95 protein-coding genes, 5 tRNA genes and 1 rRNA gene are annotated in these 87548 nt (G+C 56.6%); 46 read left to right on the top strand and 55 right to left on the bottom strand.

Annotation, left to right across the window (positions count from 1 at the left end; genetic code table 11):
• Positions 1-93: 93 nt before the first annotated feature.
• The 3 genes from rrf (at position 94) to DC3_RS22380 (ending at position 846) form a co-directional block, all read left to right on the top strand.
• Positions 94-210: ribosomal RNA gene (rrf, locus tag DC3_RS22390) — 5S ribosomal RNA — on the top strand.
• A gap of 80 nt (positions 211-290) precedes the next feature.
• Positions 291-366: transfer RNA gene (locus tag DC3_RS22385), tRNA-Gly, on the top strand.
• A 72-nt stretch (positions 367-438) separates the two neighbouring features.
• Entirely contained in the window at positions 439-846 is a 408-nt protein-coding gene (locus DC3_RS22380; protein ID WP_146888497.1) for a hypothetical protein, read from the top strand.
• Between the two features lie 74 nt (positions 847-920).
• Here the strand turns inward: DC3_RS22380 and fmt are convergent, their stop codons facing one another.
• Genes fmt through cdaA form a run of 4 tightly spaced genes read right to left on the bottom strand, consistent with a single transcriptional unit; the run spans position 921 to position 4151 of the window.
• The gene (fmt, locus tag DC3_RS22375; RefSeq protein WP_146888494.1) at positions 921-1856 is read right to left on the bottom strand and encodes a methionyl-tRNA formyltransferase; all 936 of its coding nucleotides are present in this window, start codon (positions 1854-1856) and stop codon (positions 921-923) included.
• A 3-nt stretch (positions 1857-1859) separates the two neighbouring features.
• Positions 1860-2486 carry a peptide deformylase gene (gene def, locus DC3_RS22370; RefSeq protein ID WP_146888491.1) on the bottom strand — a complete coding sequence of 209 codons (627 nt, stop codon included), beginning with the start codon at positions 2484-2486 and terminating at the stop codon, positions 1860-1862.
• A gap of 25 nt (positions 2487-2511) precedes the next feature.
• Positions 2512-3405 (bottom strand): CdaR family protein, encoded by an 894-nt coding sequence (locus tag DC3_RS22365; protein WP_146888488.1) that lies wholly within the window; start codon positions 3403-3405, stop codon positions 2512-2514.
• Entirely contained in the window at positions 3402-4151 is a 750-nt protein-coding gene (gene cdaA / locus DC3_RS22360; RefSeq protein WP_146888485.1) for a diadenylate cyclase CdaA, read from the bottom strand. The genes DC3_RS22365 and cdaA overlap by 4 nt, the downstream gene beginning before the upstream one ends.
• A gap of 315 nt (positions 4152-4466) precedes the next feature.
• Here cdaA and DC3_RS22355 point away from each other — a divergent pair, with 315 nt between their 5' ends.
• From DC3_RS22355 to DC3_RS22340, 4 genes are all read left to right on the top strand, one after another.
• Positions 4467-5816, top strand: coding sequence for a hypothetical protein (locus DC3_RS22355; RefSeq protein ID WP_146888483.1), 1350 nt, complete (start codon positions 4467-4469; stop codon positions 5814-5816).
• Positions 5817-5906: 90 nt separating this feature from the next.
• Positions 5907-6833, top strand: coding sequence for a nucleoside hydrolase (locus DC3_RS22350; protein ID WP_146888480.1), 927 nt, complete (start codon positions 5907-5909; stop codon positions 6831-6833).
• Positions 6834-6892: 59 nt separating this feature from the next.
• The gene (locus DC3_RS22345; protein WP_146888477.1) at positions 6893-7699 is read left to right on the top strand and encodes a cyclase family protein; all 807 of its coding nucleotides are present in this window, start codon (positions 6893-6895) and stop codon (positions 7697-7699) included.
• Between the two features lie 33 nt (positions 7700-7732).
• Positions 7733-7933: a hypothetical protein gene (locus DC3_RS22340; protein WP_146888474.1), complete on the top strand. Its 201-nt coding sequence runs from the start codon at positions 7733-7735 to the stop codon at positions 7931-7933.
• On the opposite strand, the gene DC3_RS22335 is transcribed toward DC3_RS22340, so the two are convergent.
• The 5 genes from DC3_RS22335 to dnaX form a co-directional block, all read right to left on the bottom strand.
• The gene (locus DC3_RS22335) at positions 7912-8478 is read right to left on the bottom strand and encodes a hypothetical protein (protein WP_146888471.1); all 567 of its coding nucleotides are present in this window, start codon (positions 8476-8478) and stop codon (positions 7912-7914) included. The two genes, DC3_RS22340 and DC3_RS22335, sit on opposite strands and share 22 nt — an antisense overlap.
• Positions 8479-8532: 54 nt before the next feature.
• Complete coding sequence (locus DC3_RS22330) at positions 8533-9771, bottom strand: PEGA domain-containing protein (protein ID WP_146888468.1); 1239 nt, start codon at positions 9769-9771, stop codon at positions 8533-8535.
• A gap of 167 nt (positions 9772-9938) precedes the next feature.
• A complete protein-coding gene (locus DC3_RS22325) occupies positions 9939-10367 on the bottom strand; it encodes a CoA-binding protein (RefSeq protein WP_146888465.1) in 429 nt (142 codons plus the stop codon).
• Positions 10368-10410: 43 nt separating this feature from the next.
• Positions 10411-11727, bottom strand: coding sequence for a glutamate-1-semialdehyde 2,1-aminomutase (gene hemL, locus DC3_RS22320; protein WP_146888463.1), 1317 nt, complete (start codon positions 11725-11727; stop codon positions 10411-10413).
• Positions 11728-11807: 80 nt separating this feature from the next.
• The gene (gene dnaX / locus DC3_RS22315) at positions 11808-13850 is read right to left on the bottom strand and encodes a DNA polymerase III subunit gamma/tau (RefSeq protein ID WP_146888460.1); all 2043 of its coding nucleotides are present in this window, start codon (positions 13848-13850) and stop codon (positions 11808-11810) included.
• A 322-nt stretch (positions 13851-14172) separates the two neighbouring features.
• Between dnaX and DC3_RS22310 the strand changes: the two genes are divergently transcribed.
• Entirely contained in the window at positions 14173-14556 is a 384-nt protein-coding gene (locus DC3_RS22310) for a methylglyoxal synthase (protein WP_146888457.1), read from the top strand.
• Between the two features lie 503 nt (positions 14557-15059).
• The gene (locus DC3_RS22305; RefSeq protein ID WP_146888455.1) at positions 15060-15452 is read left to right on the top strand and encodes a hypothetical protein; all 393 of its coding nucleotides are present in this window, start codon (positions 15060-15062) and stop codon (positions 15450-15452) included.
• A 136-nt stretch (positions 15453-15588) separates the two neighbouring features.
• Here the strand turns inward: DC3_RS22305 and DC3_RS22300 are convergent, their stop codons facing one another.
• Positions 15589-16197, bottom strand: a complete 609-nt coding sequence (locus tag DC3_RS22300; protein ID WP_146888452.1) for a DsbA family oxidoreductase — start codon at positions 16195-16197, stop codon at positions 15589-15591.
• Between the two features lie 108 nt (positions 16198-16305).
• Between DC3_RS22300 and DC3_RS22295 the strand changes: the two genes are divergently transcribed.
• Positions 16306-16920 carry a trimeric intracellular cation channel family protein gene (locus tag DC3_RS22295; RefSeq protein WP_146888449.1) on the top strand — a complete coding sequence of 205 codons (615 nt, stop codon included), beginning with the start codon at positions 16306-16308 and terminating at the stop codon, positions 16918-16920.
• Positions 16921-16955: 35 nt separating this feature from the next.
• Positions 16956-17747 (top strand): MerR family transcriptional regulator, encoded by a 792-nt coding sequence (locus DC3_RS22290; protein ID WP_146888446.1) that lies wholly within the window; start codon positions 16956-16958, stop codon positions 17745-17747.
• Here DC3_RS22290 and DC3_RS22285 read toward each other — a convergent pair.
• Positions 17736-18389, bottom strand: a complete 654-nt coding sequence (locus DC3_RS22285) for an HAD family hydrolase (protein WP_146888443.1) — start codon at positions 18387-18389, stop codon at positions 17736-17738. The genes DC3_RS22290 and DC3_RS22285 overlap by 12 nt on opposite strands.
• Positions 18390-18600: 211 nt before the next feature.
• Between DC3_RS22285 and DC3_RS22280 the strand changes: the two genes are divergently transcribed.
• Entirely contained in the window at positions 18601-18939 is a 339-nt protein-coding gene (locus tag DC3_RS22280) for a hypothetical protein (RefSeq protein WP_146888440.1), read from the top strand.
• 42 nt (positions 18940-18981) lie between these two features.
• On the opposite strand, the gene DC3_RS22275 is transcribed toward DC3_RS22280, so the two are convergent.
• On the bottom strand, positions 18982-19212 hold the full coding sequence (locus DC3_RS22275; RefSeq protein ID WP_246130774.1) for a response regulator receiver protein: 231 nt from the start codon (positions 19210-19212) through the stop codon (positions 18982-18984).
• Between the two features lie 78 nt (positions 19213-19290).
• Between DC3_RS22275 and DC3_RS22270 the strand changes: the two genes are divergently transcribed.
• Positions 19291-19764, top strand: coding sequence for a redoxin domain-containing protein (locus DC3_RS22270; protein ID WP_146888434.1), 474 nt, complete (start codon positions 19291-19293; stop codon positions 19762-19764).
• A gap of 152 nt (positions 19765-19916) precedes the next feature.
• Here the strand turns inward: DC3_RS22270 and DC3_RS22265 are convergent, their stop codons facing one another.
• Complete coding sequence (locus tag DC3_RS22265; protein ID WP_186816191.1) at positions 19917-20576, bottom strand: response regulator transcription factor; 660 nt, start codon at positions 20574-20576, stop codon at positions 19917-19919.
• Between the two features lie 323 nt (positions 20577-20899).
• The gene (gene murJ, locus DC3_RS22260; protein ID WP_146888428.1) at positions 20900-22444 is read right to left on the bottom strand and encodes a murein biosynthesis integral membrane protein MurJ; all 1545 of its coding nucleotides are present in this window, start codon (positions 22442-22444) and stop codon (positions 20900-20902) included.
• Between the two features lie 77 nt (positions 22445-22521).
• Here murJ and DC3_RS22255 point away from each other — a divergent pair.
• From DC3_RS22255 to DC3_RS29335, 3 genes are all read left to right on the top strand, one after another.
• A tRNA-Ser gene (locus DC3_RS22255) sits at positions 22522-22611 on the top strand.
• Between the two features lie 197 nt (positions 22612-22808).
• Positions 22809-23393, top strand: coding sequence for a C39 family peptidase (locus DC3_RS22250; protein WP_146888425.1), 585 nt, complete (start codon positions 22809-22811; stop codon positions 23391-23393).
• Positions 23394-23537: 144 nt separating this feature from the next.
• Entirely contained in the window at positions 23538-23675 is a 138-nt protein-coding gene (locus tag DC3_RS29335) for a hypothetical protein (protein ID WP_186816190.1), read from the top strand.
• A gap of 42 nt (positions 23676-23717) precedes the next feature.
• On the opposite strand, the gene DC3_RS22245 is transcribed toward DC3_RS29335, so the two are convergent.
• Positions 23718-24644 carry a hypothetical protein gene (locus DC3_RS22245; RefSeq protein ID WP_146888422.1) on the bottom strand — a complete coding sequence of 309 codons (927 nt, stop codon included), beginning with the start codon at positions 24642-24644 and terminating at the stop codon, positions 23718-23720.
• 154 nt (positions 24645-24798) lie between these two features.
• Complete coding sequence (locus DC3_RS22240; RefSeq protein ID WP_146888419.1) at positions 24799-25731, bottom strand: LysR family transcriptional regulator; 933 nt, start codon at positions 25729-25731, stop codon at positions 24799-24801.
• 133 nt (positions 25732-25864) lie between these two features.
• Between DC3_RS22240 and DC3_RS22235 the strand changes: the two genes are divergently transcribed.
• The gene (locus tag DC3_RS22235) at positions 25865-26788 is read left to right on the top strand and encodes a threonine/serine dehydratase family protein (protein WP_246130772.1); all 924 of its coding nucleotides are present in this window, start codon (positions 25865-25867) and stop codon (positions 26786-26788) included.
• 51 nt (positions 26789-26839) lie between these two features.
• On the opposite strand, the gene DC3_RS22230 is transcribed toward DC3_RS22235, so the two are convergent.
• Both DC3_RS22230 and DC3_RS22225 read right to left on the bottom strand, forming a co-directional pair.
• Positions 26840-28123, bottom strand: coding sequence for a GH39 family glycosyl hydrolase (locus DC3_RS22230; protein WP_146888416.1), 1284 nt, complete (start codon positions 28121-28123; stop codon positions 26840-26842).
• Positions 28124-28294: 171 nt separating this feature from the next.
• A complete protein-coding gene (locus DC3_RS22225; protein ID WP_186816189.1) occupies positions 28295-29122 on the bottom strand; it encodes an RIO1 family regulatory kinase/ATPase domain-containing protein in 828 nt (275 codons plus the stop codon).
• Positions 29123-29797: 675 nt separating this feature from the next.
• On the opposite strand from DC3_RS22225, the gene hflX reads away from it, so the two are divergent.
• The 5 genes from hflX to DC3_RS22200 all read left to right on the top strand — a co-directional run bounded on the left by hflX (position 29798) and on the right by DC3_RS22200 (position 34969).
• Positions 29798-31414, top strand: coding sequence for a GTPase HflX (gene hflX / locus DC3_RS22220; RefSeq protein ID WP_146888410.1), 1617 nt, complete (start codon positions 29798-29800; stop codon positions 31412-31414).
• 26 nt (positions 31415-31440) lie between these two features.
• On the top strand, positions 31441-31866 hold the full coding sequence (locus DC3_RS22215; protein ID WP_146888407.1) for a hypothetical protein: 426 nt from the start codon (positions 31441-31443) through the stop codon (positions 31864-31866).
• Positions 31867-32029: 163 nt separating this feature from the next.
• Positions 32030-32932 carry an AEC family transporter gene (locus DC3_RS22210; RefSeq protein ID WP_146888404.1) on the top strand — a complete coding sequence of 301 codons (903 nt, stop codon included), beginning with the start codon at positions 32030-32032 and terminating at the stop codon, positions 32930-32932.
• 97 nt (positions 32933-33029) lie between these two features.
• Positions 33030-33644 (top strand): TRAP transporter small permease subunit, encoded by a 615-nt coding sequence (locus tag DC3_RS22205; RefSeq protein ID WP_146888401.1) that lies wholly within the window; start codon positions 33030-33032, stop codon positions 33642-33644.
• Positions 33644-34969 carry a TRAP transporter large permease gene (locus DC3_RS22200; RefSeq protein ID WP_146888398.1) on the top strand — a complete coding sequence of 442 codons (1326 nt, stop codon included), beginning with the start codon at positions 33644-33646 and terminating at the stop codon, positions 34967-34969. Before DC3_RS22205 ends, DC3_RS22200 begins: the two co-directional genes overlap by 1 nt.
• A 57-nt stretch (positions 34970-35026) precedes the next feature.
• On the opposite strand, the gene DC3_RS22195 is transcribed toward DC3_RS22200, so the two are convergent.
• The 9 genes from DC3_RS22195 to DC3_RS22155 all read right to left on the bottom strand — a co-directional run bounded on the left by DC3_RS22195 (position 35027) and on the right by DC3_RS22155 (position 43169).
• Positions 35027-36115, bottom strand: a complete 1089-nt coding sequence (locus DC3_RS22195; protein WP_146888395.1) for a TRAP transporter substrate-binding protein — start codon at positions 36113-36115, stop codon at positions 35027-35029.
• Between the two features lie 156 nt (positions 36116-36271).
• Entirely contained in the window at positions 36272-37351 is a 1080-nt protein-coding gene (locus tag DC3_RS22190; protein ID WP_146888392.1) for a bifunctional 3-deoxy-7-phosphoheptulonate synthase/chorismate mutase, read from the bottom strand.
• A 155-nt stretch (positions 37352-37506) separates the two neighbouring features.
• Positions 37507-38271: a twin-arginine translocase subunit TatC gene (gene tatC, locus DC3_RS22185; protein WP_146888389.1), complete on the bottom strand. Its 765-nt coding sequence runs from the start codon at positions 38269-38271 to the stop codon at positions 37507-37509.
• A 347-nt stretch (positions 38272-38618) separates the two neighbouring features.
• Entirely contained in the window at positions 38619-39749 is a 1131-nt protein-coding gene (locus DC3_RS22180) for a TIGR04053 family radical SAM/SPASM domain-containing protein (RefSeq protein WP_146888386.1), read from the bottom strand.
• 76 nt (positions 39750-39825) lie between these two features.
• The gene (locus DC3_RS22175) at positions 39826-40029 is read right to left on the bottom strand and encodes a Sec-independent protein translocase subunit TatA/TatB (RefSeq protein ID WP_146888383.1); all 204 of its coding nucleotides are present in this window, start codon (positions 40027-40029) and stop codon (positions 39826-39828) included.
• A gap of 129 nt (positions 40030-40158) precedes the next feature.
• On the bottom strand, positions 40159-41595 hold the full coding sequence (gene glmU / locus DC3_RS22170) for a bifunctional UDP-N-acetylglucosamine diphosphorylase/glucosamine-1-phosphate N-acetyltransferase GlmU (RefSeq protein ID WP_307724755.1): 1437 nt from the start codon (positions 41593-41595) through the stop codon (positions 40159-40161).
• Positions 41588-42484, bottom strand: coding sequence for a prolipoprotein diacylglyceryl transferase (locus DC3_RS22165; protein WP_146888380.1), 897 nt, complete (start codon positions 42482-42484; stop codon positions 41588-41590). Before DC3_RS22165 ends, glmU begins: the two co-directional genes overlap by 8 nt.
• A 2-nt stretch (positions 42485-42486) precedes the next feature.
• The gene (locus tag DC3_RS22160) at positions 42487-42702 is read right to left on the bottom strand and encodes a glutaredoxin family protein (RefSeq protein WP_146888377.1); all 216 of its coding nucleotides are present in this window, start codon (positions 42700-42702) and stop codon (positions 42487-42489) included.
• Positions 42699-43169, bottom strand: a complete 471-nt coding sequence (locus tag DC3_RS22155; RefSeq protein WP_146888374.1) for a DUF456 domain-containing protein — start codon at positions 43167-43169, stop codon at positions 42699-42701. Before DC3_RS22155 ends, DC3_RS22160 begins: the two co-directional genes overlap by 4 nt.
• A 319-nt stretch (positions 43170-43488) precedes the next feature.
• On the opposite strand from DC3_RS22155, the gene DC3_RS22150 reads away from it, so the two are divergent.
• From DC3_RS22150 to DC3_RS22115, 10 genes are all read left to right on the top strand, one after another.
• Entirely contained in the window at positions 43489-44667 is a 1179-nt protein-coding gene (locus DC3_RS22150) for a thiolase family protein (RefSeq protein ID WP_146888372.1), read from the top strand.
• Positions 44668-44711: 44 nt separating this feature from the next.
• On the top strand, positions 44712-45023 hold the full coding sequence (locus DC3_RS22145; protein WP_222594815.1) for a YciI family protein: 312 nt from the start codon (positions 44712-44714) through the stop codon (positions 45021-45023).
• Between the two features lie 9 nt (positions 45024-45032).
• Complete coding sequence (locus DC3_RS22140) at positions 45033-45869, top strand: 3-hydroxyacyl-CoA dehydrogenase family protein (protein ID WP_146888370.1); 837 nt, start codon at positions 45033-45035, stop codon at positions 45867-45869.
• Positions 45870-46116: 247 nt separating this feature from the next.
• Positions 46117-46677 (top strand): CAP domain-containing protein, encoded by a 561-nt coding sequence (locus DC3_RS22135; RefSeq protein WP_146888368.1) that lies wholly within the window; start codon positions 46117-46119, stop codon positions 46675-46677.
• 49 nt (positions 46678-46726) lie between these two features.
• On the top strand, positions 46727-47287 hold the full coding sequence (locus DC3_RS22130; protein ID WP_146888366.1) for a CAP domain-containing protein: 561 nt from the start codon (positions 46727-46729) through the stop codon (positions 47285-47287).
• Between the two features lie 374 nt (positions 47288-47661).
• Positions 47662-47799: transfer RNA gene (locus tag DC3_RS29330), tRNA-OTHER, on the top strand.
• Between the two features lie 32 nt (positions 47800-47831).
• Positions 47832-47979, top strand: a tRNA-Asn gene (locus DC3_RS29325).
• Positions 47980-48317: 338 nt separating this feature from the next.
• Positions 48318-48392: transfer RNA gene (locus tag DC3_RS22125), tRNA-Ala, on the top strand.
• Positions 48393-49000: 608 nt separating this feature from the next.
• Positions 49001-50623, top strand: a complete 1623-nt coding sequence (locus DC3_RS22120) for a TROVE domain-containing protein (protein WP_146888364.1) — start codon at positions 49001-49003, stop codon at positions 50621-50623.
• Positions 50624-50950: 327 nt separating this feature from the next.
• Entirely contained in the window at positions 50951-51445 is a 495-nt protein-coding gene (locus DC3_RS22115) for a hypothetical protein (RefSeq protein ID WP_146888362.1), read from the top strand.
• A 57-nt stretch (positions 51446-51502) separates the two neighbouring features.
• On the opposite strand, the gene pyrF is transcribed toward DC3_RS22115, so the two are convergent.
• Positions 51503-52321 (bottom strand): orotidine-5'-phosphate decarboxylase, encoded by an 819-nt coding sequence (gene pyrF, locus DC3_RS22110; protein WP_146888360.1) that lies wholly within the window; start codon positions 52319-52321, stop codon positions 51503-51505.
• A gap of 159 nt (positions 52322-52480) precedes the next feature.
• Here pyrF and DC3_RS22105 point away from each other — a divergent pair, with 159 nt between their 5' ends.
• Positions 52481-53533 carry an oxidoreductase gene (locus tag DC3_RS22105; RefSeq protein WP_146888358.1) on the top strand — a complete coding sequence of 351 codons (1053 nt, stop codon included), beginning with the start codon at positions 52481-52483 and terminating at the stop codon, positions 53531-53533.
• A complete protein-coding gene (locus DC3_RS22100; RefSeq protein ID WP_146888356.1) occupies positions 53534-54028 on the top strand; it encodes a heme-degrading domain-containing protein in 495 nt (164 codons plus the stop codon).
• Positions 54029-54078: 50 nt separating this feature from the next.
• Here the strand turns inward: DC3_RS22100 and rplT are convergent, their stop codons facing one another.
• On the bottom strand, positions 54079-54441 hold the full coding sequence (gene rplT, locus DC3_RS22095; protein ID WP_146888353.1) for a 50S ribosomal protein L20: 363 nt from the start codon (positions 54439-54441) through the stop codon (positions 54079-54081).
• Positions 54441-54644, bottom strand: coding sequence for a 50S ribosomal protein L35 (gene rpmI / locus DC3_RS22090; protein WP_146888349.1), 204 nt, complete (start codon positions 54642-54644; stop codon positions 54441-54443). The genes rplT and rpmI overlap by 1 nt, the downstream gene beginning before the upstream one ends.
• 255 nt (positions 54645-54899) lie before the next feature.
• Here rpmI and DC3_RS29320 point away from each other — a divergent pair, with 255 nt between their 5' ends.
• From DC3_RS29320 to DC3_RS22075, 3 genes are read left to right on the top strand one after another with little or no spacing between them, the layout of a single operon-like run.
• Entirely contained in the window at positions 54900-55085 is a 186-nt protein-coding gene (locus DC3_RS29320) for a hypothetical protein (RefSeq protein WP_186816188.1), read from the top strand.
• On the top strand, positions 55058-56158 hold the full coding sequence (locus DC3_RS22080) for a phosphotransferase family protein (RefSeq protein WP_186816187.1): 1101 nt from the start codon (positions 55058-55060) through the stop codon (positions 56156-56158). Before DC3_RS29320 ends, DC3_RS22080 begins: the two co-directional genes overlap by 28 nt.
• Positions 56159-56168: 10 nt before the next feature.
• Positions 56169-57167, top strand: a complete 999-nt coding sequence (locus DC3_RS22075) for a methyltransferase domain-containing protein (RefSeq protein ID WP_146888339.1) — start codon at positions 56169-56171, stop codon at positions 57165-57167.
• Positions 57168-57224: 57 nt separating this feature from the next.
• On the opposite strand, the gene DC3_RS22070 is transcribed toward DC3_RS22075, so the two are convergent.
• Positions 57225-57620: a hypothetical protein gene (locus DC3_RS22070; protein WP_146888336.1), complete on the bottom strand. Its 396-nt coding sequence runs from the start codon at positions 57618-57620 to the stop codon at positions 57225-57227.
• A 122-nt stretch (positions 57621-57742) separates the two neighbouring features.
• The gene (gene infC / locus DC3_RS22065; RefSeq protein ID WP_146888503.1) at positions 57743-58315 is read right to left on the bottom strand and encodes a translation initiation factor IF-3; all 573 of its coding nucleotides are present in this window, start codon (positions 58313-58315) and stop codon (positions 57743-57745) included.
• Positions 58316-58854: 539 nt separating this feature from the next.
• On the opposite strand from infC, the gene DC3_RS22060 reads away from it, so the two are divergent.
• From DC3_RS22060 to recR, 3 genes are all read left to right on the top strand, one after another.
• Positions 58855-59538, top strand: a complete 684-nt coding sequence (locus DC3_RS22060; protein WP_146888333.1) for an NUDIX hydrolase — start codon at positions 58855-58857, stop codon at positions 59536-59538.
• 137 nt (positions 59539-59675) lie between these two features.
• Entirely contained in the window at positions 59676-59975 is a 300-nt protein-coding gene (locus tag DC3_RS22055) for a YbaB/EbfC family nucleoid-associated protein (RefSeq protein ID WP_146888330.1), read from the top strand.
• Position 59976: 1 nt separating this feature from the next.
• Positions 59977-60570: a recombination mediator RecR gene (recR, locus tag DC3_RS22050; protein WP_146888327.1), complete on the top strand. Its 594-nt coding sequence runs from the start codon at positions 59977-59979 to the stop codon at positions 60568-60570.
• Positions 60571-60630: 60 nt separating this feature from the next.
• Here recR and DC3_RS22045 read toward each other — a convergent pair whose 3' ends face one another.
• Both DC3_RS22045 and DC3_RS22040 read right to left on the bottom strand, forming a co-directional pair.
• Positions 60631-61104 (bottom strand): NUDIX hydrolase, encoded by a 474-nt coding sequence (locus DC3_RS22045; protein ID WP_146888324.1) that lies wholly within the window; start codon positions 61102-61104, stop codon positions 60631-60633.
• Positions 61105-61357: 253 nt separating this feature from the next.
• Positions 61358-63793 (bottom strand): BamA/OMP85 family outer membrane protein, encoded by a 2436-nt coding sequence (locus DC3_RS22040; protein WP_186816186.1) that lies wholly within the window; start codon positions 63791-63793, stop codon positions 61358-61360.
• Positions 63794-64096: 303 nt separating this feature from the next.
• Here DC3_RS22040 and yedA point away from each other — a divergent pair, with 303 nt between their 5' ends.
• Positions 64097-64990, top strand: a complete 894-nt coding sequence (gene yedA / locus DC3_RS22035) for a drug/metabolite exporter YedA (protein ID WP_146888318.1) — start codon at positions 64097-64099, stop codon at positions 64988-64990.
• Here the strand turns inward: yedA and DC3_RS22030 are convergent.
• The 14 genes from DC3_RS22030 to DC3_RS21965 form a co-directional block, all read right to left on the bottom strand.
• A complete protein-coding gene (locus DC3_RS22030; RefSeq protein WP_146888315.1) occupies positions 64926-65486 on the bottom strand; it encodes a Rieske 2Fe-2S domain-containing protein in 561 nt (186 codons plus the stop codon). The two genes, yedA and DC3_RS22030, sit on opposite strands and share 65 nt — an antisense overlap.
• Complete coding sequence (locus tag DC3_RS22025; RefSeq protein WP_146888312.1) at positions 65483-66523, bottom strand: c-type cytochrome; 1041 nt, start codon at positions 66521-66523, stop codon at positions 65483-65485. The genes DC3_RS22030 and DC3_RS22025 overlap by 4 nt, the downstream gene beginning before the upstream one ends.
• Complete coding sequence (locus tag DC3_RS22020) at positions 66520-66996, bottom strand: cytochrome c-type biogenesis protein (RefSeq protein WP_146888309.1); 477 nt, start codon at positions 66994-66996, stop codon at positions 66520-66522. Before DC3_RS22020 ends, DC3_RS22025 begins: the two co-directional genes overlap by 4 nt.
• Positions 66993-67505: a TlpA family protein disulfide reductase gene (locus DC3_RS22015; protein WP_146888306.1), complete on the bottom strand. Its 513-nt coding sequence runs from the start codon at positions 67503-67505 to the stop codon at positions 66993-66995. Before DC3_RS22015 ends, DC3_RS22020 begins: the two co-directional genes overlap by 4 nt.
• Positions 67502-69478: a heme lyase CcmF/NrfE family subunit gene (locus DC3_RS22010; protein WP_146888303.1), complete on the bottom strand. Its 1977-nt coding sequence runs from the start codon at positions 69476-69478 to the stop codon at positions 67502-67504. Before DC3_RS22010 ends, DC3_RS22015 begins: the two co-directional genes overlap by 4 nt.
• Positions 69475-69936 carry a cytochrome c maturation protein CcmE gene (ccmE, locus tag DC3_RS22005; RefSeq protein ID WP_146888300.1) on the bottom strand — a complete coding sequence of 154 codons (462 nt, stop codon included), beginning with the start codon at positions 69934-69936 and terminating at the stop codon, positions 69475-69477. Before ccmE ends, DC3_RS22010 begins: the two co-directional genes overlap by 4 nt.
• Before the next feature lie 103 nt (positions 69937-70039).
• Complete coding sequence (gene ccsA, locus DC3_RS22000) at positions 70040-70738, bottom strand: cytochrome c biogenesis protein CcsA (RefSeq protein WP_146888297.1); 699 nt, start codon at positions 70736-70738, stop codon at positions 70040-70042.
• A gap of 249 nt (positions 70739-70987) precedes the next feature.
• Entirely contained in the window at positions 70988-71653 is a 666-nt protein-coding gene (locus tag DC3_RS21995; RefSeq protein ID WP_146888294.1) for a heme exporter protein CcmB, read from the bottom strand.
• Positions 71650-72264, bottom strand: a complete 615-nt coding sequence (gene ccmA, locus DC3_RS21990; RefSeq protein WP_246130770.1) for a heme ABC exporter ATP-binding protein CcmA — start codon at positions 72262-72264, stop codon at positions 71650-71652. Before ccmA ends, DC3_RS21995 begins: the two co-directional genes overlap by 4 nt.
• 2 nt (positions 72265-72266) lie before the next feature.
• Positions 72267-72953 carry a cytochrome c biogenesis CcdA family protein gene (locus DC3_RS21985; protein ID WP_146888288.1) on the bottom strand — a complete coding sequence of 229 codons (687 nt, stop codon included), beginning with the start codon at positions 72951-72953 and terminating at the stop codon, positions 72267-72269.
• Positions 72954-72960: 7 nt separating this feature from the next.
• Positions 72961-73368, bottom strand: a complete 408-nt coding sequence (locus DC3_RS21980; RefSeq protein ID WP_146888285.1) for a penicillin-binding protein — start codon at positions 73366-73368, stop codon at positions 72961-72963.
• Positions 73365-75557: a transglycosylase domain-containing protein gene (locus tag DC3_RS21975; protein WP_146888282.1), complete on the bottom strand. Its 2193-nt coding sequence runs from the start codon at positions 75555-75557 to the stop codon at positions 73365-73367. The genes DC3_RS21980 and DC3_RS21975 overlap by 4 nt, the downstream gene beginning before the upstream one ends.
• 128 nt (positions 75558-75685) lie before the next feature.
• The gene (locus tag DC3_RS21970) at positions 75686-76084 is read right to left on the bottom strand and encodes a response regulator (RefSeq protein WP_146888279.1); all 399 of its coding nucleotides are present in this window, start codon (positions 76082-76084) and stop codon (positions 75686-75688) included.
• Between the two features lie 131 nt (positions 76085-76215).
• The gene (locus DC3_RS21965; protein ID WP_146888276.1) at positions 76216-77904 is read right to left on the bottom strand and encodes a long-chain-fatty-acid--CoA ligase; all 1689 of its coding nucleotides are present in this window, start codon (positions 77902-77904) and stop codon (positions 76216-76218) included.
• Positions 77905-78202: 298 nt separating this feature from the next.
• Between DC3_RS21965 and DC3_RS21960 the strand changes: the two genes are divergently transcribed.
• Entirely contained in the window at positions 78203-79243 is a 1041-nt protein-coding gene (locus DC3_RS21960) for a zinc-binding dehydrogenase (protein ID WP_222594814.1), read from the top strand.
• Between the two features lie 34 nt (positions 79244-79277).
• Here the strand turns inward: DC3_RS21960 and DC3_RS21955 are convergent, their stop codons facing one another.
• The 6 genes from DC3_RS21955 to DC3_RS21930 all read right to left on the bottom strand — a co-directional run bounded on the left by DC3_RS21955 (position 79278) and on the right by DC3_RS21930 (position 83523).
• On the bottom strand, positions 79278-80195 hold the full coding sequence (locus tag DC3_RS21955; protein ID WP_146888273.1) for a substrate-binding domain-containing protein: 918 nt from the start codon (positions 80193-80195) through the stop codon (positions 79278-79280).
• On the bottom strand, positions 80188-80844 hold the full coding sequence (phoU, locus tag DC3_RS21950) for a phosphate signaling complex protein PhoU (RefSeq protein WP_146888270.1): 657 nt from the start codon (positions 80842-80844) through the stop codon (positions 80188-80190). The genes DC3_RS21955 and phoU overlap by 8 nt, the downstream gene beginning before the upstream one ends.
• Before the next feature lie 52 nt (positions 80845-80896).
• On the bottom strand, positions 80897-81820 hold the full coding sequence (locus tag DC3_RS21945; RefSeq protein WP_246130768.1) for a sensor histidine kinase: 924 nt from the start codon (positions 81818-81820) through the stop codon (positions 80897-80899).
• Between the two features lie 28 nt (positions 81821-81848).
• Positions 81849-82538: a winged helix-turn-helix domain-containing protein gene (locus DC3_RS21940; RefSeq protein WP_146888264.1), complete on the bottom strand. Its 690-nt coding sequence runs from the start codon at positions 82536-82538 to the stop codon at positions 81849-81851.
• A gap of 88 nt (positions 82539-82626) precedes the next feature.
• Positions 82627-83274: an MBL fold metallo-hydrolase gene (locus DC3_RS21935; protein WP_146888261.1), complete on the bottom strand. Its 648-nt coding sequence runs from the start codon at positions 83272-83274 to the stop codon at positions 82627-82629.
• Between the two features lie 42 nt (positions 83275-83316).
• Positions 83317-83523, bottom strand: coding sequence for a hypothetical protein (locus tag DC3_RS21930; RefSeq protein WP_146888258.1), 207 nt, complete (start codon positions 83521-83523; stop codon positions 83317-83319).
• 58 nt (positions 83524-83581) lie between these two features.
• Between DC3_RS21930 and DC3_RS21925 the strand changes: the two genes are divergently transcribed.
• The 3 genes from DC3_RS21925 (at position 83582) to DC3_RS21915 (ending at position 85206) form a co-directional block, all read left to right on the top strand.
• A complete protein-coding gene (locus tag DC3_RS21925; RefSeq protein ID WP_146888254.1) occupies positions 83582-84334 on the top strand; it encodes a metallophosphoesterase family protein in 753 nt (250 codons plus the stop codon).
• A 43-nt stretch (positions 84335-84377) separates the two neighbouring features.
• A complete protein-coding gene (locus DC3_RS21920) occupies positions 84378-84560 on the top strand; it encodes a hypothetical protein (protein WP_146888251.1) in 183 nt (60 codons plus the stop codon).
• A gap of 124 nt (positions 84561-84684) precedes the next feature.
• Positions 84685-85206: a hypothetical protein gene (locus DC3_RS21915; RefSeq protein ID WP_146888248.1), complete on the top strand. Its 522-nt coding sequence runs from the start codon at positions 84685-84687 to the stop codon at positions 85204-85206.
• Between the two features lie 58 nt (positions 85207-85264).
• Here the strand turns inward: DC3_RS21915 and DC3_RS21910 are convergent, their stop codons facing one another.
• Entirely contained in the window at positions 85265-86632 is a 1368-nt protein-coding gene (locus tag DC3_RS21910; protein ID WP_146888245.1) for a cytochrome P450, read from the bottom strand.
• Positions 86633-86749: 117 nt separating this feature from the next.
• Between DC3_RS21910 and DC3_RS21905 the strand changes: the two genes are divergently transcribed.
• Positions 86750-87394, top strand: coding sequence for a TetR/AcrR family transcriptional regulator (locus DC3_RS21905; protein ID WP_146888242.1), 645 nt, complete (start codon positions 86750-86752; stop codon positions 87392-87394).
• Positions 87395-87548 lie beyond the last annotated feature (154 nt).

Here is an 87548-nt window from a genome sequence, read left to right as displayed (position 1 = left end):
TTTTTTTATTGTCTGCAAAAGCAGACTGGGAAGAGCAAGTTTTTGATCGAAACTCTGTGTTTGCAGAGCGGAGATCCTGACAACAGCAGATTCCCTCGTGCCCATAGCGCAATGGTCCCACTCCATCCCATTCCGAACTGGATCGTGAAACGTTGCAACGTCGATGGTACTTGGCGAGTGATCGTCCGGGAGAGTAGATAGGCGCGAGGGGTTTTTTATGTCTGGTGTTTTCGCAGCAGTGCTTGACGTGCAAAAATGGTTTTGCTAATATGTTTGGCGCTGCAACAGATGCGGGTGTAGCTCAGTTGGTAGAGCGCGACCTTGCCAAGGTTGAGGTCACGAGTTCGAGTCTCGTTACCCGCTCCAGAAAAGACAGGACCTGGTTCAAAGACCGGGTCCTTTTTTTATTGTTTTCAGGCTTTTCTTTATACTGGCAGCATGGGTTACAGCATCCAGCTGAGATCAGGACATCAGATCGAGCTTTCTTCATATCATCAGGATTTAACCGATCAGGAAAGGCTGGCAGGCTTGCTCACCCGTGAGGACAACCTGCAGACCTTGCAGATGCTGAGACAGGCCCAGGATGACCTGCCGGTGCTTTTGCTGGAACCCGAGCAGACCAGACTGGACACGGACTTCTCTGCTTCATTTGGTGAAGTCTCCAGCATGCCTCCTGTGCTGTGTGTTTCCACGTGGGTGGGAGAGGCGCATGCAGGCAGTGAAGCAGACTATTCTGCACTGAAAATCATCTGGTTTCAGGGTGCTTTTGGATTGCCTGATCCCCAGATTGCAGCGCAACTGGAAGAGCTGGACTGGGTGAAGCATTCAAAGTGTTTTGTCTGGTGATGGGACCTCTGCAGTTCCAGATGACGGATGCAAAAAGAGACAGACCCGGGTCTGTCTCTTGAAGTTCCGCAGCATCACTGTCCGAGCTTTTCACCCATTTTGATCTGGTGGTTTCTAAACCAGTCCGCTCCGCTTAAAGCAGCTTTGGATTCAGGCTGCACCTGCAGAAGCTCAATCACACCGTCACTGCAGGCGACCAGAACACCCCGTTCTGTGGTGCCCTGCACATGCCCGGGTTCAGTGGTTCTGGGAGCATCTGAAGCCCTGAGCTCCAGCACTTTCAGGCGTTTGCCTTTGTGATGGGTGTAGCTTCCAGGCCAGCCGTAGGTGCCCCTGTAGCGGTTCACGATGCTCTGAAGGGAATCCGTCCAGCGGATCTCGCCATCCTCTTTTTCGAGCATTCTGGCGTGTGTGGCGGCCTGATGGTCTTGTGGCGTGTGAACCAGGGTTTCCAGGTTGTTCAGGGCTTGCACAATGAGCCTGCTGGCCTGGGCGCTCAGGGCCTGTGCCAGGTCAGAGAGGGTCCATTCAGGCTGGATGGAGAGAGCTTCCTGAATCAGGATGTCTCCGGTGTCCATGCCTGCATCGGTCTGCATGATGGTGGTTCCGGTGACTTCCTCCCCATCGATCAGGGCCCACTGGATGGGGGCTGCTCCACGGTATTTGGGAAGGAGACTGGTGTGGGTGTTGATGAAACCGTATCTGGGAACGTCCAGCACGCTTTGTGGAAGGATCTTGCCGTAAGCACAGGTGACAGCGACCTCTGCTCCAGATTGTCTCAGGACCTCAATGAAGTCCTCATTTTTGCGGAGTTTGACAGGTTGACTGAGCGGCAAGCCCAGTTCTTTTGCTCTGGCCGCGACGGGAGGAGGGGTGATTTTGTTGCCTCTGCCCACAGGTTTGTCAGGCTGGGAGACCACCAGCACGATGTCATGGCTGGCGTGAATGGCTTCCATCACGGGCAGGGCGAAAGCAGGAGACCCAAAAAAGGCCACTTTTCTGCGGGTCATGGTTCACCAGCCTTTTTCTTTGAGTTCTTTCAGGAAAGCTTTGGCCTTGCGCTGCATGATGGCAAGCTCGGTGCGGTGCTCATCGGTGATGTGTTTGGGCAGGTGGTCCAGGAAGAACTTGCCGTTCAGGTGATCATTTTCATGCTGCCAGACGCGCGCAATGAAGTCCTCGTTCTCTTCGGTGTGGGTGTTGCCCTCGGCGTCCTGGTAGGTGAGGCGCATTTCGGAGAAGCGGGCAATGCCTTCCTCGTAGATGCCAGGAACCGATAGGCACCCTTCCTGAGAGTTCTTGTTTTTCTTCTTGTTGAGGGGTTCCAGAACGGGGTTGATGACCACCAGTTCACGCAGCACTCTGGACCGGGCACGGGGATCGGAGTCCTCTGCGGCTTCGCCTTCCTCTTCATCGTCGGCGTATTCTGCCATCACGAACATGCGCAGGCCAAGTCCGATCTGTGGGGCGGCAATGCCCACGCCGTGGGCGTTGTACATGGTGTCCAGCATGTTTTCGGCAAGCTGGATGAGGCTGACAGGCTCGAAGCCAGGGACCTGCACGGTCTGGGTGAAATCTGTGACGGCCCTGGCTTTCTGGCGCAGGACGGGGTCTCCGTAAAGTCGAATGGGATAGATCATGGGTGGTCCTTGGTGTTTTGTTGGATTATTTCGCTTTGACGCTGAGGGTGACGTTCACACGGTCGAGTGCAGTGTATCCGTCAGGCAGGGTCAGGCGGGCCGGGGTGACATAGGTGCCCTCTTTGAGGGTGACGGTGGCCTGCACAGAGTCTATTTTACTGAGATTCTCAGGCGTGCTGAGCACCCGGATGGTTTTGGGACTGAAACTGGCACTCAGGACCTGAAACCGGTCATTCACAGGTGCCAGTCTCACCGGGACTGTTTTCACGGGCAGGGTTCCCACATCCACCCGTGCCACCTGCACACTCCGGGGCGTGAGTTTCACATCCTGCACCTCGTGGCCCTGGGCATCCAATGCAACAACGGTGACCTGCCGGACGTTGTTCTCCTGATAGGCCACTGGCTGGGTGATGACATTGGCCACGCTTTCCACACGGTTCTGGGGGCCTGTCACCTGCACCCGGTCCGGGTTGGTGGTGAAGCGGAAGATCTCATCGTCCGAGACATTCAGGTGGGTGGTTTTGACCGGAAAGCGCACACTGATCACCCGGTCAATCAGGCCCGAGATCACCTGGGGGGTGTAACTGACCATGCGGGTTCCGGTGGGTTCAATCACTTCGAGGCGGCTCTGGAAACGGCCTGCGGGCAGGTTGCTGACGTCCAGATTGGCCTCAATGCGGTCTGCTTCCAGGGTTTCCAGTCGGTTGATGGGACCACTGAGGGTCACGCGGATGGTTTTGGGGATGTCTGACACGTCTCTCTGGGAAGCGTTTGGAGAGGCGTCAATCACCTGCACGGGCACTTCAAAGCTGCGTTCACTGGTGGAACGCTGGTCTGCTGTGGCGATGAAGTAGATCACCACAGCAAGCACCAGAGAGATGATTTTCTGTGGGAGTTTGTGGGTGATGAGGCGCATCACGATTTGACCTCATAGAGCAGGGCGCGGAGTTTGTCGCGCAGTTCGTTGGCGTTGAGATCCTGTGAAAGCCTTCCGCTCTGGGCAAGTCTGATGCTGCCCCGTTCCTCGGAGACCACGATCACCACGGCGTCTGTCCCTTCAGAGAGGCCGAGGGCACTGCGGTGACGGGTGCCGTACCTCTTGTAGACCCCATCCTGTTGGTTTTGCAGGGGGAACACGCATCCGGCAGCCACCACCCGGCCTTCTTTGATGATGACCCCTCCGTCGTGCAGGGGGGCATTGCGGGCGAAGATGGCTTCCAGGAAGGGGGCACTGATCATCGCGTCCAGTTTGACACCGGAGGCGGCGTATTCACCAAGGGGGGTCCGGCGCTCCAGGGCAATCAGGGCACCGATGCTTCGTTCTGCCATGTGTTCCACTGCGCGGGCAATTTCATTGACCACGGCTCCGGCCTGCTGGTCTTCCCGGCCTCTGGGACGGCCCAGACGCTCAAAGAGTTGTCTCAGTTCGGGCTGGAACACCACCACCAGGGCAAAGAGACCCACGGTGGCTGCTTTGGAGAGCAGGTAATCCACACTGGCAAGCTTGAAATAGCTGGCAAGCAGCCACACCACGACAAAAATCAGGATGCCCCGCAGCACGTTGAGTGCACGGGTGTTTTCCAGCAGCAGGTAGCCTTGATAAATCAGGGTGGCGACCAGCAAGATGTCGAGTAAGTCTTTCGCGCCTGTCAGCCAGCTGAACATTGTCCCCATCATTCTAACCAGAAGTGCTTGAGAACAATGCGACGGAATTCAGCTTGTGTTCAGCTGTTATGTTGTAATCATATCGAGAATTGGTTTTTTGTCTTTAACTTGAACAGCTTGACAACAAATGAGATGGATTATGTAAATATCAAAATGAGTCGGGTGTTTTGATCTCTTTCAGCTTTATTTCAGAAACCGGTCTTATGACTTGGAGATGAAATTGTGATAATTATGTTATTCTGAAAACAATTCAAACGTCTCCGCCGGAAACCTCGCTGTGATCGGGTTCCGCACCTTCTGGGAGGATCGTACAAAGTGAAAGGCCAGTACCGCTACATCCTGACCCGCCTCTGCCTGACCGAGGGCAGTCTCACCATCCAGAAATCTCTAGAACCACTGGTCGCCGAAGGCATCAGTGTGCTGAAAACAGAAAAAGGGGACGAATACGCCGTCACCCTCAATGCCAAACAACGCAGAATCCATGGCCTCAAGCCCTATTACGATGCCTACCAGTTGAATCCCAACGACGTGCTGCGCCTTGAGCATGCAGGCTCGGGCGTGGTGCAGGTCAGCGTGGAGGTCAAGGCCCAGAGCCGCCCTGCTGCCACCCAGGCCAACTACCAGAGCAACTACCCCCGTCCGGTGGTTCCCCCACCCCCCCAGCGTGTGGTGGTCGAAGAGAGCGCCTACCTGCGTGAAGTGCGCCTGGAGCGCAGGGCACCTGCTCCTGCTCTGGAGAAGCCTGCCCAGAAGGAACGCCAGGAACCTGCTGCAACCCAGCGCCCCCAGCGTGAAACTCCTGCTCAGCCTGAACGCCTGCTGGACCGCCATGAGCGCCAGGAAAGGCAGGAAAGGCAGGAAAGACCTGCTGTGGAAGCAAAAAATCCTGCGCCCCGTCAGAGCCAGCAGCCTGTACAGAACTCTGCTGCCTATGGCCGTGAACCCCAGCAACCCGGTCAGCCTGCCTATCAGGCCCCAACCCTTGATCCGCTGGTGGAACGCTTTGCCAGAGAGATGGGGTACCATCTGCGTCCCATCAATGCCTCCTCGGTGGTGCTGGAAGCCCAGCTTGGCGTGCATGCCTACTCTGTGCTGCTGAGCACCCGTGCAGACTGGGACCTCTTCCGCCAGAGCACCTCCACCTACCGTGCCCTGCTGGTCAGCGAACTGGGCGAGGTGATGCCCCCCAGCGATGTGAAAGTCACCCAGGTGACCCGTGAAGCCATGGAAACCCTGCTCAGCAGCAACAGAATGGGCAGCGTCACCCCTGTGGAGCTCCGGGGGTACTGGAACACCGACACCCTCACTGCAGAAAGCGCACGCTCCATCAGTGAGATCACCAGCCGCCAGCTTGGTGAGCGCGGGGTGTTTTCTCAGGTGATGCTCTCCCTGTCCAATTATCCTGCCCACACCACCTTCAAGCTCGAAGACCTGATGCCCCAGCTCGAAGGGGTGGTGGACCACGATGAACTGCTCGAAATCCTGATGACCCTCACCCGTCAGCCTTTCCTGGCCCTCAATGCCCTGCCCAAACACGAATTCTATGTGCGCTACAACATGTCCGACCTGCTCGGGCAACTGTCGGAGTACGCGCGTGGCCTGCAGGTGCGCCTGAAAGTGACCGGTCCCAGAACACTGTACGGCAAAGAAGCTGTGCTCAGATAAGATTTTGTGTTCAGAGCCCTCCCCACGACGGGAGGGCTTTTTGTTGACTTTGCCCCACGGCCTGACGCCAGCAGTGTTATTCTGACCCCTATGAAACATCGCATCCTGCTTGATTGCGATCCCGGACATGACGATGCCATTGCCATCTTTCTGGCCCTCAGCAGCGCTGAAATTGAACTTCTGGGCATCACCGCCACGCACGGGAATGTGGGAATCGAACACACTGTCCGAAATGCCCTGTTGCTGACCCAGCTTGCAGAAACCCAGACCCCTGTTTATGCAGGTGCTGCCCTTCCGCTCATCCGGGAGCCCATTCAGGCCACACGGGTGCATGGGAAGACGGGGTTGCAGGCCACGGGCCTGCCGGATCTGACCCGTCAGCCAGAAACCCTCCATGCAGCCCAGGCCATTGTGAAAACCGTGCGGGAGAACCCCGGTGAGATCACGCTGGTGGCCACTGGCCCACTGACCAATGTGGCTCTGGCATTCAGGCTTGATCCAGAACTGCCCTCCTTGATCCGCAAACTGGTCTGGATGGGAGGAAGCACCACTTACGGCAATGTGACCCCCAGTGCGGAATTCAATGCCTTTGCGGACCCCCATGCCGCATACATCGTGTTCAACTCGGGAATCAAGGTGCACCAGTTTGGTCTGAACCTCACCTTGCAGGTGATGGTGAGAGAAGAACACATCCAGGTGCTGCAGGCCATGAACACCGAAGTGGGCCGCATCAGTGCAGAGCTGATGGGCCACTATGTGCAGTTCTACCGGGACCGGTATGGTCTGGATGGGGCAGCGTTGCATGATCCGTGCACCATTGCCTACCTGATTGATCCCACCCTGTTTTCCGGGCAGGATTACCATGTGCAGGTGGACATTCAGGAAGGCCCGAATTTTGGTCGGACCGTTTGCGATTACTGGGGTGGTCATGAAACCCCCAACACCTGGGTGGCGATGGAAGCCAACAGTGAAGAGGTGATGCGTCTGATTCTGGAACGTCTCGCCACGTTCAGGTGAGTTTTGAGCTGCGCGTCAGAGATTTGACCCTGTAAACTTTCCACCAGAGGTAGGAATTCATGGACACAGTACGCATTCTTGGCAGAACTGCACGCATCATTGACCTCAGCGACACCCTCAGCAACGACACCCAGGCTTTTGAGCCCAATCAGCATGACATCAAGTACATTGACCACGTGCTGGGATTGACCCTGGGCGCACAGGTGTTTGGCCTGACCCTCGAGCAGGTGAAAAAGGCTGTTCCCAGAGGGTATGCCTGGGCCGTGGAACAGGTGACCCTTTCCACCCACTCTGGAACCCATGTGGATGCCCCGTACCACTATGGTCCCCAGATGCAAGATGGCACCCCCACCCGGACCATTGATCAGGTTCCTCTGAGCTGGTGCATGGGGGATGGGGTCAAACTGGATTTCACCTTTAAAGCTGCAGGGGAGGGCATCACGGCGCAGGACATCGAGCAGGAGTTGCAGCGCATCGCTTACACCCTCAAAGCTGGAGACATCGTGCTGATCCACACGGGTGCCTCAAAGCATTTCAAAGAAAAAGGCTATGACCACAGGCATGCAGGCCTGACCCGTGAAGCGACAGCGCACCTGGTGGAACGTGGTGTGAAACTGATCGGCATTGATGCATGGGGTCTGGATCGCCCTTTCAGTGCCACCTTTCCAGAAGCCATGCAGGGAAAAACCGAATTCTGGGAGTCCCATTTTTATGGTCTGGAGCAGGAGTACTGCCAGATTGAAAAACTCACCAATCTGGAAAGCATCCCGATGGCCCATGGATTCACCGTGGTGGCCCTGCCTTACAAAATTCAGGGGGCAAGCAGCGGATGGACCCGCGCGGTGGCCCTGGTCCCTGAGCCTTGAAATGTGGATGTTTTCGCCGTAAGGTAATACGTCATGCTGCTTTCTCTGCTTTGTCCCACCTGCCATGCCCCCCTGCAACGTGAATTCGCCCGCTGTGGAGATCCGGTGCTGTGGTGCGAGGGGTGCAAAATGGGATGGCTGCCAGGAACCCGCAAATTCGATGCCCTGCTGGAAGCCCAGAGCCACAAAGCAGAACATCAGGTGTACCTGTTTCAGAGCTGGGATGTGTCCTGACGCAAAAATTCAAGAATGCGCTGGACAGACTGTTCAGGGGATTCTCCCTCTGTGTAAAGGACGAAATTGGACAATTCAACATTGAGCGTGCTGTCCAGCATCAGGTCATTCAGCCTGTAAATCTCTTCGGGGTGTTCCCCCTGGGCATGAATGCGTGACCTGAGGATTTTTCGGCTTTGTTCACGGTCCTTTGTCGGCAGCACCAGAATCACTGCGTGGGGCTCCAGCAGAGCCTTCAGGGCTGTGGCCTCCTCTCCCTCAAAAAAGAGGGTATGGCCCCCTCCAAAATCCAGCACGCCCTCTGGATTTGCTTCCAGGGTTCTGCGGATGTTGTGCAGGTCAAAGGTGTGCCAGTAATGGGCCAGACCCAGAAAATCCTGCTTTTCGATGAAAGCTCTGGCTTTTTCTGGCCTGTAACCCTGCTCAGGATAGTGAATCCAGCGGGTGTCGTCCAGCGAGACATGAGGTTTCCCTGTTGCGGCTGCAAGAAGTTTTGCCAGGGTGGTTTTGCCTGTGGCAACCGGACCGATCAGAACAAGGGCCATGACCCATCATAAAAAAAGAGGAGCCTCAGGAGGCTCCTCTTAAAAGTCCAGGGTTTACTGGATGCGGGTCAGATCGAAGTCGATGTTGCTGTTGGAACCGAGGTTCACACGGGCAGACTTCACGTAGTAACCGGGAGCGATCACCACGATCTCGTAGTTGTCAGGGGCCAGGTTGAAGGCAGCAGCCCCATTCTGGATGGTTCCGGCCTGTTTGCCGTTCACAAAGACCAGAGCGCCATTCACGTTGCTGGTGACACGCACGCTGTAACGCACGGCCTGCAGGGTCACATTCACGGGGGTGGTCTGACCGGCACGCACGGTCACGTTGCTGGTGTAGGTTTCGTAACCATTGGCCACCAGTTTCAGGGCGTAGGTGCCTTCGGGCAAGTCACGCAGGGTGACGTCGGAACGGCCATAGAGTTTGCCGTTCAGGTACACATCGGCAGCCACGTTGGTGTTCACAGCCAGGTTGCCGCTGCGGATTTCACGCTGCAGCGTGACGTTCAGGGCGGTGCGCTGGTTGGAACGGATGGTGACGGTGGTGCTGTAGTCCTCATAGCCATTGGCGGTCACACGCACAGTGTGGTTGCCAGGGGTGAGGTTGGCGATGGTGGCAGGGCTGTTCCCAACCTGACGGCCATCCACAAAGATGGTTGCTCCACCCACATTGGCAGAAACACTCAGGGAGCCTGTTTCAATCACAGGTGCAGGAGTGGTGCCAGGACGGGCCACGTTGTAGAACGCAGTGGAGGTGATCCAGGTGTCCTGAGGGATGGGCTTGACGATGATGGACAGCTTCTGGGCCAGCTGGTTCTGGTTGTTGGCGCTGACGGTGGCAAAGCCACTCTGCTGGCTTTCAAAGCGGGCCAGGGTGTTCAGGTCGAGCTGGGTTTTGCTGGCCAGGGCCAGAACCTTGTTCACACCGTAAGGTGCAGCAATTTCAAATTCGAAGCCATCGTTTTCACCAGGGAAGACCTTGGTGGTGTTGGCCTTCAGGAAGTTGCCGCCACTGGCGTAATTGTTGGGAAGGACCATGTCCACTCGGCCTTCGGGGTCCACGTTGAACAGGTACACATAAGCGTCCTGGTTCACACGGGTGTAGATTTTGATGTTTTCACCAGGGAAGTAGTCTGGAGTGGCGTTGGGATCATTGGGGGCTTTGTCCACCCACACATTGACTTTCAGGGCTGTTTCAACAGGATTGACAATGATGCGCTGGGGGCTGATCTGGGGAGCGGCGAGAGCCTGACTGACGATCAGTCCGCCTGCAATGGCTAAAAGAGCTCGTTTCATGTTGTACCTCCTGTCACCTAAGGTACCCTGCGAAGGTCATTTTGAGGATGAGGCTTCGCCAAGCAAACCTTAATTTTGGCAAATCACACAGTTCGGGCATTCTATCAAAAAAAGCCCATCTGGGACGCAGTCCAGATGGGAAGTAAGGGTTTTACCTTAAAGAAAGCCTAAAGGTATTGTCGGTGATCGGCCAGCATGCAGCGGTCCTGAATGACCTGAATTCCATGCTGGACAAGGGTTTGTGTGAATTCCTCGTTGCGAATCCCGAGCTGCAACCACACGGTTCTGGGCTTTGGATTCATGGCCAGAATGTCATCGAGGTGGTCCATCACCTTGTCGGACCTGCGGAACACCTCCACAACATCCACAGTTTCTGTGATTTCTGCCAGGGTGGGAATGGCTTTGTGCCCAAAAAAAGTCATGTGACGGCCCGCGAGTGTGGGATTGACCGGGATGATCTTGTATCCCCTGCGGTGCAGGTACTCGGGGACGTAATGGGCAGGCCGGGTGGTGTCTGGATGAAAACCCACCACTGCAACCACCTTGCTGGTCTGCAGCACGTTCACGATGTCCTTGATCTGGGTCAGTTCAGGCATAATCCACCTTATAAAGTTCCCCCACCCATCATGGTGGGAAAGTTTACCCTTGGCTCTGGGACTTGATGGTCAAAAAGGCACTTGCAGCGGCCTGCAAAGTGTGTTCGAGGGTGCGTTCATTGTGGGCGGCGCTCACGAAGATGCTCTCAAACTGGCTGGGGGCCCAGTACACGCCCCTGTTCAGCATTTCGTGGAACCACTGGGCAAAGAGTCTGGTGTCACTGCGTACGGCATCCTGATAGGTCTGCACCGGGCCTTCGGTGAAGAACATGGTCAGCATGCTGCCAATGCGGTTCACGCACACACTGATGCCTGCCTGGGCAGCAGCGAGCAGCAGGCCCTGTTCCAGACGCTCGGTGTAATCCTCGATCTTTTCGTAAATTTCTGGGTTGTCCCGGAGGGTCTGCAGGGTGCCAATTCCGGCAGCCATGGCCAGAGGATTCCCACTCAGGGTCCCTGCCTGGTACACCGGGCCCATCGGGCTCACGAAGTCCATGATTTCTGCACTGGCCCCGTAAGCACCCACAGGCAGACCTCCCCCGATGATCTTGCCCCAGGTGATGATGTCGGGCTTCAGGCCCAGACGCTCGGTGGCTCCGCCTGGAGAGAGGCGGAATCCGGTCATCACTTCATCGGCAATGAGCAAGATGCCCTGCTCTTTTGCGGAGTGCAGCACATCAATGAATTCAGCGGTGGGAATCAAAACCCCAGCATTGCCGACCACAGGCTCAAAAATGATTGCAGCAAGGGTGTTGCCCCGGTCCCTCAGAAGCTGAGCAAGGCCTTCCGGGTCGTTGTAATCGGCCACCAGGGTCAGGCCTGCATAGGCCTGAGGAACACCTGCTGAAGAGGGGGCACTTCTGGCCTGAAGTTTCTGCTCGTTGGTCATCAGGCCGCTTCCGGCCTCCACCAGCAGACCATCGGCATGGCCATGGTAGTTGCCCCGGAATTTCAGGATGTAATCCCTGCCGGTCACGGCCCGGGCCAGACGCAGGGCACTCATGGTGGCCTCGGTGCCACTGCTCACAAAGCGCACCTTCTCCATGCCGGTCAGTTTGGTGACCATCATGGCGAGTTCCACCTCACGGGCGTTGGGGGCACCAAAGCTCACGCCCTCGGTGAGGGCAGACTGGATGGAGGCCAGCACATGGGAGTGCTGGTGGCCCAGAATCATGGGGCCCCAGGACCCGATGTAATCGATCAGGCGGTTGCCGTCGGCATCAATCAGGTAGGCGCCAAAAGCGCTCTGAATGAATCGGGGACTGCCGCCCACCGATTTGAAGGCGCGAACAGGAGAGTTGACCCCTCCGGGAATGACCCTTTGGGCGGTTTCGTACAGCCAGCGTGACTTTTCGGTCATGTTCCTCTTACCTTACCCCAGAGGTGTGAAGCCCTCTTGAGGAGAATTGTGAATGCACAGACGTTTCAGAATGCACAGGTTTATTCTTCAGGGGGTTCAGCTTCAGACGCTTCACTGTCATCCTCAGCCACTTTGGTTTTCAGGACGCCCACTTCGCGAATGCGGTGGGGAAAGAGTTGTTGCAGGGTGTCATACAGCGGGTGCTGGAAGGCCCCTCCAGACTTCCTGGGTTTCTGTGGTGCAGGTTCCTGCGCCCCAAAGTCCTCGTCTGGAAAAGGCATGTCGTCAAACACCGGAGCCTGATCCAGCACCTCATGCTCACTGGGCACAGGAGCAGGGGGGGCTGCAGGTGGAGCAGAAACCACCTGTGGGGTCGGTTCAGGCTTTTTTGCGGGACCGTCCTCGAAAAAGCCTCTGGCCTTCTGGGTGGTCCTGCCCAGCGGTTCACTCCTGGCTGCAGGAGGAGCAGAAGTGGTCACTGGAGCCGCAGGAGCCTCCCAGGGGGCAGGTTCTGCAGGTTGCACTGGAGACTGGGGCCTGGGTTCTGGTGCCCGGGCTTCCACAACAGGCCTGGCCTCGGGAATGCTCTGCATCACCTGAGCGACAGGCTGGGGTTCTGATCGGCGCGGTGGGGGAGAGGTCATCCCTGCGGCAGAACTACCCGACTTTTTTTTACTGCTGTCGGGGGTCACCACCTCAAAAGGAATGTCTCCGAACACCTTTGAAACCAGTTCGCTGAGCTCATCGAACTTGCTGATCACCTGGGTGCCGTGAAATTTGGACGTGATGGTCACGATGAGCATGCCGTTCTCAAAACTCGCCTGGGCAGGTTTCAGGAATGCGCGCATCTTGATGTCAGCGAGGCGCAGCACATCATGCCAGGTGCCATTGGTGGGTGGAGGGGTGTGCTGTGCCTGAGGAGCACTGGCTGCACGTCCTTCCGTTGTGGGCTGTCCTGTTGCGGCCACAGGCTGTGCGGCAGGTTGCGCCACCGGTCTGCCCTGACGGAGTTGCTGCACAGCCTGCTCCAGACCCTGCAGACGGCGCATCAGGTCTGGTGGCACCTGGGCCGTGCCTCCACCAGCGTTGCTCTGGGCTTGCTCGGTGCTGAGCATGGCATGGGTGAGGGCCATCTCCAGGGCGAGCAAGTCTGCCTGCCTGGAGAAACGCTGGTCCTGCTCATCGAGGGCTGCAAGGAGTTTCAGGGCCTGACCCACATCCAGGGATTCACCACTGCCTCCAGAAAGACCAAGCTGGGCGTGCAGCAGGTTCCTGAGAGACACCTTGGTCTGCTCGACCACTGTTCGTGCAGCGAAACCTTCACGGTACAGTTCTCCAGCCAGACGCAGCACGGTTTCTGCATCTGCAAGCATCAGGGAACGGGCCAGACCCAGCATCCGTTCGCCCGGAGGCAGGCCCAGAGCCATTTCCACAGCCCGGAGCGTCACAGGTTCGCCACTGCTGAGCATGCGTTCCAGCAGGCTCTCACCATCACGCATGGCCCCATCTGCAAGGCGGCCAATCAGCATCAGGGCGTCCATTTCGTAGGACACGGTTTCCTGATCGCAGAGCCTCTGCAGCTTCCCGGCGATTTCCTGTTCACTGAGCCTGCGGAAACGGTAGTGCTGGCAGCGGGAAAGGATGGTGGGCAGGATTTTTTCCGGCTCGGTGGTGGCCAGAATGAAGATCACATGCTCCGGGGGCTCCTCCAGGGTCTTCAGGAGGGCATTGAAGGCCCCTCTGGACATCATGTGCGCCTCGTCCAGGATGTAGACTTTCTTGCCCCCACGCATGCTGGCGAGGCCCACTTTTTCACGCAGGTCCCGCACATCGTCCACGCTGTTGTTGCTGGCAGCGTCAATTTCAATCACGTCGGGGTGGGCACCGCTCTTGATCAGGCGGCAACTCTGGCACTCCCCGCAGGGTTTGAACTCCCTCTCGCAGTTCACGGTCATGGCAATCAGGCGGGCGGTGGTGGTCTTGCCGACGCCCCGAGGTCCGCTGAACAGGTAAGCATGCCCGATGCGGCCCTTCTCGAGGGCACTCATCAGCACGTCCCGGACGTGTTCCTGTCCGACCACCTCTGTCCAGGTGACGGGTCTCGCTTTCTGGTAAATCGCCATTGCGTCCCTATGATACCCCGTTCAGGATCGGTTGTGCAGGGGCGGTATACAGTGGGGGAAAATTTGTTGTGAACAGACTGGCAGAAGGCAGAAGGTCAAAGGCAGAAGGCGATCTGAGCAAGTGCTCTGGCATTTTTGCCTTCAGCTTTCTGCTTTCTTCTTGACCCTGTCTACGCGCTCTACAAAGCGGCCCGTTTCTTGACCCTACAGCGCCGATCAAAGCGGTTTGATCGGCTGGGTCGCTTCGCGTTGGGTCGCTGCCTTCTGCCTCGCTTCAAACAACTCGCCCTTGCCTCTCACACTTCCCCCTAGAATGGAAGACATGGAAACTGTTGCCCTGATTGCACACGACAAGAAGAAACTGGATCTGGCCTTGTTCGCATTGAGGCACAAGGAAGTGCTGATGCGTTACACCCTGGTGGCCACAGGAACCACCGGAAGCATTCTGGAAACCAAGGCAGGCCTGAGCGTGGAACGTCTGCTTTCCGGGCCACTCGGGGGGGACCAGCAGATTGGTGCCCGTCTGGCCACCGGTCAGGTGAAGGCTGTGATTTTCTTCCGTGATCCCCTGACGGCGCAGCCCCACGAACCAGATGTCTCTGCACTGCTGCGTCTGTGCGATGTTTATGACATTCCTCTGGCAACAAACCCTGCCACCGCAGATGCCCTGATGTTGTGGCTGGGTGAGCTTCCCAAACAGGACTGACTTCCATCGTTTTTGTGCTGGTTCTGAAACTCCCGATTTTTCGGGAGTTTGTGTTTTGTTTTACAAATGGTTTCTCTGTTTGGTAAGGATGTTTCTGACGCCCGGATCAATATCTTTCTGTGGACACGCTGAAATGCAACTGTCGTGAAATAAATTACTAAAGCATGGAACTGGTTCCATTTCCAGTCGTTTTGCCCAGAATTTCCATTTAAAATGCGCGATTAAGCGCTTTTCTGTGCAGAGTTCAGCTTTGATTCAGGAGAATGGGACAATTGGTTCTCATCTTTTCGGCATACTGAAGTCAGTCATCTCGAACAACCCACTAGCAGAAAGCTCCTGGTTTGACCTCAGGTAAATCACTGGTCCATTCCTGAACAAAATGTCATAGGATTGTAACGCACTTACAAGCCTCAATTGCATTCACCAGGAACTGGACGCCACTGGATGTCAGGTGTCCCGTGTCTAGCCCTTTCAGCCCCAAGCGGAGGAGGTTCACACGCCCCATGCAACACCTACAGGAAGTTTCCGACTTTAAATACAAATATTCCGACCACATCTATGGCTTCTGCGATTTCGAAGTGTACAGCACCCCCGATCGGGACCAGGTGGTCATCTACCTGCATGATCCCGAACCCCGTGCCCTCGGTGCCGCCCACCTGCAACCCCACAAGGTGGTGAATGCCTTCTACCGTGAAGTGCTCTTCAGGCACCTGACCCCTGCAAGCCGCCTGAGCTGGTACTACGTTGCCCAGCCTGAAGATTGCCTTCCCATCCACCTTGAAGGTCTGCCCGGTGGCTACACCGACGGCCATGTGGACCGGATGGATCAGGTCGAGTCTGACCTCGCCGTGCTGCTGAGCATCCCCGCCTCGGCCATCCCGGTGGCCCGCCGCTGAATCTGCCTTCCACGTTCTTCTAACCTCCGTTGTCCCCTCCTGAATTCTGGGAGGGGAAACGTTTTGAGGGAAGCAGAAAGCAGAAGGCAGAAAAGGCTTATGCTGTAGCCTGACTTCAGCCTTCTGCTTGCGACCCTCATCTGGGCTTTTTGACGGTCTCGATCCGTGCTTCACTGGCAAGCACCTGCGTGTACAGGTCCCAGAGGGCACGGGCCGTTTCAGGGGTCTCCGGGAGTTCCCTGAAACGGAAATAGGCAGCGTCTCCGCTTTCCAGAACGAAAGTCGGGGTGCCGAAAACCTTCAGGCGACAGGCATCTGAGAGGTCTTCTTTGAGTTCTTCACGCAGGGCGTCCCGGTTTTCATGGAGGTCGTACTCGAAACGGGGGAGGTCCAGGTTTGCCCGTTGTGCAGCGGTTTTGAGGGTTTCAGGATCACGCAGAGAGAGGCGGTCCTGGTGGTGTGCCCGGAAGAGCTCCAGCACAAACGCCCGATGGCATTCTGCGCCTTGCTGTTTGGCTGCGAGTGACCCGAGCAGTGAAAGCAGTGTTTTTGATTCTTCTGTGGGTTGCTGGTGGGCAAACCAGGTGGGTTCAAAACGGTTTGCTGCATTCTCGGGGTGGTTGTGCTGCTCCAGACTGAAATGCAGCAGTTCAAATTCGAAGCCCTCATGCTGACGCAAAACCTCGGCGAGCTCCAGGCCGCGCCACGCAAAGGGACAGGAAAAATCGAAGAAAACGGTGATCATGGCGTCACACTAACACGGGGCGTGGAGGTCCCTGTCAGGAGCAAAGCCACAATTGAGTTCTTTTGTCTCTTTTGTGAGAGGGGAGGCTTTCCCCTATGCTGAGAGGGTATGACGCTGGACCAGAGCCTTTATGTTCTCAATCTGCTTGGCATTTTTGTGTTCAGCCTGACCGGTGCTTTTATTGCCATCCGCCGAAAACTGGACCTTTACGGGGTGATTGTGCTGGGCTGTGTGACCGCAGTCGGAGGAGGAAGCATCAGGGACGCCCTGACTGGAACGGCCCCTCCCATCTACCTGAGGGATGAGACCTTTTTGTGGGTGGCCATTCTGGGCGCAATCATTGCTTTTGTGTTTCCGAGACTGGAAAGGTTTGAACGGACCCTGAGTGCCTTTGACACAGCAGGACTGGCCCTTTTTGCGGTCTCTGGTGCTCTTGGGGGCATCCAGATGGATTTTGGGGTGCTCGGGGTGATCTTTGTGGGAACCCTCTCCGGTGTGGGTGGGGGCATCATCCGGGATGTGCTGGTGGGCGCTGTGCCCAGTGTTCTTTACCGGAACAACGAGATTTATGCAACAGCTGCAGCTGCAGGTGCGCTTACGGTCTATCTGCTGCATGACCGGGTCGATGTGATCACCGGGCAACTGCTGGGGATTTTTGTGGTGGTGGCCCTGCGCTGGCTTTCCAGAAGGGGATTCCTGAAACTCCCGGTGCGGAACGCTTGACCTTCCAGCGGCTGGAACGCTTAGGGTGAAGAAGCATGCAAGACCAGTTGACCATTTCCAGATTCGCTTTTCTGACCGGACTGCCTCCCAAAACCCTCAGGTATTACGACGAGATTGGGCTCTTCAAGCCTGAGCGGGTGGATGACCTGAACGGATACCGTTACTACAGCGCTTCCCAGATTGGACCTGCGGGGCGCATCAGGATGTGGCGTGAAATTGGACTTCCACTGGAGGCCATCCGGGAGTTGCTGGTCCGTCCAGAAGGTGCCCAGGAAGTCCTCAGGCAGCACGAACATCGCCTGCGGGAGGAAATCGAGTCCAGAGAACGGTCCCTGCGCCGCTTGCAGCAGATCCTTGAGGAGGACACCATGCAGTACCGCATCGAACACCTGCCCACCCTGCAGACCCTGACCATCCGCACCCATTTGAAGGTGCCCGAGTTCGAGGTGATTCCTGAAGCCTTTCGGGAACTGGTGGCCTACACCGAACAGCAGGGATACCAGAGCGCCTACCCGAACTTCTTCGCCTGTTACAACGAGTGCGAAGAGGGCAAGAACCTGGTGGAGATGTCTGTTCCTCTGCAGGGAGAGGTTCAGGGTTCTGGACGCATGGAGGTGCGCACCTTTGAAGGCCGTCCTGCTTTTGTGGGGCGGTATGTGGGACCTTATGAAACCCTGGGAGAGGCTTACCCGAAGGTGGCTGCGGAGGCCACACGCAGAGGCCTGAAGCTCACCGGAAGCACCGCCGAGTTCTATGTCAAAAGTGTCCCGGACACCCCGAACCCTGCTGAATACGAAACAGACGTTGCTTTTTTCTTAGAGGATTAAAGGCAGCAGGCTTCGCAGGTCAGAGACCACATGGTTGGCAAAGGAGGTGTCCACCTCATCGCCATCGAGTTTCAGGATGGCTTTCATGCCCACCCCCTGGGCGGCACGCACGTCGTTCTCGGGGTGGTCTCCCACGAACACGGTTTCTGCAGCACTGTGCCCGATGCGCTTGAGGGCACGGTGGAAAATCTCAGGATTGGGCTTCTTGATGCCTTCTTCTTCGGACACCAGCACCGTATCTGCAAACGGACCAATTCCGGTCACGTCCAGTTTGGTTTTCTGGGTTTCAGTGACCCCGTTGGTCACAATGCCAATCTTCAGCCCTGCATCCCGAATGGCCTGCAAGACTTCATGGGTGTCAGGATAAGGCTGGGCACACAGGGCATAATTGCCTCTGAAATCCTGATACAGCATGTCGGTGAGGCCCGTGTCCAGACCGTACTTTTTCAGCATGGCGTGGTAGGCGCGGTCCTTGGCTCCATATCCATTGTCATCCAGAACGGTAAAATCTTTCACGAAGAGGTCGTAGGGAATCTGTTGCAGCACCGTCTGACGCTGGTACTGGTCCTCAATGAAATGCCGGAAGGTGCGTTTGCGGTCCAGCAGCGTCTGGTCGAGATCAAAAAGCACAGCCTTGAACATGCCTCTCAGGGTAACTGCTGTCTGCAGGCGTTCTGTGATGTGGTCTAGGAAGATCAGGACAGAGCAACAGCAAAACAGGTCCCAGAAGCAGAAAAGTTAAAAGCTGTTAACGTTTCAGCATAAGAGGGTCGAGATGCCTCTTTTTCTATGCTGTCTTTACACAGCAGCCACGTGCCAGAGCACACCGGAGGCTGGGCAGAAGGAGCCTCTGATGGTAAAAGCTTTGATTGCATGGGTGAAACACTACTTTGAACAGACGCGAATTCAGGCCCTGGAGATCCGTCCGGTGTGGGTGGAAAAAGGCGAAATCCGCGAGTGTGCTTACGGCTCCGAAAACGCTTATGGCCTTTACCAGAAAGACACAGGTGGTCTCTTCCTCAAAGAGCACCTGACCGACTACCACGCCACACGCAAACTGGCTTATGCAGAAGCAGAAAAGTATGGGGTGCAGGTCGTTGATCTGGTGGAAACCGCAGACCTGCAGCGGGTGAGAGACCGCTTCAAGATCGGAGAATCCAAAAGTGCGTCTTACCTCTCCGATGTCATCTAAAAAACACAAATGAAGCAGCCCCTGCCAGAGAGGGGCTGTTTTTCAGTTCTGGATGGAACTGGCTTTCAGTGCCTGCTCCAGTTCCTTCAGGGCGATCAGGTTGGCTTCCAGATGCTCAGCATTGCGGTTGCGGTAGGCGTTTCCGGCACTCTGCTCGAATTCCTCGGCCTGTTTGTACGCCGCCTCGTTGCCCACCAGACGGGCGAGTTTGCGGGTGCGACGGGTGGTTTCGATCACCTCGTTCATCAGGGTGTTGTAGTCGGTCTTGCTCACACCCCTCAGTATACGCATTGACAATTCAGGATTCTGGCCCATGCTACACTCTGACAGTACATCCTCAGGAGGACCAACATGGCTCACCCTTTGATCGGGCAACCCGCCCCGGATTTCACACTTAAAGCCTCCACCAGCGACATGATCACCCTTTCGAGTTTCAAAGGACAGAAAAATGTGGTGCTGGTGTTTTACCCTCTGGATTTCAGCCCGGTGTGCAGCATGCAGCTTCCTGAATACTCCGGTCGCCGGGACGATTTTGCTCAATTCGACACGGTGGTTTTTGGCATCAACCGGGACAGCGTGTACACCCACAAAGCCTGGGCCGCCGAGTTTGGCATCGAACTTCCCCTGCTCGCAGACATCAAATGCGATGTGGCAAAAGCTTATGGAGTCTACATCGAAGAAAAAGGGCATTCTGGTCGTGCTGTTTTCCTCATCGACAAAAAAGGCATTGTGCGAGACGCCCACATCGAGAATGCCACCAGTGAATTCACCCTTCACGCCGATGACCTCCTGAAGAAGATCGAACAGCTTGCTGCGATGGTTTAGACGTTCACAGTTCACAGTAGACAGTTCACAGATAAGAACTTTAGCCGTGCAGGTGCCATCGAATACGAAAGAAGCAGAGATTTGCTCTGCTTCTGTTTACATCCCAGATGGGAAATCTCGCTGTCTACTGTGAACTGTTTCCTATAAACTCCTCAGGACAGCGTTTTCTTCATGCGGTAACCGCTGCCCCACACGGTATCGATCACCGGGTAGGAGCGCAGTTTCTTGCGCAGGTCGGCAATGCGCACATCGACACTTCTGGAGGAGGGCTCCAGGTTCTTCTCCCACACGAGGTGCATCAGGGATTCACGGGTGAAGACCTTGCCGGGTTCACGGGCCAGGGTGACGAGCAGGTCAAACTCGGTTTTGGTGAGCTTGAGGGGTTTTTCTTCCAGCAGCACTTCGCGGGTGACCAGATTGATGCTGAGTTTCCCGTGTTGCAGGATTTCGCTCTTGCCTGCACGGCGCAGCAGGGACTTGACACGGGCCAGCAGTTCTTTCAGTTCGAAAGGTTTGGTGAGGAAGTCATCTGCCCCCACTTCAAAGCCTTCGAGGCGGGCGTCAAGGTTGGTGCGGGCACTGCACATCAGGATCGGGTGGTTGGGGTGGGTTCTGCGGACGGCTTCCACCACCTGATAGCCTTCCATGTCGGGCAGCATCAGGTCCAGAATGACCAGGTCGCTCTTGGCGTACTTCTCCAGGGCTTCATCTCCGCGACTGGCCGTGATGATCTGGTACCCCTGGCGTTCCAGGTAGGTCTTCAGGGTCTGTCTCAGCGATGCTTCATCTTCAACGATGAGGATTTTAATCATGTGCGTTTCTCCTCTGGTTCTCGGACACAATTCAATCCAGATGTCACATGAGCAGCCTGACTGAGGGGCCAAGCAGACCTGCGTTGTGCGCATCCAGGGGGTGGTGATGAACCATCTCCGGTGACCTTCCCGACCTTCATTCTGGCTTTAGCCAATTTACATAAATCTTACAACGGCCCTTGCCGCTTCAGACGTAAATTTGAGCATGATTGCAAGAATGGTGTAATGGACGTGTATTTTTTGTTTTACTGAACACTTAAGTAGGCCAATTGGCTTACTCTGCAGGTCATCATGAAAAGCTTCCGTTTCAACTGAAGTGGAGCTTAACGGCGAATGCGTTTCAGCAGAGAGGACAGTTCCCGAACCTTCAGCAGGAAAGTCAGGACCACATAGATCACCCCTCCGACACCCCCTGCGACCACCAGGCCAGCCAGACCCTGCAGAAGCCCACCCGAGTGCTCCAACCACTGGCCCATGCCTCGACCCACCAGCCATGCCGCAAGACCGGCCAGCACAGCAGCAGGGATCACACGCACCAGGAAAATCAGCAGTTCACGCATGGGAAAACCCAGCTGACGACGGTAAAGGAAAAGCTGCACCGACAGCACCAGCAGCCCTGAAATGAAACTGCTGATCCCAAAGCCCTGCAGCCCGAGTGCATCGGGTCTGGTCAGGACCGCATACAACCCCACCTCCAGAAAAGCCCCTCCAGAAGTGATCAGCAGGGAATCCAGGGTGCGCCCCCTCACAAAGAAGGTGCGGGCCATGAACTGGATCATCCCCCAGGGCACAATCGCAAGCGCCCAGGTCGCCAGAATCAGGCTTCCAGCCTGGTACTTCTGGATTTCAGCAGGGGTGTCCGGCAGACTGAGGTTGAAAATGCTCACCGCAAAAGGGGCAAGGGCCACCAGCAGGGCACTGACCGGAGCTGCAAAGAAAACCACTGCCCTCAGGCCCTGAATGGTCAGGGCTTTGAAGCCTTCACGGTCTGCATCATTCCAGTGCCGGGCCAGACGGGGATACAGCGCTGTCGCAGGCGAAACCGCAAACAGACCCAATGCCAGCTGAAAAATCACCTCGGCATTCTGGTACCCCGAAATGGTCCCCCCGGAAAACGCCGTGATGAAACGGGTGACAATGAAATTCAGAAACTGCCTTGCACTGGTGGAAATCAAAAAAGGGGCCATGCGAGACAGCACGGTTTTCAGGTTCGGGTCCCAGCCCAGTCTGGGCACAGGAAACAGCCCCATTCTGAAAAGGGGCCAGGATTGCACCAGAAACTGCACAAAGCCCCCCAGCGTCCAGCCCAGACCCAGCCAGAATGCCGTTCTGGGTGCAAGCAGCAGCACAATGATGGAGGCCACATTGAAAGCCACCTGCGCATAACTGTAAGCCTTGAAATTCTCTCTGGCGCTCAAAATTCCCATGCTGGCTGCCGAAAAAGACATCATCATCAGGAAGGGCATCACCAGCTGGGTGATCTGCACCGCCAGATCCACATCAATGTTCCTTGAGTCTGCCACCAGAAAATCCACAATTGGACGGGCAAACAGAATGCCCAGACCCACCAGCAGCATGTTGATCGCAATCAGAGCACCAAAAAAAGAATTCGCCAGTTTCTTCTGCTCAGGCTCCGCAAGCCCCTGGTACACCGGAATGAAAGAATTGACCAGTGCCCCCTCGGCCAGAAGTTCACGGAACAGGTTGGGCACCTTGGAGGCCACGTTGAATGCATCCTGAACATGCACAGGAAAAAGGTTGATCACCATCTGGCGGAACAGGCCCAGCACCCGGCTGAACAGGGTCCCCAGCATCAAAATCACGGTGTTCTTCATTGCAGAAGGCTTCACGGCAGTCACGCGGACCATCGTACCACCCGCACCCCACCACCGAATGAAAAACACTTGCCCCACGTCTAAAAAGGTGGTACATTCAATACCGCACTGGAGAGGTGCCAGAGCGGTTGATTGGGACAGTCTCGAAAACTGTTGTGTGGGTAACTGCACCGAGGGTTCGAATCCCTCCCTCTCCGCCAGAGATCAAGAGCGTCCTGCGGGACGTTCTTTTTTTGTCCCAAAAGGGGACAGTCTCGCCGTAAAATCCGGTGTTGTGTGGGTAACTGCACCGAGGGTTCGAATCCCTCCCTCTCCGCCTACCTGCATTTATACATGTGCCCCATTTCACGCAACAGGTGATTTTCTTGTGTGATATCTCACCCTATGATGGTGACAAATGCAACGGTTTCTTCTTCTCTTGCTGCTGTTTCTGTTGCCAGTTGCTTCAGCGAAAAGTGCAGCCACCCAGCCTTCCACCAAAGCGGTTCATCTCGCAAGAGGACTGACCTGGAGCAAACAGACCTACAACAATTGTGGCCCTCAGGCCCTGTCGTCGCTGCTGTCCTATTACGGGGTGTACATCAACCAGACGAAGATCTCCCAGACCCTCAAGGCCTGCCCCCGGTGTTACATGCGGGCCGATGTGATCGATCCCTATGTGAAACCTTTCGGTCTGCGGGCGCAACGTTTCCAGAATGGGGCTGCAGGGCACATCAAAGTGCTGGTCAAGGCTGGATATCCGGTTCTGGTCCTGCAGTACCTGAACAAACCCGGGGAGGTGCCTCACTTCAGGATTGTGACGGGATTTGATGATGGCCAGAAGGTCTTTTACATCAATGATCCGTACTATGCGCCCAATGCCACCATCAGCTACAAGACTTTTGAGACCCTGTGGGGAGACCTGTACTCACGCGAATTCATTGTGGTGTACCCGGAGCCGCACAGAAGCAAACTTGGCAAGTTGCTGGGTGTGAAGCTGTGATCTGCTGGGATCTAAAAGTGTATTGCACAGGTGTGCTCTTTTTGGCCCCAATGGCGCGTTGAGGCCCAGATTTCAGGCTTGATTCAGCGGCGCAGGCTGGTAAGATGGGTTAACCACACGAGTTCTTTCACCGGGAGGTGAGGTATGGTGACCCTGCTGCTTCTGCTGCTCTCTGCTCTTGCGATCTACGCATTTTACCTCGGGTTCAAAGCTCTGGACCAGAACAACTCCCGTCCGGCTCCGATGCGAGCCACTGTGCCCATCAAACGCAACAGACGTTAAACCCACCCACACTCAACCGCCCAGAACTCTGGGCGGTTTCTTTCATGCACGTTCCGCTTTGCGATAGGCCTGCAGGGTCCATCCCGGATGCAACCAGGATTTCAGAATGGAGTCCAGGGTCCGGACCTGTCTGGGGGTGAACCAGCCCTGGGCGTCTTTGTTCAGCACCAGACCTTCTGCAAGGTACAGGCAGGCATGCTGCAGGTTGCCTTTTGGGTCCAGAAAAACCAGAACACTGCAAGGATCAGGGAACTCTGGAGGTGTTTCTGTGGGATGAAAACCTGCAGCGTGGAGACCGGACAGGAAAGGCTCTGGATGCAGCCAGGTGTTTTGCACCTCTGAGACCTCAGCCTGCCCATGCAACAGGGGAGCCAGAGTGGTGGCCAGGCAGTTGGGGCCGCTCTCAGCACTGAAGGTACCTGCCAGGGCACGCACATGTGGTCCACAGTGGAGGGCAATCTTTTCCCAGAGGGCCTCTGGCAGGGTGGAGGAGAGGCAGCTTTCACGGTCTTGCTCGATGCAGGCGGACATCCAGATGTTTTGCTCTTCAGGGGTCAGGTTGTGCCATGCGTCGTGCCTCAGGGCCACATGCTTTCCCTGTGAGGTCTCAAAGACATCCTGTATTAGAGGTGCAGGAAGGCTTCCAAAAAGCTGCTCCACCCATGCCAGCGTGTAAATCTGGCCTCTGCCCAGTTCATGCTGAACCTGCATGATCTTGTTGTGGTGTGCATGGTGGCGTATGGCCTCAGGCAGACAGCAGGCCAGATGACTTGCGTGTGCTCCCACATGGTAGGTCTGGTAGGCATCCGCATAATTGAGGTCTCCCCGGCGGGTTCTGGGCTGGGGCTGAAGGTCCTTTCCCAGTTCCAGCGAAGTTTCAGTGAAGAAAACAGGTTCATCTGGAAAAACAAAAATGTTCCTCCAGCGGTTCAGGAGGTCAGGTGACACATCAATTCCCATAATGCGCATGCTCTGCATTGTAGGGCAGCCATCAGGGCGCAGTTTGCAGGGTACAGGTGTTGCCGATCCCCTGCTTCCATCTGAACACCACCCCCGATGGTTTCCAGGTCTGTTGCAGACTAGGCTGAAGTTCAGAAGCAGGAGGGGAAAGATGGCAGGGGTCTCAGGGTCTGAAGTGCATTTCCAGTGCAGCAGAGGACCGTTCCAGCACAGCAAAAGGAGCGTCGTTCAGGACGGTCTGGAAGACCTGCAGAAACTGCTGGATGATGGGAACATCCCGTCCCTCTGGACGCAGGACCAGACGGATGTTGCGGTGCAGCGCACAGGCCAGTGGCAGAACCCTGGTGTGTGCAGGCTGATAATCCAGGGCAAAGCGACCCGTGAGGCACGCTCCGATGCCCTCCCGGACCATGTTGTACATGGTGAGGTCCTCTTGCACACGGATGGTTTCAGCAGGCTTGATCTGGTGCTCAAGCAGGTACCTTTCGATGCGCAGGGTGCAGTCACAGTCTCTGGTGGTGATCAGCACCCTGCCTTGCAGATCTGCAGGATGCAGACGTTCTCGCAGGCTCCAGCTTTCAGGCACCAGGGCCACAAAGGGATCTTGCAGGATGGTCCAGGCATCCAGCCCTGCGGCTTCACCATTTGGGATGAAGGCCAGATCGGCTTTTCCTTCATGCAGAGGGGCAAGCAGGGTTTCTTCATAACAGATGGTGCACTCCATCAGGTCCAGCTGGATGCCAGAGTGCAGTTGTTTCAGCCGGGCCATCACTGCAGGCATGAGCTGACTGGTGATGCTGCGAAAGGTGGAAATGCGCAAGACCCCCTGCAACTGGCCGGAATGCAGGGCCACCTCCTGATCGATGCTGTCCAGGGCTTGCAAGGCCACACGGGCATGCTTCACCACCTGGGCTCCGAGTGGAGTCATGCGGGACCCCTGAGAACCACGGGCCACAAGCTGGTTCTGGTGGTGCCGCTCCAGGGCCTGAATGGCCTCACTGATCGAAGACTGGGAGACCTGCAACCGCTGTGCAGCTCTGGACAGGCTTCCGGTGTCTGCCACTGCAACAAGGGCCCGCAGCTGGTACAGTTTCATCTTTTCAGTTTAGGCCAGGACATCTGCAGCACTTCCTGGCCTGTGTTGACAGGCTTCTCACCTTTGATTTCAGCTGCAGTCTGATCTGGACATCCTGCAGAACCCACTTCTCTGTCTAAGAAAGAGGTCCACTTTGGAAACCATCCGCTTGCAAGACATCCAGGAAGCTGCTCTACGCCTGAAGCCCCATGTGCACCGCACACCTGTGCTGTCCTCTGAGACCCTCAACCTGCTGTGTGGCAGGAAGCTGTTCTTCAAAGCAGAGCACCTGCAGAAGACCGGGAGCTTCAAGGTCAGGGGAGCCATGAATGCCGCCCTGCAACTCCAGGCTCCCCGTGGCCTCTTGACCCGTTCCAGTGGCAACCATGCACAGGGGGTGGCTTTTGCTGCACGCACCCTGGGCCTTCCCTGCACGGTGGTGATGTATGAGGATGCCAGCGAGGTCAAAAAGCAGGCGGTGCGTTCATATGGGGCCACGGTGGTGGATGCAGGCGTGACCCACCTGAATGCCGATCAGAAGGTGCAGGAGCTCATGGACCAGACCGGGTTCACTTTCATCCATGCCTATGAAAACCTGCAGGTGATGGCCGGCCAGGGCACGCAGGCCCTGGAACTCATAGGCCAGATGGAGGCTCCAGATGCCGTTCTGGTGGCTGTGGGTGGAGGGGGCATGATCAGTGGCATCGCCACGGTCCTCAAGAGCCTGTGGCCTGACACCCAGGTGATTGGCGTCGAACCAGAGCTTGGCAATGACGCCCAGCAGAGCCTCCGTGCTGGAAGAAGGGTCTCGCTTGCTGCTCCACCAGAGACCCTGGCAGACGCAGTGCGCCCAATGTCTCCTGGTGTGTTGACTTTTCCGGTGATGCAGCGTCTGGTGGATGACATCCTGACCGTGCAGGAGGAAACCATCTTGCAGGCCCAGCACCTGATGATGCGACACCTGAAACAGGTGGTGGAGCCCACAGCAGCACTCCCACTGGCCGCTGTGCTGGAACATTTCCACCTGCCTGAACGTCTGGCGCTGTTTGTGTGTGGAGGCAACTGGCTTCCAGAATGAAGCCACACAGGATCTGCCCTTGAAAAGCAGGTCCTGTGTTTTCAAGGAAGGTCAGGGTTTCTGGTAGGTCAGTTTCACAAAAGACCTTGCAGGCAGATCCAGTGTGCTGTTCAGGGGGAACTGGACCAGGTCCTCTTCGTCTTTCACTGTTTTTTCGGTGAATCCCACAGCTTCAGACAGTTTCCAGCCTGCCAGATCGGTGCTGGCAGCAATCGGTGCAGTGCTGGTGTTCATGACCAGCAGTTGCAGTTTGCCGTCCCTTTCCACTGCATGGGGCCACAGGGCAGGGTTGCTGGTCGTCACTTTCAGGCTGTTGCCATAAAAGTCCTTGATCAGGTTGAAAGAATAGAAGGTGGGGCGGTAGGTGTAATCGTCCCCGATCAGACCGTGACCCTGGGTGCCCTGCAGGGAGAAGTAATTGATCAGGGTCATGCCTCCCTCGGCCAGGCGCAGGATGGTTTCGGTGGCCCACAGTGCAGCCACCTGATCGGCCAGGTGACGGTAGCTGGGAGAGCGCCAGCTGAGGCCCAGTTCGGTCATGCCCAGTTCGATCTTGCGCTGGTGTCCCAGAGGGTTGCGCACGGGGTCTTTCCAGAGGTTCTTGTAGAACTCCAGATCATCACTGACCCCCTGAACGCTGGCAAGAGCGGCTTCATCTGTGGCCGTGCCGTCGGTGGGGTACTGGTGCCAGCTCAGCACATCCACGATGTCCCCACATTTCTTCACAAAGCCTTCCACAAAGAAGCGGTTCCCTGCTCCGGAGATGCTGGGCCCCACGAACTTGATGGTGGGATCGACTTTCAGCATGGCTTCCCGCTGGGCACGGAAGGTGTCACAGTACTTTTCAGGGGTCCAGCTGGGGTCGCCCCGGTTCACAGAATACAGGTCAGGCTCGTTGCCGATTTCCCAGTACCACACAGGAATTTCTGCAGCCTGGAGTGCCCTGACCATGTTGGCGGCATCTTCTGGAGTGTTCAGGGCACCTTTTTCATCGGGCCTTGCAAAAACACGGGTCTGGATCACCACTTTGGGTTTCTGCAGCAGCAGCCAGTTGTTCTTCAGGCCCGCAAAATCTGCTTCCAGAAAATTGCGCTCATCCCCGATGTTTCCTGCGGGAAAGCGGATCACTGCAGGTTGCAGGTTCTGGAAGTCCTTGAGGAATTCCACCACATTCATGAAGTTGCCGAAGTTGTACCCCCGCACCTGATCGGGGTGAAGGGTCGTGCCAGCGTTTTCGAGCTGGAAGGTCACGGCCTGGGCCAAACTCATGCTGCTGAGCAGCAGGCCAAGAGAGACAGCAGCCGTCTTGATCGGATTCAGAGGTTTTCTGGGCATGGGTTTTCCTTTGAAACCCATTTTACATCACATGAAAGCGTTTTCGTGAAGAGAAAATGCTGAGGTGACAGGTGGTGTAGATGTTTGCCTGCAGCGGATTTCTTTCATGAGATTCCACCAAAGAACATGACCCCTCTCCATTGCAGCAGGAGAGGGATCATGGATCAGGCATTATCTGGGAACCTGACGCAGCACTTCGCGGTACAGGGCCTCTTCTTCGGCCACAATGCCCAGTTTGTGGAAGGTTTTCAAGAGCCCCCGGATGTCCCGTCTGAGCAGGATTTCAGCCTGCGGGTTCTCCCGGAAACGGATCATCTGGGGGAAGTCGATGGCGTACACTTTCCCTTCATGCCACAGCAGGTTGAAGGTGGAGAAGTCTCCATGCACCCGGCCCAGTTTTGCAAAGCCCATCAGGATGTGTTTTGCCTGTTCAAAGGCGCTCCTGGCGTCCTCTTTTGAGAGATGCAGGTCTGAAAGGCGAGGTGCGGCCCCATCTTCCGTCCCGATGAACTCCATGATGATCACGTTGGCGTTGCGGGCAATGGGCTTTGGCACAGCGATGCCATTGTGGTGCAGGGAATGCAGTTCCATGAATTCCTGCTCCACCCACAGCACCAGCTGGGCGTTGATGCCGGCGTTGGTGCGGTCCTGAATGGCCTTCTCGATGCGGGCATCTCCGATGTAACGCCCTTCACGGTACAGGCTGTCGTTTTTGAAGGAACGGGCACGGATGTCAGCATAGACCTTCACAGCCACCAGACCCTGCTCGGAGGTGGCGACATACACGGTGGCTTCCTTGCCCTGTTGAAGCTGCCAGATCACGTCCTGAATGAACCCGCGCTCGAAGAGCTCCTGCAAGGCAGGGTCTGCGAACTTGTCCAGAGAGGTGTTCTTCTCCTTGTGTTCGGTCAGGTCGGAAATGCGGCGTTTGCTGGAAATTTTGCGGACGTTGTTTTTTCTGAATTTTTCCCGGGTGTCGGGGTAATCGTCATAACGCAAGAGGAATGCTCCTTGGGTGCAGACCTCCACATCAACTTGATCCTGCTGTCTTCACAGTCAGGCGATTTTTACGCACTGGTGAATGAAAACAGGCTCAGGCGGAGGGCTGCAGGGGTGAAAAGGCTCCAAACAGTTGGCCGTTAACAGTGAAAACAGTCGTGTTGTAGATGCCCATTGCACCACCTCCTCTTGCAGGCCTGAGTGTCTCTCAGCTGCAATGCCAGACCTCTTGAAAAGGGAGGGGCCTGGCCTGTGATGACCACAGTGTAGAGGATCACATTGCATTTGTCTTAGGCAATAAAGCGGATGCCTGGAAATTTAAAGGGGTGCACCATGAAATCACCATGGACAACATTCGGATTTGAGATCACACCCCCTCCTTGCTGCCACACACGGCCTGTCTCGCTTCATAAGGCAGGTGAGAAGAGACCAAATCTGGCCTAAAGCAGGACTGGGACATACCTTCCGAAGTGCCTCCATCAGTGGTGTTAAAATATGATTTAAGCAATGCAGATCACGGCCATGAACCACCTCCCCTGAATCTCTCGGGAGGGAGACTGCTCGTTTCTGTCGGAGGATACGACCATAGAGAAAGTACACGGCAATCTACAGGGTCTGAAAACCAACCAGGTCAAGCTTCTTTCCAACCTTTACCGCCGCAAGGTGCCCCCCGGAATGGTGGTCACCCCCGAACTCGCCCGTGCCATGAGTGAACTCAGCACGGACATGCGGCGCGAAGTTGCAGTGGTCATCGACCGTCGCGGTCACGTCCTGACCGTCTCGGTGGGAGATGCGGCCAACACCGACCTGCCCCCTGTCAAGCACAGTGAAAACCGCCTTTCCGGTTTCCATCTGGTGCACACCCACCCCAGAGGTGGAGCCTTAAGCAAATCCGATCTGTCCACGCTGTTTTTAAACCGCCTGGATGCGATCTGTGCCATTGAAGTCAAAGACGGTTTGCCCGGTAAAGCCCATGTGGCCCACCTCACCCCACCCAACTCGGTGATGGAAGAGGAAGACTGGCGCATCCTGGCCCCCCAGACCGTCCATGAACTCGAAGACTGGGACCTGCAAGGTCAGGTTCGGGCTCTGGAAGAGGAGTTTGCCCGCTTCCGGGAACTCAAAACCCAGAAGAAAGACGCAGAGCGTGCTCTGCTGGTGCAGGTGGACTCTGGTGAATTCGACGCCGAGGACCGCCTTGCAGAGCTCAGTGAACTTGCCCGCACTGCGGGTGCTGTGGTGGTGCACAAGGAACTGGTGTTCCGCAAGCACCTCAACCCCTCAAGCGTGATCGGCAAAGGGAAGCTGGAGGAACTCACCTCCCGCGCCTACCACCTGGATGCGAGCATGATCATCTTTGGGCAGGAACTCTCTCCTGCACAGGCCAGAGAGATCGAGAACGTCACCAATCTGAAGATTCTGGACCGCACCCAGCTCATCCTGGACATCTTTGCCCTGCATGCCAGTGGTACAGAATCCAAGCTGCAGGTGGAACTGGCGCAACTGCGTTACATGAAGCCTCGCCTGCTTGGGAAAGGCACCCAGCTTTCCAGGATCGGGGGTTCAGGGGGCTCTGCAGGTGGAGCCATCGGGACACGTGGTCCGGGGGAAACCAAACTCGAGCTGGACCGCCGTTACATCAACGACCGGATTTCCGAACTCGACCACCAGATTGAAGAACTCTCCCGCAGGCGTGAAGAACGCCGCAAGGCCCGTGCCAGAAACCGCATTCCGGTGGTGGGCATTGTGGGATACACCAACGCTGGCAAGAGCACCCTCCTCAATGCTCTCCTCAACCAGAAGGAAGACAAGAAAGTGCTCGCCGAGAACAAGCTGTTCGCCACATTGCGACCCACAAGCCGTCAGGTGTTCCTGCAGAACTACGGTCAGGTGATTCTGACCGACACCGTGGGATTCATTCGCGACCTGCCAAAGGACCTGGCCCGTGCCTTCAAGGCCACGCTGGAAGAAATTGGCGATGCCAACCTGCTCATGCACGTGCTGGATGCCAGTGCCCCTGACTTTGAGATCAAGTTCCAGTCTGTGCAGAACATCCTGAAAGAGCTCGAACTTACAGACATTCCCGTGCTGGTGGTGCTCAATAAAGCAGATCAGGCCTCACAGGAACGGCTGGAGGATCTGAAACACCGTTACTCGGGTCTGGCGGTCTCTGCCCTGACTGGAGAGGGGATCACAGATCTGAAGCGAGAACTGATCGGTGTGCTCACCCGCCATGGCCTGGAGACCAGTCAACCGGAGTTTATGGGAACGCTGAACGCGTATCACTCGTAGTACTAGATTGAAACAGGAGGTAACACATGTCTTTTCTTGACAATCTCGCCAAAGGACTGAAAAACGCGCTGGACATTGCCAACACCAAAGGCAAGGAGGCTGCCCAGTACACCAAGCTTCGTTATGACATTTTCCAGCTGAACCGCGATCTGGAAGCCACTTACACCAAACTTGGCAAACAGGTGTTCAACTCCAACACCCTGGAAGGCACCGGTGAATTCTTCGCCGAAGTGCGCCGCATTGAAGCCGAAATCGCCCAGAAGGAAGAAGAACTGCGCGAAATTGGACAGACCAACCCCGAAGCTGCCCAGGAAGCCGAAGCCGCCATCCAGGCCGAAGCCGGAAGCACCGGAGCCACCTACACCCCCCAGAGCGCCGCAGATTCTGGCACCCAGAACCCTGGTGGCACTGTGGATGTCAGCAAGTCTGACGACAGCAACAAGCCCCAATAAGCCACAGGGCTGACACTTTGACACGAGATCCCTCACCTCCGGGTGGGGGATTTTTGATGGGTGGGGGAGTGGCTGTCTTTTGAGGGCGTAGCGTGCTACGCCCCTACATCTGCCTTCTGTCCTTGGCTGACCCCCGACCTCCATAAGGTATATTGAAAAAACTTTGGGTGCCTTCCTGACCGCCTTGAACGCTGTGCTTCCCGTTTTCATCCTGATTGGAATCGGGGCGCTTCTGGCACGGTGTTTTAAAGGGCTGGACATCTCCACCCTGGCCCGTGTGACCCTGTATGCCGGGATTCCAGCGGTGGTCTTCCAGTCCATCCGCAAGGCAGAGATTCCCCTGAACCTGACGGTGAGCCTGACCATTGGTTACCTGCTTTACCTGCTCGTTCTGGGTGGGGTAACCTACCTGTCCACCAGAGATCTCCCAAAAGTGCAATCCCGATCTGTGGTGGCTGCGGCCCTGTTCGGGAATTCGGGGAACATGGGGTTGCCCATTGCCCTTTTTGCTTACGGTCAGGCCGGTCTGGAGCGGGGGATGGTGCTTTTTGTGGTGTCCATCATCGTGATGTACATCGGGTCTCCGATGCTGCTTGCGGGGACCCGCAACGTCAAAGAGAACATCAAACGCACCCTGATGATGCCTCCCATTCCTGCTGCACTGCTGGGCATTCTGTTCAATGTTTTGAACTGGGATGTGCCTGTGTTCATGGACAGGGGAGTGCAGCTTCTGGCAGACACCGCGCTTCCCCTCATGCTGCTGACCCTGGGTATGCAGACTTACAGGTCCTGGATCTGGACCATCGACATGGTGGCCGTTCGCACCTCGATCCTGCGTTTTCTGGGGGGTGGGGTGATCACCTATCTGGTTTGCGTTTTGCTGGGGCTCAGGGGCCTGGATCTGGCCGTGATGATGCTCGGGGCCATGATGCCTGCCGCCGTGACCACCTTCGTGGTGGCCGTGGAAGTCGGCGGAGACGTCAATGTCATTGTGCGGACCGTGGTCCTCTCCACGGTGCTCTCTCTGGGCCTGATCACCCTGAGCGTGATGTTCTTTCCGGCCTGAGCGTTTTCATCCTCAAATTCAAAAACACTGTCATTGACGCCTTATCCGCATGTGCATAGAATGAGAAAACTTGCACAACTGAGGTAGAGGAGGGGGAATGGCAGTACTGTTGCGTATTTCCGTGGTGATCGACTTCATCAACGAATGGATGGGACGGATTTTCCTCTGGTTGATTTTGCTTGCTGTAATTGTGGGCGCAGGAAATGCAGTCATCAGAAAGATCATCTTCTTGATCCCTGCAGCCTGGGCTTCAGTAGAAGGCAGTTTCTTCTACTGGGTGCAGAAGTTCTATATTACGTACGCAAATCGTTGGCTGGAAGCCCAGAGCTACATGTTCTCCATCGTGTTTCTGCTGATGGGAGGTTACACCCTGCTTTACAACCGCCACGTGCGGGTGGACCTGCTTTATACAAGGTATTCTCCGCGCACCAAAGCGATTCTCAACCTGGTGGGAAGCCTGCTGTTTTTGCTTCCCACAGCGTTTTGCATCGTGTATTTCTCCTGGCCGCAACTCGTCGAGTCTTATCACATCCGTGAGATGTCTTCAGACGCCGGAGGTCTTCCCAGGTGGCCCATCAAATTGATGATTCCAGTGGGTTTTGCTCTGCTGGTGTTGCAGGCCCTTTCTGAAGCCATCAAGAATGCAGCTTTCCTGGCAGGCAAATACAAATTCAAAAACGACCATGAAGAAGCTGAAGGAGAGGTGGTCTGATGGACTGGGCAGCTTTGCTTCCTCCAGCGATGTTTGTCAGCCTGATTGTGTTTCTGCTGCTGGGTTACCCGGTGGCTTTCTCCATTGGTGCAGTGGGTCTGCTGTTCGGATTCATCGGTGTGGAGATGGGGGTCTTCAACTGGAATTTCTTGAGTGGTCTGCCCCTGCGCATCACCGGGACCATGTTCAACCAGACTTTGCTGGCGATTCCCTTTTTCACCTTCATGGGCCTGATTCTGGAGCGCTCTGGCATGGCCGAGGAGCTTCTGGACACCATGGGTCAGCTGTTTGGCAAGGCCCGTGGAGGGCTGGCATACGCTGTGATCTTTGTGGGTGCCCTGCTGGCTGCAACCACAGGGGTGGTGGCCGCTTCCGTGATTGCCATGGGTCTGATCTCTCTGCCGATCATGATGCGGTATGGTTACTCTCCAAGGCTGGCCACAGGGGTCATTGCAGCTTCAGGAACCCTGGCCCAGATCATCCCTCCGAGTCTGGTCCTGATTGTGATGGCCGACCAGCTCGGGGCCTCGGTAGGAGACATGTACCGTGGCGCTCTGGTCCCTGGTCTGATCCTCACCGGGATGTATGTGCTTTATGTGCTCATCATGACCATCGTGAATCCCAAAAGTGCTCCTGCCCTCCCTGAAGAGGCCCGGAAGGTGCGCGGCATGGCCCTGTTTCTGCAGGCCCTCAGGGTGATGGTGCCCCCTCTGGTTCTGATCTTTCTGGTGCTCGGCACCATCTTCTTCGGTCTGGCCACCCCCACCGAAGGGGGAGCCATGGGTGCAGTGGGAGCCATCATTCTTGCCATGGCCAACCGCAGATTGACCTACAAACTGCTCTGGCAGGCCATGCAGCAGACCGCCACCCTGACCACTTTTGTGGTGTTCATCCTGCTGGGATCTACAGTGTTCAGTCTGGTCTTCCAGGGCGTGTACGGCTCTGACTGGGTGGATTCCCTGATGACCAGCATTCCCGGAGGCCAGATCGGCTTCCTGATCTTCGTGAACATCTTTATTTTCCTGCTGGCCTTCTTCCTCGATTTCTTCGAAATTGCCTTCATCGTGATTCCGTTGCTCAAACCCGTCATGGAATCTCTGGGCATCAACCCCTACTACTTCGGGGTCCTGATCGGGGTGAACCTGCAGACCAGTTTCATGCACCCACCTTTTGGATTTGCCCTCTTTTACCTGCGCAGTGTGGCCCCCAAATCCATCAAGACCACAGACATCTACTGGGGCGCCCTGCCCTTTGTGATCATCCAGATCATCATGGTGGGCCTCCTGATTGCCTTCCCAGCGCTGGTGACCCGCTGGCTGCAGTAGATCAGTCACAGCAAAGAAAAGGGGCGCAGCACGCTGCGCCCCTACATTTGTCGTGTTCTACTTCTTCAGGAACGCATACTGCTCAAACCCGAGGTCCGTGGTGGCAGACCAGCGGTACGAGTCGGCGCGGAACTTCTTCCACTGGGTGTAGACCTTCTTGTACTTGGCGTCCTTGGCGGCCTCATCGTCGTACAGGTCGAGAGAGGCTTTCAGGGCGGCGTCCAGAATGGCGTTGGAGTATTTGCGCAGCTTCACGCCCTTCTGGGTCAGGCGTTGCAGGGCTGCGGGGTTCAGGGCGTCGTACTTGGCCAGCATGTGCACGTTGGCTTCTGCTGCTGCGACCTCAAAGGCAAGCTGGTAGGCTTTGGGCAACTTCTTCCATTCGTCGGTGTTGACAATGAAGGACAGTCCGGGGCCTGCCTCCCAGAAGCCGGGGTAGTAATAGTACTTGGCGATCTTGTAGAAGCCCAGTTTCTCGTCATCGTAGGGTCCGACCCATTCGGTGGCATCGATGGTTCCACGTTCCAGGGCAGGGTAGATGTCGCCTCCAGCAATGGTCTGGGGAACGGCACCCAGACGGGCCATCACCTGTCCACCCAGACCGGGAATTCGCATCTTCAGGCCTTTGAGGTCTGCCACGCCTTTGACTTCCTTCTTGAACCATCCCCCCATCTGGGCTCCGGTGTTTCCACCAGGGAAGTTGATGCACTTGAAGTCTGCATACACGTCGCGCATCAGTTCCAGACCGCCCCCGTGGTACAGCCAGGCGTTCTGCTGGCGTGCTGTCAGGCCGAAAGGAACCGCAGTGTCAAAGGCCAGGGTGGGGCTTTTCCCCACAAAGTAATACCCAGCGGTGTGCCCCACTTCTACAGTGCCTGCCTGCACGGCATCAAGCACCTGCAGTCCTGGAACCACTTCACCTGCGGCAAAGGTTTTGATCTGAAATTTGCCATCGGTGAGCTCTTTGACCCGATCCGCCAGCATGTCTGCAGCGCCGAAAATGGTGTCCAGGCTCTTGGGAAAACTGGAGACCAGACGCCAGCGAATGGTGGGGCTGGTCTGGGCATGGACCGTCCCAAAGGTAGAACTGGCCGCTGCCGCAGCACCTGCAATGCCTGCTTTTTTGAGGAAATCCCGACGTTTCATCTCTTCCCCCTCGTTTGAATTGTGCTTTGATGTACAAGTGCAATTATAACCAAATTCTCAGGAGAGACAAGAACCCGCAGCAGGTCAGAGGTCAGGGGTTTCATGCATTGAAAAATCCCCGGGTTTGAACCGGGGATCTGGTGTTCAGGCTGAATTTCAGACGTGGGCAGGCACTTTGAGCTGGGGCTCTAAAGCTTCATAGAATTTCTTGAAGGCAGCGAAGTCCAGTTGCTGTTCGTTGTCGCTCAGCGCTGTTGCGGGGCTGGGATGCACTTCCACATGGATGCCGTCTGCGCCGCAGGCAAGGGCTGCTTTGGCCAGAGGAATCAGGAGGTCACGGCGGCCTGCTGCGTGGGTCACATCCACCACCACAGGCAGGTGGGTTTCCTGCTTGGCAAGGGCCACAGCGCTGAGGTCCAGGGTGTTGCGGGTCCATTTTTCATAGGTGCGGATGCCGCGCTCACAGAGGATCACGTTGGGGTTCCCCTCGGAGAGGATGTACTCGGCGGCGTACAGCCATTCTTCCATGGTGGCGCTCAGGCCACGCTTGAGCAGCACGGGCTTTTTCGCCTTGCCGACTTCACGAAGCAGGGCGAAGTTGTGCATGTTGCGGGCACCGATCTGCAGGACGTCAGCGTACTCGGCAACGATCTCCACATCTCGGGTGTCCATCACTTCGGTGACGAAGTACTGGCCATTGGCGCGGGAAGCCCGGCTGCCCAGAATCAGGCCATCCACACCCATGCCCTGGAAGCCGTAAGGGCTGGTGCGGGGCTTGTAGGCACCGCCACGCAGGATTTTGATGCCGTATCCAGCGAGGTATTCTGCCGTGCTGTCCATCTGCTCTTCGGACTCGATGGAGCAGGGTCCAGCGATCAGGAAGGGGGCATTGCCACCGCCGACCTGCAGGTCGCCAATCTGGACGATGGTGTCGTCTTTCTTGGTCTTGCGGGACACCAAGAGCACCTTCTTGTCCTGCTGCTCTTCGAGGTCAAGGCTGGCCTTGAAGATCTCCTTGAAGAGTTTCTTGATGGTGGCTTCGGGGTAGGGGCCTTTGTTGGCTTTGCTGAGGTCTTTCAGCATCTGTTCTTCACGGGCCGGGTCGTAGTGCGACAGGCCCTGTTGGGATTGTGCTTCACCGATTTTGATCACGACTTCTGCACGTCTGGAGAGGAGGTCCAGAATCTGCAGATTGATTTCATCGATCTCTGCGCGTAGAGCTTTGATCTCGTCCATGCGGATCAGTCTATGTCTGTGGTTCATCACAAGGTAGCAAGTGCACTAAACAAGTTCTATACAAAGATGTCTAATTTTCCGCTCAGGAGCACGAAAAATTAGACGTACTGTGTACACAAACTTAATGTTTCTGTACGATCTTTAGAAATATAAAATTACTGTTCCAGTGCGTTCTCTTGGGTTTTGGGTGTCCCCATTCTAGCAAGCAGGATGCCGAGTTCATAGAGCACATACAGGGGTCCAGCCAGCATCATCATGTTCACGGGGTCAGGGGTTGGGGTGATGATGGCCGAAAGAATCATCAAAACCACCACCGCATACCTGCGCCAGCTTCCCAGAAGCTGGTGGGTCACAATTCCCAGTCGGGCCAGCACAAAAGCCAGAATCGGGAGTTCAAAGGCCAGACCGAAAGTCAGCAGGTAAGACAGCATCTGCCCGATGTACTGCCCCAGGTTCAGGTTCACCACAAAAGACACATCCAGCCCTGCACCCAGGAAGTCAATCATGAAAGGCAGCGCTTTGGGAAGGAACACAAAATAGCAGAAGGCTGTGCCAGACAGAAACGCCAGCAAGGCCCACAGGATCATGGGAATGGCCCACTTCCGCTCGTTGTCATACAGGCCCGGCGCCACAAACAGCCAGACCTGATGCAAAATGAACGGAAAGGACAGCACCAGACCGCCCCACATCGCAATCGAGAAACTCATGAACAGCTGATCGGTCACCTGCGTGACCATCAGGTTGCTGCTGGTTTTGGTGAACTCCAGGGGGTACTGCAGGAAGTCGATGATCTTCGCCCGGTAATTCCAGGCCACCCCCGAACCCACAATCCACAGCCCGAGCGCCCAGAAGATGCGAATGCGCAACTCTTCGAGGTGTTCAAGCAGGGGGGCTTCAGCGTTAGCGTTGGTCTTGGTCATGCTAGTAACAGTGTACCGGAGAAAGATAAGAGGAAGGTCTGCCTGAGGAACGAATTGCCGTGGGCGTTTGAGGTTGCTGGGGCCAGATCCCCCTGCCCTTCACAGGGCGAGGCACGCTGTCTTGTGCTAAACGAGAGACCGCATCCTGGTCTCTCAGCACGCCTCGCCCCTACAGGGCTGTCCCCCTTGTTAAGGGAGACTTGATGTGCGTCTGGCATAGCGTCCTTCTTGTTTTTCACCAACCCCTTACTCAAGGGGGGACCGCAGAGTAGCGATGCGCGGGGGGATCTAAACCCTCAGCAACCCCCTTGTGGATGCGCAGCATCCCACAAGGCAGTAGGGCTCTTTCAGCCCTCGACTCTCGGCCCCCGGGCCCCGGCCCTGTTCAGAAACGCAGGTGGCACATAACTGCACCGGGGCTCCGCCGCCATGTGGTCTCCAGTTTCCGCCCACGCCCTGGCCCTTGAGCCCCCACAGATCTGTTTGAACTCGCAGAAGCCGCATTTGCCTTTCAGGAGGTCCTTTTGCCGGAGTTCACGGAAGAGCAGGCTGTCCTGATAAATTTCCTTCAGGCTGGTCTGTTTGACGTTCCCGGCGGTCAGGGGCAGGAAACCGGAAGGGGAGACATTCCCCGTGCAACTGATGAACACAAAACCGTTCCCGTCACTGACACCGATGCGGGAGTGTTCCATGCCGTCTTTGAAGTAGCCCTGGTGCAGGCTTTCTCCTGCTGCAAGGGCATGGTCTTTCTGGGCCTGTTTTGCCCTTTCCTGCATCACCACCCGTCTGAAGTGGTGGGCCTCGGTGGTTTTCACATGGAAACTGGAGGTCAAAGACAGGTTGTAGAGCCAGTGCAGGTGGTCTTCAAATTGATGGGAGGTGAGTTGCTTGAGGATCTGGCCCCTGCCCACCGGGACCAGGTAGAACACACTCCACAACACCACGCCTTTTTCCTCCAGCAGGGCTGGAAGTTGCTTGATGTCCTCGCTGTTGTTGCGGGTGACGGTGGTGTTGATCTGGGTGGGAAGTCCAATTTCCCTGGCCCACTCCAGGGCCTGGATGGTGCGGTCAAATGTTCCAGGCTCTCCCCGGAAGGCATCGTGCAACTCTGCACTGGCGGCATCCAGAGACAGGGCCAGTCGGGTGACTCCTGCTTCTTTGAGTTTCACAATGGCGTCTCTGGTGAGGGCCACCGAGGCTGCAGGGGTGAAACCGATCTTGAGGTCCAGCGTTCTGGCGTGTTCCAGAAGTTCAAAAACATCTTCCCTTTGCAGGGGGTCCCCTCCGGTCATCAGGACCAGGGGTCTGGGGGTGTAGGTGGCAAGTTCGTCCAGAAGCTGTTTTCCCTGCTCGGTGCTGAGTTCTCCCAGCAGAGGATTTTTTTCTGCGGAGGCGCGGCAGTGCTTGCAGGCCATCAGGCAGGCGTGGGTCATCTCCCAGGCCACAAGGAAGGGGTACTGCGAAAAATCGGGTCTCATGTCTCACAGTACAGGCACAGAAACAGGTGGTTTGTCCCGAAAGGACAGACCACCTGAAAATGTGTGCTGAAGTTGTTTAAATGCTCTTGGGTGCTTCTTTGGGTGCTTCGGGCTCGTCTTTGAAGCTGGCTTCGAGATCGTCGCGCATCTCTTTGGTGCCTTTTTTGAACTCGCGGATGCCCTGTCCCAGACTCTTGCCCAGCTCAGGCAGTTTCTTGGGTCCGAAGATCAGCAGCACGGCGATCAGAATCAGAATGATTTCACCGGGGCCTAGGTTCATGTCAACCTCCTGTCCTTAGAATGCCTGCCTCGGGTGAAAGTTCCCTGAAAGCAGTGACCTCTCTCAGGCCATGCACCCTTCCATTGTGACCTCTTCAGTGTACCTTGCCAAGGTCAAATGCACGTTTGCTCACGAATTGCGGGCCTTCTGGTGCTGTAACCACGCGTGTAGCACCCTATGCTTCTGGCTGACTTTTTCGCTGTTCTGCTCCCAGAAGCGCCTTGCGTAATCGTCGATGTTGCGCTGTCTGCCCCGTGCCACACCCAGAGAACCCTCGGGGATGTCCTGGGTGACCACGCTTCCTGCGGCAACCATGGCTCCGGCCCCGACTTCCACAGGAGCCACCAGCACAGAGTTGCTGCCAATGAAGGCACCGTCCCCAATCACGGTTTTGAATTTGCCAATGCCGTTGTAGTTGGCGGTGATGGTTCCTGCCCCCACATTGACCTCGCGGCCCACGGTGGCATCGCCAAGGTAAGTCAGGTGTCCGGCCTTGGACCCTTCGAGCATGCGGGTGTTCTTGACTTCCACGAAGTTGCCCACGTGCACGTCTTTTTCCAGCACAGCACCGGGCCTCAGGCGGGCGAAGGGACCGGCATCTGCCCCGGAGTGCACTTCGGCACCTTCCAGCACAGTGTGGCTCTTGATGGTGACCCCATCGTGCACCAGGCTGTCCTCGATGACGCTGTAGGCTCCCACACGCACATCCTCACCCAGCACGGTGTTGCCTTTCAGCACGGCACCGGGTTCGATCAGACTGTCTCTGCCGATTTTCACGGTGTCCTCGATGTAGGTGCTGTCGGGATCAATCAGGGTCACGCCTGCCCGCATGTGCTGCGTGTTGATGCGCCTGCGCATGATCTGGTCGGCCTCGGCAAGCTGCACCCGGTCATTGGAACCGGAAAGTTCAGAAGCGTCCTGAATTTTGAACGCCTGAACTTTGGCCCCTTCCTGGCGGTACAGTTCCAGCACATCGGTCAGGTAGTACTCGTTGGCGGCATTGTTGTTGCCAATCTGGTTCACGAGTTCCAGGGCTCTGGGATTGAAAATGTACACACCGCTGTTGAATTCGCGGATTTTTTTCTCTTCAGGGTTTGCAGCCTTCTCCTCGACGATGCGCTCAACAGAGCCGTCCCCACCCCGCACAATGCGACCATAACCGGTGGCATCTGGCAGTTCGGCGGTCAGGACGGTCATGCCTGCTCCAGATTCCGCATGGGATTTCTGCATGTCCTGCAGGGTTTCCAGACGGATCAGGGGGGTGTCCCCGTAGAGCACCAGCACGTCACTGCTGCCAGAGAGGTGAGGCACAGCCACCTTGAAGGCGTGGGCGGTGCCGAGTTGCTGGTCCTGACGGGCAAACACAACCCCGGAATCAGCGAAAGCCTCTTCAACTTTGTCTGCACCGTGGCCGGTCACAACCACGATTTTTTGTGCCCCCATCTCCTGGGCACGCAGGACGCTGTAGCCCAGCATGCTGCGGCCACACACGGGATGGAGAACTTTGGGCAGTTTGGATTTCATGCGGGTGCCCTGCCCCGCCGCTAAAATGACAACTTCAAGCACGGACTTGCTCCTTCACAGTGGTGGGTGCCTTGGGTTCTCGGAAGAGCATCACAAGGCACCAGATGACCAGTACAATACTTGCCACCTGGGTGAGAGTGAAGAGCCCGATGCCTGCCTTGTCTGGACCTTCGGAGAGGTACACGTTGAAGGTGAGGGGGTTCAGACGGAAGGTTTCTTCCACCACAGAACGCAGAATGCTGTACCACATCACGGTGAGGTAGAACACCTGATAGGCGGTTTTTGTGCGAAGCCAGTAAAAAGCCAGCAGCACCAGCACCACCCCGATGATCACCCCGTAAAGCTGGGTGAAGTGCACGGGAACGGTCACCAGACCATTGGTGCAGTACTGCACCAGGTTCTCGGGGTTGTTGGCGTTGCACATCGCGGTGTGAAAGCCCTTGGCAGATTCAGGCCAGGTGAAACCGATGGGCCACCCGGTGGGACGACCCACGGTGTCCGAGCCGTTCATGATGTTGCCCAGACGCCCCCCAATGATGCCCAGACCGAGCCCTGGGGCCAGCAATGAGGCGTACTCATAGAAATTGATTTTGTATCGCCACTGGTAATACAGGAACACCGCAACGCCGAAGAGCAGGCCCCCGTGAATGCTCAGGCCTCCACTGCGGATGTTCACCCAGGCAATGAGTTTCTGCATCGGGTCGGTGATGCCTGTGAAGGCCTCAGGACTGGTCACCACGAACACCAGACGCGCCCCGATGACCCCCCAGATGACCGCCCAGAAGATGATGTCGCTGATCATGTTGCCATTGAGGCCCCGTTTGACTGCGAGACGCTGGGCGATGATTGCTCCGGCCATGATGCCTGCCATCATCAGCACGCCGTACCAGGCAATGGTGAAATTGCCGATCTGTAAAAAAATTGGGTCCATGTCTACTCCCTTAACTCCATCACGTCATCCAGCACAAAAATTCCTTTCAAGAGCACCCGATCTCCTTCCAGCAGAACGGGAATCTCCCAGCCAAAGGCGGCTTCCAGCTCGACATCATTGGATATGTCTTTCTTTTCGTATTGTATGCCAGCCTGCTGCAGCAGCACCTCGGCCTTGTCACACAGGCTGCACCCGGGACGGCTGTAGAAGACCTTCATGACAGGGCCCTCCAGAGCACCAGACCCCCCATCAGGAGGTGCATCATGAATTTGCCCAGAATGCCAGCAAGCAGACCCACCAGAGCGCCCCATGCACTTTTCAGAGCCGCCTGCGGTGGTTGCTTGCCGAGCAGTTCAAACCCAAAAGCACCCACAAAAGGCCCGATGAAAAGGCCCAGGGGTCCCAGGAAGATGCCCACAATGCCACCCACAATGGCCCCCAGCATGGCAAGGTTGCTGCCACCATACTTTCGGGTGCCCCAGGCACTCGCAAGGTTGTCAATGGTCATGGTCAGCAGGGCAAGCAGTGCCAGCCCGATCAGCCACCCCCAGGTCACCTCTGCAAAGCCAGTCATGTAAGCGTAAATGAGTGCACCGAGCCACACGACAAAAGTCGCCGGGACCACCGGAATGAAGGTGCCCACCAGTCCGATCAGCCACACAATGACGAAAATCGCAATTTCCATTGACTGACAGCGTACTACAATAGGGTGAAAAGTATGTGACGCACAGGCAGAGGGCGCAGTCATCAGCGTTCAGCCGTCAGCCATCAGCACTTGACTCAGAGCTTTTGCCAAAGCACCCTGGGCTCTCGGCTCTCGGCTCTCGGCTCTCGGCTCTCGGCAAAATGGTTTACCCTTCTTCTGTCTTTCAAAATCTCTCCCATTTTTCGCTGGTTTACTGAGATTCATTCTGTACACAGCTGTATAGGCAGCAGTATGTTAGGATCAACAGCAGTTCAATCCACATCCATCAGGGAGAGTCCCTGTCATCCACGGAGGAATCATGCAGCGAGCCGTGATCGTCAGTGCCAGCAGAACGCCCATCGGAAAATTTCTGGGCGGTTTAAGTTCCCTCAGTGCTCCAGAGCTTGGGAGCATCACCCTCAAAGAGACCCTCAGGCGGGCTGGAGTCGATGCCAGCCTGATTGAAGAGGTCATCCTGGGTCAGGTGATTCAGGCAGGAAGTGGCCAGAACCCTGCGCGTCAGGCCGCCCTCAAAGCAGGTCTGCCCAGCAGCGTCGGGGCACTCACCATCAACAAGGTGTGCGGAAGCGGCCTGAAAGCCGTGATGCTCGCAGCCCAGAGCATCCGTGCTGGAGATCAGCATGCGGTGCTTGCTGGAGGGCAGGAAAGCATGAGCAACGCCCCTCACCTCCTGATGGGTGCCCGTCAGGGGTACCGCCTCGGGCATGGGCAGGCCCTGGACGCCAACATTCAGGATGGCCTGTGGTGTGCGATGACCGACCAGCACATGGGCATGACGGCTGAACTCGTGTGCCAGAAGTACAGCCTGGATCGGGCCAGTCAGGACACCTACGCTTACGGCAGCCACCAGAAAGCCCTGGAGTCCATTGACGCAGGCCGCTTCAGAGATGAGATTGTGCCTGTCGAGATCGCTGGTCGCAAAGGCAGCACCATCATTGACACCGATGAGAGCCCCAGACGCGAAACCAGCATCGAGGCCCTTGGGAAGCTGAAACCTGCATTTACCAAAGAAGGCAGTGTGACTGCAGGGAACGCCCCTGGTCTGAACGACGCTGCAGCAAGCCTGCTGGTGGTCAGCGAGGAATTCGCCCAGACCCACGGTCTGAAACCCCTCGCAGAAATCGTGGGTTACGCCACGGGTGGCCTGGACCCTGAATGGGTGATGATGACCCCCGTCCCGGCCACCCGGAACCTGCTGAAAAAACTGAACCTCCAGGGCAGCGACATCGACCTCTGGGAAATCAATGAGGCTTTCAGCGTGCAGGCCCTCGCTGTGACCCAGGAACTTGGGATCGCCCCTGAACGCATCAATGTCAATGGTGGGGCAGTGGCTCTGGGACACCCCATTGGAGCCAGTGGTGCCCGCATTCTGGTGACCTTGCTCCATGCCCTGAAGCAACAGGACAAAGAGCTTGGTGTTGCCACGCTCTGCATGGGTGGAGGCAACGGACTGTCCCTGGCGGTCAAACGAATGTGACCTGAACCGGGAAGGGGCTTCCCGGTCCGGTGGTATAAGAAAGCATGTCTGAGAACCTGTTCGTTCTGATTGTGAAATACATTCGCCCCTCCGCAGAAGTGGAAGCCAGAAGAGTGGAACACCGGGAATGGCTCGACGTTTACTACCGTCAGGGCCGCTTTCTGGTGTCCGGTCCACAGGTGCCCAGAGATGGCGGCATCATCCTGGCCAAAGGGGGCACAAAGGCAGACTGGGAAAAGATTGCCCAGGAAGATCCTTTCGTGACCTCGGGTGTGGCGGTGTATGAAGTGATCGAATTTGAACCCGTCAAGCGGCACGGCAGCCTGAACCTGCCCGATGTGCCCGCCGTGCAGTAAGGGAGTGTCATGAAATTTGGTGTGATCGGTGCAGGTCAGATGGGAGGCGGCATTGCACAGGTGGCCGCCCAGAGCGGTTTCACCGTGCTGGTGCAGGACGTGCAGGAAGCTTCACTGGAACGTGGAAAATCCACCATCCAGAAATCCCTCGCAAAACTTCACGAAAAAGGCAAGATCAGCGAAAACCCGGAACACATCCTGGCCAGAATCCAGTTCACCACTGCACTGCAGGACTTCCAGGACTGTGATCTGGTGGTCGAGGCCATCATCGAAAATGAAAGCCTCAAGCTGGACCTTTTCAAACAACTCGGGCAGATTGTGAAGCCTGAAGGGGTGCTGGCCAGCAACACCAGCAGCATTCCCATCACCAGTCTTGCCACTGCATCAGGCCGCCCGGAGAAATTCATCGGGATGCACTTCATGAACCCCGTCCCCCTGATGGGCCTTGTCGAGGTGATCCGGGGATATTCCACCAGCGATGAAACCACAACCTTCGTGGTAGAGACCGCAAAACAGATGGGCAAAACCCCCATCGAATGCAACGACTTCCCTGGCTTTGTCTCCAACCGCATCCTGATGCCCATGATCAACGAGGCCATCCAGTGCGTCATGGAAGGCGTAGCCACCCCTGAAGCCATCGACGGCATCATGAAACTGGGCATGAACCACCCGATGGGACCCCTCACCCTGGCAGATTTTATTGGTCTGGACACCTGCCTGGCGATCATGGAAGTGCTGCACAAAGGCCTCGGAGACGACAAATACCGTCCAAGCCCACTGCTTCGCAAGATGGTCCAGGCAGGGCTTTATGGCCGCAAGAGTGGGAGAGGGTTTTACAGGTATTGAAGCCGAGAGCCGAGGGCCGAGGGCGCATCAAAAGGCAATTGTTTTTGCTCAAGCAATCGATCCTCAGAAGCTTGCTTCTGAGTCCCTTTCCTTTTTGTGCTCCCTGCATCTGGATGCCTTGACTGCTGATTTTTAAAGTTCTACCTTTCTCTCGGCTCTCGGCAATATGTGTGATTTTCCACCAAAGGTGAGGAGAGGTTAAACCTCGACTCACCCTATTTTCTGGGGCCTGAAGTAGTCTGGAACGGTGAAGTTCCGTGTTCTTCTGCTTCTGCTCACTTCAGTCCTGACCGGCTGCATCAATCGTCCAGCAACCCAGACCCCCACCGACAGTCAACCCCAGGTGACCCCCGTGCAGACGTACCGCACTCCCAGTGAAGACCTGCTGCAAAAACTCCTGAAGGCCACCAATGCTGCCCGTGCAGTTGCACGCAAGTGCGGCAATGATTTTCATCAGGCGGCACCTCCTGTGGTGCTGAACATTCGCCTGATTGCTGCCGCACAGGACCACGCCGAGGACATGGCGACCCATGATTTCTTTGATCACCACGGGTCTGACAGGTCCGATGTGGTTGTGCGTGCCCTGAGGTACAACTACAACTACCGCATGGTCGGTGAGAACATCGCTGCAGGGTATCCGGACGTGCAGGCGACCGTTGATGGCTGGCTCACGTCTCCTGGCCACTGCAGGAACCTGATGAACCCGGAATTCAGGGAAATCGGGTTTGGGTTCACCAGAAAGTCTGGAACCGAGTATGGATCGTACTGGGTGCAGGTGCTGGGCGTGCAGCGTTCACGGGTGCTCTGACCTGTGACCAGAGAGCTGAAGTCTGGCTGAAAAAGCAGTACCCTGAGGCATGAAAAAGCTTGCTCTCGGTGTGGTGGGTCTGCTGGTTTCCTGCGGATCGATGGGTGGAGTCAAAGTGGACCTCAGTGGCCTGCAGGTGCTCGATCTGTCCTCTCAGCAGGTCATGCTCAATGCTGTCAATGCTGCCAGGGCCACCCCCAGAAATTGCAAGAACCCTGGCGGGGGAACCACAGCCCTGCCTGCCGCTCCAGCAGTCCAGCTGAACAGCAAACTCACCCTGGCCGCCCAGTACCATGCCCAGGACATGGCCCGGAATCAATTTCTGGCCCACCAGGGTTCAAAGGGCGACCTGACGGCAGACCGCATCCGTGCATCAGGATATGGGTTTGCAGAGGCAGGAGAGAATCTGTCTGTGGTCAAGACCAGCACCAGTCTGACCCTGCAAAAAACCGTGGAAGCCTCCATTCAGGAATGGCTGAACAGCACCAATGGGCACTGCCAGACCCTGATGGATGCAGATTTCAGGGAACTCGGGGTGGGTTTTGCAGAAAATGCCAGCAGCACCGACCGGTATTACTGGGTGCAGGTTTTTGGCAAGCCTGCAAATTGAAGCTGGAAAAACTTTTTCAGTCTCAGACAACAAAACCTTGATGGGTTTTCCATCAGAGCGCAGCCAGGGTTACGCTTTTTTTACACAACAGTCCCCACTCCTGTAAGCATAAACACGCATCCTGAACAGGCGTTTTGGTCTGCTGTGGTCTTAAGCGTTTTGGTGAATGTGAAACGTGTTCCATTTGTCTACACTGAACACGTCTGAAGCGCACGTGGCGGAACTGGTAGACGCACAATGGCTGAGCAATCGGCCTTCCGTTCACCATCCCTTACCTGCATTCGCGGGTCGAAGGAGAATGGTTACCTTTAAGAGGTTGCGCTGAAAGGCGTGTGGGTTCAAATCCCACCGTGCGACCCACTTCAGACTGTATGGGAGGTGTAGCTCAGTGGCCAGAGCAGCTCAAACACCGTTCTCTGCCCTTTGCTTGCTTCTTCTGGAAGTTGAGCCGAAAGAGTGATGGTTCTCGCCTGATAAGCGGCAGGTCGCAGGTTCGACTCCTGTCATCTCCCTCAGTTTTTGTTTGCTGGTTTTTCGTTTTCGTGGGGGTGTAGCTCAGTGGTAGAGCAGCAACACCGTCCACCAGCCCTTGCTCGGAGTCAAGAACACACTCCTCTGGTCCCGAGCCGACGGTAGATGGTTACCGACTGTTAATCGGCTGGTCGCAGGTTCGATTCCTGTCACCTCCACCACACTTGTCTTCGTTTTTCGCTTGTGAAGCGTCGTCTAATGGCAGGACAACGCATGCGTCCCGTGCACATTCGCTCTTTGCAGAGCCGTTGCGGAATGCTGACCGTCAGTGTGGGTTCGAGTCCCACCCTTCACCTTCAGGACAGGATTGTAGCCCAGCCAGGGAGGGTGTTCAGAGCGGTTACCGTCCCTTGCCCAGAAATGGGCCGCAGGTATCCGGTGATCGAGAGGTCGTGGGTTCAAATCCCGCCTTTCCTGTCCGAACCCCCGGGCCAGCAGAGCCCCTCTCTGGCTGGTCTGGGATGAAAAAGAAAGGAGCATCAAAGAAAAAGACAGGTCTGGGATGGTAGCTCAATGGGAGAGCATTCGCCTTGCACGCGACAGGCTGTGGGTTCGAGTCCCACCCTTTCCACCAGAGGGAGATTTCCCTCATGTCAAACACTCCAGGTCGTGGACGGATGGGATACCTGAGCATCCACGACAAAAATAAACATCCTCCTTGCGGGTCGGAGTTCATGGGTTACCTCCAAAAAAACCCATGGGCAACACCTCACCCGCAAGCTCTCAAGTCTCTTCTGTGGGTCGAAGTGGGCAGGTTACCTTAACCTTTCAAGTTAAACCGTATTCCCCTGCTCGCATCCTTTATCCACAGGTTTGTTTTTCGGACCGATCTTCCAGGCTGTGCTAGTGGAAATCTGCGCTCCTCAAATCCATCTCCGTTTTTACCGGCATTGGGTCGCTGGAGATGGGTGACCTCAACTTCCTCCGAGGGGTTGATCCACCTGCAGGGCTGCAATGTTCACCCAGGGCAGCAAGCCGCAAAACCCTGGGTGCTGCAGTAAGTCCTGTCAGTGCCGCTGGAAGGTTTCTTGTCTCAGAGGGCCGGGTCGATGGTGTCAGGTTACCCATGGATTGGATACAGCCCTGATCCCGCCTGCTCATCCGGCCTTGATTTACACCGTTTAACTGCCTTTGCAAAGGCGGTTCGCCAATCGCCATTCCCTCACGAAAGAAGGTGAACACATGAAGTGGACGAAGCATTACCAGACCTCTCGCACGCCTCAGAACCAGCCCATCCCCGGAAGCAACCAGAAAGCCAACAACGCTGGCGGTTACGCCTGGGAAGTCAGTGACTGGACACAACTTGACCGTTTTCTGATCCTCGGGTCCGAGGGCGGAACCTTTTATGTCGGTGAGCAGAAACTGACCATCGACAACGCAGAGGCCGTGAAACGCTGCATCGAACTGGACGGCATCCGCACCGTGAACCGCATCGCTGAGATCAGCGAATCGGGACGTGCCCCCAAAAATGATCCTGCCCTGTTTGCGCTGGCGATGTGCGCGAGTTTTGGTAATGAGCAGACCCGAAAAGCGGCCCTGGAGGCCCTGCCTCGCGTGGCCCGCATCGGGACGCACCTGTTCCACTTCATGGATTTCGTGCAGGGTTTTCGTGGGTGGGGTCGCGGTCTGCGCCGCGCCATCGGGGACTGGTACAACCAGAAGGACGTGAAGGCCCTGGCCCTGCTGGCGGTGAAATACCGCCAGCGTGACGGCTGGACCCACCGGGACGCCCTGCGTCTGGCCCACCCGAAAGCGCAGTCGGACGCGCACCAGAAGCTATACCGCTGGATCACCCAGGATGAGTTTGCTCCTGCCCAGGGTCTGGAGATTGTGGACGCTTTCCGTCAGGCACAGACCGCCCCTTTGAAAGAAGTGGTCCATCTGATCGAGAAATACCGCCTGCCCCGCGAAGCCATCCCCACCGAATTCCTGACCCGCCCTGAAGTGTGGGAAGCCATGCTGCCCCACATGCCTCTGGAAGCGATGGTGCGCAACCTCGCCAACATGACCCGCATTGGACTCCTCACCCCCATGTCTGAATCCCAGCGTCTCGTGACCCAGAAACTGGGCAACAGCGAGGCCATCCTGAAGGCCCGCCTGCACCCCATCAAGGTGCTCGCAGCCCTGAAGACCTACGCTGCAGGACACGGCATGCGTGGTCAGGGGACCAGCTGGACGCCGGTTCAGCAGGTGGTGGATGCACTGGATGCTGCTTTCTACACGGCTTTCGGCAGTGTGACCCCTACAGGCAAGCGCATGATGCTTGCTCTGGATGTTTCGGGAAGCATGGAAGCGGGACAGATTGCAGGGGTGCCCGGCCTGACCCCCAGGGTGGCCAGTGCAGCAATGGCCCTGGTGACCGCTGCGGTGGAAGCCCAGCACATGATCACCGGATTCAGCGCTGCAGGTGGTGGGTACGGTGGACAGTGGGGTGGAGGAGACCCGGGCATGACCCCCATCAACATCTCTCCACGCCAGCGTCTGGACGATGTGGTGCGCACAGTGGCCCGCATCCCGATGGGTGGAACGGACTGCTCCCTCCCCATGCGGCATGCCCTCAAGGAAAAGATCGAAGTTGATGCTTTCGTGGTCTACACCGACAGCGAAACCTGGTACGGCAAGATCCACCCCGCCCAGGCCCTGCAGCAGTACCGCAGGGAAATGGGCATCCCTGCAAAACTGATTGTGGTGGGCATGGTGGCGAACCGTTTCAGCATTGCCGACCCGAAAGACGCTGGCATGCTGGATGTGGTGGGGTTTGATACTGCCACCCCCGAGGTGATGGGCGACTTCATCTTGCAGTAAACAGTTCACGGTTTTGAATGATTTTCAGTGCATGACAATAAATTTTCGTGCAGAAGAAGGGATGCCCCAGCATCCCTTCTTCTGCATCACAACAGCAGGAGCCCAGTGTTCTGCTGAAAGCAGTAATAAAGGTTTCTGCCCTGTGCTCACTCCTTCAGGACAGTGACGTGTTGTGTGAAATTTTGACTTCAAGCCTGTAACGCATGATCTGGCCGTTCCAATCCATCTGCAACGCCTGCCGCTGCATTGTCCTGACAGACCACTGGCTGTGAGATTTGTAGAATAACAGCCCCCTATACTGAAGGGGCACCACCCGGAGGAAAACCCATGAAAAAATCCGTTCTGATGCTGTCTGCAGCCTGTGTCCTCAGCCTTGGTTCTGCTTTCGCTGCACCTGAAGACAACCTTGCAGGAACTGAGCTCTGCATCGACAACAATTCTTTCACCGCTCAGGTGGGTGGTCTGGGAGCCACGTCCCAGAAGGTCGCACAGACCCTCTACGACTATTTTGTGGACACAGCCAAAGCCAACAAGATTCCCTTTAAAGAAATGGGAGACAAGGCTTGCACCAACTGGGCTGTTGATTTCAGCGTGCAGGCCACCAACGGCAACCCCAGAGCCTGGCTGACCACCATCACCGTCAGTGATGATGGCGCATTTGCCAGCCTGAACAAGGATGACCTGTACCCCTACCCTGTGGTGATCTGGTGGAACACCTACTTTGGTTACTCTGCCAGCAACGACGGGCTGGGACAGTACCTGATCGATGGTGGCGTGGAACTGATTGATTCTTTGCTGGAGTCTTACCTCAAAGTCAACTGAGTGATGCTTCAAAGCAAAAGGCACCCAGAAGAGGGTGCCTTTTGCTTTTCATGTGCTTCAGTGCTGCACAGCCTGATTCAGCTGGTCCCTGAAGCCAATGGCCGCCTGAACTGCGGCTTCCACATCCAGGTCTGCACTGGCGTACTGGATGCCTCTGGAGGCACTCACCACGGCCCCCACGCCTTCGGCATTGAAGGCATCTGCAAGGTCTTCAGCTCTTGCCCCCTGGGCCCCCAGACCGGGAAGAAGCAGGGTGGCCCTGGGCATCAGGTCACGGAACTTTTTCAGTTCTGCCGGGTGGGTGGCCCCGACCACGGCTCCCACACTGCTGATCCCATCTCCTTCTTCTGCTGCGATCTGGTCCAGGGCTTTTGCGACAACCTCGGCAAGCAGACCCTGGGGTGTTTGCAGGTCCTGCAGGTCTTTCGAGCCTGGATTGGAGGTTTTGACCAGCACAAAGACCCCACCTCCATTCTTGCGGCCTGCATCAATGAAAGGTCTGAGCGTTTCAAAGCCCAGGTAAGGGTTCACCGTCAGGGCGTTTCCTGCATGTTCTCCGGTCATCCAGGCCTGGGCGTAAGCTTCTGCCGTGCTCCCAATGTCGCCACGCTTGGCATCGAGCAGCACCGGAAGGCCCAGCGTGCGGGCCAGACGCATGAGTTCCACCATGAAAGCAATGCCCTCAAGGCCCATGGCTTCATAAAAAGCGGCCTGGGGTTTCACACAGGCCGCGTAGGGTGCCACGCCTTCAAGCACAGCCAGCGTCTGCTGTTTCATCTGTTCAAAACTGCCATGTGCATTCAGTCGGGGGTCCAGACCCAGACACAGGCGGGTGTTCAGCTTTTGGGTTCGTTCCAGGAGTCTCTGGTGAAACATTTTTCCTCCAAGCGGCTCTGAAAGGTCTGCCTTTCAGGAATCAACACAGGATAACCCCTCATGGCGTTCATGGAGCAGGACGTCTAAACCAGCAGGACGATCGTTCGATGGTCGCACAAACATGCACCGCAACCCCACCATCTGGGTTATAAAGAAAACATGACGGCCAGAACCCTGAATGTGGCCCTGCTTGGTTACGGCTTTGCAGGAAAAACCTTCCATGCCCCCCTGATTGCCAGCGTGCAGGACCTGAAGCTTCATGTGGTCTCCTCCAGTCAGCCTGAGAAAGTTCACGCCGATTTTCCGGACGCAGTGGTGGAACCAGATCCTCTGCAAGCCCTTTCCAGAGAAGATGTCGATCTGGTGGTGATCGCCACCCCCAACACCACCCATTTTGATCTGGCTAAAGCTGCACTCATGGCCGGAAAACATGTGGTGGTGGACAAACCCTTCACCCTGACGGCGGTGGAGGCACGTGAACTGGACACCCTGGCGGCCCGCTCCGAACTGCTGCTCTCGGTCTTCCACAACAGGCGCTGGGATGCGGATTTCCTGACCATCAAAAGGCTGATTGCAGAAGGACGTCTGGGCCGGGTGGTGCACTTTGAATCCCACTTCGACCGTTTTCGACCTGGTGTGGTGAACCGCTGGAGGGAACAGGACCTCCCAGGCAGTGGACTGTGGTACGACCTCGGACCCCATGTGCTGGACCAGGCCTTACAGCTTTTTGGGATGCCAGACACCCTGCAGGCTGATCTCTCTGTCCAGAGGGATGGAGGGCAGGCCACGGACTTCTTCCATGTGGTGCTCGGATATGGCCCTCTGCGGGTGATTTTGCATGGATCGATGCTGGTGGCTGCACCCAACCCCAGGTTCATTGTGCATGGCACAGAGGGAAGTTACATCAAATATGGGCTGGACCCCCAGGAAAGCGCTCTGAAAGCTGGAGGCCGTCCGGGGTCTGAAAACTGGGGCCATGATCCTGAAAAAGGCACCCTGTATACCCAGAGTGAAGGCCAGACAATCAAAACTGAGGTAGACAATCAGGTGGGCAGTTACCAGAGCTATTACACAGGGATTGCTGCTGCGCTGTTGAATGGGACCTCCAACCCTGTCACGGCTGAAGAAGCCACACTGGTGATGGAACTGCTGGAACTGGGCGAGAAATCCTCTGCCACAGGCCAGCGCCTGAGTGTTGAAAGGAAGGGCTGAATGAATTTCACCGAAGATCTTGCACGCCTGCAAAAGCAGGAGGAAGCCCTCAGGTTTGAGGTTTTTGATTTCGACACCGCATGGGAACTGGGCAACGCCATTCGCGACATTGCTGTTCAGGAAGAAAAAGGGGTGGTGATTGACATCCACCGTCTGGATGGGCTGCAGCTGTTCTTCACGGCACTTCCGGGCACCAACCCGGACAACCTGAACTGGGTGCGCAGAAAGGCCAATGTGGTCAAGCACTTCCAGAAAAGTTCCTACCAGATCGGGCAGGAGCTCAGGTCACAGGACACAGATGTCACCACTGCACACGGTCTGTCAGATGCAGATTACGCCACCCATGGCGGTGCATTCCCCATTGCCCTGAAGACAGGAGAACTGGTGGGGGTGGTGACCGTCTCTGGTGTGCCACAAAGAGAAGACCATGCCCTGGTGGTCAAAGGGCTCTGCAGGGTGCTCGGGCAGGACCATGAGGCCCTGAAACTCGATTGAGCCATGAAAAAACCACCCCTGATTTGTCAGGGGTGGTTCTGGTTCAAGCCTTAAGCGCTGGCGAGAGCGTTCTTGGCGGTGGTCACCAGGGTGGCGAACACCTGGGGCTCGCGGGCAGCGATGTCAGCGAGGACTTTGCGGTCCAGGGCCACGCCGGCTTTTTTCAGACCGAACATCAGGCTGGAGTAGCTGATGTCGTTCAGGCGGGCAGCGGCGTTGATGCGCTGAATCCACAGGCGACGGAAGTCGCGCTTCTTGTTGCGACGGTCGCGGTATTCGTAGGTGGCTGCGTTCAGCAGGGTCTGGAAGGCGTTTTTGTAGTTCTTGGAGCGTGAACCCCAGAAGCCCTTGGCGCGCTTCAGAACCTTCTTGTGACGACGACGGCGGATGATACCAGTCTTGGCGCGTGGCATTAGTTGCGACCTCCGGGGAACATGAGCTTCATGCGGGCCCACTCACTCTTGGCCAGCACGAATCCGGTGCCTTTGTTGGCAATTTCTTTGCCGGATTTGCCGGTGTTCTGGTGGCGCTTGCCACTCTTGAACGCCATCACTTTGCCGGTGGCGGTCACTTTGATGCGACGCACGGCAGCCTTTTTGGTTTTCTGCTTGGGCATTTTGATGTCCTCCTGAGGTTTTCCCCTTGGGGTAAACCCGGAAGCGCGGTCGCGACAGGCGCAGTTTTCCCGGCTTCACTTCAGCCTTATGAGTGTACAGGAAAAGGTCTGTTTTGTCAAAAAAGGCTGTGCAGAAAAGCAGTCAGCCGTCGGGCTTCAGCGGTCAGTTCTGGACTGCAGGGAACGGTCTGGCCTCCAAGACCGTAATTCTTCACAGAGACGGTGAAGATCAAACACCGTATAACAGGAGGCAGCATGAGCAGTTTCTCAGTGGGTTCATTTTCAATTGGTTCTTTCATCGGGTCGCATTCTCACCGCCGTCACCGCAGGCACCGTCGCCACCGCCGCAGAGGATGCCTGGGACTGGGCATTGGATGTGCAGTTTACGCAGGGATTTTCATGGTGGGGACCTCATGGGTCACCTGGCTGGTGATCACCTGAACACCGTTTCTGGCAGCCTCGGGGTGATGCTGTCTGCCGTGAAGAGCTGGGCAGGTCATCCCGAGCCTGTGGCGTATCCCCTCATGTTGAAAAGTGCCATGAAGGGTGCCTTTCCAGACCTGCAGCGCATGGAACTGCTGCGTCTGGGAGAAGGAGAACGGGCAGACTATGCCTTTTTGAGGCTGCAGGTTTCCGGGACTTCCCGCGAGGTCTTCGTGAAATACCGCCCAGCAGATGACTTCAGCGAGAAACACTTCAAAAGGTTCCTCAACGAAATCCAGTACTTGAGGGATTTTGCTCCACTGCTCAGCATTCCTCACGCGGCACTGCTGGGGTACCAGCAAAGTGAGGCCACCCTCAAGGCCCATCTGATTCTGGAAAGCCTGGAGGACCGCTGCATGCACTGGTCGGACCTTCCTGAGCCGGAGCGCTTCAACCGGGTGCATCAGGTGATGCGCCTGATGGGGGAGTTTCATGCCCAGTGGATGCTGCACCCCGCCCTGAAACAGCACCCGAGTGCCCCCTGGGGAGACCAGATCCACAGGCTCATTTTCAAACACCGTTCCTGCCTGCAGCAGGGCAGGGAAGACCTGAACCTCTCTCCAGAACTTCTGCGTGTGGCAGACCATTTGCTGAATCCAGGGGTGCTGGAAGGCCTTTTTGCAGAGGCCCGCAAAGTGACCCTGTGCCACGGAGATTTCCACTTTGGTCAGGTGATGGTGGACCGCCTGAACTGGGACCGCCTGTACCTGATCGACTATGAGCACTCCTGTGTGAGCCCTGTGGGGTTTGATCTCGCACATTTTCTGGTGATCCGTTTCAACTGGTTTGAGCGGACCCGTCTGGAGCATGAACTCCTTCAGCAGTACTTGCAGGTGCTGCACCAGCATGGCATTGCCCTGTCCCAGGAAGAGCTGTACCGGGAGTACCGGGTGGGCATCCTTCACAACTTCCTCTTGATGTGGGCCAGATACCAGCGTGAACCAGAACCGATGTTCCATGAGCTCTTGAACAGGCTTTTTGTGGCTTTGCAGGAGCATCAGGTTTTGCAGCCCGAGCCCTTCTTCGGGTAAGCTGCTAAAAATGCAGACGTACCAGTTGGACCTTCTCGAAGGCCTGAGTCCCTTCGTGCTGAATGAACTGAAACCCCTGAATGCCCGAATTCTGGGCAAGGGCAAGGATTTCTTGCGCATTGCTTTCCCTGGAAAACCCCTCCCACTGTTGCAGCTCAGAACGGTGGTGGCGGTGTCCAGAATCGAGCGTTTCGAGGTGCCCCGTCCCAAAGCCCTGCTGGGCCACCAGCACCTCACAAGGCTTCTCAGCATCGTTCAGGACACCCTGAAGCTGGGCACCTTTGCTTCTTTCCGTTTTGCTGCGGCAGGCAGTGATTCCAGCGTGTTCCAGCGTCTGGCAGAGGAGATCAGCAAGCAGAGCGGCCTCAGGCACGACCCTGAAGAGGGAGAACTGGTGTTGCGGGTCCTCAAAGCCGGGGAAGGCTGGGAGGTGCTGATTCGCCTGTCTCCTCGCCCCCTTTCTGCACGGCCCTGGCGTGTTGCCAACATGGAAGGGGGCCTCAATGCCACTGTGGCTGCAGCCATGCTGCAACTCGCCCACGTTGAGAAGCACGATGTGGTGTACAACCCCATGTGCGGCTCTGGCACCCTGATGATCGAGTGCGGCCAGATCTATGGTGCCCGCAAGGTCTCTGGCTGTGACCTGGATTTTGAGCATGTGGAGTTTGCCCGCAGCAACCTGCAAGCCGCAGGACTGCCCTTCGAGGTGGACATCGCCGATGCCACCCATCTGGATCTGCCGGACCAGAGTGTGGATGTGATCCTCTGCGACCTGCCCTGGGGAGACAACGTGGGAACCAACACCGGAAACCTGGTGCTGTACCCGGAATTCTTCAGGGAGATGACCCGCATTGCTTCTGCGGGTGCCCGCATGGTCCTGATTTCCCACGAGGTGAAACTGATGGACCGCCTGATCAAGGGGCAATCCGACTGGAAGCTTCTGAGGGAAGACCGGGTGTACCACGGGGGGCATTTCCCCAGGATCTACACCTTCAACAGAACAGTTTGATCTGTGGATCAAAAAAGCAGGGATCTTGTGTGATCCCTGCTTTCTGCTGGACTCTCCTCAATCTTCGAGTTCAACCTCGAATTTGCCGCTGTTGCCCTCGCGTTTGACGGTCAGGCGCACCAGATTGTTCTCAAACTTGTAGGTGGCTTCCACACGGTTGGGACGGTTTTCCACTCCAACCCGCAGCCAGCCTTTGCGCTTGAACTGGTTGTCGAAATGCTCGAAAACATCGCCCAGGTCTCGCTTGCCCAGGCTGAACTCCACCTTGTTGCTTTTGACCTTGATGTTGCTGGCCCCGTCGGGCAGAGCATAATCCCCAAGGTTCTTGCTGGGTGGGGTTTTGGGCTGGGCCACGACTGCAGCCTGAGGTTTGGGCTGAACAGAAGTCTGTGTGGTGACTGTGCATGCGGACATCAGGGCGGCAATCAAAAGAAAAACCACGGGCTGTTTCATATTCAAAATGGTAGCAGCGAAAGCAGAGCAGAACACCACCGGAGGATTGATGGATTTCTCACACTCTCGTCAGGTATGCAAAAAAATCCTCCCGGATGGGAGGATGGTGGGTTCGGGCAAACTCAGGCTTCTGAACCGATGGCTTCGGTGTCTTCGGCGTCTTTTTTCTTGATTTTGCCAGGAGCCGGAGCAACGATCATGTTCATGTCCATGCCTGCAATGGAAGGTGCACCTTCGGGTGAACCGATGTCCTTGATGGCATCGGCAACACGTTCCAGGATGCGCTCACCGAGTTCGGGGTGGGTGCGCTCGCGGCCACGGAACATGATGGTGACTTTGACTTTGTTGCCTTCTTCCAGGAAGCGACGAACATGGTTGGTCTTGGTGTTGAAGTCGTTTTCATCAATTTTAATGCGGAATTTGATGGACTTGACTTCCTGGGTGCGTGCACGACGGCGGTTTTCTTTTTCGTTCTGTTGTTGCTCGTAACGAAAACGCCCGTAATCCATGAGTTTACAGACCGGGGGAACAGCAGTAGCGCCAACCATCACCAGATCCAGGCCTTTTTCCTGGGCGACACGCAGGGCTTCCCTGGTATCGATGATGCCAACTTGGCCGCCCTCGTCATCAATCAAACGGACTTGCCGAACCCGGATCTGCTCATTGATCTTGTGCTCTTTAGAAATTACAACCACCTCCAGCACGCCCCGTTCTCGGGGATCGTGGACATTCTGGGTAGGAACATCAAATCTTATTTTACACCACTTGCCGGGGATTCGCCTACGCAATGCGGCTGAAGGGACGAAGACGTGCAGCAGAATCTGGGGTTTTTGCTGCATGTGCCTCCTGGTTTTGCCGTATGCTGATGCAGGTCACAAGGGTGTTCACATCATTGGATGCCCTCTGTCAATTCACATCTTAAAATACAGAACCTGAGCCTTGCTGTCAGAATTGCTTCAACTTCTTCTGGAGGGCTCAATCTTTTTGGACTGCTTCTGATGCTGTCTAGGTTTGAATTGGTGTTTCAAGATGGATGGACTCAAGGGTCAAAAGTCCCATCGATTCAACAGAATTCCCAGATATGCAGGCCATTACGAGCAAATACGGATGGCTGACTCTGATTTGCCTTTGCAAAGTGACTCTTTTGTGAAAAACTACACAAGCCAATTGGTGTAGATGACTGCTGCCAGAAATTCATTGACTTGCACGTTGAAAAGCAATATATTTAAGTGTGATGTATACACTAACACTGCCTCCTTTTGCTGCTCAAGTGGGTCTAGCAGTAGATGTGGTGGCCTTTGCCATGCACAAGGGCCAGCTGCACATCCTGCTGGTCCGCCGTGGTCTGGAACCCCACTCCCAATCCTGGGCACTCCCCGGAGGGTTTGTTCAGCATGAAGAAACCCTCGCTGCGGCTGCCCTGCGGGAACTCCGTGAAGAGACCAGCGTGGCACTCTCTCCCAACCATCTTGAACAACTTTATACTTTTGGCAATCCTGGACGCGATCCTCGCGGACGCATTGTCTCCGTTGCGCACATGGCGGTGCTGCCCCATGGCACCCCTGCCGTCCATGCAGGTGGAAGCACCGTGGGCGCTGCATGGTTCGTGGCCCACGATCCACCTCCACTGGCCTTCGACCACGCAGACATCCTGGCCCGCGCCATCCGCAGGCTGCAGACCCGTCTGGAATACGCCAACCTTGCTTTCGAGTTCCTGCCAGAGCACTTCACCCTTCCTGAACTTCAGGAAGTGTACGAGGCGATCCTCAACCAGAAGCTCGACAAGCGCAACTTCCGCAAACGCATCCTCTCCCAGGGCCTGCTGGAGCCTGCCGGAGAGCGCCGCAATGGTGTGGGCCGTCCTGCACAGGTGTACCGTCGCACCAAGCGGGTCAAGTACCCGGGTTCTGCCCTCTAACCTGTATTGCTGGACCTGGTACAACATCAGCTGAAAAATGCTGATGTTTTTTCTTTGTGGGACGCGGGTTTTTTGGTGTACAACAATGCCGTTCAACCCACCATTCCCACCCCCCAAAACGTTATAAAATACCCTTTATGGACATGAAGAAACTCATGAAGCAAATGCAGCAGGCCCAGGTCGCTGCACAGAAAATCCAGGATCAACTCGCCGGAATGACCGTCACCGGAACCGCCAGTGGCATGGTGGAAGTCACCCTGAACGGTCAGGGCAAACTTCAGGGCCTGAAGATCAACCCCCAGGCCGTTGACCCTGATGATGTGGAAACCCTCGAAGACCTGCTGGTGGTCGCCATCCGGGACGCCCAGGAGAAAGCCGATGCATTGCAGCAGCAGGAAACGCAGCGCAGCATGGGCTTCCTGGGCGGTTTGATGTGAAATGAAGTACCCGGCAAGCCTTCTTCAACTGATCCGCGAACTGTCCAGATGGCCGGGCATTGGTCCCAAAAGTGCCCAGAAGCTGGCCTTCTACCTCTTTGAGCAACCTCAGGAGGACATCGAGCGCATTGCGAAACTCCTCCTGAGCGCCAAGGAAGAACTGCACCTCTGCCCCGAGTGCTTCAACGTCACCGACAAGGAACTCTGCGAGGTGTGCAGCGACCAGACCCGCATGCGAAACCAGATCTGTGTTGTGGAGGATGCAGGAGACGTGCTGGCCATTGAACGCTCTGGTGAATACCGTGGCCTTTACCACGTGCTGCACGGAGCCATCAGTCCCATGCATGGGGTCGGTCCCGACAAGCTCTACATCAAGCAACTGATGGGACGGGTCCAGTCCGACATGGAGGTGATCCTCGCCACCAGCACCACCGTGGAAGGGGAAGCCACCAGCATGTACCTGCAGCGTCAACTCGCCAGCACTGGAGCCACGGTGAGTCGTATCGCTTATGGCCTCCCGGTGGGCGGTGCACTGGAATACGCCGACGAGGTGACCCTGGGACGGGCCATTTCAGGACGGCAGAAAATCAAATAAGTCCAGGCAGGATCAAAAATGGAGGGGCGGGCCGGTGGCTCGCCCCTTTTGGCAGCAAGGTCAAATCGGGTAATACGCCTTGGGATTCCCGGCCAGAAAGTCCTGGGTGGGCACCCAGATCAGGGGGTTGCGCTCCTCGAATTCCGGTGGGGGTCCAAAACGAACCAGTTGCATCACCTGATCGAACGGAATCCATTCTGCAGACAGCACTTCTGGATCATTGGGTTGCAATTCACCACGGAATTTTCCGGTGAAACGCGCAAAGTTGGCGTAATGGGCGTGTTTGGTCATGGAGAGCATCTCGCCTTCCAGAAGCGAAATGAACTCCAGGTCGAACATTTCCAGGCCGGTTTCTTCTTTGACCTGCCGCACGGCAGCATCGGCCAGGGATTCACCATCTCTGGCCTTTCCGCCGGGAAGCCCCCAGAAGATGGACCCATCGTCCATGCGTTCGGTGACCAGAAGCAGGTGTCCATCCTGCACCAGATAGACGTGTGCAGCGCGTTTGAGTGGGATGACCCGGGAAAGAGGCATGGCCTATTATACCGATTCCGCCTGTTCCCGGTTTGCCCCAATCTTCACAGAGGGGACTGGCGCATCCTGATGCCATGTCCTCAAGATGCAAGCTTTCCCGATTCAACGCCATCGAAGGCCGATGTGACGAAATCAGATTCCTGTGACAGAAAAACTGCTACAGTTGAACCGACCAATGGAGTGTGGCCCCCGATGCATCATCGGGGGCAAATTTTTGGTGGTCTGTCATGGGCTGCAGTTGAATTTGAAAAGATCAGAACAGGAAGCCCAGCTTGATGGAGAATTTCCCTCTTGGATACAGGTTTGAGAAAGCGTAATCCATGCGCACAGGGATCACAAAACTTTCCGGTCCCAGGTTGGCCTGAATTCCCAGACCGTAGCCCACATTCATGTTGAAATCATTCTGGGTCCAGGCATCTCCAGCATCCACAAAGCCCAGAGCATACATCCCTTGCAGGAAATCGGTCTTCAGGCCGAAATCTGCCCGGGCCTCCACCCCTGCCGTGAAGAAGTTCTTGCCTGTGAAACTGGCCTCATCAAAACCTTTCAGGCTGAAGCGGTCATCGAACTGGCTGCCCCCCACCCGGAACAGGGCAGATTCAGGGGCCGTGCCGATGATGGTCCCGGCATCCACCCGACCCGCAAGCACGAGGTTCACGGGAGCCCCAGGGGTCAGGTCCACGTAGCCCCTCAGGCCGCCTGCCACCTTGCCCCAGTTGAGGTTGCTTTTCTCGAAGCCAAACCCATAGCTGGCATTCACGGAAGCCCGGAAACCCGTGGTCGGGAAGCTGGCACTGTCTGCGTAATCGGCATTGACACTGGAGAAGGCCTGCACGGTCCAGCCCCGACCAGGCAGGTTCTGGGTGACTGCAGGATCGCTGTCGGGCAGGCTGTCTGCTGCCCCTGGTTCCAGGAAATATTGTTTGATTTCACCCTGCACACCTCCACTGAGCGATACGTTGTCGTTCAGGGGGGTGGCAGCCTCCACCGTGAGCTGGTTGTTGCGCTCGGTGTACTGGCGTCCGATGGCAACGGTGCCGTTTTTGATGTCCACATTGGGGGTGACGTTGCTGGACACCGTGACCTTTCCGCTGATGGGTTGTTCAGGGGTTCCCAGATAGGGCAGACCGTAAGACACCGATCCACCGAGCACCTGTCTGGCCTCATTGGGGGTGAAATTCAGGCTGGCACTCAGCTGGTGCCCGATGCCGAACAGGTTGGTGTCCGTCACCTGCAGGTCTCCGGCAAATCCCTCTCCGGGGGCGTAGGTCAGACCCGGGCTGACGTTCAGGCTGGGCACATCCTGCAGGGTGATGGCCAGACGCACTTTGCTGGGGTCATCGGTGGGAACCGGCTGAACGTTGAGCGCCTTGACCACCCCTCCCTGAACCAGACGCCCCAGGTATTTCCTGAAAGTGTCAGCATTCAGCGCACTGCCCACCGCAGGAAGCTGGGAGCGCACAAAGTCCTCATTGGTGCGTTGCGCCCCCTCCCACTTGATGTCGTAGCCACCGATGGTCACCTCGGTCAATTTGAAGGTGAGCACTTTGCCATCAAAGCCCACGGCATTCTCGGGGATGACCACATCAAACCCTTTTTCCCGGTAAGCGCGTTGCAGGGCAAGCAGGTCCTCCTGGGCCTGGGGCAGGCTGAAGGTCTGTCCCACTTTTGACTTCAGGGCAGCGATCAGGGTTTCATCAGGGATGGCGGTGTTCCCTTCAATGGTCACCTGCTGGATTTTGCCCGCTGGGATGTCCGTGATAACCAGTTGCACATCCACCCGGGTTGGATCAGAGGGGCTCTGCTGGTATTGCAAGGTTACGGTTTTGCCCAGCTGTTCACTGATGCGCTGCAGATCTGCATTGAAGTCAGAGGGACGGAACACAGCCCCTTCTTTGACATTGAGGGTGGGGGCAGGGGTCACCAGACTGGTGTCAATGCTCCCGATGGTCAGTTCCACCACGGGGATGCTCAAGATGCCATTGTTGAGGGTGGCGCGGGTCAGGTCTGCACCGCTTCCCAGATACCCTGCTTTCTGGTAGGCCTCGGAGAGGTTGCGCAGGCTCTGTTCGTACACGTCTGAACTGAATGTGCCCTGCTTCAGCAGGTCAGCAAAAGCAGCCTGTGCCTCGTTCTGGGGCAGGCGGGTGAGGCCCTGAAAAACCACCTGCCTGACCGGAGCGGCTTCCTGCACATTGAAGGTGATGGTGGCCCCTGCTGGACCTTCCTGCACAGCAGTGGTGACTTCGGGCAGGAAAGGAAGGCCCAGGTCACGCAACGCCTGCCGGAAACGTGCGCGGGCGAGTTCAAGCTGGGAGGTGTTGAGCTGTGCACCTTTTGAAATGCCGTACTGCTCCTGCAGGGTTTTTGTGAAGGCCGCAGGATCAACCAGGGTGCTGCCGGTCACCACGATGTCTGCAATTTTGGGGTTCTCTCTGACTTCAATGCGCAGCACAGGACCCGTGTTGGTGTTCTGCACGGTGACACTGGTCACGGTGAAGGTCCCCAGACGGGCAATGGCTGCCCGGATGGTCTCTTCTTTGACGTCCGTGACTTTGGAGCCCACATAGATGGGCAGGCGGCTCTTGATGCTGGCTTCCTGGGCTCCTGTGACACCAACGATCTGAATGGCCTGTAAAGTGTCCTGGGTCTGGGCGAGGGCAATGGTGGTGGGTGATGCAAGCAACATGGTGACTGTAAGAACTTTTCGCATAGTACTGAGACCCATGCTACGGTTCTGTCTGAGAAGAAAGCTGCAGTTTCCCTGACAAACGTGAGAAAGCAGATAAATCCTGCAAGGCAAAAAACAGGTTTTCCTGTTGCTCAGGCAGCTGTAGGGCTCCTGAAGAGAGGGCCTTTAGGTTTGGTTCATGCAACCCTTGATGAGAAAGAAGGCTTAAGCTGCCTGCCTTTCCTGAAAGCGGTCAGCTTTCCCGTTAACTGCTTTCGCTTATTGCCCTGTGCACAATGCACGGGTTAGGCTTGGCAGATCATGTCCCCAACGGTCCTGTGGTCTCTGGTTGCGGTCTATCTGATCTGGGGGTCCACCTATTTTGGGATGCGGGTGGCCCTCACTGGTTTTCCTCCCTTCCTGCAGGGGGGCTTCCGTTACATGACTGCAGGGCTGATTCTGCTGCTTTTTCTGAAGCTGCGAAAAACCCCCTGGCCGGACCTGAGGCAGACCCTCAATGCTGCGATGGTGGGCATTCTGCTGACGGTGGTGGGGCATGGCATGGTCCTTTACGCAGAGCAGGACGTCTCGAGTGCGGTTGCCGCAGTTGCTGTGGGTGTTTCCCCTGTCTGGGCCGCAGTGTGGAGCGCCCTGTGGGGCAAAGCGCCGAGAGGCACAGAATGGCTGGGTTTGATCCTTGGCGTGGTGGGCATCGTGGTGCTGAACTCCGGGAAAGAACTTGCGGCAGCCCCCATCGCCATGTTTGCCCTGATCCTGGCTCCCATGAGCTGGTCTTTTGGCACGGTCTGGAGCAAACAGCTCAGGATGCCAGATGGGGTCATGAACACCGCCCTGCAGATCTTTTTTGGTGGAATCGCCAGTGCTCTTGTGGGACTGGTGCTTGGCGAAAAAATCACCCACGTTCCGGCTCAGGCGTGGGTGGCATTCTGGTATCTGGTGATTTTCGGGTCGATCATTGCCTACAACGCATTCATGTACCTTGTCCGAACGGTCAGCACACCCCTGGCAATGAGTTACGCCTATGTGAACCCAATTGTGGCCCTGTTCGTGGGGCATTTTCTGGGAGGGGAGACCATCAACCTGCAAAGCATTCTGGCCTGTCTGCTGATTCTGGTGGCGGTGGTGCTGCTCACCCGCCCTGGCCAGGTGCGGGCTCCAGCCCGGACGCAAAAATCCGACCTTCCTTCAGACTGAGTTTCACTCTGGGAAGGGGATGGAGGGCCTTGCCGAACACGCTTTTTCCTTCCTGAAGGGGGTCGAAGATGCTGTAATGGCAGTGGCAGCCCAGCATCGGGTGCTTGATGCGGTAATTGAAGGTCAGGGCAGTGGCCTCCTGGTCCCTGAGGGGTTGTACCGGACAGCCCAGGTGCGTGCAGATCCGGGAGTACGCCGCAAAATGCCTGTCCTCCAGCGAAACACTGGCAGCAGTGGCTTCTGGAAGCTGCATCAGGACACAGGGCACCCCTGCATAGGTGAATTCCAGGCTGTCAAACGCATTTTTCAGGTCAGAGGCATCGGCCACGAACTTGACTTCTCCAGCCTTGAAGTTGAGGGATTTAGGCTGCTTTTTCCCAAAGGTCACATTGGAGGCATACCAGAACATGCCTCCAAAGGCTCCGAAAGTTCCGGCCACGGGCAGCACCCACCAGTATTCCAGGAGTTTGCGTCGGGTGACTTTCGGTTCACTCATTTCTGCAGGCTCTGGGTGTACTGAACGAGGGCATCCAGAGTTTTCCCTTTCAATTCCGGGAAGGCAGGCATGGAGCCCACACCGTTCTGAATGATGTTCCTGAGGGCTGCTTCGTCACGAATGGCCGCACTGCTGAGCAGGCTGGGAGCGGTTTTGCCTTCACCCTGGGTGCCGTGACAGCTGGAGCAATTCTGGGCGAAAAGCTCTTCTCCAGAGGCGTTCTGGCCCAGAGCTGACCTCAGCTGGGCAATCTGCTCATCGGCCTCCAGGCTCATCGGGCGCAGGTCACGGAACTTCAGAAAGGCGTCCAGAGCTTCCTGAGGGGCTCCATTGTTGACGTAGGTGTAACCCAGCAGCAGGTATCCTTCGGGCTCTTTGGGCTCAAGCTGAACCGACAGTTGCACCAGACCGAGCCCCTGGGCACGGAACTTCTCATTGGTGGACATGAACACCCCGAGACGCCTGAGGGCTTCGGCATCTTTGGTGTCTCGGGTCAGGTTGATCAGGTCTCCGTAAGCCTGCGCAGACTCCCGGAATTTTCCTGCATCGAAAGCTGCCCTGGCATAGGCACGGATGTCTTCGGGGTTCTGGGAACGGCTGGCTTTCGATTGCAGCTCAGGCAGCTTCAGGACGTTCTGCAGTTGTTTCGCCTCTGCATCTCCCACACCCATGTAACGCCAGCTCTGGAAGAAGGTGAATCCACCGCCGATCAAAAGAGAAGCGCACAGCAGCGTGACCAGCAGGGCAGGGAGGTGGGCCGGACGACTCAGGGTCACGCCAGAAGGAGCAGGAGGAAGTTCATCCAGTGCCCTGAGTACCCGGGCCAGTCTGGCCTTGAAGGTCAGTTCTGCACGCTCACGCTCTGCCTCAGGCAGGCTCTGGGTGCTGAGGTCCCGCAACTCGCTGACCAGCAGGTCCCGCTCTTCCAGCAGGTCGCTGCGCTGGGTGTCTTCGGTGGAGGTGACGGCCTTGCGACTGGTGGGAAGCAGCACCACCGCCAGCATGAGGGCAGCCAGGGCCAGAATCAGGTAAATCATGACTCTTTCTCTTTCTGCAGGTAATGGTTGACCCGTTCCAGATCTTCACTGGACACCACTGGAGGTCTGGAGGCATTTTTCAGGTATCCGGACAGCGCCCAGCCTGCACCCAGCAGCACCGCCACCGGAGCGATCCACAAGAGCCAGTTCAGGCCTTTTTTGGGAGGATTCAGCAGGATGGTTTCACCATAGCGGGACACCATGTAATTCAGGATCTGTGCTTCGCCAACGCCGTTTTTCACCTGACTTTTGATGTCCAGGTAGATCTGGCGGGACAGGTCGTTGGAACTGGTCAGCAGGGATTCCCCTTTGCACACCGGGCACTTGATCTGACCGGCAATGGCTCTGGCCTCTTGTTCCTGCTCAGGGGTCAATTGCACCGTGTCAGTGACATTCACAGCGTTCTGGGTGGGAGCCTCGGCCAGTGCAGCACTCCCAAAGAGCAGCACTGCACACACGAGAAAGGATCTCACAGCTTCACCCCGAGTCTGGACAGCACACCCTGCATGGTTTCCAGATCCACCTCACCGAGGTGGCGGTACACGATGGTGCCGTTCTGATCAAGCACCAGGGTCACGGGAATCTGTGCAACCCCGTAATCGATGGCCACCCTGGAGCCCGGGTCCCACAGGATGGGGAGCTTCAGGCCGAATTCTTCCTGAAAAGCCTGGGCTTTCTTCTGGTCGTCGTTGAAGGCAATGCCCAGAAACTCCACCTGGTCTCCAGCCTGCTGGGTCAGGGTGCGGTAGACAGGCGCTTCAACCCGGCAGGGCAGGCACCAGGAGGCCCAGAAGTTGATCACCACGGGACGGCCTTTCAACTTGCTGAGCTGGTATTCTTGCCCTTCAAGGCTCTTCAGGGTGAATTCTGGTGCAGGCCTGTCCACGATGGGACTGCTGGGGGTGTCATCTTCCTTGAGGAGGCCGTACCCGAGAAGGGCAACAACGAGCACCACAATGATGGGGCCAATCCAGCGTTTCATGCGGTCACCTCCTGCTGGCGGGTGCGGGTCTGCACGTTCACAGTGGGAGATTGCAGGCTGATGAAACTGCCCAGCACCATCACCAGTGTCCCGATCCAGATCCAGGACACCAGGGGGGTCTGAATGACCCGTACGGTGGCCCAGTTTTCTTCCTGCTTGTAGGCCAGCAGGGTCACGTAGGTGTCAGAGAAGGGATGGTACTTTACAAAGGGCATGGCTACGGGTTGCTGTGGCTGGTTCACGTAGGTGTTGAGTTTGGCGTAGGTGTCTTCTTTGCCCAGCACCACATGGGCCTCCACCGAGCGCTTTTCGGGGAAGTCCTGAATGCGGATGTCCTTCAGAACAGCGGTTTTGCCCATGACCTGCTGGGGCTGGTTGGCTTTCAGGGTGAGTTCGGATTCGGTCTTGTATGCTCCTGAAAAGGCGATGCCAAGGGCCATCACCACCAGGCCAATGTGGGCCACATATGCACCATAACGTCTGGGGTGAATGCGGAAGAGCTCCACGATTTTCCCAGGTCCTCCACGGTCCTGGGCTGCACGAAGGGTCAATTTCAGGAGCCCTGCCACGTTGTAGGCACAAAGGGCCACAGTCAGGGCCACTGCAAGGTCACGGACCCCGAACACAAAAGCCACGATGCCAACCAGCACACCTGCCCCCACAGGGATCTGCATGGCTTTCCAGAGGTTTTCGTTCTTCTGGCGTTGCCAGGGGAGAAGCGGTCCCACGCCCATCAGGAACAGCAGGATCAGGCCCAGAGGAATCGCAAACTGGTTGAAGAAAGGAGGGCCAACACTGGTTCTGACATTGCGCACGGCTTCCATCAGGACAGGAAACAGGGTCCCGAGCACCACCATCACGGCAAAACTCAGAAAGACGATGTTGCCCGCCAGAAAAGCCCCTTCTCTGGAGATGGGGCGGTCAATGGTGTGGTCATCGCGGATGAGGGGAGCACGCACCGAGGCCAGCACAATCCCGATCAGCATCAGGACGGCAAAGAAACCAAAGAACACCGGGCCAATCGGGCCGTTCCCGAAGGCGTGCACACTCTCCACCACGCCAGAACGGGTCAGGAAGGTGCCCAGCACGGTGGTGGCGTAGGCCCCGATGATCAGGTACACGTTCCAGGTTTTCAGCATGCGGCGGCGCTCCTGAATCTGGATGCTGTGGAGGAAAGCCGTGGCAAGGAGCCAGGGCACAAAAGAGGCATTTTCCACAGGGTCCCAGGCCCAGTAACCACCCCAGCCCAGAATCTCGTAGGACCACCATCCACCTGCCACAATGGCAGCAGACAGGAACATCCAGGCGCTCAGCAACCAGGTCCGGGTCTGGGTGATCCAGGATTCACCCAGTTTGCGGGTGATGAGGGCTGCAACCGCATAGGCAAAAGGCACGCTCAGGCCCACAAAACCCAGGTACAGCAAGACCGGGTGAATGGCCATCATCCAGTGGTTCTGCAGGAGGGGGTTGGGCCCCAGACCTTCGGTGGCTCCATTCACGTTGGGGGTGAAAGGGCTTGCCACCGTCAGGTTGATGCCCACAAAGAACAAGAGGGAAAAGAACATGCTGGCCATCACCCATGGGCGCAGGGCGTCTTTGCGCACACTGACCGACACCAGGAAGGTGTACAGGGCAAGCACCCAGGCCCAGAGCAGAATGCTTCCCTCCAGAGCGGCCCACAGGGTCACGAATTTCACCCAGGTGGGGGAGACGCTCATGGAATGGCGGTACACATACCGCACCGTGAAGTCATCTTTGAAGATGGCGTATTCCAGCACAAAGAGCGCCACCGAGACAAACAGAAACACGGCCCAGGCACTGCGCCTGCCACTCTCGGTGAATCTGGGGTCGTGTTTGATCCCCCCCAGCACACTCATGGTCAGACCGTACAGCACAAAGCCCAGGGCGAGCAGCAGAGAGAGGGTTCCGTATGCGCCCAGTTCACTGAAACCCAGGCCCAGAAATTCGGTCATTGAGCTTCCTCAATCAGTTGCTTGTAGTTGGTGCTGTCTCCGGAGTGGGGAGCACGGTACTCTTCACTGTGCTTGACCAGCAGGGTCTTGCCCATGAAGGTGCCGTTTTGCATGGTCCCTTCCACCACCACACCCTGATTGGCCTTGAAGAGGTCAGGGAGGGCCCCTCTGTACTCCACAGGAATGCGGGTCACCCCGTCTGAATCCAGCATGGTGAATTTCAGTTCCAGGGTGTCCGGGTTGTAGTCGGGTTCGACCACCAGGCCCCCCATCCTGAGGGTTTTTCCGGTGTACTCACTGGCCTTCATCTGGTACTCGGCGGGGGTCACAAAGTACACCAGGCTGTTTCCAGCACTGCCAAACACCAGATAGGCCACCACGCCCAGAATGACAAAGAGGGCAACCACATAACCGGTGACACTGCGTTTGCGTTTTCTGGCCTGGGGGAGTGTGGTCATTCTCCACGCTCCGACTGTTTCATTTTCAGGTACCAGTACACCACATAGCCGATCAATGCCAGAAAGGTTGCAGCGTACACGATGGTCACGTAAGTCTGGTACATCAGATCCGTCCTTCCTTGAAGCTCTGTTCCATCAGGCGGTCCTCTTTTGCCTCAATGCGGTGTGCAGCCACAGCGCGGAACCGCACCAGATAGATAAAACCCACCACAAAAGCCACGAACATGCACATCAGGGCAATGCCCATGCGGGGGTCCGCAGAGAACTCCAGATCCCCGAGCAGTTTCAGGGTGGGGGTCTGGTGGATGCTGCGCCACCAGTACACACTCATGTAATTGATGGGCACATAGAGCGTTCCAACAATGCCAATCACGGCGGCCACCCGCGCCCGGCGGTCCGGGTCTTCGATCAGGCCACGGATGATGAAATACCCCACGTAGATCAGGAAGCCAATCAGAGTGGTGGTGAGGCGAGGGTCCCAGGTCCAGTAGGTGCCCCAGGTGGGTTTGGCCCACAGGCTTCCTCCGAGCAGGGTCAGGGCCGTGAACAGCACACCGACTTCTGCACTGGAGTAGGCAAGCCGGTCAAACCTTCTGTTTTTGGTGATCAGGTAAGCCAGGCTGTACCCAAGTGCGACAAAGTAAGCCACATAGGACATCAGGGCCACAGGCATGTGGATGTAGAAGATGCGCACCAGCTCCTTCTGGTTCACATCCGGCGGTGCGGTGAATGCGTAAAACAGACCTGCTGCAAAGCTGAGCAGGGTCAGGATTCCGAGGATGGGGGTGACTTTGTCCTTCATGGCTCTATCTCCAAGGGTAGTGGATTGGGGGCGTCATTTGTCCCGGCCTCTTCGGGACAATCCTCAGAGGCGTGTGGCGTCTTACAGACTGCTTCTCTATGCTACCTGTTCAGCATGAAAAGTCACATAAACGCTTAAGTGATCTCCCTGAGGCCTGAACCCGGGGAAGAACCCTCTGTGAAGCGCTGCAGTCTCTTTTTATCCTGTCCCGCGCAGGGCAAGTGAGACAGAATCACTTTTGCAGGAGATTCAATTTTCCAGCGCGTGTGGAAAGGCCAGGGCGGCCACCAGCAGAGACACCAGATCAAACCCGGCCAGCAGTTGCAGCCAGCCATACAGGTCACTGGTCAGTCCATTCTGGGCGAGGATCTTGGTGGCAGAAACCGCTCCAATCACCACCGGAATGCAGATGGGAAACATCAAGACGGGGAGCAGGGCTTCCTTGGCCCGCAGATTCACGGTGATGGCCGCATAAAAGACACTGATGATGGAAAATCCCAGCACACCCAGCAGCAAAACCAGCACCAGATACCCCAGATGGGTGTAACTGAGGTTGTAAATCAGGCTGGTGGTGACCAGGGTGACCGCCCCGAGCAACAACATCAGGAGGTAATTGGCGATCAATTTCCCCACAAAGACCCACTCATGTCCGTTGGGATAGAGCAGAAGGCTTTCCAGAGCTCCAGATTCCTGTTCACTGCCGAAAGCACGCTGGGCGGCCAGAACACTTGCAAAGGCCAGAGCGGTCCACAGCACACCGGGAGCCGCATCTTTCAGCCTTTCGGTGTCCGGCCCCAGGGCAAAGCCCATGATCAGCACCACCAGGGCAGAAAAAAAGACGGTGGTGGTGAGGATGTCCTTGCTGCGGCCTTCCAGCCTCAGGTCCTTCAGTGCAATCAGCAGGGCTTCTCTCATGCGAAAGTGCCTCCCCGCAGGGTGTACTGCCTGGAGGTGAGTTGCAGGGCAAGGTCGGGTTCGTGGCTGGTGAAGATCAGGGTTTTGTTCTGCTGTTGTGCTTCCTGCAGGATGCTCAGCACAAACTGTTTTCCTGCCTCATCCAGGTTGGCGAATGGTTCATCAATCAGGAGCAGAGGACCCGGGGCAATCAGCATGCGTCCCAGCAGGGCACGTTTGCGCATGCCAGAGCTGAGTTCCCTGGCCCGTTTGCCTCCTGCTTGCTCCAGCCCAACCCGCTGCACAATGGCTTTGAGGTCGGTTTTCACCCCATACATCTGGGCGGTGAAGGTCAGGTTCTCCAGCACGGTCAGGTCTGCATACAGCCCCTGATCGTTGCTCAGGAAAAAGGCATGCTCCCTGACGCTGCGTCGGTCCTTCAGGTCATAGCCGAAAATCCGGCCCTCTCCCCGGTGAGGGCTGAGGACCCCTGAAAGCACCCTCAGAAGTGTGGTCTTTCCTGCGCCGTTTTCACCGAACAGCACCACGGTTTCTCCTTCTTCCACCGAGAAGGTGATGTCCCTCAGCACCCAGGATTTCGCAAAACGGCGGGCGAGTTGCAGGGTCTGCACGGCTACAATAACTTCACCATCCAGTCGGGCATCACATTCAGGAAAAAGCGGCTCAGTTCGGTGAACTTCCCGGTGAGGATCAGGATGCCCAGCAGAAGCAGCACTGCTCCGCCGATTTTCTCAATGTAAGGGGTGTATCGGGTCAGGTTCCTGACGTTCAGGCGTTGCCAGAAGAGGGCTGCGACCAGAAAAGGAATGGCGAGGCCAAGGGCGTACATGGCCAGCAAGAGGACTCCTGTTTTCAGGCTTCCTCCCTGGGTGGCCAGGGTCAGGATGCCGCCAAGCACAGGACCGATGCAGGGACTCCAGCCCAGACCGAAAGCTGCACCCAGCGCAACAGGCCCATACTGGCTGGCCTGACCGAGACCCATCCGGTAATCGCCCATCAGTGCAGGGATGCGGATGATTCCGAGCATCACCAGACCAAAAAATGAGATCAGCAGTCCGCTGAGGGTGTTCAGCCAGTCGCGGTTGGCATTCAGGAATTGACCGATCAGGCTGGCTCCAGCCCCCATCATGATGAAGATCAGGGAGAAGCCCAGCACAAAGCCCAGGGCACGCTTGAAAGGGGACTGTCCTCCACCCAGCACTCCAAGGTAGGAGGGAAGCAGGGGAAGCACACAGGGGGAAAGAAAGGAAACCAGCCCTCCAAACAGGGCCACGCCAAGACTCGTGGTAGGTTCTGCCATGCGTCCCTTATTGTACGGACTTCAGTCCCAGAGCTTCAGGGATGCCTGTCCCATCTGGCTCCCACACGCCAACAATCTGGCCTTCTTCAACAAGGATCAGGGTTGGGTAAACCGTCACTTTTGCTGCCCGTGAAAAGGAAGTGGCGGTTTCTCCCTGAATCAGCAGGGTTTCTGCAGGTGCTGGAGTGGGCACCCCTTCTGCGTTGACGGCCAGTACAGGAAGCCTGAGTGAAAGAACTTCCTTCCACAGGTCAGAGATGTCTCCACAATCGTGGCTGTAGAGGGCCACCAGATAGCGCTCTGGTAAAGCCCCTTTCAGGTTCAGAGCAGGAACAGGATTTCCCAGCTTTGGGGTTGCAGAGGCGATCCCGAGAAGGCCAACCGCGATCAGGCAGGTTTGAATCCACTTTCTCATTGCATGAACCCCGTCAGGTCCCCATAGACGCGGCGCAACTTCACACGGTCTGGGGGGGTGAATTCGTCGGCGAGTTTGCCTGTGCGGGTGTCGATGGCCACCATGCTGGTGCTGTAATCTTCCGGGGGTTTTTCCACGGACTGGTACACCACAGGGGTGGGATCTCCACCTGTGGGACGCACTGCTTTTCTGGCCCGTTCCGTCACGTAGGCGGCCTGATGTCCATCCACCATGCGGTACACAATGCCATCTGGCTTGGCGAACGTGGTGGGAGGTTTCCCGGCCAGATAGCCTGCCATCATGGATTGCCAGATGGGCGGGTTGACTGTGCCAGAGTAGAAGTTGGCGGGCATGCCGCCCCCTTCCTGTCTTCCGACCCACACGGCTCCCACGGCGGCGGGGGTTACGCCCACGAACCACAGGTCCTTCTGTTCGTTGGTGGTTCCGGTTTTGCCCCCCACCTGCCAGCCTGGAATTTTGGCTTTGTAGGCGAGGTTTCCCTGTTCGGGGGTCAGGTCATTGACCACGCCCATCAGCATGTCGAGGCCCACATAAGCCACCTGTGGGCTGAACACCCGGCGTTTTTCTGGACGGTCCCTCCAGCTGTCATAGAGCGTGCGTCCGTTCTGGGCTTCCACCCGACGGATGTAGCTCGGACGGTACCAGGTGCCCCCGTTCACAAAAGCAGCATAGGCTGCTGCCATTTTGAGGGGGCTGGTTTCCAGCGTGCCAATCGCCAGACTGAGGCCCACATCGTCCGGGGCATGCAGGTCCATGGTGCGCAACTTGCTCATGAAGTTGTTCAGACCGACTTTTTTCGCCAGCTTCAGGGTGGGAATGTTCAGGCTGTGGTCCAGCGACCAGCGCAGGCTCAGGTCCCGGTAGGCGTATTTGCCCCCGAAGTTCTGCGGTTTGTAATTGCCAAAGTCGGTGGGCTCGTCGAACTCGGTGTGGTCCTGGGTGATGCCCTGCTCAATGGCGGTGGTGTACAGCAGGGGTTTGATGCTGGAGCCCACCTGACGGGCACCCTGAGCGGCGTTGTTCCACTCGACAGGAACCTGACCAGGTTTCAGTTTCTGACCGACCATGGCCAGAATTTCGCCCGTGTAAGGATCGAGAATCACCATGGCAAGGGTGGCCCCTGGAGGAATCTGGGCATTCATGCTGGCTTTTTCAGCGCTGTCCTGCGCTTTGGGGTCCAGGGTGGTGTACACGTTCAGGCCGCCAGAGCCGTACACCTTCTCCCGCCCGAACTTGGCAATCAGGTCGCGCTCCACCTGTTGCAGAAAGTGTGGTGCGCGTTCTGTGACCACCGAGGGGAGGTTCTTGGCTTTCTCATTGACCAGTCGGGCTTCCAGCACATTGCCTTTATCGTCATATGTGACCTTCCAGCCTCTGGGTTGCATTTTCTCTTTCCAGGCTTCATCTCTTTCCTGGGCGGTGATCCAGCCATCCTCCACCATGTCGTCCAGCAGGCTTTTCATCAGGCCACGCATGCCCTTGTAGTCGAAGTACCGGGCAGGTTTGGGAATCAGACGGGTGAGGTAGACACTTTCAGCGAGGGTCAGGTCGCGGGGGAGTTTTCCCAGATAGGCACGGGCTGCCCCGTGCACACCCAGAATGTCCACCGCGCCACCACGGCCCCAGTAGATCACATTCAGGTAGTGGTTCAGCACCTCTTCTTTGGTGAAAGAGCGTTCCACCTGGATGCTCAGCACCCATTCCTGAATTTTGCGCTGCAGACCACCAGGTTCGGTGCGCTTGTCTGCGAGGTTGGTGAGCAGGGTGTTTTTGACCACCTGGTTGGTGAGGGTGGAGCCCCCCTCCAGACGTTCCCCTTTCACGGTTTTGTAGATGCCGCGCAAAATGCCCAGAAAATCCACACCATAGTGTTCGAAGAAGCGGCGGTCCTCGGCGGTGATGACAGAGGCCTGCATGTAAGGGCTCACCTGATCGAGGTCCACCAGGGTCCGGTTGATGTGTCCCCCATTGCTCATGGTGGGGCTCAGGATGCCAACGAGACTGCCGTCTCTGGCATACACCTTGGTGGTGCTTCCGAGGGTCAGGGAGTCGAGTTCACGGTAATCGGGCAGGTGCCGCAGCCAGTTCACCACAAAGGGACTGACCACTCCAGCACCGACCAGCAGGATGCTGAAGATCAGGGCAAACAGGGCGCGGAAGAATTTCATTCCGTTCTCCTCAAGGGGCGAAAACTCACGCCATCCATTAAAGCATGCGCAGGGTGAAAGCATGTGAGGAAAAAGCAGCAAAAAGAGGACCCGCAGGTCCTCTTTGTTGCAAATCTGACTCAACAATTTCAGGGTTCAGGTTCAAAGCCCTGGGCCGTTCCCTCGATGATGCTTCTGACACGGGTGCGCAGGTTTTTTCCGCTGAGTGGCTTGTAGATGATGCCATCGGCACGGGCGAGCTTGGCTTCCCGCTGGGTCTGCTGGTCGTCCATGGCGGTGAGCAGGATCACTGGAACGTTCTTGAGGCGGGAGACGCGCTTGACCCGGCTGCATATTTCCAGACCACTGATGTCTGGCATGCGCACGTCGAGCAGAATGGCGTCCGGGGTGTTGTTCTTGAGATATTCCAGGGTCTCACGACCATCACTGACACTGATCACTTCGTGACCGTCAGCGGACAAGATCATCTCAAGCATGGTGCGAATGCTGGTTTCGTCGTCTGCAACTAGGATCTTGTAGCTTTTCATGCGTCGCTGCCTCGAGGTGGAAGTCTAACACTTACAGCCTAACACACGCTCTGGTTCTGGCGTGAACAGGGGTTTTGTGGACCGCTGACTGCTATGCATCATGGTAGACCTTTCTCCTGAGGCATGCAAGTTCATTTGGTCTGTGCGGTGTCCTGGCTTTCCACAAGCGCCCGGCGCAGGATTTTCCCCACTGCGGTCTTGGGAAGTTCGGTGCGGAATTCGATTTCACGCGGAACTTTGTAAGGACTCAGGTCCTTGCGGCAGTACTGTTTCAGCTCTTCTGCACTGACGGACTTGCCCATCTTGAGGACCACCACAGCCTTCACCGCCTCACCCCGGTAAGGATCGGGCACCCCGACCACCGCAGCCTCCTGAATGTCCGGATGGGCGTACAGCACCTCTTCGACCTCTCTGGGGTAAACGTTGAAGCCCCCGGTGATGATGACATCCTTCTTGCGGTCCACAATGCGGAAGTAACCGTCCGGGTCCATGGTTGCCATGTCTCCGGTGAAAAGCCACACTTTGCCATCGACTTCCTTAAGAACGTGCTTGCTTTCCACAGGCCGTTCCCAGTACCCCAGCATGATGTTGGGACCCGAAACGATCAGCTCACCGATTTCTCCTGCAGGGAGTTCTTTGCCGTTTTCATCGGCCACACGGGCATCCACGCTGGGCAGGGGGACCCCGATGGACCCTTCACGGTGTTCGCCGTATACGGGGTTCACGTGCGTCACCGGGCTGGTTTCTGTCAGGCCATAGCCTTCCACCAGGTTGGCCCCATTGGTGATGCGACCAAAGGTGCGGGCGGTTTCCACAGGCAGGGCTGCACTTCCCGAGATGCAGGCCTTGATGCTGGTCAGGTTGTGCTTGGGGGTGTCCGGGTGGTTGTTGATGGCGTTGTACAGGGTGGGAACGCCCGGGAAGATGCTGGGTTTCATCCGGTCAATGGTCTTCAGAATCATTGGGATGTCGCGGGGGTTGGGAATCAGGGCAATGGTTGCCCCGATGGCAATGGAGAGGTTCATGCTGGCGGTCATGCCATACACGTGGAAATAGGGAATGGCTCCCAGAGACACCTCTTTGCCTTCCTGCAGGTCAGGCAGCCAGGCTTTGGCCTGAATGCAGTTCGCCACGAGGTTGCAGTGGGTCAGCATGGCCCCTTTGGGGGTTCCGGTGGTTCCACCTGTGTATTGCAGCAGGGCAATGTCTTCGGGTTTGACATCCACTGCCTGCACGTCGTGGTTGGTGTGCTTCAGCAGGTCCGGCCATTTGCGGACCTTCTCGGTGGGCTTCACCTCCACCCATGCTTTCTTTTTCTTTTCGAGCATGGGGAAGATCATGTTCTTGGGAAAGGGAAGGGCGTCCGCGATGCTGGTGACGATCACCCGGCGAACTTTCACATTTTTTTCAATTTCCTGATACCTGGGGAAGAAACTGTTCAGGATGATCAGGGTTTCTGCGCCGCTGTCTTCAAGCTGGTGCTGCAACTCGCGGGGCACATACAGGGGGCTGGTGTTGACCACAATGGCTCCAGCAAGGCTGCTGCCAAAGAAGGCCACGATCTGCTGCGGACTGTTGGGCAGCATGATCGCCACCCGATCGCCTTTTTTCACCCCCCAGGCCTGCAGGGCGTGGGCAAATCGGCGGGCCTGTTCCAGCAACTGTTCGTAGGTGAGGGTGTAGCCAATGAAGTGCACGGCTGTGCGTTTGGGGTACTTCTGGGCCGACTGGATGAGGAGGTCATGCAGCAGCATGGGTGGAATCTCCACCTCATGAGGCACGCCCTGTTCGTAGTGTGCAAACCAGGGTTTTTGGGTCATCGGGAAACCTCGTGCTTTTTTGTACCAAGTATACGATTGAACCAAGTATAACCACTTTGGTTGGATGTGTACAGTTCCTCAAGATGAGAACAGGAGTTCCCTTCTCGTTGAACAGGCCGAAAAACCGATGTGTCAGGCAGGGAAGTGCAGGACTTGAAGACGGGTGGTTATACACAAATTATGCCAGAATTGCAGCTGAACCACATGCACAAACCCCTCAGAGGGCCAAAAGTCCTTCTGCGGCACCACCCAGCCACAACACCTTTTTGTGTTGTGTACCCCATTCAGAGGAGATTTCATGACCCACACCATGCAAGCTGTTGCACTCACCAGACGGGGCAACATTGACGCCCTTGAACCCATCCGCCTGCCCATTTCAGAGCCTCAAGCTGGAGAAGTCCTGGTGCGCATCCGTGCAGTGGCCCTCAACCACCTGGATGTGTGGGTGCGCAAGGGGGTCGCCAGCCCGAAACTTCCCCTGCCACACCTGCTCGGCTCAGACATTGCGGGAGAGGTGGCTGCAATGGGTCCAGGGGTTGAAGGTTTGTCAGAGGGCACAAAAGTGATGCTGAACCCGGGCGTATCCTGCGGCCACTGCGAACGCTGCCTCAGTGGACACGACAACCTGTGCCGCCACTACCAAATTCTCGGGGAACACCGCTGGGGAGGGTATGCCCAGTACATCAGCATCCCGAGAACCAATGTGCTGCCCATGCCAGAGGGCCTTGACTTTGTAGAGGCCGCCTCTGTCCCCCTGTCGGCCCTCACCGCTTACCAGATGGTGTTCGACCGTGCACAGCTGAAACCCTGGGAAACCGTCCTGATCCTGGCGGCGGCAAGTGGGGTCAGCGTCAACCTGATCCAGCTCTGCAAACTGGTGGGTGCAAAAGTCATCGCTGTGGCCAGCACCCCTGAAAAGCAGGCCCTGGCACTGAAACTTGGTGCAGATCACGTGATCGGTTCACATGAAGACCAGGCTCAGGCCGTCAAAGCCCTGACTGCAGGAGAAGGGGCAGACGTGGTGTTTGACCACACCGGAGCGGACAACTGGCAACGCAGCCTGAAAAGCCTGAAGTGGGGAGGCCGTCTGGTCACCTGTGGGGCAACCAGTGGACATGAAGCCGTGACCCCCCTCAACTGGGTGTTTTTCAAGCAGCTCAGCATCCTGGGTTCCACCATGGGCTCCAAAGCAGACCTCCACAAAATTCAGAAGTTTGTGCAAGAAGGAAAACTCAGGCCTGTGGTGGGCCATGTTCTGGACTTTGCTCAGGCAAGAGAGGCCCATGGGCTTCTGGAATCCAGGCAGGCTCTGGGCAAGGTGGTTTTGAGGGTCCCGTAGAGGCTGCTGTCTCCTCAACCCTTTCCAGCAACCCTCACCAGAAAGGTTTCCCCAGATAGTACAACCTGGGAACCCTCACCCATTCCTGGGGCAATGCAGCCTGACCTGGACCTGCAGTGTTGCTCAGGTCCAGCAGAAAATTCCGCAATTCCCTGGCCTGTTCCTTGCTGCGGCCCCTATAAGCCTGGTCCTGCATCACCATGGCCCACACCACGCCGCGCAGGGGATACGCCTGGGTCTCATTGATGGAGGGAAGGGGCTGGAACGGACCCGGGAAAGGTTCCTCTTCTGGATTAGCCCCGTAACCGTACCTCAGGTTTTGTGGGGTCAATTCCAGATCCCAGCTTTTCAGGCGTGCAGTGCGCACACCCTGGGGCAGGTTCTCGGGCACAAAAATACTGAATGCCCCTGTCTGAGACATGGCTTTCTGCTGGTCCTGTAGGGTTTTTGCATGAATGACGCTCTCGGCCTGCCAGTTGCTCTTCATGCCGATTTTTCTGAACCTGGGGTGGATGGTCATGCAGCTCTGGGACAGCACCCAGCTTGCAGAGTTGGGCTCAAGGCGCACCACACTCACCATGGGCAGTTTTGGCAGGTTGGGCCTCAGGGCAGACCACTCCAGAATGCGACCTGCGAACACATCGCACACCTCTTCTAAAGTCAAGGTCAGGTCTGCTGGCAGGTTGTAGGCCACGACCACTGGGAAGATTGCGACTGGATAAAACAGGGCCTTGCCTGCCCCTTGAGGTCTTTTCATGGGGGTGCGGACCAGAGCCACGTCTGCCCGTCCAGCGTAGACTTCCTTCTGGGCTGCCACTGCATCCAGAGAAACGTATTCTGCTGTTCCAGCCCAGGGTTTCAGGCCTGCCACCCGCAAAGCGAAAGCGCTGGTGGAAAGCAAACACACCAGCGCAAGGGTTTGAAAGAGCATTCTGGAAAAAGCTTCAGGCATTTGAGGATTCGTGGCGATGCCCCGTGACCCAGTATTCCAGGCGTTCTGCAATGTTCTCGATGTGGTCCCCAAAGCGCTCCAGAGAGCGTCCCACCCGCATCAGGGTCATGGCCTTGGTGATGGTGCGGGGGTCCTCGATCATGTAGGTGACCAGTTCACGCTGGGTCTGCTCGTAGAGTTCATCCACCTCGTTGTCCATCTCCAGAACCTGCTGGGAGATGCTGAGGTCCCGGTCCTGAATGGCCTTCTGGATGAGTTCGAGCATCTGGTCCAGACGGTGAATCATCTGGGAGAGGTTGACGTATTTCTTGAGCGGAGGCTCCTGGGCCAGAATGGCTCCATCTTCCGCGACGTGCACAGCGTAATCGCCCATGCGCTCAATGTCCGAGAGGTTTTTCATGAAGGTGCCCACCAGACGCAGGTCGCGGGCCACCGGAGACTGCAGGGCAATCAATTTCAGGCATTGTTCTTCAATCTGGGTTTCCAGCTGGTCAATCTCGCGGTCTGCGGCACTGACGATGGGCAACAGGTCGGTCTGGCGGTCCACCAGCACGTCCTGGGCCTGGGTGAGCATCACCCTCACTTTGGCGAGCATGGTCAAGGTTCCGGAAACCACCTGCTGCAACTGGGCTTCAAACGTATCGCGCATACACCCTCCACTGCCTCGATTATACGGGCTTCAAAAAAAGGATGCCGTTACCTCACAGCGGTACAGACACCCTGAACTCATTGCCACTCGGCCTGCCTTCATGGGCAGGAACAAACCGTCCCTCTGCAATGCCTCCCCAGGACTCTGCAATGGAGCGGATGATGTACAGGCCCATGCCACTGCCATACCCCCTGGCACTGGGTCCGCGTTGATGGGGTTTGAAGATCACCTCATAGTCGACAAGTTCTTTTCCTTCATCCAGCACACTGATCCAGGCCTGAGCTGCTTCAAGGGTGGCCCGCAGGATGATCACCCCCGGATTGGGACCGTACCGGATGGCGTTCTCGGCCAGGTTGAGCACCACCTGCAGGAGTTTGTCCGGGTCTGCGTGCAGAGGGGTGTCATCACCCTCCACGACCAGGGTCACACCGTTGCGCTCCAGTTCGGGTTGCAGCAGCTTTTCTGCCCTGCAGGTGACATCACTGAACACAATGTCCCTGAGCGTACTCACCCGGAAACCCACCGTCATGTCCTCGACCAGACGGGCAAGGCGCTTGATCTCCAGCAGGCCCTGCGAAACGAAATTCTCACGCATCTCCGTGGGCAGGTCATACTGCAGGGCTTCCAAAACCCCCATGATGCCTGCAACAGGGGTGCGGAATTCGTGGGACAGAATGGCCATCACCTCGCGAAGTTCACGCTGGGCCTGGTTTTTTTCGGTGACATCCTCACAGATGATGGCTCCGGGGACGCTTCTGCACAGCAGTTCACGGCCCCCGATCAGGAGTTCGATTTCGCCTCCCGTCAGGACCAGTTCATCCAGGGTGTGCCTTCTCAGGACCTCAATGATCCGCCTGCCCTTTGCAGAGCTGTTTTCCACATGCCAGAGCTCACGGGCCATCCGGTTCAAGAAGAGCACCTTGCCGTGATCATGCAGGATGATGGCCTGCGGCAATTCATCGAGGACGCTGTGCATGACAACCATTGTGCGTCAGAACTTCCTTTCAGGTGCTGGCGTGCTGGCGCATGCGGTACCCTTTGCCGCGCACCGTCTCAATGAAACGCGGCTCATGCAGGTCCTCTTTCAGGTGGGACCTGAGCTGGGTGATGTGCTGGTCCACGGTGCGTTCACCCCCCAGAAAATCCGGTCCCCACACCTTGTCGAGCAGGTCACCTCTGGAATACACCCGGCCAGGGTTCTGGGCCAGGAAGGCGAGCAGGTCAAACTCACGGCGGGTGAGTTCCAGACGCTGCCCTTCCAGCAGCACCTCTGCAGCATCCAGGTCGATGGTCAGGCCACCATTGAGCAGTTTGCCTCCCGTCTGCTGGGTGTTCAGCCTGCGGAGGATGGCCCGCACCCGTGCCACAAGTTCTGCAGCGGAAAAAGGCTTGGTCAGGTAATCGTCTGCTCCAGACTCCAGACCCTCCACACGGTCCACTTCAGATGCCCGTGCAGTCAGCATCAGGACAGGAAGGTGTTTCAGTTCGGCACTCTGGCGGATGCGCCTCAGCACGCTGATGCCTGCCTCCTGGGGCAGCATCCAGTCCAGAATCAGCAGATCGGCCTTGGAGAGCGCACCCCACGCTGGATTGGGCTCACTGAAGCTGGTGACGCTGAGCCCTGCACGCTCCAGGTGGAATTGCACCACATCCCGCACGGTCCGTTCATCTTCAATCAGCACAATGTTTGTCATCTCTTTGTATTCTGCCCGTGAACGTCAAGGCTGTGTCATGGCATCAGGAAGCTGTCTGATTTTTGTGCACAAATGCTCTGACCTGCCTTCAGGACAGAAAGGGATTGCGGAAACGCTCGACCCCGATGGTGGTTTTGTCCCCGTGTCCCGAAAGGACCACCATCTCATCTGGCAGGGTGAGGAGTTCACTTCTGATTTTCTCCAGCAGCAGGTTGTGGTTCCCTCCAGGAAGATCTGTGCGCCCGATGCTGCCCTTGAAGAGCGTGTCTCCGGCCAGCACAAAACCACTGCCCACAAACACCACATGGCCCGGAGCATGCCCTGGCACAAAACGCACCTCCAGCTGAATTTCTCCAGCTTGAATGACATCCCCATGATTGAGCCTGGCATCGGGTGCAGCAGGTTGCTCCACCTGCAAGCCCCAGCGTGCCGCCGAAAGGGCCGCGTTCTGGAAGATGGTCAGGTCCGCGTCATGCAGGTGCACAGGCACCTTCAGGGCCTCACGGATGGGCTGCACTGCCCCGATGTGGTCAAAATGGGCATGGGTGAGCAGAATCGCCTGCAGGGAAAGCTCCTGGTCCTGAATGGCCTTCAGGATTTCTGGCGCATCGTCTCCAGGATCGATCAGGAAGGCATTCTTCAGGCGGTCATGCACCAGGTAGGCATTCTCCTGCAACTGGCCGGTCACGAACCAGTCAATGGTCAGATCATCAAACTTCAGAGAAGAGATCCACATACGCCTGTTATATCACCAGGGAATGAAGAAAGCGGTCAGCGGTCAGCCTTCAGCCTTCAGGCAGAGATGACCCTGAGCTTTTTCATCAGTTGAGTGGGAAAATTCCGTGTTCCTGACAGATTTTTTCTTGTCGGCTGGTGCGATGGTCTTGCAGTGTTTTTGAGCTGCCTGCTGCCTGCTGACCGCTGATGGCTTTTCCATTGACTCAGACTGGCCAGTGAACCTGAACAGGTCAGCAACAATCGTCAACAATGCACCATGTCCTGACCTCAGGTTCTGGTAATCTTGATAAGATCAGACCAACATTATGAAACTTGCTTTCGTCACGGATGTTCACGCCAACCTGCCTGCTCTGGAGGCAGTGTTTGCTGACATTCAGAAAGAAGGGTGCAGACAGATCTACTGTCTGGGGGATGTGATCGGAATTGGCCCGTTTCCCAGAGAAACGGTGGAACTCCTGCTGTCCACCCCCAACATCCGCTTCATCATGGGGAACCATGACCAGTGGTATGCGCTGGGCCTGGAAAACCGCCCCATGTGGATGAGTGTGGGCGAGTACATCCACACCCGCTGGGCACACCGACAACTGGGTGCTTCTTTCAAGGGCATCATGTCACGCTGGGAATACCAGAGGCATGAAGTGCAAGATGGGGTGCGCATCAGCATGATTCACTACCCTCTTCGTGAAGAGCGGGATGGTCTGGGCAACCCCAAATTCAAGAAGTTCATTGCAAACCCCACTCCAGAAGTGCTCGATGACCTGTTTCAGGACATTCTGTCGGTCCAGCATCCCGATGTGCTGTTTTACGGACACCACCATCCATTTTCAGACCTGCAGGGCAAAGTCAGGTACCTGAATCCTGGCTCTCTGGGGTGTCATACCGAGCCTGTGGCCAACTACACGCTGCTGGAAGTGAACCAGGGGAAATACACCGTGAGCCACAAGCGGATTCCCTACGACCAGACCGAACTCTTTCAGGCCTATGAGGACAGACAGGTGCCCTCCAAGGAATTCATCTACCGGGCGTTCTTTCTGGGCCAGTTTGACCGAAAAGAGTAAATGATTGCGTTTGCCCTCCGAATCCAGAGGCTAAAATAAAAGCATGCAAAAAAGACCTGCCCTGAGAGCAGCCATGATCAGTGGTGCTGTTGCCTTCATCATCATTGGTCTGCTTTTTCTGATGTCTGGAGACACTGTTTTTGGAGGGTTGGTGCTGGGTGCCGGAGTGGTCGAACTGGTGCTGCTTCCCCTGATCTTGAAAAAGATGGAAGACATGAACCGCTGAAGTGCACCTGTGGCTGGCATGAACCTGATCTTGACCCTTCTCACTTGCAAGGCAGAAAAACCTCAAGTGGGATGGGTGTTTTTTTTCACCTGTACGATGCTGGCTGGGTGGAAAAATAAGCAGTATGAAAAAGATGCTGATGCTCGTTTTACCGGTTGCCCTGGTGGGCTGTACGCTGTCCAGTGATTTCAATCTTGCCCTCTCCAACCCCACCATTGCCACAGACACCTACTTCATGAATGGGGCAGTCAAGACTTACGTGGCGTGTGACAACGATCCCAACGGCACCCAGGTGGTCATTGGGGTGAATGCGACAGGTTCACTCAAAGAAGCCAACTTCTGGATCAGTGGCTCTGAGCGGTACAACACCTTCACCAGACACACGGTCAAGAACACCGATACAAACGCCAAATTTGAGAACAACTGGTACCGTGCCCAGTTCACAGTGACCACTGCCGGGATCGTCCGTACCCCCTTTGCAAGCATGCAGGAAAAACAGGTCTGGATTGCCGATCCCAGCAAAGCTTCTGGAAACTTTGTGGGCATGATTGAAGGTGTGGCTCCCAGTGGTGCAAGAACCGGTCATGCCAAGACCAGTCAGATCAGTGCATACGACAACTGCCAATTCACTGCTCCCAATTCCTGATGGCTTGACAGTCAAAACAACATCAGAAGAGGACCTGCAACAGGTCCTCTTCTGATGTTCAGGGCTGTCTGGAATGAACCCTTGTCGGAATGCCATCTCTGGGCCTCAGGGTGATGGCAAATTCATGGGCAAGCGGTTCTCTGGTCAGCACCTGCACATCAAAACGCTGGACCACCGAGGCCAGAATCAGCACAGCTTCCATCATGGCCAGGTTGTTTCCGATGCACATGCGGGCTCCCGCTCCAAACGGCATGAAAGCCAGACGGTGGGTTCTGCTGCGTGAAGGTTCAAATCGATCTGGATCAAAACGGTCTGGATGTTCCCAGAAATCAGGGTGTCTGTGGATGTTGCGAACACAGACCAGAATTCGGGAGTTGCCCTGCAGCATGTGATCTCCCAGTGGCGTGTCCTGCTCGATGCGTCTGGGGATGATGGGTGCAGCAGGATACAGGCGCATGGCTTCCTGAAAGACCTGGGTGGTGTAGGTGAGCTGTCCCTGGTCTGCAACAGTGGGGATGCGGTTTCCGGCCACCTTCTGGACCTCGGTCCTCATGCGTTCCAGCACCTCTGGATGCTGACCCAGCAGGTGCCAGGTCCAGGCCAGAGAGTGTGCGGTGGTCTCATGTCCTGCGATGAAGATGGTGACCAGTTCATCCCGCAACTGTTTGTCGGTCATGCCCTCACCAGTGTCGGCATCCCGGGCCTCAAGCAGCATGTCCAGCAGGTCACCGTACGCACCGACCTGGGGTTTTCGCTCTTCAATCAGCTGAAAGATGATGCTGTCCAGCGTCCGCATGGCCTGGTGAAATTCCAGGTGACTGGGAAGGGGAAATTTGAGCGGCAGTTTGATGGGTGAAGCGATGCGACCAGAAGCGAAATGCAGGGCCACACTGGAGGCATGGGCTGCTTTTCCTGCACTGCTGCTGATGTCACTGCTGAACATGGTGCGGGTGATGATGTCCATGGTGACGTTCAGCATCTCATGGTCCATTTCCAGGGGTTCTGTGGACTGTTCCCAGCGTTCCAGCATGGACTGAACGGCTTCTGCCATTTTCTGACCCATGCTGGCGAGTCTTGCCCGGTGAAACATGGGCTGAATCATGCGGCGCTGGGTCAGCCATGAACTGTGGTCCGGGTTGGTCACCAGTCCCATGCCCCCCACCAGCCCAAGCCCCTGTGGGGGGCGGTCCAGACGTTCCATCTTCAGGAATTCTTTGTTTCTTTCCACCAGAACCTGCTGGGCCAGTTCCGGATGAGAAATGCCGTACAGCGGGATGCTGGCAATCTGGTACCGCACCACGTTGCCGTGGTCTCTGAAACCATCTGCGAGAATCTGGACAGGATCTTTGCGAAACGAGGGGGCATTCCCCAGCACGGGAATTCCTGGCATGCGTGGGACAGCTCTGGTGTGCATCAGTGTGGTCATGCGATCTCCTAACTAACTGGTTAGATAGTATAAGATGGCATGTGAAGAGTCAATTGCCTCCTGGAGGCTCAGGTACAATGCAAAGGACAATTGCCCAGATTCGCTCAGAAAGCCACCATGACTGCCCAACAACCTGCCCGAACCCGCAACGCAGAACACACCCGACAGGCCCTCTTGCAGGCCGCTGCAGAAGTTTTTGCCACCTCTGGATTTTCAGGTGCACGGGTGGACGACATTGCCCGCAAAGCCGGGTACAACAAAAGCCTGATCTTCCAGTACTTCGGCGACAAAGAAGGCCTGTACAACGCAGTCATTGACCGCATGCGGGAAGACAGCGACCACCGTTACCTCCAGCAGGTGCACCCCGAGCAGTACCTCGAAGAGGAACTGACCCCAGAACGCCTCATGGACTTCATCGACCGTTCTCTGGACTGGGTCTTCTCCGACTGGCTCACCGACCCCCTGAAACTCCAGCTCATCACCTGGGAAATGGCCGAAGGCAAACCCATCTTCCAATTGCCACACCGTGAAGTCTCAGGCACCCGCAATGCCTGTCTGGTCATTGCAAAGGCCATTGAAAAAGGCCACATCCACCCAGAGATGGAACCCGTGATGCTGGTCAAAACCCTCATGGGCCTCCCCCTGATCTACCTCACCTCTGTGGACCGCAACCTCCCTCAGGACCAGTACCGTGAAATGCTCAGGCACATGCGAGACCGGGTCAGGATGATCCTGCTGGGCGGGATCTTTAAGCGTCTGTAGAACATTGTGCAGTTCAGCAAAACCCTGGAAGGACAGGGGTTAAAGGTCACAGTTGACAGCGAGATTTTCTGCACATGGAGGTTAAAACCAGATGCTGCAGGAATTGCTGGTGGTTGGGAGGCAAAAAAAACCCCTCCTGGTGGAGGGAGAATTT

Origin of the sequence: Deinococcus cellulosilyticus NBRC 106333 = KACC 11606 (genome assembly GCF_007990775.1) — a bacterium.
Lineage (GTDB): Bacteria > Deinococcota > Deinococci > Deinococcales > Deinococcaceae > Deinococcus_C > Deinococcus_C cellulosilyticus.
The sequence above is the reverse complement of the archived record's forward strand: the minus strand, read 5'-3'. Positions and strand labels throughout refer to the sequence as shown.

Bases quoted from the DNA above. Each gene is read 5' to 3' on its own strand.
- DC3_RS22325 (WP_146888465.1), bottom strand. From the start codon at position 10,367: ATGCCTGAACTGACCCAGATCAAGGACATCGTGAACGTGCTGCAGACC.
- DC3_RS21970 (WP_146888279.1), bottom strand. From the start codon at position 76,084: ATGAAAAGCTACAAGATCCTAGTTGCAGACGACGAAACCAGCATTCGC.
- rpmI (WP_146888349.1), bottom strand. From the start codon at position 54,644: ATGCCCAAGCAGAAAACCAAAAAGGCTGCCGTGCGTCGCATCAAAGTG.
- DC3_RS21965 (WP_146888276.1), bottom strand. From the start codon at position 77,904: ATGACCCAAAAACCCTGGTTTGCACACTACGAACAGGGCGTGCCTCAT.
- DC3_RS22295 (WP_146888449.1), top strand. From the start codon at position 16,306: ATGACGCTGGACCAGAGCCTTTATGTTCTCAATCTGCTTGGCATTTTT.
- DC3_RS22340 (WP_146888474.1), top strand. From the start codon at position 7,733: ATGCTGCTTTCTCTGCTTTGTCCCACCTGCCATGCCCCCCTGCAACGT.
- DC3_RS21955 (WP_146888273.1), bottom strand. From the start codon at position 80,195: ATGCCTGAAGCTTTTTCCAGAATGCTCTTTCAAACCCTTGCGCTGGTG.
- DC3_RS22155 (WP_146888374.1), bottom strand. From the start codon at position 43,169: ATGGAAATTGCGATTTTCGTCATTGTGTGGCTGATCGGACTGGTGGGC.
- DC3_RS22300 (WP_146888452.1), bottom strand. From the start codon at position 16,197: ATGATCACCGTTTTCTTCGATTTTTCCTGTCCCTTTGCGTGGCGCGGC.
- DC3_RS22200 (WP_146888398.1), top strand. From the start codon at position 33,644: ATGGACTGGGCAGCTTTGCTTCCTCCAGCGATGTTTGTCAGCCTGATT.
- murJ (WP_146888428.1), bottom strand. From the start codon at position 22,444: ATGGTCCGCGTGACTGCCGTGAAGCCTTCTGCAATGAAGAACACCGTG.
- DC3_RS22120 (WP_146888364.1), top strand. From the start codon at position 49,001: ATGAAGTGGACGAAGCATTACCAGACCTCTCGCACGCCTCAGAACCAG.
- ccsA (WP_146888297.1), bottom strand. From the start codon at position 70,738: ATGAAGGACAAAGTCACCCCCATCCTCGGAATCCTGACCCTGCTCAGC.
- DC3_RS22105 (WP_146888358.1), top strand. From the start codon at position 52,481: ATGACGGCCAGAACCCTGAATGTGGCCCTGCTTGGTTACGGCTTTGCA.
- DC3_RS22380 (WP_146888497.1), top strand. From the start codon at position 439: ATGGGTTACAGCATCCAGCTGAGATCAGGACATCAGATCGAGCTTTCT.
- DC3_RS22055 (WP_146888330.1), top strand. From the start codon at position 59,676: ATGGACATGAAGAAACTCATGAAGCAAATGCAGCAGGCCCAGGTCGCT.
- fmt (WP_146888494.1), bottom strand. From the start codon at position 1,856: ATGACCCGCAGAAAAGTGGCCTTTTTTGGGTCTCCTGCTTTCGCCCTG.
- DC3_RS29320 (WP_186816188.1), top strand. From the start codon at position 54,900: ATGAGCAGTTTCTCAGTGGGTTCATTTTCAATTGGTTCTTTCATCGGG.
- def (WP_146888491.1), bottom strand. From the start codon at position 2,486: ATGATCTATCCCATTCGACTTTACGGAGACCCCGTCCTGCGCCAGAAA.
- DC3_RS21920 (WP_146888251.1), top strand. From the start codon at position 84,378: ATGCAAAAAAGACCTGCCCTGAGAGCAGCCATGATCAGTGGTGCTGTT.
- DC3_RS22025 (WP_146888312.1), bottom strand. From the start codon at position 66,523: ATGATTTACCTGATTCTGGCCCTGGCTGCCCTCATGCTGGCGGTGGTG.
- DC3_RS21905 (WP_146888242.1), top strand. From the start codon at position 86,750: ATGACTGCCCAACAACCTGCCCGAACCCGCAACGCAGAACACACCCGA.
- DC3_RS21925 (WP_146888254.1), top strand. From the start codon at position 83,582: ATGAAACTTGCTTTCGTCACGGATGTTCACGCCAACCTGCCTGCTCTG.
- DC3_RS22305 (WP_146888455.1), top strand. From the start codon at position 15,060: ATGCAACACCTACAGGAAGTTTCCGACTTTAAATACAAATATTCCGAC.
- DC3_RS22180 (WP_146888386.1), bottom strand. From the start codon at position 39,749: ATGAGACCCGATTTTTCGCAGTACCCCTTCCTTGTGGCCTGGGAGATG.
- DC3_RS22190 (WP_146888392.1), bottom strand. From the start codon at position 37,351: ATGGACGAGATCAAAGCTCTACGCGCAGAGATCGATGAAATCAATCTG.
- DC3_RS22250 (WP_146888425.1), top strand. From the start codon at position 22,809: ATGCAACGGTTTCTTCTTCTCTTGCTGCTGTTTCTGTTGCCAGTTGCT.
- DC3_RS22045 (WP_146888324.1), bottom strand. From the start codon at position 61,104: ATGCCTCTTTCCCGGGTCATCCCACTCAAACGCGCTGCACACGTCTAT.
- DC3_RS22195 (WP_146888395.1), bottom strand. From the start codon at position 36,115: ATGAAACGTCGGGATTTCCTCAAAAAAGCAGGCATTGCAGGTGCTGCG.
- DC3_RS21945 (WP_246130768.1), bottom strand. From the start codon at position 81,820: ATGCACAGCGTCCTCGATGAATTGCCGCAGGCCATCATCCTGCATGAT.
- DC3_RS22150 (WP_146888372.1), top strand. From the start codon at position 43,489: ATGCAGCGAGCCGTGATCGTCAGTGCCAGCAGAACGCCCATCGGAAAA.
- DC3_RS22280 (WP_146888440.1), top strand. From the start codon at position 18,601: ATGGTAAAAGCTTTGATTGCATGGGTGAAACACTACTTTGAACAGACG.
- DC3_RS22245 (WP_146888422.1), bottom strand. From the start codon at position 24,644: ATGCGCATTATGGGAATTGATGTGTCACCTGACCTCCTGAACCGCTGG.
- DC3_RS21935 (WP_146888261.1), bottom strand. From the start codon at position 83,274: ATGTGGATCTCTTCTCTGAAGTTTGATGATCTGACCATTGACTGGTTC.
- DC3_RS22335 (WP_146888471.1), bottom strand. From the start codon at position 8,478: ATGGCCCTTGTTCTGATCGGTCCGGTTGCCACAGGCAAAACCACCCTG.
- hemL (WP_146888463.1), bottom strand. From the start codon at position 11,727: ATGACCGAAAAGTCACGCTGGCTGTACGAAACCGCCCAAAGGGTCATT.
- DC3_RS21985 (WP_146888288.1), bottom strand. From the start codon at position 72,953: ATGGCAGAACCTACCACGAGTCTTGGCGTGGCCCTGTTTGGAGGGCTG.
- hflX (WP_146888410.1), top strand. From the start codon at position 29,798: ATGGTGGTCACCCCCGAACTCGCCCGTGCCATGAGTGAACTCAGCACG.
- ccmE (WP_146888300.1), bottom strand. From the start codon at position 69,936: ATGACCACACTCCCCCAGGCCAGAAAACGCAAACGCAGTGTCACCGGT.
- DC3_RS22290 (WP_146888446.1), top strand. From the start codon at position 16,956: ATGCAAGACCAGTTGACCATTTCCAGATTCGCTTTTCTGACCGGACTG.
- rplT (WP_146888353.1), bottom strand. From the start codon at position 54,441: ATGCCACGCGCCAAGACTGGTATCATCCGCCGTCGTCGTCACAAGAAG.
- DC3_RS22215 (WP_146888407.1), top strand. From the start codon at position 31,441: ATGTCTTTTCTTGACAATCTCGCCAAAGGACTGAAAAACGCGCTGGAC.
- DC3_RS22100 (WP_146888356.1), top strand. From the start codon at position 53,534: ATGAATTTCACCGAAGATCTTGCACGCCTGCAAAAGCAGGAGGAAGCC.
- DC3_RS22075 (WP_146888339.1), top strand. From the start codon at position 56,169: ATGCAGACGTACCAGTTGGACCTTCTCGAAGGCCTGAGTCCCTTCGTG.
- DC3_RS22080 (WP_186816187.1), top strand. From the start codon at position 55,058: ATGGGTCACCTGGCTGGTGATCACCTGAACACCGTTTCTGGCAGCCTC.
- DC3_RS21910 (WP_146888245.1), bottom strand. From the start codon at position 86,632: ATGACCACACTGATGCACACCAGAGCTGTCCCACGCATGCCAGGAATT.
- DC3_RS21960 (WP_222594814.1), top strand. From the start codon at position 78,203: ATGACCCACACCATGCAAGCTGTTGCACTCACCAGACGGGGCAACATT.
- DC3_RS22165 (WP_146888380.1), bottom strand. From the start codon at position 42,484: ATGGACCCAATTTTTTTACAGATCGGCAATTTCACCATTGCCTGGTAC.
- DC3_RS22115 (WP_146888362.1), top strand. From the start codon at position 50,951: ATGAAAAAATCCGTTCTGATGCTGTCTGCAGCCTGTGTCCTCAGCCTT.
- DC3_RS22070 (WP_146888336.1), bottom strand. From the start codon at position 57,620: ATGAAACAGCCCGTGGTTTTTCTTTTGATTGCCGCCCTGATGTCCGCA.
- DC3_RS22060 (WP_146888333.1), top strand. From the start codon at position 58,855: ATGTATACACTAACACTGCCTCCTTTTGCTGCTCAAGTGGGTCTAGCA.
- tatC (WP_146888389.1), bottom strand. From the start codon at position 38,271: ATGACCAAGACCAACGCTAACGCTGAAGCCCCCCTGCTTGAACACCTC.
- DC3_RS29335 (WP_186816190.1), top strand. From the start codon at position 23,538: ATGGTGACCCTGCTGCTTCTGCTGCTCTCTGCTCTTGCGATCTACGCA.
- yedA (WP_146888318.1), top strand. From the start codon at position 64,097: ATGTCCCCAACGGTCCTGTGGTCTCTGGTTGCGGTCTATCTGATCTGG.
- DC3_RS22345 (WP_146888477.1), top strand. From the start codon at position 6,893: ATGGACACAGTACGCATTCTTGGCAGAACTGCACGCATCATTGACCTC.
- DC3_RS22240 (WP_146888419.1), bottom strand. From the start codon at position 25,731: ATGAAACTGTACCAGCTGCGGGCCCTTGTTGCAGTGGCAGACACCGGA.
- DC3_RS22285 (WP_146888443.1), bottom strand. From the start codon at position 18,389: ATGTTCAAGGCTGTGCTTTTTGATCTCGACCAGACGCTGCTGGACCGC.
- DC3_RS22145 (WP_222594815.1), top strand. From the start codon at position 44,712: ATGTCTGAGAACCTGTTCGTTCTGATTGTGAAATACATTCGCCCCTCC.
- DC3_RS21980 (WP_146888285.1), bottom strand. From the start codon at position 73,368: ATGAGAAAGTGGATTCAAACCTGCCTGATCGCGGTTGGCCTTCTCGGG.
- DC3_RS22330 (WP_146888468.1), bottom strand. From the start codon at position 9,771: ATGAAACGAGCTCTTTTAGCCATTGCAGGCGGACTGATCGTCAGTCAG.
- DC3_RS21975 (WP_146888282.1), bottom strand. From the start codon at position 75,557: ATGAAATTCTTCCGCGCCCTGTTTGCCCTGATCTTCAGCATCCTGCTG.
- DC3_RS22265 (WP_186816191.1), bottom strand. From the start codon at position 20,576: ATGATTAAAATCCTCATCGTTGAAGATGAAGCATCGCTGAGACAGACC.
- DC3_RS21995 (WP_146888294.1), bottom strand. From the start codon at position 71,653: ATGAGAGAAGCCCTGCTGATTGCACTGAAGGACCTGAGGCTGGAAGGC.
- DC3_RS22140 (WP_146888370.1), top strand. From the start codon at position 45,033: ATGAAATTTGGTGTGATCGGTGCAGGTCAGATGGGAGGCGGCATTGCA.
- DC3_RS22130 (WP_146888366.1), top strand. From the start codon at position 46,727: ATGAAAAAGCTTGCTCTCGGTGTGGTGGGTCTGCTGGTTTCCTGCGGA.
- phoU (WP_146888270.1), bottom strand. From the start codon at position 80,844: ATGCGCGATACGTTTGAAGCCCAGTTGCAGCAGGTGGTTTCCGGAACC.
- DC3_RS21915 (WP_146888248.1), top strand. From the start codon at position 84,685: ATGAAAAAGATGCTGATGCTCGTTTTACCGGTTGCCCTGGTGGGCTGT.
- cdaA (WP_146888485.1), bottom strand. From the start codon at position 4,151: ATGTTCAGCTGGCTGACAGGCGCGAAAGACTTACTCGACATCTTGCTG.
- DC3_RS22310 (WP_146888457.1), top strand. From the start codon at position 14,173: ATGGAAACTGTTGCCCTGATTGCACACGACAAGAAGAAACTGGATCTG.
- DC3_RS22205 (WP_146888401.1), top strand. From the start codon at position 33,030: ATGGCAGTACTGTTGCGTATTTCCGTGGTGATCGACTTCATCAACGAA.
- DC3_RS22230 (WP_146888416.1), bottom strand. From the start codon at position 28,123: ATGCCCAGAAAACCTCTGAATCCGATCAAGACGGCTGCTGTCTCTCTT.
- DC3_RS22160 (WP_146888377.1), bottom strand. From the start codon at position 42,702: ATGAAGGTCTTCTACAGCCGTCCCGGGTGCAGCCTGTGTGACAAGGCC.
- DC3_RS22030 (WP_146888315.1), bottom strand. From the start codon at position 65,486: ATGAGTGAACCGAAAGTCACCCGACGCAAACTCCTGGAATACTGGTGG.
- recR (WP_146888327.1), top strand. From the start codon at position 59,977: ATGAAGTACCCGGCAAGCCTTCTTCAACTGATCCGCGAACTGTCCAGA.
- DC3_RS22010 (WP_146888303.1), bottom strand. From the start codon at position 69,478: ATGACCGAATTTCTGGGCCTGGGTTTCAGTGAACTGGGCGCATACGGA.
- DC3_RS22270 (WP_146888434.1), top strand. From the start codon at position 19,291: ATGGCTCACCCTTTGATCGGGCAACCCGCCCCGGATTTCACACTTAAA.
- DC3_RS22040 (WP_186816186.1), bottom strand. From the start codon at position 63,793: ATGTTGCTTGCATCACCCACCACCATTGCCCTCGCCCAGACCCAGGAC.
- DC3_RS21940 (WP_146888264.1), bottom strand. From the start codon at position 82,538: ATGACAAACATTGTGCTGATTGAAGATGAACGGACCGTGCGGGATGTG.
- DC3_RS22015 (WP_146888306.1), bottom strand. From the start codon at position 67,505: ATGAAACGCTGGATTGGCCCCATCATTGTGGTGCTCGTTGTTGCCCTT.
- DC3_RS22350 (WP_146888480.1), top strand. From the start codon at position 5,907: ATGAAACATCGCATCCTGCTTGATTGCGATCCCGGACATGACGATGCC.
- dnaX (WP_146888460.1), bottom strand. From the start codon at position 13,850: ATGGCGATTTACCAGAAAGCGAGACCCGTCACCTGGACAGAGGTGGTC.
- pyrF (WP_146888360.1), bottom strand. From the start codon at position 52,321: ATGTTTCACCAGAGACTCCTGGAACGAACCCAAAAGCTGAACACCCGC.
- DC3_RS22175 (WP_146888383.1), bottom strand. From the start codon at position 40,029: ATGAACCTAGGCCCCGGTGAAATCATTCTGATTCTGATCGCCGTGCTG.